Source organism: Oceaniglobus indicus (genome assembly GCF_002751875.1).
Classification (GTDB): Bacteria; Pseudomonadota; Alphaproteobacteria; order Rhodobacterales; family Rhodobacteraceae; genus Oceaniglobus; species Oceaniglobus indicus.
This window is the reverse complement of sequence record NZ_NMZM01000007.1, coordinates 1-113,100: the sequence shown is the minus strand read 5'-3', so window position 1 is coordinate 113,100 and position 113,100 is coordinate 1. Positions and strand designations below refer to the sequence as shown.

At 64.1% G+C, this 113,100-nt stretch carries 105 protein-coding genes, 2 tRNA genes and 1 riboswitch (1 of these 108 only partly in view); of the genes, 46 read left to right on the top strand and 61 right to left on the bottom strand.

Annotated elements, in window-relative coordinates; genetic code table 11:
• Together CFP68_RS12270 and CFP68_RS12265 are read right to left on the bottom strand one after the other, a co-directional pair.
• Window positions 1–169, bottom strand: the 5' end (the start) of a protein-coding gene (locus tag CFP68_RS12270) for an NnrU family protein (RefSeq protein WP_099827228.1). It extends 377 nt beyond the left edge of the window; the window shows 169 of its 546 coding nt (coding positions 1–169); its start codon is at window positions 167–169; its stop codon lies beyond the left edge, outside the window.
• Window positions 169–1,071: an HpcH/HpaI aldolase/citrate lyase family protein gene (locus CFP68_RS12265; protein WP_241524068.1), complete on the bottom strand. Its 903-nt coding sequence runs from the start codon at window positions 1,069–1,071 to the stop codon at window positions 169–171. Before CFP68_RS12265 ends, CFP68_RS12270 begins: the two co-directional genes overlap by 1 nt.
• Window positions 1,072–1,281: 210 nt before the next feature.
• Here CFP68_RS12265 and CFP68_RS12260 point away from each other — a divergent pair, with 210 nt between their 5' ends.
• Window positions 1,282–1,602, top strand: coding sequence for a hypothetical protein (locus CFP68_RS12260; protein ID WP_099827227.1), 321 nt, complete (start codon window positions 1,282–1,284; stop codon window positions 1,600–1,602).
• Window positions 1,603–1,621: 19 nt separating this feature from the next.
• Here the strand turns inward: CFP68_RS12260 and CFP68_RS12255 are convergent, their stop codons facing one another.
• Entirely contained in the window at window positions 1,622–2,377 is a 756-nt protein-coding gene (locus CFP68_RS12255) for a sulfite exporter TauE/SafE family protein (RefSeq protein WP_241524067.1), read from the bottom strand.
• A 162-nt stretch (window positions 2,378–2,539) separates the two neighbouring features.
• Here CFP68_RS12255 and mdh point away from each other — a divergent pair, with 162 nt between their 5' ends.
• A complete protein-coding gene (mdh, locus tag CFP68_RS12250) occupies window positions 2,540–3,502 on the top strand; it encodes a malate dehydrogenase (protein WP_099827225.1) in 963 nt (320 codons plus the stop codon).
• A 77-nt stretch (window positions 3,503–3,579) separates the two neighbouring features.
• Here the strand turns inward: mdh and CFP68_RS12245 are convergent, their stop codons facing one another.
• Entirely contained in the window at window positions 3,580–5,484 is a 1,905-nt protein-coding gene (locus tag CFP68_RS12245) for a coiled-coil domain-containing protein (RefSeq protein ID WP_145953448.1), read from the bottom strand.
• 322 nt (window positions 5,485–5,806) lie between these two features.
• Here CFP68_RS12245 and sucC point away from each other — a divergent pair, with 322 nt between their 5' ends.
• The 7 genes from sucC (at window position 5,807) to odhB (ending at window position 14,330) form a co-directional block, all read left to right on the top strand.
• Entirely contained in the window at window positions 5,807–7,000 is a 1,194-nt protein-coding gene (gene sucC, locus CFP68_RS12240; RefSeq protein ID WP_099827223.1) for an ADP-forming succinate--CoA ligase subunit beta, read from the top strand.
• Between the two features lie 215 nt (window positions 7,001–7,215).
• A complete protein-coding gene (locus CFP68_RS12235; RefSeq protein WP_241524066.1) occupies window positions 7,216–7,554 on the top strand; it encodes a hypothetical protein in 339 nt (112 codons plus the stop codon).
• Between the two features lie 49 nt (window positions 7,555–7,603).
• The gene (sucD, locus tag CFP68_RS12230; RefSeq protein ID WP_099827222.1) at window positions 7,604–8,488 is read left to right on the top strand and encodes a succinate--CoA ligase subunit alpha; all 885 of its coding nucleotides are present in this window, start codon (window positions 7,604–7,606) and stop codon (window positions 8,486–8,488) included.
• Window positions 8,489–8,498: 10 nt separating this feature from the next.
• Window positions 8,499–9,158, top strand: coding sequence for a hypothetical protein (locus CFP68_RS12225; RefSeq protein ID WP_099827221.1), 660 nt, complete (start codon window positions 8,499–8,501; stop codon window positions 9,156–9,158).
• Entirely contained in the window at window positions 9,155–9,658 is a 504-nt protein-coding gene (locus tag CFP68_RS12220) for a DUF805 domain-containing protein (RefSeq protein WP_099827220.1), read from the top strand. The genes CFP68_RS12225 and CFP68_RS12220 overlap by 4 nt, the downstream gene beginning before the upstream one ends.
• 144 nt (window positions 9,659–9,802) lie before the next feature.
• Complete coding sequence (locus CFP68_RS12215) at window positions 9,803–12,775, top strand: 2-oxoglutarate dehydrogenase E1 component (protein ID WP_099827219.1); 2,973 nt, start codon at window positions 9,803–9,805, stop codon at window positions 12,773–12,775.
• A 4-nt stretch (window positions 12,776–12,779) separates the two neighbouring features.
• A complete protein-coding gene (odhB, locus tag CFP68_RS12210) occupies window positions 12,780–14,330 on the top strand; it encodes a 2-oxoglutarate dehydrogenase complex dihydrolipoyllysine-residue succinyltransferase (protein ID WP_099827218.1) in 1,551 nt (516 codons plus the stop codon).
• 166 nt (window positions 14,331–14,496) lie between these two features.
• On the opposite strand, the gene CFP68_RS12205 is transcribed toward odhB, so the two are convergent.
• Both CFP68_RS12205 and CFP68_RS12200 read right to left on the bottom strand, forming a co-directional pair.
• Window positions 14,497–15,423, bottom strand: coding sequence for an MYG1 family protein (locus CFP68_RS12205; protein WP_099827217.1), 927 nt, complete (start codon window positions 15,421–15,423; stop codon window positions 14,497–14,499).
• A gap of 100 nt (window positions 15,424–15,523) precedes the next feature.
• Window positions 15,524–15,835, bottom strand: coding sequence for an ETC complex I subunit (locus CFP68_RS12200; RefSeq protein WP_099827216.1), 312 nt, complete (start codon window positions 15,833–15,835; stop codon window positions 15,524–15,526).
• A 190-nt stretch (window positions 15,836–16,025) separates the two neighbouring features.
• Between CFP68_RS12200 and uvrB the strand changes: the two genes are divergently transcribed.
• Together uvrB and CFP68_RS12190 are read left to right on the top strand one after the other, a co-directional pair.
• Window positions 16,026–18,197 carry an excinuclease ABC subunit UvrB gene (gene uvrB / locus CFP68_RS12195; RefSeq protein ID WP_099827215.1) on the top strand — a complete coding sequence of 724 codons (2,172 nt, stop codon included), beginning with the start codon at window positions 16,026–16,028 and terminating at the stop codon, window positions 18,195–18,197.
• Between the two features lie 68 nt (window positions 18,198–18,265).
• The gene (locus CFP68_RS12190; RefSeq protein ID WP_145953447.1) at window positions 18,266–18,940 is read left to right on the top strand and encodes a hypothetical protein; all 675 of its coding nucleotides are present in this window, start codon (window positions 18,266–18,268) and stop codon (window positions 18,938–18,940) included.
• 3 nt (window positions 18,941–18,943) lie between these two features.
• Here CFP68_RS12190 and CFP68_RS12185 read toward each other — a convergent pair whose 3' ends face one another.
• The 3 genes from CFP68_RS12185 to CFP68_RS12175 form a co-directional block, all read right to left on the bottom strand.
• Window positions 18,944–21,235 carry a glycosyl hydrolase family 28-related protein gene (locus tag CFP68_RS12185; protein WP_099827213.1) on the bottom strand — a complete coding sequence of 764 codons (2,292 nt, stop codon included), beginning with the start codon at window positions 21,233–21,235 and terminating at the stop codon, window positions 18,944–18,946.
• A gap of 188 nt (window positions 21,236–21,423) precedes the next feature.
• Window positions 21,424–21,846 (bottom strand): DUF4864 domain-containing protein, encoded by a 423-nt coding sequence (locus tag CFP68_RS12180; protein WP_241524065.1) that lies wholly within the window; start codon window positions 21,844–21,846, stop codon window positions 21,424–21,426.
• A 103-nt stretch (window positions 21,847–21,949) separates the two neighbouring features.
• Window positions 21,950–23,533 carry a lysine--tRNA ligase gene (locus tag CFP68_RS12175; protein ID WP_099827212.1) on the bottom strand — a complete coding sequence of 528 codons (1,584 nt, stop codon included), beginning with the start codon at window positions 23,531–23,533 and terminating at the stop codon, window positions 21,950–21,952.
• 158 nt (window positions 23,534–23,691) lie between these two features.
• Between CFP68_RS12175 and CFP68_RS12170 the strand changes: the two genes are divergently transcribed.
• Complete coding sequence (locus CFP68_RS12170) at window positions 23,692–24,063, top strand: tellurite resistance TerB family protein (RefSeq protein ID WP_241524076.1); 372 nt, start codon at window positions 23,692–23,694, stop codon at window positions 24,061–24,063.
• Window positions 24,064–24,094: 31 nt separating this feature from the next.
• Here CFP68_RS12170 and dacB read toward each other — a convergent pair whose 3' ends face one another.
• The 3 genes from dacB to mgrA all read right to left on the bottom strand — a co-directional run bounded on the left by dacB (window position 24,095) and on the right by mgrA (window position 27,321).
• Window positions 24,095–25,555 carry a D-alanyl-D-alanine carboxypeptidase/D-alanyl-D-alanine endopeptidase gene (dacB, locus tag CFP68_RS12165; RefSeq protein ID WP_099827210.1) on the bottom strand — a complete coding sequence of 487 codons (1,461 nt, stop codon included), beginning with the start codon at window positions 25,553–25,555 and terminating at the stop codon, window positions 24,095–24,097.
• Between the two features lie 88 nt (window positions 25,556–25,643).
• Window positions 25,644–26,255: a nicotinate-nucleotide adenylyltransferase gene (locus CFP68_RS12160; RefSeq protein ID WP_241524064.1), complete on the bottom strand. Its 612-nt coding sequence runs from the start codon at window positions 26,253–26,255 to the stop codon at window positions 25,644–25,646.
• 34 nt (window positions 26,256–26,289) lie between these two features.
• Complete coding sequence (mgrA, locus tag CFP68_RS12155; RefSeq protein ID WP_099827208.1) at window positions 26,290–27,321, bottom strand: L-glyceraldehyde 3-phosphate reductase; 1,032 nt, start codon at window positions 27,319–27,321, stop codon at window positions 26,290–26,292.
• A 136-nt stretch (window positions 27,322–27,457) separates the two neighbouring features.
• On the opposite strand from mgrA, the gene ggt reads away from it, so the two are divergent.
• Window positions 27,458–29,254, top strand: coding sequence for a gamma-glutamyltransferase (gene ggt, locus CFP68_RS12150; RefSeq protein ID WP_099827207.1), 1,797 nt, complete (start codon window positions 27,458–27,460; stop codon window positions 29,252–29,254).
• A gap of 644 nt (window positions 29,255–29,898) precedes the next feature.
• Here ggt and CFP68_RS12140 read toward each other — a convergent pair.
• Both CFP68_RS12140 and CFP68_RS12135 read right to left on the bottom strand, forming a co-directional pair.
• The gene (locus CFP68_RS12140) at window positions 29,899–31,449 is read right to left on the bottom strand and encodes an alanine/glycine:cation symporter family protein (protein ID WP_193825225.1); all 1,551 of its coding nucleotides are present in this window, start codon (window positions 31,447–31,449) and stop codon (window positions 29,899–29,901) included.
• Window positions 31,450–31,460: 11 nt separating this feature from the next.
• The gene (locus CFP68_RS12135) at window positions 31,461–31,901 is read right to left on the bottom strand and encodes a universal stress protein (protein WP_099827204.1); all 441 of its coding nucleotides are present in this window, start codon (window positions 31,899–31,901) and stop codon (window positions 31,461–31,463) included.
• Between the two features lie 156 nt (window positions 31,902–32,057).
• On the opposite strand from CFP68_RS12135, the gene rimK reads away from it, so the two are divergent.
• The 4 genes from rimK to ettA all read left to right on the top strand — a co-directional run bounded on the left by rimK (window position 32,058) and on the right by ettA (window position 36,321).
• On the top strand, window positions 32,058–32,963 hold the full coding sequence (gene rimK / locus CFP68_RS12130; protein WP_099827203.1) for a 30S ribosomal protein S6--L-glutamate ligase: 906 nt from the start codon (window positions 32,058–32,060) through the stop codon (window positions 32,961–32,963).
• Window positions 32,960–33,994 carry a succinylglutamate desuccinylase/aspartoacylase family protein gene (locus CFP68_RS12125; RefSeq protein ID WP_099827202.1) on the top strand — a complete coding sequence of 345 codons (1,035 nt, stop codon included), beginning with the start codon at window positions 32,960–32,962 and terminating at the stop codon, window positions 33,992–33,994. The genes rimK and CFP68_RS12125 overlap by 4 nt, the downstream gene beginning before the upstream one ends.
• Window positions 33,995–34,178: 184 nt before the next feature.
• Window positions 34,179–34,601: a response regulator gene (locus CFP68_RS12120; RefSeq protein WP_099827201.1), complete on the top strand. Its 423-nt coding sequence runs from the start codon at window positions 34,179–34,181 to the stop codon at window positions 34,599–34,601.
• Window positions 34,602–34,665: 64 nt separating this feature from the next.
• On the top strand, window positions 34,666–36,321 hold the full coding sequence (ettA, locus tag CFP68_RS12115; RefSeq protein WP_099827200.1) for an energy-dependent translational throttle protein EttA: 1,656 nt from the start codon (window positions 34,666–34,668) through the stop codon (window positions 36,319–36,321).
• Between the two features lie 55 nt (window positions 36,322–36,376).
• Here ettA and CFP68_RS12110 read toward each other — a convergent pair whose 3' ends face one another.
• Both CFP68_RS12110 and CFP68_RS12105 read right to left on the bottom strand, forming a co-directional pair.
• On the bottom strand, window positions 36,377–37,042 hold the full coding sequence (locus CFP68_RS12110) for a class I SAM-dependent methyltransferase (RefSeq protein ID WP_099827199.1): 666 nt from the start codon (window positions 37,040–37,042) through the stop codon (window positions 36,377–36,379).
• Window positions 37,043–37,139: 97 nt separating this feature from the next.
• Window positions 37,140–39,077, bottom strand: coding sequence for a heavy metal translocating P-type ATPase (locus tag CFP68_RS12105; RefSeq protein WP_099827198.1), 1,938 nt, complete (start codon window positions 39,075–39,077; stop codon window positions 37,140–37,142).
• 181 nt (window positions 39,078–39,258) lie between these two features.
• Here CFP68_RS12105 and CFP68_RS12100 point away from each other — a divergent pair, with 181 nt between their 5' ends.
• Complete coding sequence (locus CFP68_RS12100; RefSeq protein ID WP_099827197.1) at window positions 39,259–39,801, top strand: DUF2244 domain-containing protein; 543 nt, start codon at window positions 39,259–39,261, stop codon at window positions 39,799–39,801.
• A gap of 38 nt (window positions 39,802–39,839) precedes the next feature.
• Here the strand turns inward: CFP68_RS12100 and CFP68_RS12095 are convergent, their stop codons facing one another.
• On the bottom strand, window positions 39,840–40,298 hold the full coding sequence (locus CFP68_RS12095; protein ID WP_099827196.1) for a GatB/YqeY domain-containing protein: 459 nt from the start codon (window positions 40,296–40,298) through the stop codon (window positions 39,840–39,842).
• Window positions 40,299–40,477: 179 nt separating this feature from the next.
• On the opposite strand from CFP68_RS12095, the gene carA reads away from it, so the two are divergent.
• Both carA and CFP68_RS12085 read left to right on the top strand, forming a co-directional pair.
• Window positions 40,478–41,638: a glutamine-hydrolyzing carbamoyl-phosphate synthase small subunit gene (gene carA / locus CFP68_RS12090; RefSeq protein ID WP_099827195.1), complete on the top strand. Its 1,161-nt coding sequence runs from the start codon at window positions 40,478–40,480 to the stop codon at window positions 41,636–41,638.
• Between the two features lie 67 nt (window positions 41,639–41,705).
• Window positions 41,706–43,607 carry a glycosyltransferase gene (locus CFP68_RS12085; protein WP_158234166.1) on the top strand — a complete coding sequence of 634 codons (1,902 nt, stop codon included), beginning with the start codon at window positions 41,706–41,708 and terminating at the stop codon, window positions 43,605–43,607.
• Here CFP68_RS12085 and CFP68_RS12080 read toward each other — a convergent pair.
• A complete protein-coding gene (locus CFP68_RS12080) occupies window positions 43,563–44,201 on the bottom strand; it encodes a GntR family transcriptional regulator (protein ID WP_099827193.1) in 639 nt (212 codons plus the stop codon). The two genes, CFP68_RS12085 and CFP68_RS12080, sit on opposite strands and share 45 nt — an antisense overlap.
• Window positions 44,202–44,307: 106 nt before the next feature.
• Here CFP68_RS12080 and CFP68_RS12075 point away from each other — a divergent pair, with 106 nt between their 5' ends.
• Window positions 44,308–44,973: a pyrimidine 5'-nucleotidase gene (locus CFP68_RS12075; RefSeq protein WP_099827192.1), complete on the top strand. Its 666-nt coding sequence runs from the start codon at window positions 44,308–44,310 to the stop codon at window positions 44,971–44,973.
• 63 nt (window positions 44,974–45,036) lie between these two features.
• Window positions 45,037–46,224: an FAD-dependent monooxygenase gene (locus tag CFP68_RS12070; RefSeq protein WP_099827191.1), complete on the top strand. Its 1,188-nt coding sequence runs from the start codon at window positions 45,037–45,039 to the stop codon at window positions 46,222–46,224.
• A 48-nt stretch (window positions 46,225–46,272) separates the two neighbouring features.
• Here the strand turns inward: CFP68_RS12070 and CFP68_RS12065 are convergent, their stop codons facing one another.
• The 3 genes from CFP68_RS12065 to CFP68_RS12055 form a co-directional block, all read right to left on the bottom strand.
• Window positions 46,273–47,400: an aminotransferase class V-fold PLP-dependent enzyme gene (locus tag CFP68_RS12065; RefSeq protein ID WP_099827190.1), complete on the bottom strand. Its 1,128-nt coding sequence runs from the start codon at window positions 47,398–47,400 to the stop codon at window positions 46,273–46,275.
• Between the two features lie 63 nt (window positions 47,401–47,463).
• Entirely contained in the window at window positions 47,464–47,928 is a 465-nt protein-coding gene (locus CFP68_RS12060) for an Lrp/AsnC family transcriptional regulator (protein WP_099827189.1), read from the bottom strand.
• Complete coding sequence (locus CFP68_RS12055) at window positions 47,925–48,380, bottom strand: Lrp/AsnC family transcriptional regulator (protein ID WP_099827188.1); 456 nt, start codon at window positions 48,378–48,380, stop codon at window positions 47,925–47,927. Before CFP68_RS12055 ends, CFP68_RS12060 begins: the two co-directional genes overlap by 4 nt.
• A gap of 139 nt (window positions 48,381–48,519) precedes the next feature.
• Between CFP68_RS12055 and ilvC the strand changes: the two genes are divergently transcribed.
• Window positions 48,520–49,542: a ketol-acid reductoisomerase gene (gene ilvC / locus CFP68_RS12050; RefSeq protein WP_099827187.1), complete on the top strand. Its 1,023-nt coding sequence runs from the start codon at window positions 48,520–48,522 to the stop codon at window positions 49,540–49,542.
• Between the two features lie 39 nt (window positions 49,543–49,581).
• Here the strand turns inward: ilvC and ampH are convergent, their stop codons facing one another.
• From ampH to CFP68_RS12005, 9 genes are all read right to left on the bottom strand, one after another.
• Window positions 49,582–50,745 (bottom strand): D-alanyl-D-alanine-carboxypeptidase/endopeptidase AmpH, encoded by a 1,164-nt coding sequence (gene ampH / locus CFP68_RS12045; protein ID WP_099827186.1) that lies wholly within the window; start codon window positions 50,743–50,745, stop codon window positions 49,582–49,584.
• A 37-nt stretch (window positions 50,746–50,782) separates the two neighbouring features.
• Window positions 50,783–52,126 carry a phosphoglucosamine mutase gene (gene glmM, locus CFP68_RS12040; RefSeq protein ID WP_099827185.1) on the bottom strand — a complete coding sequence of 448 codons (1,344 nt, stop codon included), beginning with the start codon at window positions 52,124–52,126 and terminating at the stop codon, window positions 50,783–50,785.
• The gene (gene folP / locus CFP68_RS12035; RefSeq protein WP_099827184.1) at window positions 52,123–53,136 is read right to left on the bottom strand and encodes a dihydropteroate synthase; all 1,014 of its coding nucleotides are present in this window, start codon (window positions 53,134–53,136) and stop codon (window positions 52,123–52,125) included. The genes glmM and folP overlap by 4 nt, the downstream gene beginning before the upstream one ends.
• The gene (locus CFP68_RS12030; RefSeq protein WP_099827183.1) at window positions 53,133–54,071 is read right to left on the bottom strand and encodes a dihydroneopterin aldolase; all 939 of its coding nucleotides are present in this window, start codon (window positions 54,069–54,071) and stop codon (window positions 53,133–53,135) included. Before CFP68_RS12030 ends, folP begins: the two co-directional genes overlap by 4 nt.
• 70 nt (window positions 54,072–54,141) lie before the next feature.
• On the bottom strand, window positions 54,142–54,945 hold the full coding sequence (locus CFP68_RS12025) for a cell wall hydrolase (RefSeq protein ID WP_241524062.1): 804 nt from the start codon (window positions 54,943–54,945) through the stop codon (window positions 54,142–54,144).
• 133 nt (window positions 54,946–55,078) lie between these two features.
• Window positions 55,079–57,631 (bottom strand): putative PEP-binding protein, encoded by a 2,553-nt coding sequence (locus CFP68_RS12020; RefSeq protein ID WP_241524061.1) that lies wholly within the window; start codon window positions 57,629–57,631, stop codon window positions 55,079–55,081.
• A 60-nt stretch (window positions 57,632–57,691) separates the two neighbouring features.
• Complete coding sequence (glyS, locus tag CFP68_RS12015; RefSeq protein ID WP_099827182.1) at window positions 57,692–59,965, bottom strand: glycine--tRNA ligase subunit beta; 2,274 nt, start codon at window positions 59,963–59,965, stop codon at window positions 57,692–57,694.
• A gap of 51 nt (window positions 59,966–60,016) precedes the next feature.
• On the bottom strand, window positions 60,017–60,541 hold the full coding sequence (locus tag CFP68_RS12010; RefSeq protein ID WP_099827181.1) for a DUF6446 family protein: 525 nt from the start codon (window positions 60,539–60,541) through the stop codon (window positions 60,017–60,019).
• Between the two features lie 72 nt (window positions 60,542–60,613).
• Window positions 60,614–61,537, bottom strand: a complete 924-nt coding sequence (locus tag CFP68_RS12005) for a glycine--tRNA ligase subunit alpha (protein ID WP_099827349.1) — start codon at window positions 61,535–61,537, stop codon at window positions 60,614–60,616.
• Window positions 61,538–61,722: 185 nt separating this feature from the next.
• Here CFP68_RS12005 and CFP68_RS12000 point away from each other — a divergent pair, with 185 nt between their 5' ends.
• Window positions 61,723–63,489, top strand: a complete 1,767-nt coding sequence (locus tag CFP68_RS12000; RefSeq protein ID WP_099827180.1) for a trypsin-like peptidase domain-containing protein — start codon at window positions 61,723–61,725, stop codon at window positions 63,487–63,489.
• A gap of 87 nt (window positions 63,490–63,576) precedes the next feature.
• Here the strand turns inward: CFP68_RS12000 and CFP68_RS11995 are convergent, their stop codons facing one another.
• The 5 genes from CFP68_RS11995 to CFP68_RS11975 all read right to left on the bottom strand — a co-directional run bounded on the left by CFP68_RS11995 (window position 63,577) and on the right by CFP68_RS11975 (window position 68,940).
• A complete protein-coding gene (locus tag CFP68_RS11995; protein WP_099827179.1) occupies window positions 63,577–65,025 on the bottom strand; it encodes a TrkH family potassium uptake protein in 1,449 nt (482 codons plus the stop codon).
• Window positions 65,026–65,181: 156 nt separating this feature from the next.
• Window positions 65,182–66,279 (bottom strand): GTP cyclohydrolase FolE2, encoded by a 1,098-nt coding sequence (folE2, locus tag CFP68_RS11990; RefSeq protein WP_099827348.1) that lies wholly within the window; start codon window positions 66,277–66,279, stop codon window positions 65,182–65,184.
• 144 nt (window positions 66,280–66,423) lie between these two features.
• Window positions 66,424–66,972, bottom strand: a complete 549-nt coding sequence (locus tag CFP68_RS11985; RefSeq protein WP_158234165.1) for a hypothetical protein — start codon at window positions 66,970–66,972, stop codon at window positions 66,424–66,426.
• Between the two features lie 16 nt (window positions 66,973–66,988).
• Window positions 66,989–68,182 (bottom strand): O-succinylhomoserine sulfhydrylase, encoded by a 1,194-nt coding sequence (metZ, locus tag CFP68_RS11980; protein WP_099827177.1) that lies wholly within the window; start codon window positions 68,180–68,182, stop codon window positions 66,989–66,991.
• Between the two features lie 42 nt (window positions 68,183–68,224).
• A riboswitch (SAM riboswitch) is annotated at window positions 68,225–68,303 on the bottom strand.
• Window positions 68,304–68,325: 22 nt separating this feature from the next.
• Window positions 68,326–68,940 carry an inner membrane-spanning protein YciB gene (locus CFP68_RS11975; RefSeq protein ID WP_099827176.1) on the bottom strand — a complete coding sequence of 205 codons (615 nt, stop codon included), beginning with the start codon at window positions 68,938–68,940 and terminating at the stop codon, window positions 68,326–68,328.
• A 141-nt stretch (window positions 68,941–69,081) separates the two neighbouring features.
• On the opposite strand from CFP68_RS11975, the gene CFP68_RS11970 reads away from it, so the two are divergent.
• Window positions 69,082–69,579 carry an MgtC/SapB family protein gene (locus tag CFP68_RS11970; protein ID WP_241524060.1) on the top strand — a complete coding sequence of 166 codons (498 nt, stop codon included), beginning with the start codon at window positions 69,082–69,084 and terminating at the stop codon, window positions 69,577–69,579.
• Here CFP68_RS11970 and ftsY read toward each other — a convergent pair whose 3' ends face one another.
• Window positions 69,580–70,713 (bottom strand): signal recognition particle-docking protein FtsY, encoded by a 1,134-nt coding sequence (gene ftsY, locus CFP68_RS11965; RefSeq protein WP_099827174.1) that lies wholly within the window; start codon window positions 70,711–70,713, stop codon window positions 69,580–69,582.
• Between the two features lie 107 nt (window positions 70,714–70,820).
• Between ftsY and CFP68_RS11960 the strand changes: the two genes are divergently transcribed.
• Window positions 70,821–71,543: a phosphotransferase gene (locus CFP68_RS11960; RefSeq protein ID WP_099827173.1), complete on the top strand. Its 723-nt coding sequence runs from the start codon at window positions 70,821–70,823 to the stop codon at window positions 71,541–71,543.
• Window positions 71,544–71,610: 67 nt separating this feature from the next.
• On the opposite strand, the gene CFP68_RS11955 is transcribed toward CFP68_RS11960, so the two are convergent.
• Window positions 71,611–73,296 carry an NAD(P)H-dependent oxidoreductase subunit E gene (locus CFP68_RS11955; RefSeq protein ID WP_099827172.1) on the bottom strand — a complete coding sequence of 562 codons (1,686 nt, stop codon included), beginning with the start codon at window positions 73,294–73,296 and terminating at the stop codon, window positions 71,611–71,613.
• Between the two features lie 191 nt (window positions 73,297–73,487).
• On the opposite strand from CFP68_RS11955, the gene CFP68_RS11950 reads away from it, so the two are divergent.
• Window positions 73,488–74,573, top strand: a complete 1,086-nt coding sequence (locus tag CFP68_RS11950; RefSeq protein ID WP_099827171.1) for an alkane 1-monooxygenase — start codon at window positions 73,488–73,490, stop codon at window positions 74,571–74,573.
• Window positions 74,574–74,633: 60 nt separating this feature from the next.
• The gene (locus CFP68_RS11945; RefSeq protein WP_099827170.1) at window positions 74,634–75,047 is read left to right on the top strand and encodes a hypothetical protein; all 414 of its coding nucleotides are present in this window, start codon (window positions 74,634–74,636) and stop codon (window positions 75,045–75,047) included.
• A gap of 3 nt (window positions 75,048–75,050) precedes the next feature.
• On the opposite strand, the gene CFP68_RS11940 is transcribed toward CFP68_RS11945, so the two are convergent.
• On the bottom strand, window positions 75,051–76,466 hold the full coding sequence (locus tag CFP68_RS11940; RefSeq protein WP_099827169.1) for a hypothetical protein: 1,416 nt from the start codon (window positions 76,464–76,466) through the stop codon (window positions 75,051–75,053).
• Complete coding sequence (gene xseA / locus CFP68_RS11935) at window positions 76,463–78,016, bottom strand: exodeoxyribonuclease VII large subunit (protein WP_099827168.1); 1,554 nt, start codon at window positions 78,014–78,016, stop codon at window positions 76,463–76,465. The genes CFP68_RS11940 and xseA overlap by 4 nt, the downstream gene beginning before the upstream one ends.
• A gap of 70 nt (window positions 78,017–78,086) precedes the next feature.
• Here xseA and purD point away from each other — a divergent pair, with 70 nt between their 5' ends.
• Window positions 78,087–79,349 carry a phosphoribosylamine--glycine ligase gene (purD, locus tag CFP68_RS11930; RefSeq protein WP_099827347.1) on the top strand — a complete coding sequence of 421 codons (1,263 nt, stop codon included), beginning with the start codon at window positions 78,087–78,089 and terminating at the stop codon, window positions 79,347–79,349.
• On the opposite strand, the gene CFP68_RS11925 is transcribed toward purD, so the two are convergent.
• The 6 genes from CFP68_RS11925 to CFP68_RS18455 form a co-directional block, all read right to left on the bottom strand.
• Window positions 79,344–80,624: a TRAP transporter large permease gene (locus CFP68_RS11925; RefSeq protein ID WP_099827167.1), complete on the bottom strand. Its 1,281-nt coding sequence runs from the start codon at window positions 80,622–80,624 to the stop codon at window positions 79,344–79,346. The genes purD and CFP68_RS11925 overlap by 6 nt on opposite strands.
• The gene (locus CFP68_RS11920) at window positions 80,621–81,169 is read right to left on the bottom strand and encodes a TRAP transporter small permease subunit (protein WP_099827166.1); all 549 of its coding nucleotides are present in this window, start codon (window positions 81,167–81,169) and stop codon (window positions 80,621–80,623) included. Before CFP68_RS11920 ends, CFP68_RS11925 begins: the two co-directional genes overlap by 4 nt.
• 36 nt (window positions 81,170–81,205) lie before the next feature.
• Complete coding sequence (locus CFP68_RS11915; protein WP_099827165.1) at window positions 81,206–82,243, bottom strand: TRAP transporter substrate-binding protein; 1,038 nt, start codon at window positions 82,241–82,243, stop codon at window positions 81,206–81,208.
• A 30-nt stretch (window positions 82,244–82,273) separates the two neighbouring features.
• Window positions 82,274–83,086, bottom strand: a complete 813-nt coding sequence (locus tag CFP68_RS11910; RefSeq protein ID WP_099827164.1) for a putative hydro-lyase — start codon at window positions 83,084–83,086, stop codon at window positions 82,274–82,276.
• A 76-nt stretch (window positions 83,087–83,162) separates the two neighbouring features.
• Entirely contained in the window at window positions 83,163–84,068 is a 906-nt protein-coding gene (locus CFP68_RS11905) for a LysR family transcriptional regulator (RefSeq protein WP_099827163.1), read from the bottom strand.
• 13 nt (window positions 84,069–84,081) lie between these two features.
• On the bottom strand, window positions 84,082–84,453 hold the full coding sequence (locus tag CFP68_RS18455; protein WP_241524059.1) for a hypothetical protein: 372 nt from the start codon (window positions 84,451–84,453) through the stop codon (window positions 84,082–84,084).
• Between CFP68_RS18455 and CFP68_RS11895 the strand changes: the two genes are divergently transcribed.
• Together CFP68_RS11895 and CFP68_RS11890 are read left to right on the top strand one after the other, a co-directional pair.
• On the top strand, window positions 84,452–85,228 hold the full coding sequence (locus CFP68_RS11895; protein ID WP_099827162.1) for an HpcH/HpaI aldolase family protein: 777 nt from the start codon (window positions 84,452–84,454) through the stop codon (window positions 85,226–85,228). The two genes, CFP68_RS18455 and CFP68_RS11895, sit on opposite strands and share 2 nt — an antisense overlap.
• 172 nt (window positions 85,229–85,400) lie before the next feature.
• Window positions 85,401–85,484, top strand: a tRNA-Leu gene (locus tag CFP68_RS11890).
• A 40-nt stretch (window positions 85,485–85,524) separates the two neighbouring features.
• Here the strand turns inward: CFP68_RS11890 and edd are convergent.
• Window positions 85,525–87,330 (bottom strand): phosphogluconate dehydratase, encoded by a 1,806-nt coding sequence (edd, locus tag CFP68_RS11885; protein ID WP_099827161.1) that lies wholly within the window; start codon window positions 87,328–87,330, stop codon window positions 85,525–85,527.
• Between the two features lie 227 nt (window positions 87,331–87,557).
• On the opposite strand from edd, the gene CFP68_RS18110 reads away from it, so the two are divergent.
• From CFP68_RS18110 to CFP68_RS11875, 3 genes are read left to right on the top strand one after another with little or no spacing between them, the layout of a single operon-like run.
• Window positions 87,558–87,731 carry an RSP_7527 family protein gene (locus tag CFP68_RS18110; RefSeq protein WP_158234164.1) on the top strand — a complete coding sequence of 58 codons (174 nt, stop codon included), beginning with the start codon at window positions 87,558–87,560 and terminating at the stop codon, window positions 87,729–87,731.
• 40 nt (window positions 87,732–87,771) lie between these two features.
• Window positions 87,772–89,010, top strand: coding sequence for an RSP_2647 family RNA methyltransferase (locus tag CFP68_RS11880; protein WP_099827160.1), 1,239 nt, complete (start codon window positions 87,772–87,774; stop codon window positions 89,008–89,010).
• Window positions 89,010–89,549: an RSP_2648 family PIN domain-containing protein gene (locus CFP68_RS11875; RefSeq protein WP_099827159.1), complete on the top strand. Its 540-nt coding sequence runs from the start codon at window positions 89,010–89,012 to the stop codon at window positions 89,547–89,549. The genes CFP68_RS11880 and CFP68_RS11875 overlap by 1 nt, the downstream gene beginning before the upstream one ends.
• A gap of 111 nt (window positions 89,550–89,660) precedes the next feature.
• Here the strand turns inward: CFP68_RS11875 and CFP68_RS11870 are convergent, their stop codons facing one another.
• A complete protein-coding gene (locus CFP68_RS11870) occupies window positions 89,661–90,974 on the bottom strand; it encodes an ATP-binding protein (protein WP_099827158.1) in 1,314 nt (437 codons plus the stop codon).
• Here CFP68_RS11870 and CFP68_RS11865 point away from each other — a divergent pair.
• Together CFP68_RS11865 and CFP68_RS11860 are read left to right on the top strand one after the other, a co-directional pair.
• A complete protein-coding gene (locus tag CFP68_RS11865; RefSeq protein ID WP_241524058.1) occupies window positions 90,973–91,965 on the top strand; it encodes an MBL fold metallo-hydrolase in 993 nt (330 codons plus the stop codon). The genes CFP68_RS11870 and CFP68_RS11865 overlap by 2 nt on opposite strands.
• Window positions 91,966–92,015: 50 nt before the next feature.
• Window positions 92,016–92,090, top strand: a tRNA-Asn gene (locus tag CFP68_RS11860).
• A gap of 82 nt (window positions 92,091–92,172) precedes the next feature.
• On the opposite strand, the gene CFP68_RS17920 is transcribed toward CFP68_RS11860, so the two are convergent.
• The gene (locus tag CFP68_RS17920) at window positions 92,173–92,655 is read right to left on the bottom strand and encodes a hypothetical protein (protein ID WP_145953444.1); all 483 of its coding nucleotides are present in this window, start codon (window positions 92,653–92,655) and stop codon (window positions 92,173–92,175) included.
• A gap of 90 nt (window positions 92,656–92,745) precedes the next feature.
• Between CFP68_RS17920 and CFP68_RS17915 the strand changes: the two genes are divergently transcribed.
• Complete coding sequence (locus CFP68_RS17915) at window positions 92,746–93,024, top strand: hypothetical protein (protein ID WP_145953443.1); 279 nt, start codon at window positions 92,746–92,748, stop codon at window positions 93,022–93,024.
• Window positions 93,021–93,179 carry a hypothetical protein gene (locus tag CFP68_RS18105; protein WP_158234163.1) on the top strand — a complete coding sequence of 53 codons (159 nt, stop codon included), beginning with the start codon at window positions 93,021–93,023 and terminating at the stop codon, window positions 93,177–93,179. Before CFP68_RS17915 ends, CFP68_RS18105 begins: the two co-directional genes overlap by 4 nt.
• Window positions 93,180–93,219: 40 nt before the next feature.
• Here CFP68_RS18105 and CFP68_RS11850 read toward each other — a convergent pair whose 3' ends face one another.
• Window positions 93,220–93,702, bottom strand: a complete 483-nt coding sequence (locus CFP68_RS11850; RefSeq protein WP_145953442.1) for a hypothetical protein — start codon at window positions 93,700–93,702, stop codon at window positions 93,220–93,222.
• Window positions 93,703–93,775: 73 nt separating this feature from the next.
• Here CFP68_RS11850 and CFP68_RS11845 point away from each other — a divergent pair, with 73 nt between their 5' ends.
• Window positions 93,776–94,024 (top strand): aspartyl-tRNA synthetase, encoded by a 249-nt coding sequence (locus tag CFP68_RS11845; RefSeq protein WP_099827154.1) that lies wholly within the window; start codon window positions 93,776–93,778, stop codon window positions 94,022–94,024.
• Here the strand turns inward: CFP68_RS11845 and CFP68_RS11840 are convergent.
• Window positions 94,021–95,250, bottom strand: a complete 1,230-nt coding sequence (locus tag CFP68_RS11840; RefSeq protein WP_099827153.1) for a DNA methyltransferase — start codon at window positions 95,248–95,250, stop codon at window positions 94,021–94,023. The two genes, CFP68_RS11845 and CFP68_RS11840, sit on opposite strands and share 4 nt — an antisense overlap.
• Before the next feature lie 205 nt (window positions 95,251–95,455).
• On the opposite strand from CFP68_RS11840, the gene CFP68_RS11835 reads away from it, so the two are divergent.
• Window positions 95,456–96,226 carry a hypothetical protein gene (locus CFP68_RS11835; protein WP_099827152.1) on the top strand — a complete coding sequence of 257 codons (771 nt, stop codon included), beginning with the start codon at window positions 95,456–95,458 and terminating at the stop codon, window positions 96,224–96,226.
• Window positions 96,227–96,517: 291 nt separating this feature from the next.
• The gene (locus tag CFP68_RS11830) at window positions 96,518–96,946 is read left to right on the top strand and encodes a hypothetical protein (RefSeq protein WP_099827151.1); all 429 of its coding nucleotides are present in this window, start codon (window positions 96,518–96,520) and stop codon (window positions 96,944–96,946) included.
• Here the strand turns inward: CFP68_RS11830 and CFP68_RS11825 are convergent.
• The 11 genes from CFP68_RS11825 to CFP68_RS11775 all read right to left on the bottom strand — a co-directional run bounded on the left by CFP68_RS11825 (window position 96,943) and on the right by CFP68_RS11775 (window position 106,046).
• A complete protein-coding gene (locus CFP68_RS11825; protein ID WP_099827150.1) occupies window positions 96,943–97,659 on the bottom strand; it encodes a hypothetical protein in 717 nt (238 codons plus the stop codon). The two genes, CFP68_RS11830 and CFP68_RS11825, sit on opposite strands and share 4 nt — an antisense overlap.
• Window positions 97,644–98,429, bottom strand: a complete 786-nt coding sequence (locus CFP68_RS11820) for a terminase large subunit domain-containing protein (protein ID WP_099827149.1) — start codon at window positions 98,427–98,429, stop codon at window positions 97,644–97,646. Before CFP68_RS11820 ends, CFP68_RS11825 begins: the two co-directional genes overlap by 16 nt.
• Window positions 98,419–98,673, bottom strand: coding sequence for a hypothetical protein (locus CFP68_RS11815; protein WP_099827148.1), 255 nt, complete (start codon window positions 98,671–98,673; stop codon window positions 98,419–98,421). The genes CFP68_RS11820 and CFP68_RS11815 overlap by 11 nt, the downstream gene beginning before the upstream one ends.
• Entirely contained in the window at window positions 98,670–99,245 is a 576-nt protein-coding gene (locus CFP68_RS11810) for a hypothetical protein (RefSeq protein ID WP_099827147.1), read from the bottom strand. Before CFP68_RS11810 ends, CFP68_RS11815 begins: the two co-directional genes overlap by 4 nt.
• Window positions 99,246–99,247: 2 nt before the next feature.
• A complete protein-coding gene (locus CFP68_RS11805; protein ID WP_099827146.1) occupies window positions 99,248–99,640 on the bottom strand; it encodes a hypothetical protein in 393 nt (130 codons plus the stop codon).
• Window positions 99,624–100,271 (bottom strand): hypothetical protein, encoded by a 648-nt coding sequence (locus tag CFP68_RS11800; RefSeq protein ID WP_099827145.1) that lies wholly within the window; start codon window positions 100,269–100,271, stop codon window positions 99,624–99,626. Before CFP68_RS11800 ends, CFP68_RS11805 begins: the two co-directional genes overlap by 17 nt.
• Window positions 100,272–100,449: 178 nt before the next feature.
• A complete protein-coding gene (locus CFP68_RS11795; RefSeq protein ID WP_145953441.1) occupies window positions 100,450–100,836 on the bottom strand; it encodes a hypothetical protein in 387 nt (128 codons plus the stop codon).
• Window positions 100,833–101,096, bottom strand: a complete 264-nt coding sequence (locus CFP68_RS11790) for a hypothetical protein (RefSeq protein ID WP_145953440.1) — start codon at window positions 101,094–101,096, stop codon at window positions 100,833–100,835. Before CFP68_RS11790 ends, CFP68_RS11795 begins: the two co-directional genes overlap by 4 nt.
• A gap of 887 nt (window positions 101,097–101,983) precedes the next feature.
• A complete protein-coding gene (locus CFP68_RS11785) occupies window positions 101,984–104,347 on the bottom strand; it encodes a DUF5906 domain-containing protein (protein WP_099827142.1) in 2,364 nt (787 codons plus the stop codon).
• A 108-nt stretch (window positions 104,348–104,455) separates the two neighbouring features.
• Window positions 104,456–104,698 (bottom strand): helix-turn-helix transcriptional regulator, encoded by a 243-nt coding sequence (locus CFP68_RS11780; protein WP_099827141.1) that lies wholly within the window; start codon window positions 104,696–104,698, stop codon window positions 104,456–104,458.
• 187 nt (window positions 104,699–104,885) lie between these two features.
• Complete coding sequence (locus CFP68_RS11775; RefSeq protein WP_099827140.1) at window positions 104,886–106,046, bottom strand: tyrosine-type recombinase/integrase; 1,161 nt, start codon at window positions 106,044–106,046, stop codon at window positions 104,886–104,888.
• Between the two features lie 266 nt (window positions 106,047–106,312).
• Here CFP68_RS11775 and CFP68_RS11765 point away from each other — a divergent pair, with 266 nt between their 5' ends.
• The 5 genes from CFP68_RS11765 to CFP68_RS17905 all read left to right on the top strand — a co-directional run bounded on the left by CFP68_RS11765 (window position 106,313) and on the right by CFP68_RS17905 (window position 112,956).
• On the top strand, window positions 106,313–108,691 hold the full coding sequence (locus CFP68_RS11765; protein WP_145953439.1) for a hypothetical protein: 2,379 nt from the start codon (window positions 106,313–106,315) through the stop codon (window positions 108,689–108,691).
• A 167-nt stretch (window positions 108,692–108,858) separates the two neighbouring features.
• Entirely contained in the window at window positions 108,859–110,067 is a 1,209-nt protein-coding gene (locus CFP68_RS11760) for a tyrosine-type recombinase/integrase (RefSeq protein WP_099827137.1), read from the top strand.
• Between the two features lie 795 nt (window positions 110,068–110,862).
• Window positions 110,863–111,795, top strand: a complete 933-nt coding sequence (locus CFP68_RS11755) for an IS5 family transposase (protein ID WP_099827136.1) — start codon at window positions 110,863–110,865, stop codon at window positions 111,793–111,795.
• Between the two features lie 59 nt (window positions 111,796–111,854).
• A complete protein-coding gene (locus CFP68_RS17910; protein ID WP_145953438.1) occupies window positions 111,855–112,343 on the top strand; it encodes a hypothetical protein in 489 nt (162 codons plus the stop codon).
• Window positions 112,344–112,614: 271 nt separating this feature from the next.
• A complete protein-coding gene (locus tag CFP68_RS17905; protein WP_145953437.1) occupies window positions 112,615–112,956 on the top strand; it encodes a hypothetical protein in 342 nt (113 codons plus the stop codon).
• Window positions 112,957–113,100: the final 144 nt, after the last annotated feature.

The window sequence follows — 113,100 nt, the reverse complement described above, 5'->3', positions numbered from 1 at the left end:
GCCCCTCGGCCCCGCGATAGCCGATGGTCATCAGGACGATGGCGATCACCGACGCGACGGCGACGATCAACCGGCCCTTGTCGCCCATCCCCGCCCGTGTCTGTGGCGACATACGTTTCCAGAGATGCGAACCTGCCCAGAGGGCGAGGCCGAGAACGATCAGGATCATCAGGTCTTCCTTGTTGCGGGGTCTGCGTCTTCGGACAGGGCGGCGATGGCCGCAGCGCGGGCAAGGATCGCGCGGGCGGTGACGATATGCAAGTTCTCGACGATCTGGCCATCCAGCACTGCGATCCCCTGCCCGGCCGCCTCGGCCGCCTCGAACACCGCGATCTGACGCTTTGCCAGGTCGATCCGGTCGGCCGAGGGCGCGAAGGCGGCGTTGGCCACGGGCACCTGCGCCGGATGGATCAGCGTCTTGCCATCCATCCCGAAGGCGCGGCCCTGTTCACATTCCACGCGCAACCCGTCGTCGTCGCGAAAGGCGTTGAACACCCCGTCGATACAGACGATCCCCGCCGCCCGCGCCGCCATGACGCAGGTCTGAAGCGCCGTCACCAGCGCCCCGCGGTCGCCGCCGGTGTCACAGCCGATTTCCTTGGCCAGATCATTGGTGCCAAGGATGAAGCCGCCCATGCGCGGCGCGCGGGCAATTTCAGCGGCGTTCAAAATGCCTTCGCAGGTTTCCATCATCGCCCAGATCCGCGTGTCAGCTGTGCCGGGATGCGCGTCCAAACGCGCGGCAAGAGCCTGGATATCGCCGGCGCCGTTCACCTTGGGCAACAGGATGGCATCGGGGCCAGTTTCGGCAATGGCGTTCAGATCGTCGGCACCCCAAGGGGTGTCGAAGCCGTTGATCCGCACCATGGTGGCGCGCGGCGCATAGCCGCCCTGCCGCAGGGCCGCGCACAGCGTGTCGCGCGCGGCGGATTTCGCATCGGGTGCCACCGCGTCTTCCAGATCGAAGATGATCGCATCCACCGGCAGGCCACGCGCCTTGTCCAGCGCCCGCGGCTTGTCGCCCGGAATATAGAGAACCGAACGCCAGGGTCGTGTCATCGTATCCGTCATGCCGCTCTCCCGTGTCATCCGCGCACTTTCACCCATGGCCACCCCCTTTCGCAAGCCCCGTTGCGCCGCGCCGCGGCATGAAGCGAACGCTTCGTTAAGCTGAATTTGCGATGCTGGCCGCAATCTTGCCGTCACGCTGATGGCCACGACGAACGGTCCGGCGCCGATGCACCGCCATTCCGGGGGTGCCTGCCCAAGGGGGAACGTTCGATGATCCGCATTGCTGTCGCATCCATGCTGGGCCTTGGTGGCCTGTTTCTGGCTACCCAGAACGCCTTTGCCGAAACGCCGAACCGCAACTGCGCGGCGCGCGCGACGGTGGTCGAGCGTCTGAATGGCCAGTTCGGTGAAACGCGCCAGTCCATCGGCCTGGCCAGCAACGCTCAGGTGGTCGAGGTTTTCGCCTCTGTCGCCACGGGCACCTGGACCATTCTGGTCTCGACCCCTGCCGGCGTGTCCTGTGTGGTGGCCGCGGGTCAGGCGTTCGAAAACCTGGCCGAATCCCTGCCGCCGGCCGGCCAACCCGCCTGAGAGATTTCGGCGCGCGGCCTCAGGTCAGCGCGTCGAAGATCAGCTTGGCACCGGTGATCGCCAGGAACGCATAGGTCAGCGCGAAGAACAGACGTTCGTTGACGATCCGGTGCAGCCAGACGCCCAGCTGGATCCCGGCGATCGCCACGGGCGCCAGAATAAGGCTGGCAGTCAGGGTGTCGCGGCTGAAAATCCCCAGCGCGCCATACGGCACCAGCTTGAACGCGTTGATCGCCCAGAAGGTGAGGACCGTCGTCGCCTGGTATGTCGTCTTCGTCAGACCGCGCGTCAGAAGGTAAACCGCGGCGGGCGGTCCGCCCGCATGGCTGATGAAACTGGTCAGCCCCGCAACCCCGCCCCAGAAATATTCGACGACCGGCGACACCGACCGTCGTTCGATTCGCAGCCAGCCGCGGGCACGGGCGATCTGGAACGCGACGAAGCCCAGGGCCACCAGCCCGATCAGCAACCGCACCACATCGGCATCCGCCACCTTGTAAAGCAGTGCCCCCAGCGCGACGCCCGGCAAGGCACCAAGCATCAGCCGTCGCGCCACGGGCCAGTCCCAGCGGCGCCAATAGGCGCGCACCGCCGTCAGATCCATCACCATCAACAGCGGCAGCATCAGCCCAATCGCCTGGCCCGGTGTCAGGATCAGCGCCAGGAACACCGACGCGGCAAAGGCGACGCCGCCGCCGAAGCCGCCCTTGGACACGCCCGCGAACAGGACTGCCGGGATCGCGACGGCAAAGAACATCGGACCGAGATCAACCACTCCGCAACCTTTCCAAGGCAGAAATCGTCGCAGACCTAGCGCGCCCGCCCGCGCGATGCCAGCGCCGCTGATCGCATTGCCGCAGTGCGGCACCCTTGCGCGAACGCTGCACAATGGCTAGGCAAAGCGCCAAACGCAGCCAACCAGTGGAGATCGACTCACATGGCCAGACCCAAGATCGCGCTCATCGGTGCAGGTCAGATCGGCGGAACGCTCGCCCATCTCGCCGCCATCAAGGAACTGGGCGACGTCGTCCTGTTCGACATCGCCGAGGGCACCCCCCAGGGCAAGGCGCTGGACATCGCGTCGTCGGGTCCGTCGGAAAAGTTTGACGCCTCCGTCACCGGCGCCAACGATTATTCCGCCATCGCGGGTGCGGACGTCTGCATCGTCACCGCCGGTGTGCCGCGCAAGCCGGGCATGTCGCGCGACGACCTGCTGGGCATCAACCTCAAGGTCATGAAATCCGTCGGCGAAGGCATCAAGCAGCACGCGCCCGACGCCTTCGTGATCTGCATCACCAACCCGCTGGACGCGATGGTCTGGGCGCTGCGCGAATTTTCGGGCCTGCCCCATGAAAAGGTCTGCGGCATGGCCGGCGTGCTGGATTCGGCCCGCTTCCGCCATTTCCTGTCGCTGGAATTCGGCGTGTCGATGAAGGACGTCACGGCCTTCGTGCTGGGCGGCCACGGAGATACCATGGTGCCGCTGGCCCGCTATTCCACCGTCGGTGGCATCCCCCTGCCCGACCTCGTCGAAATGGGTTGGACCACGCAGGACAAGATGGACGCGATCATCCAGCGCACGCGCGACGGCGGCGCCGAGATCGTCGGCCTGCTGAAAACCGGGTCGGCCTTCTATGCCCCCGCCACCAGCGCCATCGAGATGGCCGAGGCTTACCTGAAGGACCAGAAGCGCGTCCTGCCCTGTGCCGCCTACGTCGATGGCGCGCTGGGCCTGAAGGGCATGTATGTCGGCGTTCCGACCGTGATCGGCGCCGGTGGGGTCGAAAAGATCATCGACATCAAGATGACCAAGGACGAGAAGGCGATGTTCGACAAGTCCGTCGATGCGGTGAAGGGTTTGGTCGAAGCCTGCAAGGGCATCGATTCCTCGCTGGCCTGATCGCCGCGCAAGTGATTTGAAACGAAAAAAGACGCGCCTTGCCGGGCGCGTCTTTTGTTTTGTGCGGGTGGTGTCGGTTACTGCGCGGCTTGCGGCGCAAAGGTCATTCCGGCGAAGGGCGCACAATCGTCGTTGTCCGCCTTGATCGAAAAGCCGTCACCGTCCTGTGACAGCGTGCAGGTCAGCGGGAAAGTGTCCACCGGCCCCGCACCTTTTGCATCGGTCATGTTCAGGGTATCGCCATCGGTCGTGAACGCGCCTTCCAGGAAGGCGTCGTCCTCGGGTGTCGATGCCTTGAACGTGCCATCGTCCGTCAGTTCCAGCGTCATGTCGTCGGCGGTATAGACGCCCGGCTTGACGGCCGAGTCGGCAGCTTCGGCAGTTTCGCCTATCGCGCTGTCCTGACCCGCTGCCGCGGGTGTTTCGGACGCCGGAGCGGCCGCGTTGCCGTTTGCCTCGGCGTCCTGCGCCGCCTCATCGGATGAGGCCGAAGCATCACCCTGCGCCGCACCGTCATCGGCTGCTTCCGTGGTCGCTTCGTTCGCTGTTGCCGTACCGGCGGCGTCCGTGGACCCGCCTTCAGCCGTGGTTGCCGTCTCGTTCTGCGCACCATCCGCTGCCGGCGTTTCAGTCTGCGCACTGTTCTCGGACGCATCCGTCGCCGACGTTTCGTCCTGCGCACCCTCGTCAGAAGCGTCCGTAGTCGCGCCCTCGCCCGCGTTGTCCTCAGCGGCACCGGACGTCGCGCTTTCGCTTTGCGCGGCGTCATCAGCAGCATCCGCTGCTACATCCCCGTCCTGCGCGTTGTCACCAGCGCTGCTTTCGTCACCGCCCATCGCGCTGTCAGGCTGTTGCGCGGTTTTACCGTCGGTCTGCGTCTCGTCCGATGCGGTGGGTTGTTGCGGCGCACCATCGGCTTCGTTTGTGCCGTCGTCTGCGCCCGCCTCGTTGCCTTCGGTTTCGGGCGAACCCGTCTCCTGCGGTTCGGCAGCCGCGCTGTCGGAACCATCGGCAGTGCCTTCACCCGATTCAAGCGCCTGTGTCGCAGTCGCGCCCTCGCGGGATTCGGCCTGTGCCGGCGTCGGGTCGCTTGCGGTTGCGGCGGTCGCGCCATCGTCGGCGCCCAGGCGGCTTTCGATGCGCTTTTCGATCTGCAGCAGTTCTTCCGAGCGCGTCGTCACGTCCTGCGTCAGTTCGGTCACCATGCCCTGAAGCCGTGCACGCTGTTCCTCGGCCGCGCTCACGTCGTTTTGCAGGGCCTGCTTCTCCTCGCTCAGCGATTCGACTGAACGGCGGGCCTCGGTGACCTGCTGTTCCAGCGCGATGGCCTCTTCGCGCATGGTCCCGACTTCCTCGCTCAGCGTGGCGTGTTCGGTGCGGGCGTCCTGCAGACGGCTTTCGGCGTCTTGCGCCTGGGCGGTCAGGTCGGACGTTTCCTGGGTCAGCTTGGCCAGCGTTTCCTGGATCTCGGCTTCCTGTGCGCGGGCTTCCTCGACCCGGGCGCCGATCTCTTCGCGCTCCTTCGTCTGGGCCTCGATCTGCTCGCGAAGCGTGCTGATCTGCTCGTCATAACCGGCGATTTCCTGGCGCAGGGGTTCGGCCTGCTTTTCCAGATCGGCGATGCGGGTTTCGGCGTCGTTCAGCGCGGCTTGCTGTTCGCTGACCTTCGATTCCAGTTCGGACGATTGCGTCTGCAGTTCCTCCAGTTCCGACTGGGCCGCATCGCGCTGGCCCTGCAATTCATCGCGCTCGGGCTGCAGTGTCGCGATCTGGGCGTCCAGATCCTCGATCGTTCCGGCTTTTTCGCGCTGGGTGTTCAGCGTCGCCTGAACCTGGTCACGCTCCTGGACCAAATTCTCGACGCGCGACCCCGCGGCGTTGCTCTGGGTCAGAAAATAAATGGCGGTCAACCACCCCAAGGCGGCGATGATGCTGACGATGATTGTCGTCCGCGTGAATTCCGAGCCGGTGCTTTCGGCCATGTACATATCTCCCGAGGCTGAACAGACGTCTGGCGACGCCCCTTTGCGGGGACAACGACCGCCACGCGGCAAACGTTCCCCCTTGGTTGCACACTAACCCGACTCGGCGCAGCGAGTCATCACTGGCCCACCCTCGCCGGTATGCCCGGCGGCGATTATCGACGACCGGCCAGACTTTTTGTGATCACTGCCGTCAGACTTGTGATCACAACAGCCGTCTTCTTGGCTCAAACCGTCAATATCCGGGCAAAAGCGCTTCCTGTCGCCACCGCGCCCGTGCCATGTATTGTGCAAAGCACTTCAGAACAGAGGTATCCGCGCCATGAACATCCACGAATATCAGGCCAAGGCCCTGCTGCGATCTTATGGCGCACCCGTGTCCGATGGGCGTGCCGTGACGCGCGCCGAAGACGCCAAGAACGCGGCTGGCGAACTGGACGGCCCGCTCTGGGTGGTCAAGGCCCAGATCCACGCCGGCGGACGCGGCAAGGGCAAGTTCAAGGAAGCCGACGCCGGCGACAAGGGTGGCGTGCGCCTGACGAAATCAGTGGCCGAAGCGGCCGACGAAGCCCGCCGGATGTTGGGCCGCACGCTGGTCACGCACCAGACCGGACCGGCCGGCAAGCAGGTCAACCGCATCTATATCGAAGATGGCTCGGGCATCGAGACCGAGCTTTACCTGGCCCTGCTGGTGGATCGCGCATCGTCGCGGATTTCCTTCGTCTGCTCGACCGAGGGCGGCATGGACATCGAGGAGGTCGCGGCCAACACCCCCGACAAGATCCTGTCCTTCACCGTCGATCCGGCCACCGGATACCAGCCGTTCCACGGGCGGCGCATCGCGTTTTCGCTGGGCCTGAAAGGCGGGCAGATCAAGCAGTGCGTCAACCTCATGGGGTTGCTCTACAAGGCCTTCACCGAGAAGGACATGGAGATGCTCGAGATCAATCCGCTGATCGTGACCGACAGCGGCGATCTGAAGGTGCTGGACGCCAAGGTGTCGTTCGATTCCAACGCCCTGTATCGCCAGGCCGATGTCGCCGCCCTGCGCGACGAGACGGAGGAGGATGCCAAGGAACTGGCCGCCTCGAAATACGACCTGAACTATATCGCGCTGGACGGCGAAATCGGCTGCATGGTCAACGGCGCCGGCCTGGCCATGGCGACGATGGACATCATCAAGCTCTACGGCGCCGAACCTGCCAACTTCCTGGATGTCGGCGGTGGCGCCACCAAGGAGAAAGTGACCGAGGCGTTCAAGATCATCACCTCCGATCCCAACGTCAAAGGCATCCTGGTCAACATCTTCGGCGGCATCATGCGCTGCGACGTGATCGCCGAAGGCGTGGTCGGCGCGGTCAAGGAGGTCGGCCTGAAGGTGCCGCTGGTGGTGCGTCTGGAAGGCACCAACGTCGAGGAAGGCAAGCGCATCATCAACGAGAGCGGCCTCGACGTGATCGCGGCGGACGACCTGCGCGACGGCGCCGAAAAGATCGTGAAGGCCGTGAAGGGGTGAGAATCGTCGCGGCCCCGGGATCGTCGAACCATGCGCCCGCGCCATGTCGGCGGCGAGGTCGGCAGGGTCCGATGCCGGGGGCCGCACGGCGATGCGGAAACGGCAAAACGGAGGTCGACAACGCCATGTCTTTCCATGATCTGAACCGCGCCCCCCGAACCTGCCGCGATTCCCTGTCTTCTCTTTGCGCCATTGCCAAGGAAGGGTGCTGAACCATGACGCTGCCAAGGATCCATGACATCACCCCGCTTCCGGCCGCCGATCCGGCCGCGAAAGCGGCGCCGTTGCTTTCCGGTCTGGCACTGATCGGGCTTGGCTTCCTGATACGGCGCTGGCGTCCGCTGGCGCTGGAGCTGCCGCAGCGTGGACACGGTGACGACCGGCACGACACCTACGCCCAGCGGGCCGCCCGCGTGACCCGCGACGGCGTGGTGCGGGTGATGCCGCGCAACCTGAACGCCACGTTGGGACGGTCACTGATCATCGCCGGCGCCGGTCTGATCGCCATTCGCGCACTGGATGCGCTGGTCGGCGACGAGCCGCCCCGGTCCTGACCACTTTGGCGGCCACGCCGCCCCAAGAACGACTGAAAAAGGAGCCGACATGGCCATTCTTGTAGACGAAAACACCAAGGTGATCTGCCAGGGGTTCACCGGATCCCAGGGCACGTTCCATTCGGAACAGGCCATCGCATACGGCACGAAGATGGTCGGCGGCGTGACGCCCGGCAAGGGCGGGCAGACACACCTGGACCTGCCAGTGTTCAACTCGTGCCACGAAGCGGTGGCAAAGACCGGCGCCAATGCCAGCGTCATCTATGTTCCGCCCCCCTTCGCCGCCGATTCCATCCTGGAGGCGCTGGACGCCGAAATCCCGCTGATCATCTGCATCACCGAAGGCATCCCGGTGCTGGACATGATGAAGGTCAAGCGGGCGCTGGAAGGGTCGTCGTCGCGGCTGATCGGGCCGAACTGCCCCGGTGTGATCACCCCCGACGCCTGCAAGATCGGCATCATGCCCGGCCATATCCACAAGCGCGGATCGGTCGGTGTCGTGTCGCGCTCGGGCACCCTGACCTATGAGGCGGTGAAACAGACCAGCGACAGCGGCCTCGGCCAATCCACCGCCGTCGGCATCGGGGGCGATCCGATCAAGGGCACCGAACACATCGACATCCTGGAAATGTTCCTGGCCGACCCGGAAACCGAAAGCATCATCATGATCGGCGAAATCGGCGGCTCGGCCGAGGAAGACGCCGCGCAGTTCCTGGCCGACGAACGCAAGGCCGGTCGCTGGAAGCCCACCGCGGGGTTCATCGCCGGGCGCACCGCCCCTCCGGGCCGTCGCATGGGCCACGCCGGTGCGATCGTCGCCGGCGGCAAGGGCGGCGCGGAAGACAAGATCGAGGCGATGAAGGCCGCCGGTATCGTCGTCGCCGACAGCCCCGCCGGCCTGGGCGAAGCCGTGCTGAAGGCCATCAAGGGTTAAGGACCTGGCAATGGGCGCGCGTCACGGTGCAATTCTGGCGGTGGTCGCCGCCCTGGCGGGCGCCGGAGCAGCAGCCGGCCCTGCCGACCGTGTTCTGCGCGCCTGTGCCGCCGGTCCGGGCGGTGATCCCGCCGCCACCCTGATGGCCGAAGGCTGGCAGCAGCCGGACGCGTCGGACCTGCCGGCGGTCCACGCGCGCATCGGTTTGCTTGCCGATGCTACCGAGGCGTCGACGGTGCGCTTCCCGCTCGACGTGCTGCGCACCGACGAAGGCCAGCGCGAGGTGCGGGGGCGCAAGCGGCTGGACCGCGACGGCGCCGGGGCACGCCATGTCTTCCTGACACCGGGCGACGGCACCACCGTGGTGCAGATCACGACGCACAGCGCGCCGCGCCCGACGCTCTATTGCATGATCTCGACGGTCGGAAACCGCGAGGCCGCCGAAATCGGCCGCCGTCTGATCGCGCTGACCGACCGTGACAAGGTGCAGGGCTTTGGCGGCATCATCAGCGCGCAAAGCGCCCGCACGCCACCCGACGTTCCGACCAAGGACGTTTCCGCGACACCCCTGCCCGATGTCTGGCAACTTCTGACGATCGATCTGGACATGAACGGCGATCTGGCCGATGCGGACATGTTCATCGAAGGCTTCTGGTGGGACAGGCCATGACGTTCACTCAGGCGATACGCACCTGCATGCGCAAGTATGTCACCTTCTCGGGCCGTGCCTCGCGACCGGAATACTGGAAGTTCATCCTGTTCGTGATCATCGGCACGATCCTGTTCGGCGTGGTCGATGCGATCCTGTTCGGCACCACCATGGTCGAAACCTCGCCCGGCCACGCGGCCCTGCAGGCCGATGGCCCCCTTGCCGGGCTGTTCGCGCTTGTCACGTTCCTGCCCGCCCTTGCGGCGGGATGGCGGCGGATGCACGACACCGGCCGCACGGGGTTTTACCTGTTCTATCCGCTGATCGTGATGGTCGGCATCACCGGCGCGCTGGCGTTCTTTGGCGGGCTCGACGCGGTGCAGGACGGCGCGGCGGACATCGTTGCCAGCGCGATCCTGATCCCGGCGATGATCGTGCTTGCCGTCTCGCCGCTGCTGGTGCTGTGGTGGCTTGCCCGCCCGAGCGAGCCGCGCCCCAACCAGTGGGGGCCACAACCATGATGCCGGCCATGTTCGACACGTCGATATTGGCGGCCACGCACGGGATGCCTATGTCCTTCACGAATCCCAGGGGCGTCTTGCCGTTGCCCTCAGATCCCGGCCCGAAAAGCTCCGGCCTTCATTTCCGTCCCACGAGGTGATCCCATGACCGATCAGTCCCCGAACGATGCCTTCCACGCCTCCAGCTTCATGCAGGGGCACAACGCCGAATACCTGGAACAGCTTTACGCCCGCTATGCCAACGACCCGTCGGCGGTGGACGAAAGCTGGCGCGCGTTCTTCAAGGCTCTGGGCGACAGCCCCGAGGACGCCAAGGCCGAGGCATCGGGCCCAAGCTGGGCGCGCACCGACTGGCCGCCACAGCCGGACGACGATCTGACCGCGGCCCTGGACGGGCAATGGCCCACCGCCCCCGCCGCCATGGCGAAGGACGCGAAAGCCGCCGGGCAGAAGATCGCCGCCAAGGCCGAGGAAAAAGGCGTTTCGGTTTCCGATACGCAGATCCGCAAGGCGGTGCTGGATTCGATCCGCGCGCTGATGTTGATCCGCGCCTATCGCATCCGGGGCCATCTGGCCGCCGACCTGGATCCCTTGGGGATGCGCGATTCCGGCGACCACCCGGAACTGGACCCCGCATCCTATGGCTTTGACGCCGCCGACATGGATCGCCCGATCTTCATCGACAATGTGCTGGGGCTTGAGGTCGCGACCCTGGCCGAGATCCTGGCGATCGTGCGGCGCACCTATTGCGGCACCTTCGCGCTGCAATACATGCATATCTCCGACCCGACCCAGGCCGCCTGGCTGAAGGAACGGATCGAGGGATACGACAAGGAAATCCGTTTTACCCGCGAGGGACGCAAGGCGATCCTGAACAGCCTGGTCGAGGCGGAAGGCTTCGAAAAGTTCCTTCATGTCAAATACATGGGCACCAAGCGGTTCGGTCTGGACGGCGGCGAGGCGCTGATCCCCGCGATGGAGCAGATCATCAAGCGGGGCGGCAACCTGGGCGTCAAGGAGATCACCATCGGGATGCCGCACCGCGGGCGCCTGTCGGTGCTGGCCAACGTGATGCAAAAGCCCTATCGCGCGATCTTCAACGAGTTCCAGGGCGGATCCTTCAAGCCCGAGGATGTCGACGGATCGGGCGACGTCAAATACCACCTGGGCGCATCGTCGGACCGTGAATTCGACGGCAATTCGGTGCACCTGTCGCTGACCGCCAACCCCAGCCATCTCGAGGCGGTGAACCCCGTGGTCCTGGGCAAGGCGCGCGCCAAGCAGGACCAGCTGGGCAACGAGGACCGCACCAAGGTTCTGCCGATCCTGCTGCATGGCGATGCGGCCTTCGCGGGCCAGGGCGTCGTCGCCGAATGTTTCGCGCTGTCGGGTCTGCGCGGCCATCGCACGGGCGGCACCATGCATATCGTGGTGAACAACCAGATCGGGTTCACCACCGCGCCCAGCTTCTCGCGCTCGTCCCCCTATCCCACCGACAACGCGCTGGTGGTCGAGGCGCCGATCTTCCACGTCAACGGCGACGATCCCGAAGCCGTGGTCCACGCCGCCAAGGTGGCAACCGAGTTCCGCCAGAAGTTTCACAAGGACGTGGTGATCGACATCTTCTGCTATCGCCGGTTCGGTCACAACGAGGGGGATGAACCGATGTTCACCAACCCCCAGATGTACAACAAGATCAAGAAACAGAAGACGACGCTGACGCTCTATACCGATCGCCTGATCGCCGACGGCCTGATCCCCGAAGGCGAGATCGAGGATGCCAAGGCCAAGTTCCAGAGCTTCCTGAACGACGAGTTCGAGGCCGGCAAGGAATACCGCCCCAACAAGGCCGACTGGCTGGACGGGCGCTGGTCGCACCTGGACAAGCAGGGGCAGAAATACCAGCGCGGCAAGACGGCGATCAAGAAATCGACCTTCGACGAGATCGGCAAGGCGCTGACCACGGTGCCCGAGGGGTTTGCCACCCACAAGACAATCGACCGTCTGCTCGAGGCCAAGAAGAAGATGTTCGAGACCGGCGTCGGGTTCGACTGGGCGACGGCCGAGGCCCTGGCGTTCGGCGGGCTGCTGACCGAAGGCTATCCCGTCCGCCTTGCCGGACAGGACAGCGCGCGCGGCACGTTCTCGCAACGCCATTCGGCCATCGTCAACCAGGAGAGCGAAGACCGCTATTATCCGCTGAACCACATCCGCGAAGGCCAGGCGCATTACGAGGTCATCGATTCGATGCTGTCGGAATACGCGGTGCTGGGCTTCGAATACGGCTATTCGCTGGCCGAACCCAACGCCCTGACCCTGTGGGAAGCACAGTTCGGCGATTTTGCCAACGGCGCGCAGATCATGTTCGACCAGTTCATCTCGTCGGGCGAATCCAAATGGCTGCGGATGTCTGGCCTGGTCTGCCTGCTGCCCCACGGGTATGAGGGACAGGGCCCGGAACATTCCAGCGCGCGTCTCGAACGGTTCCTGCAGATGTGCGGTCAGGACAACTGGATCGTCGCCAATTGCACGACGCCGGCCAACTATTTCCACATCCTGCGCCGCCAGCTGCACCGCAGCTATCGCAAGCCGCTGATCCTGATGACGCCGAAATCGCTGCTGCGTCACAAGATGGCGGTGAACAAGGCCGAGGATTTCCAGACCGGATCGTCGTTCCACCGCGTGCTGTGGGACGATGCGCAATACGGCAATTCCGACATGACACTGCAACCCGACGACAAGATCCGGCGCGTCGTGCTGTGTTCGGGCAAGGTGTATTACGACCTGCTGGAAAAACGCGACGCCGAGGGGCTGGACGACATCTATCTGCTGCGCATCGAACAGTTCTATCCGTTCCCGGCGCTCAGCCTCGTGAAGGAGCTGGAGCGCTTCAAGCAGGCCGAGATGATCTGGTGCCAGGAAGAACCCAAGAACCAGGGCGCCTGGAACTTCATCGAACCGAACATCGAATGGGTTCTGTCGCGGATCGGCGCCAAGACCACACGCCCCGTCTATGTCGGGCGCAGCGCCGCGGCGTCGCCGGCCACCGGCCTCGCGTCGCAACACAAGGCACAACAATCCGCGCTGGTCGATACCGCGCTTGGACTGGAAGGATAAGATCATGGCAACCGAAGTTCGCGTGCCCACGCTGGGCGAATCCGTCACCGAGGCCACCGTCGCCACATGGTTCAAGAAGGCCGGCGATACCGTCGCGGCCGATGAAATGCTGTGCGAGCTGGAAACCGACAAGGTGACGGTGGAAGTGCCCTCGCCCGCCGCCGGTGTCCTGTCCGAGATCGTCGCCGCCGAAGGCGAGACGGTGGGCGTCGACGCCCTTTTGGCCAATATCGCCGAGGAAGGTTCGGCCGGCCCGGAAGAAACCAAGCCGAAGGCCAGCGCCGAGAAGGCCGAGACAACGGAAGCCGCCCCCGAAGAGAAATCCGGAGGCGGTCAGTCGGTCGACATCATGGTGCCGACCCTGGGCGAATCCGTGACCGAGGCGACGGTGTCCACCTGGTTCAAGAAGGAAGGCGACGCCGTCGAGGCCGACGAGATGCTGTGCGAGCTGGAGACCGACAAGGTCAGCGTCGAGGTTCCGGCCCCCGCCGCCGGCGTGATGGGCAAGATTCTGGCGAAAGAGGGCGACACCGTCGAGGCCGGCGGCAAGCTGGGTACGATGTCGCGCGGCGGTTCGGGCGCGGCCTATTCCGCCGACGAAGGCACCCCCGACACGACCGAGGAACCGGGTGGTCTCGAGGGAACGGGCGCAACCGGCGAAGATGCGCCTTCGGCCAAGAAGATGATGGCCGACGAAGGCATCTCGCGCGATGCCGTCACCGGCACCGGCAAGGACGGCCGGATCATGAAGGAAGACGTTCAAAAGGCCATCGCGGCAGGGTCGGCCCCGCCTGCTGCGCAGAGCGCGCCCGCCCAGCCTGCCCAGAAACGTGCCCCCTCGCCCGCATCGGACGCCGACCGCGAGGAACGGGTCAAGATGACACGCCTGCGCCAGACCATCGCCAAGCGGCTGAAGGACAGCCAGAACACCGCCGCGATGCTGACCACCTATAACGAGGCGGACATGACCGAGGTCATGGCGTTGCGCAACGAATACAAGGATCTGTTCCTGAAGAAGCACGGCGTGAAACTGGGCTTCATGTCGTTCTTCACCAAGGCCTGCGTTCATGCCCTGAAAGAGGTGCCCGAGGTCAACGCCGAGATCGACGGCACCGATGTGGTCTACAAGAACTTCGTGCACATGGGGATCGCGGCGGGCACGCCCACCGGCCTTGTCGTGCCGGTGATCCGCGACGCCGACGCCATGTCGTTCGCAACCATCGAGAAGAGCATCGCCGAAATGGGCGCCAAGGCCCGCGACGGCAAGCTGTCCATGGCCGAGATGCAGGGCGGCACCTTCACGATCTCGAACGGCGGTGTCTATGGCTCGCTCATGTCGTCGCCGATCCTGAACCCGCCGCAGTCGGGCATCCTTGGGATGCACAAGATCCAGGACCGCCCGATGGCCATCGATGGCCAGGTCGTGATCCGGCCGATGATGTATCTGGCCCTGAGCTATGACCACCGCATTGTCGACGGCAAGGGCGCTGTGACCTTCCTGGTCCGGGTGAAAGAGGCGTTGGAAGATCCGCGCCGGTTGCTGATGGATCTGTAAAACCGCCCCCGGCGGGCGGAACATCATGTCACGGCGGCGCATTCGGCCGCCGCCGTGACAGACGAAACGCGCGTCGCGTTGCACGGACGATGGTGCGGCACTTGGGAAACAGGTGTTGTCGGAAGCATCGCGGCGCGCGTCCACGCCCGCCCCACCGGCGCGTTGATCAGGCCGGCGCGCCTGCCTCCTGAACGGCCCGGTTCGCCATCTCGAGGACGGCGTCGCGCGTGGCGGCCACGGCGATGAAGCGCGCGTTGTGGCAGAACTTCGCGCCCGCCACACCGGACGCCTTTTCCAGCTCGGCGTCGGTCAACCCGGCCCATGTTTCGGGCAGGTCCGCGCGGGCCGCGAAGCTGTCGCCACTCTTGCGGATCGTGGTCAGGGCCCAGTCGTCGCCGCGCGGATGGACCACGAACAACAGGTGATCCGCACCCGCCTTTTCGATCGCCGAACGGAACGGCATCCCCATCGGCAATTCAAGCACGTGCGAAGTGCCCGCGGCCTCGATCGCCTGCAGCACCATGTGTTCCGCGCGCAGCTTGGCGGCCCGGCCCCTGATCGCGGCCTCGACAAAGGCCCGCGCCACCGGCAGCGCGTCCAGGAAGGCGCGGTCATCTGCCGTCTCGTCGCGTTCGTCGAACACGGGCTTCAGCGTTTCCAGAAGCACCGGCAGCGTCATGCCCGCCAGAACGCCCGCGACCGAAGGCTCAAGCGCGCCGTTGTCGAGCATATCGACAGGCAGGACGAACCCCTGGTCGAACCCGCGATGAACATTCTCGATATCCGCCTCGGGCACGGCCAGCGCCCGCAGGTAATCGCGCCCGAAATGCCGCCAGATCAGCCCGAACGAGCTGTAGGGTTGACCATCCTCGCGCAGCGGGTTCGGGCGTTGATGATGATCGAAGATCAGCGCTTCGGGATCGTAATTCCGGCCCACGTCATAGACGATCCGGCTGGCGGCGGGGGTGATCCAGCTTTCGTCGCGCGACCGGACCACCACCGCATCGGGAAACAGGCGCGTCAGAACGACCGACGACAGCACCTCGTCCGCATGGAAACCGCCGGAATGGGTAACGAGGTGGGTGATGGTCATCGAGGTTCCGCTCAGGCTGGGGAAGATCGGAGGTGGCCCGGGGCGTCTGTCGCGGCCTGCCGGCGCGGGGTCAGGGCGCGCTGTAACCCCGCCGACCGCGTCAGTGTGTCCAAGACCCGCGTCTGTCCGTCGCGAAATTCTCGCTATAGCCACCGGGGCGGATATTGGCGCGGCGGGTCCGAGGCGTTGTCACCACGGCCATGATCCCGTTTTCCTGCGCGTATTCCAACGCCTGTTCCTTGGTCTCGAAGCGCAGTCTGACCTGCGCCTGGGTATCATCGGAACTGGTCCAGCCCATCAGCGGATCGACCTCGCGCGGACTGTTGGCCACGAACTCGAGGATCCAGTCACGGGTGTTGGCGGTGCCGGACGACATCGCGGTCTTGGCGGGGCGATAGATACGGGCGGTCATTGAGGGTCTCCACACATTTCGCATCTCTTATCCCGAACAATCACACCGGGGGCAAGCACACAGATGCCGCGGCCGCCATCCCCCTTGCCGCATCCGGGCGGATCGCGCACAACGCAGGGTTTCTGCGCCTGCCCGCTTGATCTGACCCCGCGAAACCACACATCTGGACCATGCCAGAAGGACGCATGCCATGACCCTGCCCGCCGACGTCACCGATGCCCCGCCCCGCCCCGTCAAGCTTGAGGGCGGTGTGCGGTTTCGCATGGACACCGAATTTCAGCCCGCCGGGGACCAGCCCACCGCGATCCGCGAGTTGTCGGCCGGTATCCTGACGGGTGAACGCGATCAGGTTCTGCTGGGCGCGACGGGCACCGGCAAGACCTATACGATGGCGAAGATCATCGAGGAAACCCAGCGCCCGGCGATCATCCTGGCCCCGAACAAGACGCTGGCTGCGCAATTGTATGGCGAATTCAAGGGCTTCTTTCCCGACAACGCCGTTGAGTATTTCGTAAGCTTCTATGACTACTATCAACCCGAAGCCTACGTCGCGCGGTCCGACACCTATATCGAGAAGGAATCACAGATCAACGATCAGATCGACCGGATGCGCCACTCGGCCACCCGGGCGCTGCTGGAGCGCGACGATGTGATCATCGTGGCGTCGGTATCGTGTATCTACGGCATCGGGTCGGTCGAAACCTATGGCGCGATGACACAGGACCTGCTGGTCGGTGAGGAATACGACCAGCGCAAGGTGATGGCCGATCTGGTGGCCCAGCAATACAAGCGCAACGATCAGGCGTTCGCGCGCGGAAGCTTCCGTGTGCGCGGCGATTCGCTCGAGATTTTTCCCGCCCACCTGGATGACCGGGCATGGCGGCTGTCATTCTTCGGCAACGAATTGGAATCGATCACCGAGTTCGACGCGCTGACCGGTGCAAAGACCGACACGTTCGAACGGATCCGCGTCTATGCCAATTCCCACTACGTCACCCCCAAGCCGACCATCAAACAGGCCATCGGCGAGATCAAGAAAGAGTTGCGCCAGCGACTGGATCAACTGGTCAATGACGGCAAACTGCTGGAAGCGCAGCGGCTTGAGCAGCGCACGAACTTTGACCTCGAGATGCTGGAAGCCACGGGCGTGTGCAACGGGATCGAGAACTATTCCCGCTATCTTACCGGGCGTGCGCCCGGCGAACCGCCCCCCACCCTGTTCGAGTTCATTCCCGACAATGCCATTGTTTTCGCTGATGAATCGCACGTCTCGGTGCCCCAGATTGGCGGCATGTACAAGGGTGACTATCGGCGCAAGTTCACGCTGGCCGAACACGGCTTCCGCCTGCCGTCCTGCATGGACAACCGGCCACTGAAGTTCGAGGAATGGGACGCCATGCGGCCCCAGTCCGTGTTCGTCTCGGCAACGCCCGCCGCCTGGGAAATGGAACAGACCGGCGGCGTTTTCACCGAACAGGTGATCCGCCCCACCGGCCTGCTGGAGCCGGTTGTCGAAATCCGCCCGGTCGACATGCAGGTCGACGACCTGCTGGACGAGATCCGCAAGGTAACGCAGGACGGCTTTCGCACGCTGGTCACCACCCTGACCAAGCGGATGGCCGAGGATCTGACCGAATACCTGCACGAGCAGGGAATCAAGGTGCGCTACATGCACTCGGACATCGACACCCTGGAACGGATCGAGATCCTGCGCGATTTGCGTCTTGGCGCCTTCGATGTGCTGATCGGCATCAACCTGCTGCGCGAGGGGCTGGATATTCCCGAATGCGGGCTGGTCGCCATTCTGGATGCGGACAAGGAAGGGTTCCTGCGCTCGGAAACCTCGCTCGTGCAAACCATCGGCCGTGCGGCGCGCAACGCCGAAGGCCGCGTCATCATGTATGCCGACCGGATTACCGGATCGATGGAACGCGCCCTGAGCGAAACCGAACGCCGCCGCGAAAAGCAGATCGCCTATAACAAGGAACACAACATCACACCGACGACCGTCAAGAAGAACGTCGAGGATGTTCTTGCCGGTCTCTACCAGGGTGATGTCGACATGAACCGTGTGACCGCCAAGATCGACAGCAAGATGTCGGGCTCGAACCTTCAGGCGGTGATGGATGGCATCCGCACCGATATGCGCAAGGCGGCCGAGAACCTCGAGTTCGAGGAAGCGGCGCGCCTGCGTGACGAGTTGAAGCGGCTCGAAGCGGTCGATCTGGCGGTGTCCGACGACCCGTTGGCGCGCCAATCCGCAGTCGAGGCCGCCTCCGATGCGGCGACCAAGTCGCGCGGCCGTTCGACCGCCGGGCGGCCGGGACAACGGGGCGGCAACGTGCGACGCAAGAAACGCTAGGGCCGCGAGGCCGCACGGCCATCCCCGTCGTTAAGACGGCGTTAACCAGGCGGGCGCAGGGTGGGCGAATGTCACGCGTCCTCAGCCTTGTTGCGATGTTCGTCATTGGCCTGCCCGCCGGCGCAGACGCCGGGGCTTGGCCCCGTGCGGCCGGAACGGGGTTCTTTTCGGTGACCCAGGAACTGGTCGAACGCGACGATGACACGATCACCGCCTATACCTCGTTTCATGCGGAATATGGCCTGAGCGAGCGGCTGACATTCGGGGTCAAGGGCGGTGGAACCGATACCGGGCGCACCTACGAGGTGCTCGCGTTCGCGCGCTATCCCGTTGGCCTTGCCTGGGGCGACAACCTGTTCGCGCTTGAACTGGGCGCCGGTGTCCGCTCCAAACCCGGCGGCGGGCGTGAAACCCTGATCCAGCCGGGTTTCGCATGGGGGCGCAGCTTTGACACGAGATGGGGGCCGGGATGGATCGGGGTTGAAACCACCTTCGGGCACGGAATGACGACCAAGGACCTCTGGGGAAAATCCGACCTGACGATCGGTCTCTCGCCCGACACCAAGTCCCATCTGATCCTGCAGGTGCAGATGTATGACAACGGCGTCGACACCATCGTCAGCCTCGCGCCCAGCTATGTCCGCCGCATGAAAGGTGATCTGAAGGTCGAACTGGGCCTCGTTCATCCGCTGGTCGGAAATAAAAGCACCGGCCTGAAGGCCGGCACCTGGCTTGAATGGTGACGATCAGAACGGCTTGTCGCAGCGCGCCGTCAATTGTACCCGGCCGCGCGATGGCACCGACCACCCCAGCCGCACCCGATTCTGCGCCGGGCCGTCGCGCACCGTCACCGATGGCATGTCATGAACCCGCGCCGCACCGCTGGTCAGGATCTCGCCATCGGGAACAACTGCGGAAACCGTGCGCGCATAGCCCGAAAACGGCAGGTATCCCCCCACGCTCAGCACCCATGTCGATGCATTGTCGGCCTGGTTGAACTCCAACGTTACCGGGTTGATCGTGATTTGCGACACGCCGTTGAACGTGTTTCCCGCAAAGACGATCTGACGCGCGAGGCCGGCATCAAGCTCGGCAAAGGTATCATCCACACGGTCGATCCGGGCAATCTGACCGTTCAGCGACTTGAACGTGTTGCCGGTGACATTCAGACCCTGCATGAAATGCCCCGGCCCGTAAGGCTTGACCACCAGCCAGCTGAAGAACGGCGCGACATCGTTGCAGGTGAAGATGTTGCCGGTCAGCGAAAGCCCCCCGAACGAGAATTCGTTGTTGAACCCGGGCTGCGGATCATGCTCGTTCGTCCATTCGATGAACGAGTTGTCCAGATAATTCCCCGTGATCACCGTTTTCACGTTGGTTTCGGTCAGAACCACGCCAGCGGTGCGCGGCCCGTTGGTGACATTGTCGCCCTGAAACCAGTGATTGCCGACCATGAGATGTCCGTTTCCGAACAGGACCATCGTCGTGCCAAGGCGCTGAAACCGGCTGTCGCGGATCTTGGCGTCGTTGGCGTTGACGTTGAACCCGATCGACTGGCGTTGGGTCGCGGGCAGCGCCTGTTCCGCCGAGATGAAATGGCAGCGGTCGATCTGGAGATCCTGACACCCCCGCCCGATCGAGGTGATGCCCCGATGCTTGGGCTTGGTGAGGAAGCAATCCTTGACGTGAAACGTTTCCCCTTCCGGCGCCATCATGATGCCGCTGGCCTCGCCATCCAGCTGAAACTCGATATCGGTCAGTGTGAATTTGCTCAGCCGATCGAAGCCGCTGAAATCCAGCACGTATCTGAACCGCCGGAAGGTATAGCTCTGATTGCCCGCCGGCCCGAACAGCGGCTGGCTCAACTCGACCGTGCCGGCGCCGACGTTCTTGGAGCGGACGTAAACCTCGCGCCCCACGCCGTTGCCGGTGACCAGGGATCCCACCTCGATGTTGGCGACGTTGGCCACATTGGTCAAACGCTTGGAATCATTGACGCGGTATTGCGCGTTCGACGTCACTGCGGGGGTGTTCCAGCCATTCCCGGACACGACGTTGAACTGCCCGTTGCGGATCACACGCCGGATCTCATAGCTGTTCAGGTTATCCACCGCGGCGGCCATGTCGATGGGCGCATCCACCTCGATACGCAGCCCGCCCATGTCCAGACTCTCGTGATCCGTGTTGTTCAACAGCGCCTGGAAGGCCTTGCGGAACGCCATCACCTCATCGCCGAAGGCATCGACATAGGCCGGCAGGTTGTAATTCTTGCGCAAGATCAGGCGCCGGCTGGTCGGCATCGAAATCGTGCCGGTGAACCGAACGCGGTTGGCAAAGGTCATGTCACCGTTCAGCCGATAATTGCCGGCGGAAACCAGCACCGAACGCCCATCCGCGGCAGCATCCGCCGCCTGGAAAGCCGCCGTATCATCGGTGGTTCCGTCACCGATGGCGCCGAAATCGCGGACATCGACCCAGTTGATCAGGTTGCGCAGAAACGCGCCGGTGATGTCTTCGATCACCAGATCATCGATACGCACCACGCCGCCGCTCGGCCCGGTCAGATCCAGACCGAAATGGCCGAACAGCGGCCCCCGCCCCCAGACCATGTCGACCCCGGTGCGATTGCCCACTCCGACGATCGCGCTGACCTCGGCCACCTCGCCATAGCTCTGCAACTGCACCGATGGTCCGCTTTCGACCAAGCCGCCCACGTGATTGTTTCCGGCGCCCACGGCATATCCCGCGATCCGCACCGCGGGCAGATTGCCCGAGACGGCCTTTACCCTGGCCGTAATCCGCAGATAGCAGCCGGGCAAAAGCGGCGTCTCGCCGGTATATCGCAGCTTTTGGACACTCTGGGTCTTTATCAATTCCAGAGATCCGCCAAAATCCTGATCGGCCGGCACGAATGCCGCGTTCGGTGCATTCTCATAGGTCGCCGAACCCGGTCGCCCGTCCTCGCTCGACCAGACGGCCAATCCCTGGCTGAACGATGGCGGCATCAGAACCAGACCGTCGGTGATCGCTTTGTTCATCGGATTTCCTTTCAAACGCCCCGAAAGAGCCGATCACGCCGTTCCACGGACATGAAAAAACCCCGGACCTTTCGGCCAACCGGGGTTCTCGTCATGTTCGCGGTCGTGATCTTCGGAGAGTGGAATACCCGGCTGTCGTTAAGACGGTGCTAGGGCGGCGAACGCTTCGGGCTCAGGCGCGCAACACCTCAGGCGCCGACTTGCTCCGCCTTCAAAAGCTGCACACCGTTGATGCGCCATGTGCCATCGGTGTCCGGCTGCATCTGGTAATCCAGCGTGTGATAGGCACCGCCGCCATCCCGCACCAGGATCTTTTGCCACAGATCGCCGTCGATCCGGCGCAGTTCCAGGAATTCAACTTTCGCCGCCCGATGCACCATCGGATAGCCGCTGCGCACCATGGCGCCGAACCGCTCGGGCGTGCCGAAGATGTGCCGGATCATCGGTGACGCGAATTCGAACGCCACCTCGAAATCATCGGCCGAGAAGGCATCGATCTGTCGCTCGATCGCCGCCTCGATGGCAGGATCGGCCACCATATCCGAGGTTTGCGCGTTCAAAGGCAGGCTGGTCAGCACCAGTGCCGCGATCCATCCTGAAAGTCTGTTCATGTCGTCCTCCCTGCTGGTCTGGCAGGAAAGATACGGTTCACCGCGCGAATTGGTTTCAGATTTCATGCGTGGATCGCGTTTCAAGCGATCCACGCACCGGATCTCAATCCGTCGCCAACGCCCCCGTCAGGGCGCGTTCGATCAGCGCCAGGCTTTCGTCCACGCCGTAAAGCGCGATGAATCCGCCAAACCGCGGCCCCTGCGACGCGCCCAGAAGCACCTCGTAAAGCGCGCGGAACCAGTCACGCAGCGGCTCGAACCCATGGTCCTTTCCGATGGCGAAAACCATGCTCTGCAAGGCTTCGGCATCCAGACCGCCGTCCCAGGATTTCAAACGGGTCGCCAGATCCTCCAACGCGGCGCGCTCTTGCGCATCGGGCAGGCGATACACCTTCTCGGGCTTCACGAAGTCGTGGTAATAGCGCACGGCATATCCGGCTGCGGCATCCATCCCCGGGTGGGTATCCGGTCCCGCATCTGGGGCATAGCGCTGGATGAAGCCCCACAAAGTCTCCTTGTCCTCGGCGCCCGACACGGACGCCAGGTTCAGCAGCATCGCAAACGGCACCACCATGTCGGAGTCCGGAACGTCGTATCCGTGGATGTGGAAGACAGGGTTGGCAAAGCGCGCGGCCGCGTCCTGATCGGCATAGGCCCGCAGCTGCTGATGGTATTCGTCCACCGCCTTGGGGATCACGTCGAAATGCATCCGCTTGGCCGTCTTGGGCTTTTGATACATGAAATACCCAAGGCTTTCAGTGCTCGCATAGGTCAGCCATTCGTCAATCGTCAGACCATTGCCCGAGGATTTCGAAATCTTCTGGCCCTTGTCGTCCAGGAACAGTTCATACGTGAAATGGTTCGGCTTCCGCCCCCCCAGGATTTCACAGATCCGGTCATAGATCGGCGTGTTCGTGCTGTGGTCCTTGCCATACATCTCGAAATCGACGTCCAGCGCGGCCCAACGGGCGCCGAAATCGGGCTTCCACTGCAATTTCACATTGCCGCCCGTCACCGGCAGGGTCCATTCGCGCCCGTCCTCGTCGTCAAAGGTCACTTCGCCTTTCGCGCCGTCCACGTGTTTCATCGGCACATATTGAACCCGCCCGGTTTCGGGATGGATCGGAAGGAAACACGAATAGGTCTGCCGCCGCTCGTCGCGCAGCGACTTCAACATCACCGCCATGATGTCGTCGTATCGGGCCGCCGCGCGCAACAGCACCTCGTCGAAATGCCCCCCCCTGTAAAATTCCGTGGCCGAAATGAATTCGTATTCGAAGCCGAAGGTATCCAGAAACCTCTGCAACATCGCGTTGTTATGGGCCCCGAAGCTTTCGAACTGGTTAAACGGATCGGGAACCGAGGTCAGCGGCTTTTGCAGATGTTCGCGCAAGCCTTCGGGGTCGGGGACGTTGCCGGGCACCTTGCGCATGCCGTCCAGGTCATCGGAAAAACAGATCAGGCGTGTCGGGATGTCCGAAATCACCTCGAACGCGCGACGGATCATCGTGGTGCGCTGAACTTCGCCGAAGGTGCCGATATGCGGCAACCCCGAGGGCCCATATCCCGTCTCGAACAGGACATACCCCTTCTCCGGCGGCGCTTTTTCAAAGCGTTTCAACAGCGCGCGCGCCTCCTCGAACGGCCAGGCCTTGGATTTCATCGCAATTTCGCGCAGTTCCGACATTGTCTCACCTCTTCGCGGCCCTTGCCGCACTGAACGCTGAACCCCTATTGCCCTGCCCGCCCCGCGTCAATAATCTGCGCCCTCATCCCCGGTCAGGAGCAGCTTCCGTGTCAGACATTTCCCATTCGCTCACGCCTCAGGATTGTCTGGTGGCCGTGATGATCGCGATTTCGCTGTCGGACGAAAAGATCCAGACGGCCGAGCTTCTGACGATCGAGCGGATCGTCAATCACCTGCCGGTTTTCGCCGCCTTTGATCAGGACCGGATCACCCAGATCGCCGAAATCGTCTTCGATCTGTTTTCGGAAGAAGACGGCCTTGATGCGCTGTTCGGGCTGGTGCGCGACAACCTGCCTGAAAAGCTGTATGAGACGGCCTATGCCATGGCCTGCGACGTGGCGGCCGCCGACGGCCACATCAAGGAAACCGAACTGCGCCTGCTGGAAGAAATCCGTCACGAGCTGAACATCGACCGGCTGCATGCGGGTGCGATCGAACGCGCGGCGCGGGCGCGGCACCTGACGACATGAACCGCCCGCATCGCCATCCGCGTATCTGCCTTCAGCCGTAAAGCTTGCTCCAGCGGCTCAGCAGCTGCCACTGCAGGTGGCGCGCGCGCCGCACCCAGGCCACGCCGCCCGGCGGGCTGTCCATCTCGGCCTCGCTCAGCGCATCGCGGCGCGGTATGTCGGCGCAATAGATCGCAAACGCCATGTCGCGCCCGGACGGCGCCGTGACGAAACCGACCAGCGCGGCGACGAAGTTCAACGTCCCCGTCTTTGCCTGGATCTTCGTGTCGGGCAGATCGTCCAGGTCATAGGTCTTGAGCAACGGGCGCAACCCGCTGTCCGGCCCCAAGCTCACCAGCGCCTTGACCATGTCGGCGGCATGGATCCGCGAGGTATCGCCCAACCCCGAGTGATCCACGAACTGCGGCGATCTCAGGGCGGCGCGTTCGATCAGCCAGTCGTCCATGCGGCCCGCACTGGCCACCAGGTCGCGCACCGTGCCACCGCGTTTCGCCGAGGCGGCCATGCCCACGGCTTCGGCGGTCAGGTTGGTGGAATACTTCAGCATGTCGCGCAGCACCTCGGGCAAGGCCGCGCTGTCGCGCGTGACCAGCGTCGTGCCGGTGTCGCCATCAGCGCGCCCGACCGCGCCGCCCAACTGGATGCCATGGGCGCGCGCCAAGGTGCGGAACACCTCGCCCGCATAGACGGCGGGGCGCCGCACCGGCAACCAGCGCGCACCGCCCGATCCCAGCGCACCCTTCGCGACGGTCCAGGCATCGGTGCCGTCCCGGTCGGCGTAGGTATAGATCGGCACGCTGCGATCCACGACCGCCATGCGCGCCATGGTGACATCCGGCTGATAGCGCGCGCTGCGCGCATCCATCGACACGGTGTATTCCCCGCCCGCGCGGCGCCATTCGAAATGCACCCGGTTGTAGTTCAGGTTCAGCCCCCCCACAGCAGGGTTATAGCCGACGTGATCGGGCTGTTCGGGGTCGATCTCGCGGATGTTGGGCAATGCGCCGTCCCAGACCCGGAACCGGCCTGCCACCTCGCGCACGCCGATCTTCTTCAGATCCGCCGCCATGTCGGCCAAGGCGTCGGTGTCCAGTGTCGGATCGCCGCCCCCTGCCAGAATCAGGTCACCGTCGATGCGTCCGTTGGCGATCGGTCCGGTGGCGATCAGGCGGGTCTGGAACCGATGTTCGGGGCCCAGCGCCTCCAGCGCGTAAAGCGCGGTCAGCGCCTTGGTCGTGCTGGCGGGCGGTTGCGTCAGAAGCGGCTGGCGCGCTTCCAGGATGTCGCCCTGCGCAAGATCCGCGATGGCAAAGCTGACCTTGCCGCCCAGCCGCGCGTCCTGAATCAGGGCCTCGGCATCCGGGATCGCCTGCTTGAAGAAATCCGGCGCGCGCGGCGCCGGACGGATCGAGGTTTCGGGCGCCTCGCCCCAGGCCCTCAGCGCCGGAGTGGCCAGAAGCCCCCCGAGCAACAATCGTCGCGTCAGATGCAAACCATCATCCCCCGGATACGGTTTTCGAAAACAAGACCCTGGCAGGGGTCAATCCCTGTCTAACCGTGCGGTATCGTCACCCGCAAGCCTAACCCTGCCATTGCCCGGTGGCGCGGATGGCGCTTGACGACATCGTGTTCATCGGAATGTTCAGGAACGCCCAGGCCGGCGGCGGGGTGTTGGCCAGCCGCAAGGACATGCGCCCGCCCAGCCGGAACGGCGCATAGCGGTCGGCCGCGACCGACGTGCGCGCCGAAATCCGCTGTCCCGGACGGGCCAGAACGCCCACCGGCACATGTTCCATGATCCAGCGCCAGCGGTCCCAGTGGTGGAACCCGGCCAGCGAATCGGCCCCCATCAGCCAGACGAACCGCACGTCGGGATAGACGCGGAACAGTGCATCCAGCGTGGCGGCCGTATAGCGGGTGCCGAGATCGGCCTCGATCCCGGTGATCGACACGCGCGGATGCTGCATGACGCGACGGGCCGTCTCGATCCGCTGGTCCATCGGCGCGGGGCCGCGCGCTTTCAGCGGATTGCCCGGACTGACCAGCCACCAGACCCGATCCAGCCGGAACCGTTTCATCGCCTCAAGCGTGATGTGCACATGCCCCTGGTGGGCGGGATCAAAGGATCCGCCCAACAGTCCGACACGTTGTCCGCGGCCCGCCACCGGCCAACCGGGGCGTCGAACCGTCACGGGCGCATCCACGACCCGGTCGATCGCACGCCGATCACACCTCTTCGCTGGATTTGGCCCAGAGGTTGATGTCCTCCTCGCTCGACACCGCGTCGATGCGGGCCAGTTCATCGTCGGTGAAGTCGAGATTGCCCACAGCCCCGGCGCAATCCACCACCTGCGACGGTTTGCTGGCGCCGATCAGCGCGGTGGTGATCCCCTCGCCGCGCAGAACCCATGCGATGGCCATCTGTGCCAGGGTCTGGCCACGCTCTTCGGCGATGGCGTTCAGCTTGCGGATGCTTTCGATGGCGTCCTCGGTGATCATCCCCTGGCGCAGCGATTTGCCCTGTGCCGCGCGGCTGTCGTCGGGGATGCCGCCCAGGTATTTCTTGGTCAGCATGCCCTGCGCCAGCGGCGTGAAGGCAATCGACCCGATCCCCAGATCCTTCAGCGTGTCCTTCAGCCCGTCGCGTTCGACCCAGCGGTTCAGCATGTTATAGCTCGGCTGATGGATCACGCAGGGTGTTCCCAGATCCTTCAGGATCGCGGCGGCCTGTTTCGTGCGCTCGGAATTGTAGGACGAGATCCCGACATACAGCGCCTTGCCTGCCCGCACGATGGAATCCAGCGCGCCCATGGTTTCCTCAAGCGGGGTGTCGGGATCGAAGCGGTGGGAATAGAAGATATCGACGTGATCGACGCCCAGCCGCTTCAACGACGCATCGCAGGATTGCATGACGTATTTTCGCGACCCCCATTCACCGTAGGGACCATCCCACATCCGGTATCCCGCCTTGGACGAGATTACCAGTTGTTCGCGGTAGCCCGCGAAATCGGTGCGCAGGATCTCTCCGAATGCTTCTTCCGCCGAACCGGGGGGCGGGCCATAGTTGTTGGCCAGGTCGAAATGCGTGATCCCGTGGTCGAACGCGGTGCGGCAGATCTCGCGCTTGGTCTGATGTGGCGTGTCATGGCCGAAGTTGTGCCACAGGCCCAGCGAAACCGCCGGCAGCTTCAGACCCGTCCGGCCGCAACGGCGGTATTTCATGCGATCATAGCGGGCGGGGTCGGGGGAATACGTCATGTCTCGGTCTCCTTTGGCTGACGCCATGTCATGCAAGGGATCGCCGGAATGTCAATCGAAGGCGACAAAGCTTGCCATGTGGCGCGGGTGCCGTAAGCTTTGCTCAGCCACCGGTTGAACCGAAAGGAACCCTGCCATGTCCCGCCTTCTTTATGCCGTGCTGCTGTCCGCCACCGCCCTGCCCGCCACGGCCCAACAGACCACAGATGCGGTGGATCCCGAGATCGCCGTCGAAACCACGACCGCTGACGCCTTTGCAACCCTGTCGGACGCCGCCCGCGCCGCAATGGACGCGAAAGAGGCCGGCACCCCGGTCGAGGCGCAGAACTGGATGATCGCCGCCGCCAACCCCCATGCGGTCGAAGCGGGTGCCAAGGTGCTGCGCGCGGGCGGATCGGCCGCCGATGCCATGGTTGCCGTGCAAGTGATGCTGGGCCTGGTCGAGCCGCAATCCTCCGGCCTCGGCGGTGGCGCGTTCCTTGTCTATTATGACGCCGCATCCGGTGAGCTGACCACGCTGGACGGGCGGGAAACCGCGCCGCTGGCGGCCCGCCCGACGCTGTTCCAGACCGACGATGGCGAAACGATGGGCTTTTTCGATGCCGTCGTCGGCGGCCGGTCGGTCGGCACGCCCGGCACGCCGAAGCTGCTGGAAACCGCGCACCGGATGTGGGGCGAAGCGAACTGGGCGACGCTGTTTGATGATGCGATCGCCATGGCGGAAGACGGATTCCCGGTCTCGCCCCGCCTGGCCGGTCTGATCGCGGAAGACATGGAATACCTCAGCCGTTCCGCCGAAACCGCCGCCTATTTCCTGCCCGACGGCAACCCCTTGCAGGCCGGTGCCACGCTGAAGAACCCGCAATACGCGGCAACCTTGCGGGCGCTGGCGATGGACGGGGCCGATGCGTTCTACAACGGTCCCATCGCGGGCGACATCGTGGCCACCGTGCGGGGGGCCGAGGGCAACCCCGGTGTCCTCGCCCCCATCGACCTGGCCCTTTACGACGTGGTCGAACGCCCCGCCGTCTGCGCCACCTACCGCGCCCACGAAATCTGCGGCATGGGGCCGCCCAGTTCCGGCGCGCTGACCGTGGGTCAGATCCTTGGTGCGCTGGAAGGCTATAATCTGGCCGCGCTCGGCGCCGAGAACCCGGAATCCTGGCGGCTGATCGGCGACGCCTCGCGCCTCGCCTTTGCCGACAGGGGCCGCTACATGGCCGATTCCGATTTCGTGCCGGTGCCGGTCAAGGGTCTGGTGGCGCCCGATTACCTGAAGGCGCGCGGCGAACTGCTGAACGGCGACAAGGCCCTCGAGATGGTCGAGCCGGGCAACCCCGCGTTTGACCATGCGCTGCTCTGGGGCGACGACGACGCCATCGAGTTTCCGTCGACCTCGCACATCTCCATTGTCGATGCCGACGGCAACGCGCTGTCGATGACCACGACGATCGAGAACGGTTTCGGCTCGCGGCTGATGACAAACGGCTTCCTGCTGAACAACGAGTTGACGGATTTTTCCTTCTCGACCCACGACGAAGGCCGCCCCATCGCCAACCGGGTCGAGCCGGGCAAGCGGCCCCGCTCGTCCATGGCGCCGACCATCGTGATGCAGGACGGCAAGCCGACGATGGTAGTGGGCAGCCCCGGCGGCTCGCGCATCATCGGTTATGTGGCGCAGACCATCATCGCCACGTTGGACTGGGACATGGACGTGCAGCAGGCCGTCGCCATGCCGCACCTCGTCAACCGCTTCGGCACCTATGATGTGGAGGAAGGCACCAGCGCCGAAGACCTGACCCAACCCCTGACCGACATGGGATTCGAGGTCGGCGCCCGCGACCTGACCTCGGGCCTGCACGTCATCGCGGTGGGCGAGACCCTGCAAGGCGCCGCCGACCCCCGCCGCGAGGGCATCGCGCTGGGAGAGTGAGAATGCACATTCAGCTACTTACTTTCTGAAAATCGACACTTTACTGGGAAATAACTTTGCGCAATATGCCTGTCAGGCAGAAGAAGGGTTAGCAATTTGAGGCACACTACAGCGTATCTTTTCTCCAGCATTTTGCTTCTGGCAGGCTGTGTAGAGCCAGAACAGGAAACTACAAGAGGACCAAGCGGACAAATCGTTTCAATTGCAAAGTGTTCTCAATCTTCGACGGGATGTTTTCAAAAGGCTTCGGAGACTTGCAACGGCTCCTATCAGGTTCTTGAAAGCTACAGCAAATCTGGCGGTCTGATTGCCGATGCATTACCTGGACCGATCACTTGGTACTACATGACCTACCAATGCGGAAAATCCGATGGACAATTACCCGCCTTTCCTTTCCGGGGACAAGACTATGTTGCGCTCCCTACGCCCCCGCAAAAATCAAATACAACCTGCACTCGCTTTGGGAACACCGTGAACTGTAGCACCTATTAAACAGCCACCAGAGCGGCTTTGGATATTCTCGCAAACTGTTTCGAAAGAACTAGGAACTAAGTCACCCTACACTGAACAGCAAAAAACGCCCGCCGGATCGCTCCGGCGGGCGTTTGGCTTGACCGAGGGTCCGGCCTGGCCGGCGCGCGACCTCAGTTCCTGAACTTCCTGATCTCGCCCGACCGCAAGCGCGAGACATACTGGTTCAACTCGCCGCGCACGATCGGCATCAACAAGTAAAGCGCGATGATGTTCACGATGGCCATGGAAAACAGCATCGCGTCCGAGAAGTCGATCACCGGGCCAAGCGAGGCCGCGGCGCCGATGACGATGAACAGGCAGAAGATGACCTTGAAGATCAGCTCGGTCACCTGCCCCTCGCCGAACAGGTAGGTCCAGGCCTTCAGCCCGTAATAGCTCCACGAGATCATGGTGGAGAAGGCGAACAGCACCACCGCGATCATCAGCATCACCGGAAACCACGAGAACGCCTTGGCATAGGCCGCGGATGTCAGCGCCACGCCGGACACACCGCCGTCGGTCATGATCCGGCCGGCTTCCGCGTTCCAGATATACAGCCCGGTTTCGGGATCCTGATTCAGCACACCGGTGATGACGATGACCAGCGCGGTCATGGTGCAGATCACCACGGTGTCGATGAACGGCTCGAGAAGGGCCACGTAACCTTCGGTCACCGGTTCCTTGGTGCGCACCGCCGAATGGGCGATGGCGGCTGATCCAATTCCCGCCTCGTTGGAAAACGCGGCACGCCGGAAGCCCTGGATCAGCGCGCCGGTAAACCCGCCGACGACCCCCAGGCCGGTGAACGCGCCCATGAAGATCTGGCCGAACGCCCATGCGATCTGATCCCATTCGATGATCAGGATCAAGACCGACACCGCGACATAGAAGACGCCCATGAACGGCACGATCTTTTCGGTGACCCGCGCGATGGACTTCAGGCCGCCGGCGATCACCGCAAAGGTCACGATGGCAAGGACAAGGCCGGTGATCCAGCCCGGAAAGTCGCCGAACACGCCCGCGATCTGTGCGTGGGCCTGGTTTGACTGGAACATGTTGCCGCCGCCCAGCGCGCCGAGGATCGTGAAGATGCAGAACAGCACCGCCATGACCTTGCCCAGCGGCAGGCCGCGTTCCTCGAACCCCTTGACGATGTAATACATCGGGCCGCCCGACACCGTGCCGTCGGGGTATTCATTGCGGTATTTCACACCCAGGGTGCATTCGGTGAACTTGGTCGCCATGCCGAACAGGCCCGCGACGATCATCCAGAACGTCGCCCCCGGCCCGCCGATGCCGACGGCCACCGCGACCCCGGCGATGTTGCCAAGGCCGACGGTGCCCGAAAGCGCGGTGGCAAGCGCCTGGAAATGGCTGACCTCGCCGGCGTCGTCGGGATCCGAATAATCCCCTTTCACCAGCTTGATGGCGTGGCCGAAGCCCTTGATCTGGATGAACCCGAAATAGACCGTGAACACCAGCGCGCCGACCACCAGCCAGAGCGCGATCCACGAAAAGGTCGTGCCGGGAAGCGGGGCAAAGATGAAGGACACGTACCAGCCGGTGTAATCCGCGAAAATCCTGTTGATGCGTTCGTCCAGCCCAATCGCGGCGGCGGCGTCCTGGGCGCGCAGAACGCCGGGAATCAATGTGGCCATGACGGCCAGTGACAATAATTTCATGGAATAGCTCCTTATGGAACGATGGTGACGGGCACCGACGATGCGGCGATCAGGCGGCCGGACACGCCGCCGAAGATCCGCTCGACCAGGCCCCGATTGCCGAGCCGGCCGATGATGATCTGGCTTGCGCCCTCGTCGACGGCGATCCGGTCCAGAATGTCGGCCGCATCGCCATGGCGCACGCGCCCCTGCACGTTCAGACCCGCGTCGCGCATCTGTTTCAGCGCCGGATCCAGCACCCTTTCGCGGGCCTGCGCGATTTCTTCCTCGCGCCGCTTGTGGCGCACCTCGTTCTCTTCAGCCGTCTGGAAACTGAACGGCGACCATTCGATGACGTAACAGGCGATGATCTCGACGTCGCCAATGATCCTTGCCTGTCGCGTGACCACGTCCAGAACCCTCTTCGAGGCCTCCGATCCGTCCAGTCCCACGACAATCTTCGTGCCGGACATATTGTCGCTCCCTCTTGTAATTTGACGTGGCGGAAACGGTAACGACACATCAACTTTCGCGATACCCCTGATCACGACGCTTGATGATGCAGCAGCGGCTTGCCGATGCGGCCTCCAACCAATAGGTTGGCCCCCTACAACAAGGCAGGAACCGCCATGAAAATCGCGATGCTGGCGCAGAACGCCAATCTCTATTCCCACCAGCGCATGAAGGAGGTCGCCGAGGCGCGCGGCCACACCTTCGACATCGTCAAGACGCTGGCCTGCTACATGAACATCGCGTCGCGGGCGCCGCGAATCTATTACAACGGCGCCGAACTGCCCCGGTATGACGCGGTGATTCCACGGATCGGCGCATCGGTCACGTTCTATGGTCTTGCCGTGCTGCGCCAGTTCGAGATGCAGGGCGTTTATCCGCTGAACGAATCCGTGGCCATCGGCCGGTCGCGCGACAAGCTGCGCGCGATGCAGTTGATGGCGCGCGACGGGATCGGCCTGCCGGTGACCACCTTCGCCCACGACTCGCGCCAGACCGAGGAAGTGCTGAAACTGGCCGGGGGTGCCCCGACGGTGATCAAGCTCCTGGAAGGCACCCAGGGCATCGGCGTGGTGCTGGCCGACACCGACCGGTCGGCCAAATCGGTGATCGAAGCGTTTCGCGGCGCCAACGTGAACATCATGGTGCAGGAATTCATCAAGGAAGCAGGCGGATCCGACATCCGCGCCCTTGTCGTCGGCGGCAAGGTGATCGCCGCGATGAAACGCCAGGGCGGCGAAGGCGAATTCCGCTCGAACCTGCACCGCGGCGGATCGGCGAAAAGCATCAAGATTTCGCCCGAGGAACGCGCAACGGCGATCCGCGCGGCCAAATCCATGGGTCTGAACGTCTGCGGTGTCGACATGCTGCGTTCGAACCACGGGCCGGTGGTGATGGAAGTGAACTCGTCCCCCGGTCTGGAAGGGGTCGAAAAGGCGACGGGCATCGACGTGGCGGGCAAGATCATCGACTTCATCGAAAAGAACGCCCGCGACGGCAAGACACGGACCATGGGCAAGGGATGACGCGCGACGCCTTTGTCATCGGCGGCGCCCGCGTCGCTCCCGGCACGCGCATGCGCGTCGATCTGCCGGTGTCGGTTCTGTCCGACCACACCCCCGTCACCATGTCGGTCGAGGTGATCCACGGACGCCGCCCCGGTCCGGTGTTGTTCGTGTCGGCCGCCGTTCACGGCGACGAGGTGATCGGCGTTGAAATCGCCCGCCGCCTGTTGCGCGCGCCGCAACTGGACACGCTGCGCGGCACGCTGATGGTGGTGCCCATCGTCAATGCGTTCGGATTTCTGAACCACTCGCGCTACATGCCCGACCGGCGCGATCTGAACCGCGTCTTTCCCGGCTCGCCCAGCGGATCGCTGGCGGCGCGGCTTGCGGATCTGCTGATGACCGAGATCGTCGCGCGCTCGGACTTCGGGATCGACCTGCATTCCGCCGCCCTGCACCGCACCAACATGCCCCAGATCCGTGTTTCGGCATCGAACGACGAAACGCTGGAACGGGCCGAAGCCTTTGGCGCCCCCGTGATCGTGCGCGCCAAGCTGCGCGACGGCAGCCTGCGCGCCGCCGCGCGGGCCGAAGGTTGCGACATCCTGCTTTTCGAGGCGGGCGAGGCGTTGCGATTCGACGAAATGTCGGCGCGCGTGGGTGTGTCGGGCATCCTGCGGGTGATGCACCGGATGCAAATGATCGGCGCCAAGGGCCTGCCGAAGCGCCGGGCGGCGCCGATCCAGGCGTCGACCTCGGCCTGGGTCCGCTCGCCCGCCGGCGGGTTGCTGCGCAGCTTCAAGGAAGTGGGCGAAGGGGTCGAGGACGGCACGCTTCTGGCCGCCGTGACCGACCCGTTCGGCGAGGTCGAGGTGGAAATCATCGCCACCGCCCCGGGCATCGTTCTGGGGCGCGCCTTGATGCCGGTGGTCAACGAAGGCGACGCGATCTATCACATCGCCGCCACCCCGGTCGATCCGCAGATCCGCATGGAACGCCTGGCCGCCGATCTCGAGGCCGACCCGATGTTCGACGAGGATGAAATCCTCTAGCGCGCGCCCGGGCCGCCACTCCCGTATTCCCCGGCCCCGTCAGCCGTGCTATTTTGGTCACGGTTTCGCGAGTCGCGGCAAATGCCGCCGATCATTGGAACCGGACGGGCGGCACGGCGATTGGGGCAGCGAATGGAAACGCGCCAAACGGGGGGTGTGCGCCGCAATCGAATACGGAAATTAAATGACACAACGTATACTCATAGTCGAAGATGAAATCCTCGTGGCGATGGATCTTGAAGATACCCTTCGGGACGTCGGCCACGACATGGTGGGCATTGCACCGGACACGCGCACCGCGATGCGTTTGGCCGAACAATGCCCCGACGTCGCCTTCGTCGATATCAACCTGCGCGACGGACGCACCGGCATGGAAATCGGCCGCCGACTGGCGGTCGAGTTTGGCGTGCGCGTGATCTTCACCTCGGCGAACACCGACCTTCTGGGCCGCGGGATCGATGGCACCATCGGCTATCTGCCCAAGCCCTACAGCGCGCGCCAGGTTCTGGATGCGCTGGAGTATCTCGATGCGCGTTCCGCCGCCAACGACGATATCCCGCCGCCGCCCTGCCTGAACCTGTTCCACCGCGCCGGCCCATCGCACTGACACCTGATTGCACACGGCCGCCACAGGGCCTAAACCGGGGCAAACCAGCATCCGGAGCATTCCCATGGCAGCCTACCAATACGTTTACCACATGGACGGCGTCAGCAAGTCCTATCCCGGCGGCAAAAAGCTGTTCGAGAACATCCGCCTGTCCTTCCTGCCCGGCGTCAAGATCGGCGTCGTCGGCCCCAACGGTGCCGGTAAATCCACCCTGCTGAAGATCATGGCGGGGATGGACAAGGATTTCACCGGCGAAGCCTGGGCCGCCGAAGGGGCCACCGTCGGATACCTGCCGCAGGAACCGAAGCTGGACGAAAACCTGACCGTGCGCGAGAACGTCATGCTGGGCGTGGCGCCGAAGAAGGCGATCCTCGATCGGTACAACGAACTGGCGATGAATTACTCGGACGAGACGGCCGACGAGATGGCCGCCCTGCAGGACGAGATCGACGCCCAGAACCTGTGGGATCTCGACGCGCAGATCGACGTGTCGATGGAGGCCCTGCGCTGCCCCCCCGACGACGCCGACGTCAATTCCCTTTCGGGCGGCGAAGCGCGCCGCGTCGCGCTGTGCCGGCTGCTTCTCGAAGCGCCCGACATGCTTTTGCTCGACGAACCGACCAACCACCTGGACGCCGAAACCATCGCCTGGCTGCAAAACCACCTGATGGCCTATAGCGGCACGATCCTGATCGTCACCCACGACCGGTATTTCCTGGATGACATCACATCATGGATCCTGGAACTCGACCGCGGTCGCGGTGTGCCGTGGGAAGGCAATTATTCTTCCTGGCTGGAACAGAAGGCCAAGCGCCTGGCGCAGGAGGCCAAGGAAGACAAGTCGCGCCAGAAGACCCTCGAGCGCGAACTGGAATGGATGCGCCAGGGGGCCAAGGCCCGGCAGGCGAAATCCAAGGCCCGGATCAGCGCCTATAACGAACTGGCCTCGCAATCCGAGCGGGACAAGCTGGCACGCGCGCAGATGATCATCCCGAACGGTCAGCGCCTTGGCAACAAGGTGATCGAGGTCGAAGGTCTGACCAAGGCCATGGGTGACAAGCTGCTGGTCGAAGACCTGAGCTTTGCCCTGCCCCCCGGCGGCATCGTCGGCGTCATCGGCCCCAACGGCGCCGGCAAGACGACGCTGTTCAAGATGCTGACCGGACAGGAAAAACCCGATTCCGGCACGGTCGAATACGGCGAAACGGTCGATCTGTCCTATGTCGACCAGTCGCGCGATGCGCTGGATCCGAACGCGACGGTGTGGGAGGAAATCACCGGCGGTGCGGAAGTCATCAAGCTGGGCGATGCGGAAATGAACTCGCGCGCCTATTGCTCGGCGTTCAACTTCAAGGGCGGCGACCAGCAGAAGAAGATCTCGATGCTGTCGGGCGGTGAACGCAACCGCGTCCACATGGCCAAACTGCTGAAATCCGGCGGCAACGTCCTGCTGCTTGACGAACCGACCAACGATCTTGACGTCGAAACGCTGCGCGCTCTGGAAGATGCGCTGGTCGATTTCGCCGGTTGCGCCGTTGTCATCTCGCACGACCGGTTCTTCCTCGACCGGATCTGCACCCACATCCTGGCCTTTGAAGGCGACGCCCACGTCGAATGGTTCGAGGGCAACTTCGAGGATTACGAAGAAGACAAGAAGCGGCGACTGGGCGCCGACGCGCTTGAGCCGAAGCGCGTCAAGTTCAAGAAGTTCGCACGCTGATCATGGGTGAGCGTGGGCCGGTTGCCCGCGCTCGCCCACCCTGCCCCGGCGCGGATCAACCGGGCGGCAACGCATCCCCGGCTTCCGCCCCGGGTTTTCGCGCGACGATGAATCGGCTTGGCGGGCGGCGCGGGTAATCGCCATGCGCGACGATCTCGAAGCCGGCAGCGGCGATATCCCGTTGCAGGGCTGCCGGCCGCAAGTAGGCCAGTTTCGGCGCCTTCCCGAATAGCCGGAGAGCAGCGACAACCGGTTGCAACACCCGATAGCTGCCGCCAAGGCATGGGGTTTTCGAAATGAACATTCCGCCGGGGCGCAGCCGCTGGCGGATCTCGGCAAAGGCCGCGGCGCGTTCGGGCACAAGATGCAGCACGTTGAAGGCAAGAACCACGTCCAGCGGCTCGGGCGACGGCGCGGCATCGCCCAGTGACGCGTGCTGGAACTCCAGCCCGGCAATCCCGGCATCGGCCTGCTTTTCGCGCGCGATTTCAATCATCTCTGCCGATGTGTCGATACCCGTGTAATGCCGAACCCCGGGGGCAAGACGCAAGGCGGTCGATCCGGTGCCGCATCCCAGTTCGAGCACGCGCGCCTCTGGCCGAAGATGCGCGCGAACACGCTCCAGCGTCGCCTCATAGGCGGCGGGGTTACGAATTGCCATCGTTTCGTACCGGCGCGCGACCCGGTTCCAAAAGGCGGACGGATCTGTGTCGTCAGGCATGGGCCATCCCCTTTCGGTCCTGTTGCGTCAGCTCAAACTGCCCCGAACGCCGCCGTCCGCGCAATGCGTCAGTGGGCGGGAAAGGCCCATCGCGCGCTCATGCCGCGGTGGCGGGCGTTGGCCCGCCATCCGTGTTCGGCCCTTCGACGGATCGCGGCGGGCGCAACAGCCGCAGACCGTTCAGAACGACGATGACGGTTCCGCCCTCGTGTCCGATTACCGCCAACGGCAGGGGCAGGTCGAAGAACAAGCCGCCCGTGACCAGCACCGCCATGGCACCGATGGCAAAGATCAGGTTCTGACGGATGATCTTCGCCGTCCGGCGTGCCAGGCGGTGGGCATCGGCCAACCGCCCCATGTCTTCCGACAGAAGCGCGACATCCGCAGCCTGAAGCGCGACCTCGGATCCGGCGGCGCCCATCGCGATCCCGACGTGCGCACGGGCAAGTGCGGCCGCGTCGTTGACGCCGTCGCCCACGAACGCGACCGTGCCGCGTTCGGCAAGCTTGCCGATCAGGGCCATCTTGTCCTCGGGGCGCATGTCGGCGTGGATATCGTCGGGCCGAAGCCCGAGTTCGCCGCCGATCCGCAATGCCACCGCCCGCCGGTCGCCGGTGATCATGACGATCCTGCCGATGCCGCTGTCGCGCAGCGCCGCAAGCGCGGGTCGTGACGTGGCGCGCGCCTGATCGGCGATGCTGACGGCGCCGATCAGCCCGGTGTCGCGCCCGAAATAGATGACGCTCCGGCTGTCGTCCTCCAGGGCTTGCAGGGCCGGGTGGCCGATGGACGCCGCCATGCGACGGGCCATGTGCGGGTTGCCGGCCCAAAGCTTGCCCGCATCGGTATCGCCGATGATCCCCTCGCCGGGGACGGTGGTGACGTCCGTTACGACCGCAGGTTCGATCCCGCGGTCGGCGGCCGCGCGGCGGATCGCGGCGCCGCTGTGGTGTTCGGATTGGGCCTCGAGCCCGGCCAGCCGCGACAAGAAGTCCCGCTCGTCCCCGTCCAGCGCGACAAGATCGACCACCGACGCCGCGCCGGTCGTCAGCGTGCCGGTCTTGTCAAAGGCGAAGGTGTCCACCGCGGCCAGGGTTTCCAGGGCGGCCCCGCCCTTGAACAACACCCCGCGCCGGGCGGCCGCCGACAGCGCCGACAGGATTGCAGCCGGCACCGAGATCACGATCGCACAGGGGCTGGCCGCCACCAGAAGGACGGCAGCGCGGTAAAGCGCGACGTGCCAGTCCCCCTCGATCCAAGTGAAAAGCACGAACGCAAGGATCGTGCCGATCAGGACCGCGATGGTATAGCGTTGTCCGAACCATTCGCTGAACCGTTCCGAAGGTGCCTTGGCGGCCTGGGCCTCGGTCACCAGGGTGATCATCTGCGCGACCGTGCTTTCCTCGACCGTCTTCGTGACCGCAACCTCCAGCACCCCGTCAAGGTTCGCCGTCGCCTCGAACACCATGGCCCCCGGCTGTTTGTGGACCGGAAGGGATTCGCCGGTGATGTTCGCCTCGTCCAGCGAACCGCGACCGGCGACGATCTCGCCGTCGGTGGGCACCCGCGCGCCGGGCCGCAGCACGAAGATATCCGACACCGCCAGGTCGGCGACGGGAACTTCGGTGATGGTGCCGTCGGCCGATTTGCGCAACGCGGTTTCCGGGCGCAACGCCATCAACGCTTCCACCGCCCGGCGCGCGCGGCCAAGGGCGCGGTCTTCGAGGGTTGTCGAGATACTGAACAGGGTCAGCAGGACGGCCCCCTCGAACGGCGCGCCAACGGCGGCGGCCGCAATGGCCGCCACGACCATCAGCAGATCGATGTCCAGCACCCGTTCGCGCCACAACGCGCCCAACGCCCGCGCCGTCGCGGGCAAGCCGCCGGCCAGATAGACCAGCCCGAGACCGGCAAGCGAAGCGATTTGGACGGCGCCGCCATCCGACGGCCAGAACCCGAGGGTCGCAAGGGCCATTCCGACCACGGTCACGCCGGTGAACATCAACGCGGGATCGATCGCACGACGTTTCTTCATCTCATCCCCCTGCCGCCGGGCCGTTGGCCGGCATGCCCCATCATGGTTGGTTCGTCCGTCGCCACCCTTTGCGCGAAGACGGGAACCGCGGCGGCGTCAGGCACATTGGGTTTTGCCGTATCCGCACTAGTTGTTGCATAATGCACCGAATGACACCGACCACCACCCAACGGATCATGCCATGCCGCTGACCTGGACCGAAGACCCGCGGGGGGCGATCGTGCCCGCCGGGACATTTGCCCATGCCGCGGGCGACGATGCGCTGACCTCTGCAACCCTGTGGCCGCACCGGTCCCTGCCGCGCAAGGGGATGGTGATCGTGATCGGTTTCGCCTTCGTGATGATCCTGCTTCCGGTGATCGCGATGCTGGGCACACCGGTGTTGTGGGGGTTGTTGCCCTTCACCATGGCGGCGATCGGGTTCCTGTGGCTGGCGCTTGAAAAGAGTTACGCCAGCGGAGCACTGCGCGAGGATCTGACGTTATGGTCAGACCGGATCGAACTGATCCGCACCAATCCCGACGGCCCCCAGCAATGTTGGGCGGCGAATCCCTTCTGGGTCCGTGTCGCAATGCATGAAACGGGTGGCCCGGTGGAAAACTATGTGACGCTCAGCGGTGCGGGACGCGAAGTCGAGGTTGGCGCCTTTCTCAGCCCCGAAGAACGCCGGAAGCTGTGCGACGACCTTGAACGCCTGCTGAACCGGCTGTCGCGCAACGCCTGAGTGCCAGGCGGACCCGCCCGCGGCCCGCGCTGTTCCGTTCAGCCCAGGCGGGCCTTCACCTTGGGGCCGATGGTCGAAAAATCCATCTGGCCGGTATACTTGCCCTTCAGCTCGCCCATCACCCGCCCCATGTCGCGGATCGATTCCGCGCCGGTGTCTTCGATCGCCTGGGACACGGCTTTTTCGACTTCCTCGTCGCTCAGTTTGCGGGGCAGGAAATCGTCGATCACCTTGATTTCGGCGCGTTCGCTGTCGGCCAGTTCCAGCCGCCCGCCCTCTTCATAGGCGCGCGCGCTTTCCTGGCGCTGCTTGACCATCTTGCCGAGGATCTGCAGCACCTCGGGATCGCCCACGCCACCATCCTCGCCCTCGCCACGCAGGGCGATGTCGCGGTCCTTGATCGCGGCGTTGATCAGGCGCAAGGTCGACAGGCGGTCCGTCTCCTTGTTTTTCATGGCTGTCTTCAGCTCGGCGTTGATACGGCTTCTCAGGTCCATGACGGCTTCTCTGTGCTGTGGATGGTGCAAAGGGGGAAGATACAGCAACCGTGCTGACCTTACAACCACACATACCCGGCCCAATACCTTGTTATTAAACAACATTTGATTTCGCGCGACATCTTGACCCTCCGGGCCCCACCCCATACGTTCACGCAGATTTGCCGACGGAGTCGCCCATGACGATCAATCACGCAAAAGCCCGCCCCACTGCCTGTCTTGCCATGGCCGACGGAACATTGATGTTCGGTCGCGGCTTCGGCGCCACGGGTCAGACAACGGCCGAGCTGTGCTTCAACACGGCCATGACCGGGTATCAGGAAATCATGACGGATCCGTCCTATGCGGGTCAGATCGTGGCGTTCACCTTCCCGCATATCGGCAACACCGGCGTGACCCCGGAAGATGACGAAACCGCCGATCCGGTCGCCGAGGGCATGGTGGTCAAGTGGGATCCGACGGCCCCAAGCAACTGGCGCAGCACCGAGACGCTGAACACCTGGCTGACCCGGCGCGGCCGGATCGCCATCGGCGGCATCGACACGCGCCGCCTGACCCGCGCGATCCGCCAGCAAGGCGCGCCGCACGTCGCACTGGCCCACAACCCCGATGGCGATTTCGACATCGAGGCGCTGGTCGCCGCCGCCCGCGGATTTGCCGGCCTCGAAGGTCGCGATCTGGCCCGCGATGTGACCTGTGCGCAATCCTATCGGTGGGACGAAATGCGCTGGGCCTGGCCCGAGGGGTACAAGCGGCGCGAGGGACCGGGCCACAAGGTTGTGGCCATCGATTATGGCGCCAAGCGCAACATCCTGCGCTGCCTTGCCAGCGCCGGCTGCGACGTGACCGTTTTGCCCGCGACGGCCACTGCCGACGATGTGCTGGCCCTGTCGCCCGACGGTCTGTTCCTGTCCAACGGCCCCGGCGATCCGGCGGCCACCGGCGCCTATGCCGTGCCGATGATCCAGAGCGTTCTGGGCCAAAGCCGGATGCCGGTGTTCGGGATCTGCCTTGGTCATCAGATGCTGGCTCGCGCCCTGGGAGCCAAGACCGTCAAGATGAACCACGGCCACCACGGCGCCAACCATCCGGTCAAGGATCTGGAAACCGGCAAGGTCGAGATTACCTCGATGAACCATGGCTTTACGGTCGACGCGCAAAGCCTGCCGGTCGGTGTGCACCAGACCCACGTGTCGTTGTTCGACGGATCGAACTGCGGCATCCGGATGGCCGACCGCCCGGTCTGGTCGGTGCAATATCACCCCGAAGCCAGCCCCGGCCCGATGGACAGTTATTACCTGTTCGAACGGTTTTCCAAGGCAATGGCAGACGCCGCCTGAGCCGTTAAGGGGACGTTAACCGGTTTCGGCGAGATTTCTTCCGTGCATGTCCGCACGGGAGTTCTCGATGTCGTCTTCCAGCCTGCGCATCGTGTCGACGGCGGCGTTCCTCCAGGCGGGCGCCGGACGTCTCGGCGGCTTGCCGGTCGACGCCGCCGAGACGGATACGGCTGTGGAACGGCACGACGTCGAGTTCGCCCGCCCCGTCGAAATCGTTCCGACGCCCGGGCCGGTGTGCCCGCACGATCCGAACGCCGCACTTGGCCGGCGAACCGAAACGGTAGCGGTCGACCCCGGGCTTTACGTGCCCGATGCGGGCCTGATCGATGCGTTGGGCGCAGCGTTCTGCGCGCTGAACGAGGTGCTTCCGCTGCGCCGTGTCGGGGCCGCGACCCTTGTCGTCACCGCCCGTCCCGAAAGCTTCGCGGGCCTGCGCGCCACGATCGAAGGGCGGATCGGCCCGGTTTTGATGGCCACCGCGCTGCCCGGGCAACTGAACGCCGCCCTCCTGGCTGTCCGCCGCCGTCATCTGGTGCAACGGGCTGAAACCCGTGCCGATCCACAGCTTTCCTGCCGCACGCTCGATTTCCGCCCACTCTCTGTCTCATGCGTCATCGCGCTCGCCGTGGTCGTCATCGCCGCAGTATTTGTGCCTGTCACGCTGTTCAGCGTCATCACGTTGCTCGCCCTTCTGGTCTTGCTGGCAAACTCCGCACTGGGGCTTGCCGCCATGGCAATTCACTTTCGTGGACGCGCAAGCGCCCCGCCCGTGCCTCCCGCATCGGACACTCCCTTGATCGGCAAACGACCGGTCGCGGTGTCGATCATCGTGCCCCTGTTCCACGAACGCGATATTGCATCGCGTCTGATCGAACGGCTGACGCGGATCGACTATCCCCGCGCCCTGCTCGACATCCTGCTGGTCGTTGAAGAAGACGACAGGACGACGCGCGACACGCTGGCCGAAACCGAACTGCCCCCCTGGATGAGGATTATCGAGGTGCCGCGCGGGTCGATCCAGACCAAGCCGCGCGCGTTGAATTTCGCGCTCGAGTTCTGCCGCGGGACCATCGTCGGCATCTATGACGCCGAAGACGATCCCGATCCGCAGCAGGTCAGGCACGCGGTCGAACAATTCCGGCTCAGCCCCCCCAACGTGGCCTGCCTGCAGGGCCAGTTGGACTTCTACAACCCGCACCGCAACTGGGTCGCGCGCTGTTTCACAATCGACTATGCCGTGTGGTTTCGCCTGATCCTTCCCGCGCTGGCACGCATGGGGCTGGTCATTCCACTGGGGGGGACGACGCTGTTCCTGCGGCGCACCGCGCTTGTGCGGCTGGGCGGCTGGGACGCGCACAATGTCACCGAGGATGCCGATCTGGGCGTGCGGCTGGCACGGCGGGGATATCGCACCGATCTTCTGCGATCGGTCACGCTGGAGGAAGCGAACTGCCGCCCGTGGCCATGGATCCGGCAACGGTCGCGTTGGCAGAAGGGATATGCGCTGACGTGGCTCGTTCACATGCGCGATCCGGTCCTGCTTTGGCGCGAACTTGGCGCGCGCCGTTTTTTCGGCATTCAGCTTCTTTTCCTCGGCTCTCTGGGCGGTGCGCTTCTGGCGCCCTTCCTCTGGAGCTTTCTGTTGCTGGCCATGGGCCTGCCGCACCCATGGTCCGACGCGCTCGGCCCGATTGGCGAACCGGGGGTTGCGATCTTCCTGGCGGTCGGAATGCTCGTGCAGTGGGCGTTGGGGTGGATCGCCCTGAACGAACGCGGGCACAGGGGGCTTGCCTGTTCGGTGCCGCTTCTGTCGCTGTATCATCTCATGGCGACGATGGCGGTTCTCAAGGCCGTGTTCGAGATGCTGTTCCGCCCGTTCTATTGGGACAAGACCAGCCACGGATGCGATACGCCCGCGCTGCCCTCAGCGATCGGCCACGACCTTCAGACGGGTTTCGAACGCCTGTGAGATATGCTGTTTCAACGCCGTGTGGGCCGCGTCGCCGTCTCCCGCGGCAATGGCCGTGACGATGCGGTCGTGTTCGGCAAGCGCCCTTGCGCCGCGCCCCTCGACCGCCAGCGACGTCGTCGCCAGCAACGCCATGAAGCGGTGGACCAGGTCCAGCTGCTGAACAAGATACCGGTTGTGCGAGGCAAGATGGATCTGCTTGTGGAACCGTCGGTTGGCCCGCGCCATAGCGGGCGGATCGCCCAACAGCGCCGCGTCGTCGGTCACCATGTCACGCAACACGCGGATCTCTTCCTGGGTCGCGTGTTGCGCGGCCAGCCGTGCGGCCAGCCCCTCCAGCTCCGAGCGCACGACATAGAGTTCGGCCAGCTGGCTGTGATCCAGCGACGCCACGATCAGGCTGCGACCGTCGCGCGTCAGCAGCGACTGGGTTTCCAGCCGTTGCAACGCCTCGCGGATCGGCGTCCGCGACACGCCCAGACGCTCGGCCAGTTCGGATTCCACCAACCGGTCGCCCGGACGATAGACCCCATCGTCGATGGCATCGAGAATCAGCCGATAGGCATCGCGCTGGCCGTTGCGGATTTCTGTCATGGTGTGACCTTCCCCCGTGTTGTCCGCACCCTAGACCGCCTGCGCCCGGTCCTGCACGTCCAATCGGCGCGTTGCGCGCGGGCGCGGCGCGGCGTATCAGCAGCCCATGACCACATTGCATCCCCGAACCGCCCTGGCCCATGTCCGCCATTGGGTTTTCGATCTCGACAACACGCTCTATCCCCCCGAGGCCCGTCTGTTCGATCAGATCGAGGTGCGGATGACCGAATGGATGATGCGCACCCTGTCGGTCAGCCGCCCCGAGGCGAATCGCCTGCGGCGCGCCTATTGGGAGCTTTACGGCACCACCCTTGCCGGCCTGATGGCAGAACACGGCCAGGATCCCGAGGAATACATGCTGGACGTGCACGACATCACGCTGGATCACTTGACGCGCGACGATGTTCTGGCGCGCCGCATCCGCGCGTTGCCGGGCCGGCGGATCGTCTTTACCAACGGGTCGGCTCCCTATGCCGAACGGGTGCTTGAGGCACGCGGCCTGGCGGGGTGTTTCGATGCCGTGTTCGGGGTGGAACATGCCGCCTATACGCCCAAGCCGCAAGCCGCCGCCTTCCGCCGCGTCTTTGACGCCGCCGGACTGGACACCGCCACCGGCGCGATGTTCGAGGACGATCCGCGCAACCTGGCCGCGCCGCGCCGGATGGGGCTGAAGACGGTCCATGTCGCGCCCACCCGCGAGACGGCCGACCACATCGACTTTCACACCGATGACCTGACCGCGTTTCTGGGCACCCTGGGCCACGCCCCCTGACGCCGCGCTTTGTCGCAGCGATACCGCCTTGCCCTGCCGATCCGGTGCCGTAAGGTGCGCGACATGATGAAGACGCAAACCGATATCCTGATTTCCGGTGGCGGCATTGCCGGCATGATCGCGGCCGCGGGATGCGCGGCCCGGGGGTTTTCCGTGGTCCTGGTCGATCCGGCGCCGCCGGTGGCGCGGGCCACCGATCCCGGCGCCGATCTGCGCTCGACCGCGTTCCTGCAACCGGCGATCGCGCTGTTCCAGGAGATCGGCCTGTGGCCCAGCCTTGCGCCCGATGCCACACCCCTTGCCGCGTTGCGGGTGATCGACACCGCCGGATGGCCACCGCGCGAAACCGCCCGCCGGACCTTCCAGCCGACAGACCTGGACCAGGCGACGTTCGGATGGAACATCGCGAACTGGCGCTGTCGGTCGGTTCTGGCGGATCATCTGGCCGGCCTGGATCGGGTCGATCTGCGGCTGGGCACCGGGTTTGCACGGATGCTGACACGCACGTCCGGCGTGCGTGTCACGCTGAGCGATGGGGCCCGCGTCGATGCAAGGCTGGTGATCGGCGCCGACGGGCGCGATTCGCCGGTGCGCGAGGCACTGGGCATCGGCGCGCGCACCCGCAGCTATGGCCAGACGGCGTTGGCCTTTGCGGTGCGGCATGACCTGCCGCACCAGGACGTCTCGACCGAAATCTACAACTCGGGCGGCGCCTTCACCACCGTGCCGCTTGCCGATCATGACGCCACACCGGCCTCGGCCATTGTCTGGATGAACGACGCGGCACGCAGCGCGCGCCTGATGCAGATGTCACCCGACGCCCTGGGCGCCGAGGCGACGCTGCGGTCGGTTGGCGTGCTGGGGCAGATGCACCCGATCACCCCCATCGGGGCGTGGCCCGTCATCACCCGCACCGCCGACAGCCTGATCGGACGGCGCTGTGCGTTGATCGCCGAAGCCGCCCACGTACTGCCGCCCATCGGGGCGCAGGGGCTGAACACCTCGGTGCATGATGTGGCGTCCCTGCTGGACTGTCTGCAAGAGGATCCCGGCGCGCCCGACGGGCTGGAGCGTTACGCCGCCAGCCGCGCGCGCGACATTTCGCGGCGGGCGGGCGTGATCGACCTGTTCAACCGGATCTGCAAATCCGACATCGGCCCGGTGATGCAGGCGCGTTCGGCCGGATTGCGCATGGTTCACGATCTGGCGCCGGTGCGCCGCGCCGTGATGCGGGCGGGCCTGGGCAACTGAAGCGCCATCCACCCCCGTCGGGAACGGATGGCGCGGTGACCTGGCGGCTCAGAACACCCGGTCGAAGGCCTCTTCCAGGCGCGCGACGCTGGCCGGCACGTCGGCCAGTTTGTCCAATCCGAACAGACCGATACGGAACGTCTTGAACTCGGAACCTTCACCGACCTGAAGCGGCACACCCGCCGCGATCTGCACGCCTTCCGCCGCGAATGCCTTGCCGTTCTGCACATCGTCGCGGTCGGTATAGGCGACGACGACGCCGGGTGCGCCAAAGCCGTCGGCCGCCACCGACTGGATGCCGCGTTTGGCCAAGGCGGCCCGCACGGCGCGGCCCTGTTCCCACTGTGCCTCGGCCAGGCGGTCGAACCCGAAATCCCGGCTTTCGACCATGGCGTCGCGAAAGCCCTTCAACGCATCGGTCGGCATGGTCGCGTGATAGGCGTGGCCGCCGGCCTCATAGGCTTCCATGATCGACAGCCATTTGCCCAGATCCACGGCATACGAGGTGGACTTGCGCGCCTTCACCCGTTCCAGCGCCGCGGGGCTGAGCATCACGCAGCCCGCGCAGGGCGACGCCGACCATCCCTTTTGCGGCGCCGAAATCAACACGTCGACGCCGGTGGCCTTCATGTCGACCCAGGCACAGCCCGACGCGATGGCGTCCAGCACGAACAATCCGCCGACCTCATGCACCGCATCGGCGACGGCTTTCAGGTAATCGTCGGGCAGGATCACGCCCGCGCTGGTTTCGACGTGGGGTGCGAACACCACGTCGGGACGTTCTGCCCTGATCTTGGCCTTCACCTCTTCGATGGCGGCGGGGGCAAAGGGGGCGTCGGGGGCGTTGCCCATGCGTCGCGCCTTCATCACGATTTCTTCCGAGGGGGTCACGCCCGCCTCGAAGATCTGGCTCCAGCGATAGGAAAACCATCCGTTGCGGATCACCATGACCTTGGCATCCTCGGCCAGCTGACGCGCCACGGCCTCCATCGCGTAGGTGCCGCCACCGGGCACAAGCGCCACCGCCTCGGCCTTGTAGACCTCTTTCAACATCGACGACAGATCGCGCATGACGCTCTGGAAGGACGCGCTCATGTGGTTGAGGGACCGGTCGGTGAAAACGACCGAATATTCCAGCAGGCCGTCTGGATCGACATCGGGCAGAAGGGCGTTCATGGCATATGCTCCTTGACGTGGTTCCCCTCCAGATACGCCGGTGCCGTCCTCATTTCCACCCTGTCATGCGGCACCGATGGGTCCGGGGCGCAATTCTTCGGACAACAGCACGTTCGCCTCGACATCGCCGACCCCCGGCAGGGTCATGATGCGCCGCCGCAGCACCCGTTCGAAATCGGCCAGATCGCGGGCAACCACGCGCAAACGATAGTCATAGAGACCCAGGATATGGCTGACGGTCTGAACCTCGGGGATGGATGTGACAGCGCGTTCAAAGTCTTCAAGGCTGACGCGCCCCTTGGTGGCCAGCTTGACCCCCAGGAAGACGGTGACGCCGAACCCCAGCTGTTCCAGATCCAGATCCAGGCGCCGGCCGGCCAGGATGCCCGCCCGTTCCAGCCGCTGCATGCGTCGCCACGTCGCAGATTGCGACAAGCCCAGGGCGCGCCCGATGGTCGCGGCACCCTGCCCCGCGTCGCGTTCCAGCATCGCCAGAAGCGCGCGGTCGGTTTCATCCAGACGCATCATATCGGCAGCGGACCGGCGGTCTTGATCCGCGCGACCTCCATGAGCGATTCGATATCGGCGATATGCGGCAGGGCCAGGATCTTGTGGCGATAGATCCGCTGATATTCGGCCATGTCGCGGGCCACGATGGACAGGCGCACATCGACCCGGCCAAGGAACGTCTGGATCTCGATCACCTCGGGCACGGCGCGGGCGGCGGCGATGAAATCGTCGAACGCGGTGCTGATCGTCTTGTCCAGGATGAACCGCAGCGACACCTCGACCTCATAGCCCAGCGCGCGCCAGTCGATCACGGCGCGGACGTTTTTCAACGCACCGCTGGCGCGCATCCGATCCAGCCGCCGGGTGGCCATGGCCGCCGTGACATCGGCACGCGCCGCAAGGGCCGACACCGTCATGTCGGGATCACGCATCAGGTGACGCAGCAGGCGGCGGTCGAGATCGTCAAGCATGATTTCTCCGTTATCACCTCACTTCCTGCATGATACCTTCGGTTTTGCCACCTGATCAATGATTATTGCCTCTCGCGCTGTGCGATTCCGCGCCCTATGGTCGCCGCGGAACAAATGGCAGACGCCGAAGGAGAGTATCATGCGCGTTTATTATGATCGCGATTGCGACATCAACCTGATCAAGGACAAGAAGGTCGCGATCCTGGGCTATGGCTCGCAAGGGCACGCCCACGCGTTGAACCTGCGCGATTCCGGGGCCAAGAACCTGGTCGTCGCCCTGCGCGAGGGATCGCCGTCGGCCAAGAAGGCCGAAGGCGAAGGCCTGAAGGTCATGGGCATCGCCGAAGCGGCCGCCTGGTGCGATCTCATCATGTTCACCATGCCCGACGAATTGCAGGCCGAAACTTACAAGAAATACGTTCACGACAACCTGAAGGAAGGCAGCGCCATCGCCTTTGCCCACGGTCTGAACGTGCATTTCGGCCTGATCGAGCCGAAGGAAGGCGTTGACGTGCTGATGATGGCCCCGAAGGGCCCCGGTCACACCGTGCGCGGCGAATACACCAAGGGCGGCGGCGTGCCCTGCCTTGTGGCCGTCGACAAGGACGCATCCGGCAAGGCGCTGGAAATCGGCCTGTCGTATTGCTCGGCCATCGGCGGCGGACGCTCGGGCATCATCGAAACCAACTTCCGCCAGGAATGCGAGACCGACCTGTTCGGTGAACAGGCCGTGCTGTGCGGTGGCCTGGTCGAACTGATCCGCATGGGGTTCGAGACGCTGGTCGAAGCCGGTTACGAGCCGGAGATGGCGTATTTCGAGTGTCTGCACGAGGTCAAGCTGATCGTCGATCTGATCTATGAAGGCGGCATCGCCAACATGAACTATTCGATCAGCAACACGGCCGAATACGGCGAATACGTCAGCGGCCCGCGCATCCTGCCCTATGAAGAAACCAAGGCACGGATGAAGGAAGTGCTGAAGGACATCCAGTCGGGCAAGTTCGTGCGCGATTTCATGGTCGAGAACGCCGTCGGCCAGCCGATGTTCAAGGCCACCCGCCGCCTGAACGACGAACACCAAATCGAAGCGGTCGGCGAAAAGCTGCGCGGCATGATGCCGTGGATCTCGGACGGCCGCATGGTCGACAAGGCCAAGAACTGAGATCGAAACATGCAGGGCGCCCCGATGCGGGCGCCCTGTTCATCTGGCTTGGCCGGGCAGATCGGCCAACAGGGCGTTCGCCGCTTCGGTGACGATCCGGGCCTTGGCGAAATCGAATTCGTTGATCAGGGCGAACACCCCGGCCCGCTTGTCCGGTGCCAGCGCGACATAGGCCATGAACCCGCCATGCGCCCCCGCCTTTTGCAGCGTGAAGGGGCGATAGGGCGTCTGATCCATCGCCACCCAGCCCAACCCGATGCCATCCATCGCCCCGGATTCATCCATCAGCGACACCGACGCGAAATCATCGCGGTCGCGCCAGACCTTGTGCATCAGGTCGCGCGTTTCAGCGTCGCGCGGGCGGGCCGAGTGGTCGGCAAGGTTCCACTGCATCCAGGTCGCCATGTCATCGGCGGTCGTGAACACACCGCCCGAGGCGCCCAGAAGATCGCCGGGCGGCCAATGGGGCACGGGCGCACCGGTGAAATCATAGCTGGTCATCAACCTGGCCATATCGTCGGCGCGCCGCGGCCCGATCCCGGTGGCCGGCATGTCCAGCGGATCGGTCAGATGCGCCTGCAACATGTCGCCGTAACTGCCGCCACCGGCGGCGGCCAGTGCGGCGCCGAGGATCTGAAAACCGAGGTTGGAATACAACGCACGCTGCCCCGGCGCGAACACCATCGGTTCGCCCGCCATATAGGCGGCGATGGTTTCGACAGTCTGGACCGCATCGGGGTTCTGCCCCGCCTGCCCGTCCTGGGGCAATTCCCGCAACACGCCGGCACTTTGGGTTGCAGTGTCGATCAGGCGCATCGGCGTGCTGTCGAACGACAGTCCGGGCATGTCCGGCAGATGGCGCGCCACCGGATCGTCCAGCGCGACAACCCCTGCCACGTCCATCGCGGCCAGAACCTGTCCCGCCATCACCTTCGAGATCGAGCCGATGCGAAACACGCTGTCACGGCTTGGCGCCTGCCCCGCCCCTTCGGCGGTTTCGCCGTATCCACGAAAGATCACCGCGCCGTCGTTGATCGCAACCAGGATCAGCGCGCGTGGCTGTGCCTCCATGAAGGCCACCGCGCCATACAGATCGGTGATGTCCTCGCTCATCCGGGCGGTATCGGCGCCGGCCGATGCGACACCCGCGGTGAAGAACAGGGCAACGCCGACAGGCGCGATCAGGGGGCGAATTTTGGGCATGGCACCTTCGGATCGGAAACGGAGGGTTCGCCCAAGGCTATCCGACGGCCGCGATTTCGTCCACGATCGAGTCGACGACACGCGTCAGCAGCGCTTCGTCCTCGCATTCCGCCATGACCCGGATCAACGGCTCGGTCCCCGATTTCCGGATCAGCAGCCGGCCCTTGCCGTTCAGATCGGCCTCGCGTCCGGCGATGGCGGCCTGGACCCGGCCGTGGGCCAGCGGATCCTGACCCGCCGCATACCGCACGTTCCTGAGCAGTTGCGGCACCGGCTCGAACCGGCGCATGAGGGTGCTGGCGGGCTGTCCGGTATGCACCATGGCCGCGAGGAACTGCAGCCCGGCCAGCAACCCGTCACCCGTGGTGGCGTAATCGGTCATCACGATATGACCCGATTGTTCGCCGCCCAGGTTGAAGCCCTGGGCGCGCATCGCCTCGACCACGTAACGGTCGCCGACCCCGGTGCGGTGCAGCGCGATGCCCGCGTCCGACAGGTGGCGTTCCAGGCCGAGGTTGCTCATCACCGTGGCGACAAGGGTGCGGCCGGTCAGACGATCCTCGGCCGCCCAGCGGGTGGCGAACAGCGCCATGATCTGGTCGCCATCGGCCACGGCCCCGGTTTCGTCCAGGATCATCACCCGGTCGGCATCGCCGTCCAGGCAGATCCCCACGTCCGCGCCATGTTCCACCACCGCGCGCGCGGCGGCGGCGGTGTTGGTCGAACCGACACCCTTGTTGATGTTGTGGCCATCCGGGCTGACGCCGATGGGGATCACGTCGGCGCCCAGTTCCCATAACACTTCGGGCGCGGTCTTGTAGGCGGCGCCGTTGGCGCAGTCGATCACGACCTTGACGCCGTCCAGCCGCATGCCGTGGGGAAACGTCGCCTTTATCCGTTCGTTATAGCGGAAGCGCCCGTCGTCGATCCGCTTGGCCCGCCCGATGTTGGCCGCCTGCGCGGGATCGACGCCGGTATCCACCAACGCCTCGATCTCGGTCTCGGCCTCATCGCTCAGCTTGAAGCCGTCGGGGCCGAAGAACTTGATCCCGTTGTCGGCCGCGGGATTATGGCTGGCCGAGATCATGACGCCGACATCGGCGCGCAGCGATGTCGTCAGCATGCCCACGGCGGGTGTCGGCACGGGCCCCAGCAGGAACACGTTCATCCCTGTCGAGGTGAACCCGGCGGTCAGCGCGTTTTCGAACATATAGCCCGACAGCCGCGTGTCCTTGCCGATGACCACGCGGTGGGCGCGGTCGCCCTCGCGGCGAAAGAACCGGCCGGCGGCGGCGCCCAGGCGCAGAGCCAGGTCGGCGGTCATCGGATGGGTGTTCGCCGTTCCACGCACCCCGTCGGTGCCGAACAGTTTGCGTGTCATGCCCGTTGTCCTTTCATCGCGGCCTGCCACAGCGTGACGGCCTGTCGGGTTTCGGCCATATCATGCACGCGCACCACCTGCACCCCCTGCGCGATGCCGGCCAGGGCCACAGCGACCGATCCCGGCACCCGCGACGCGGCGTCATCCGCACCGCTCAGCGCGCCGATGAAGCGTTTGCGCGAAGCGCCCAACAGGATGGCGCAGCCCAGCCCGTGAAACAGCGACAGGTTGGCCAGAAGGGCCAGGTTGTGATCGACCGTCTTGCCGAACCCGATGCCCGGATCGATCAGGATTCGCGCCCGCGGGATGCCGGCGGCTTCGGCGGCGGCGATCCGCCCCTCGAGCATGTCGTAAACGTCCAGCGTCACATCCCCATAGGAAGGCGCGCGCTGCATCGTCTCGGGCGTGCCCTGCGCATGCATCAGGCAGACCGGCAGGCCCGATCGCGCGGCCAGCCCCGCCATCGCGGGATCGTGGCGAAAGGCCGACACATCGTTGATCAGCCCCGCGCCCGCGGCAATCGCGGCCTCGGCCACCACCGCCTTGCGGGTGTCGATGGACATCACGCCGCCCCATTCGGCCCGGATTGCCGCGATCACCGGCGCGGTGCGCGCGATCTCGTCCGCGTCAGGCACGACTTCGGCACCGGGACGCGTTGATTCGCCGCCGATGTCCAGGATATCCGCGCCCGCCGCAATCATGCGCCGCGCCTGGGCCAGGGCGGCCGCCGGATCGTGAAACTGTCCGCCGTCGGAAAAACTGTCGGGGGTGGTGTTGAGGATGCCCATCAGGTTGGGCCGCGCCATATCCAGCCCACCGATGGCGGGGCGCGGCGCCGTCAGCCGGTCCAGAACCGCCGCAGGCGTGTCGTGCGCGGCAATCATCTGCGGCGCCTCGGTGCGTGACAGCACTTCCACTTCGTTGAACCAGCATGGGCCGCCGGCAAGGGCCCAGGCTCCACGCCCCGGGCGCGGGCCGCATTGCACGACCGGGCGGTAATAGACACTCATGCCGCGTCCCCCAAGATCTGCGTCGCATCGGCCGGCACGGTCGTGCACGGGATCGCGCCATCTTCCGGCGGTGCCGCACCGACCAGGATCATCCGCGTTGCACCGATTTCCCCGGCAAACCACAACGCGAGGGCGGGACCGTCTGTCGGGGGCGGCGCCGATCCATCGCCGCGGTCCAGCGCGATGCGCGACGGCGCCCATACGGTGACGACGCCGTGCTTCACCGCCCAGGTCAGTTCGGTCCGGCTGTCCACGACGACACAGCGATCGTCCAGCGCCGCCAGCACCCAGGCGTTCTGTTCGATCGCCAGCAGGTCGATCCGCCGCTGGGCTGCGGGATTCGCCGCCACCGGGGCGGCACAATCAGGCGCACCGACGCACAGGATGGCGGGCGTTCCCGCTGCGCTCAGCTGGTCCATCCATACGCTGATCCGCCCGGCGCAGAGGGCGGCATTGGACAGGAACACCACCACCGGGCGGGGTGCGTCGGTATCCTCCACCGTCCGGCCCGGCAGATCGCCCCGCGCCCGCACGATTTCGACCCCGAGGGCCCCTGGCCCCCGATCCAGCTTTTCGATCCGCACGAAACACCGCAGCGCCTTGGGCGCGGCCAGCACCCGCAACGCGATGCGTTCGGCCAGGGTTTCCAGCAGGTTCAGACGTTCCGCCGCGAGTTCGTGTTCGATCGCTTCGGTCAGGGTGTCATAGGACAGGATCCGATCGACATCATCGTCGCCGGCGCCGGCGTGCGGCGCCACCTCGACCACAAGGTTGAAGCGCACCCGCTGGGTCGTGCCGCGTTCCTGCTGAAACGCGCCGATCTCGACCGTGACGACATGATCGCGCAGCGAGATGCGATCGGGCAACGGTCCCGCGCTGGTCGCACCGGCGCGGTCTTCGGGATGCCCGAAGGCATGGGTCAGGTCACGGGACATCGGGCCTCCGGTCGCGGATCGGTCGCACGAAGGGGTAACCTTGGCAGAGCGCCGCGAAAACCCCGGACCGTCACCCCATGCGATAAAAGCGGTGAACGCCGATGGTCGCGGTCAGCGCGAACACCCGTGACCAGCGCGGGCGCACCGCCTTGGTATGGTAATGGGTCGCGCCGTCGGTCAGGACGCGGGGCGCCCCGTCCAGCATCAGGCGCGCCACCTTGCCGACCCGCCGCCACGCCGCCGGTTCACGCACGACGTCGGAAATGCCGTCGCAGGTGAAGGTGAACTGGCATTGATACCGCTTGCCCGTGCCCTGCTTGATGACGCGGCACACGCTGCCGGGAAAGGCGCTGGTGTCGACGCGGTTCAGGATCACCTCGGCCACGGCAAACAGGCCGCGCACGCTTTCGCCGCGGGCCTCGAAATACAACGCCTCGCTCAGGCACTGCCAGTCCGCCCCGCCCGATGCGGTCGGCAAGGCGGCCAGAAACCGGGCCGAGTGTTCGACATCCGCCACGGCCCCCGCCGGTGCGGCTTGTGACACGGCGAACGAGTTCCATGCGCGATTCGCGCGGGTGGGTTTCAACGCCGGTGCCGCAGGGCCCAGCAGTCCGGCCAGTTGCACCGCCACGTCGGGCGTGCCGGGTTCGGCGGGCGCCACCACCGATTGCGGGGCGGTCGCGGCGGGCCGCGGGATATCGGTGAACGACATCGCATCGCGGCGCGCGGTCCGCGCGGTCGAGATCGCGGCACTCTGCGCACCCAGCAGTGCCGTCAGCGCGGGGTCGGGTTGCTGCACGGAGGCGGTGGCAGAAAGCGGCAGCAGCGCAAGCGCACAAAATCCCGCAACGCGGGCAAGGCGTGTTCCGTTCATCGAAATCTCCAGATCCGCAAGGTCCGGCACCGGCGCCGATTGACGGGCTGGTGCGAAAGCGCGCCTTCCCTAAACGTAAATGCCGCGCCTGCAAACCCGCCGGTGCCCGGATCGGCGGGATGTTGCCACCCTGTCAGGCCGGCGCGGCCTGTCGTGACCGGATCGCCAGATGCGCCGCCGCCAGCCGCGCGACCGGCACGCGGAACGGCGAACACGAGACGTAATCGAACGACGCCGCGCGACAAAACGCGATGCTTGACAGATCCGCGCCATGTTCACCGCACAGCGACAGGACGATATCGGGGTTCGCCGCGCGGCCACGGGTCGCACCGAGGGTCAGCAGTTCGCCCACCCCGTCAAGGTCCAGTCGCAGGAACGGATCCTCGGCAAAGACCCCTTCGGCGACATAGGGCGCCATGAACCGCCCGGCGTCATCGCGCGACAATCCATAGGTCATCTGGGTCAGATCGTTGGTGCCGAACGACAGGAACGCACAGCGCCCGGCGATGTCGCCCGCGCGCAGCGCGGCGCGCGGCGTTTCCACCATCACGCCCAGCCGATAGCACACCGTGACCCCCGTTTCGGCCTGGACCGCGCTTGCCACGGCGGCGACGCGCCGGGCGATCAACTCCACCTCGCGGTGGGCGGACACCAGCGGCAGCATCACCTCGGGCGCCACGTCGCCCCCGATGGCGACCGCCGCCTCGAAGATCGCCCGCGCCTGCATTTCATAGATCTCGGGCACCGCGATCCCCAGGCGGACACCGCGCATCCCCAGCATCGGGTTCACCTCGGACAGCGACGTGACCCTTTCGGTGACGGTGGACAACGGCAGATCCAGCGCTTCGGCCAAGTCCAGCAGGCCGTCGCGCGTGGTCGGCAGGAATTCGTGCAGCGGCGGGTCAAGCAGCCGGATACAGACCGGAAGCCCCTCCATGATCCGGAACAGATCGGTGAAATCGGCACGTTGCACCGGCAGAAGCCGGGTCAGCGCGGCGGCGCGGTCCTCGGGGGCCTCGGCAAAGATCATCTCGCGCATGGCCGTCATGCGGCCCGGCTCGAAGAACATGTGTTCCGTCCGGCACAGGCCGATCCCCTCGGCCCGGAACCGGCGGGCCACGCGGGCCTCGGCGGGCGTATCGGCATTGGCGCGCACACCGATGTCGCGGGCGTCATCGGCCCAGCCCAGCAAGCTTTGGAAGGCATCGTCCAGGGCCGGCTCGAGCAGGGGCGCGCGACCGACCAGGATGTTGCCCGTGGTTCCGTCAAGCGTGACGACGTCGCCTTCGCCAAACCGACGCCCGGTGTCGGTGATCAGGACGCGGGCCTTGCGATCGATCCGGATGCCCGTTGCCCCGACGACACAGGGCAGACCCAGACCGCGCGCGATGACTGCCGCATGGCTGGTCGCACCGCCCCTTTCGGTCAGCACCCCGACCGAGGAATGCATGGCGCGCACGTCCTCGGGCTTGGTTTCGCGCCGCACGAGGATGCAATCCTCCTCGCGCGCGGCGGCGTCGAGTGCGGCCCGCGCGCTGAACACCAGGATTCCGGTTGCGGCCCCCGGACTGGCGGGGATGCCGCGCGCAAGAACATCGCGCGGGCCGGCCGGATCGATCTGGCGGTGCAGCAGGTCCGACAGGGCAGCCGGATCGACGCGCAGAACCGCCTCGGGTTCGGCGATGATCCCGTCCTCGGCCAGACTGACCGCGATCCGAACCGCCGCGCGGGTGCGGCGCGGCGCGCGCACCGCGTCGAGAATGAACAACTCGTCACAATCGATGGTGAATTCCACCTGCATCTCTTCGCGCAGGCGCAACCGGCACAGTTCACCGCACGACAGCAGTTGCGCGAAAATCTTCGGGCATCGGTCCTGCAACGCCGCGCCGCGCGGATCGGCGGTCAGAAAAAGCGCACCGGGCTGGGCCATCACCGCCGCCCGCCCCTGGCTTTGCGACAGGTATCGGCCGGTCAGACGCGCCAGTCCGGTTTCGGAATCAACGAACTGGATCACCCCCGATCCGCTTTCGCCGCGTGCCGCATCCCCAACCCCCAGGGCCATCCGCTGCACGACCAGTCCGAGCCCGGCATCCGCCGGCGCGCCCCGCGCCTGCCGCAGGAGCCGCGCGCTGGTCCCGTCCCAGGCCCGCGCCATCGAGCGCAGGACATCGGCCAGCTGACGCACGGGATCCTGTGGAAACGGCTGATCCATCGCCACCTCGAACGCGGCCAGCAGCGCCAGATGGGGCGGAGCGTCGGAAATATCAATTTCGAACATTTCCGGATCAAGCCGGGCGATCTGGACGGCGTAAGATTGCACAAACTGCGCATAGAGAGCATTCGCCGCCGCACAGCCGATCCGCGCGGAAAGGGCGGCGTGCCGGGCGTCATTCATGCCGATGTTCAGGATCGCGCCCGGCCCGCCCCAATCGGCCACCTCGCCCGAGGGTCGGACCGACACCAGCGCATCGTCACCGAACGTCGCCCACAGCTGTGCGAGGTCGGGAAACTCGTCCAGCGCGATGGCGCGCACCGTGTCGAAATCCAGTGCGACGGTCGGCGGCACCGGCAGACCCATGCGGATCAGGCGTTGCAGGCATTTCGCCCGCCCGCCGTGGCGTGACGCGGTGATCGGTGCCTTGGGCGTGATCGGGATGAACCCGTGGGTATCGACGTGTTGCTGCACTGCGGCGCTCCGGTTGTCCGGGGCACCTTAGCCGGGCCGTCGCCCCGTGCAAGCGTTGCGTCAGCCCTCAAGCCGGGTCAGATCGGCCACTTGCAGACAGGTGGTGCGGATCCGGCTGAGCAGGTTCAGACGGTTGCGCCGCAGGACCTGGCTTTCGGCGTTGATCTGTACCGCCTCGAAAAAATCGTCGATGGGCCTGCGCAGCTCGGCCATGGCGGCCATGGCAGCGCCGAAATCCTCGGCCTCCATCGCCGGACGGATCGTCTTGTCGGCCTCATCAAGTGCGGCGAACAGGGTGCGTTCCGTTTCATCTTCGGCAAATTTCACGTCGGCGCCATAGGAATACTCCACCCCATCCTTGGCCTCGGCCTGCGACAGGATGTTGTTGGCGCGCTTGAACCCCTGCAACAGATTCGCGCCGTTATCGGTCTTGAGGAACGCGGCCAAGGCCCGGGCCCGCTTGACCAACAGCGTCAGGTCGTCATTGCCGGGCATGGCGAGGCAGGCGTCGATGACATCGTGCGGGATGTCCTGGTCGCGCAGGTAGACTTTTAAGCGATCGTGGAGGAAGGCGAGGAGGTCAACACGAATCCGATATAGCTGAGCATTAATGCGAGATTTGATCTGTCCAAGACTGAGCCTTTCTGCATCTGCGATCTGCATCAAACTTGACAGAGAGTTGGAGAGCAATGCCGACGATTGTCTAGAGGAGATAGCGTCACTTATGGTGTCATCTGCCAGTGCAATCTCAGAGAGATTCAAATCACCAAAAGTATCGAGAGCAACCGCAACGGTTTCTCCTCCCATATTTTTCTGGAGATAGCTTGCAATTATTTTCGAAAGGCCAAGTCTAACTTCATTCTCAGCCACCAAGCGAAAAGAACCTATAGCCGCGCGCCGCAATGCAAAGGGATCCTTCGATCCCGTCGGCTTCTCGTCAATCGCCCAAAACCCGGTCAGCGTGTCGATCTTGTCGGCCAGCGCGACGGCCACGGAAACGGGGGCGGTCGGCACCGAATCGGAGGGGCCCAGCGGCGAATAATGCTCCTGCGCGGCGGCGGCGACTTCGGCGGGGAAACCGGCGGCTTCGATGTAATAGCGGCCCATGAGGCCCTGAAGTTCGGGGAACTCATAAACCATTTCCGACGACAGGTCGGCCTTGGCAAAGCGGGCGGCCTGTTCCGCCAGGTCGGCATCGGCGCCGACCAGCGGGGCGATTTCGCGGGCCAGCGCCGCGATGCGGTTCACGCGTTCCCCTTGCGAGCCCAGCTTGTTGTGGAAGGTCACGTTGTCCAGGGCGCGCACCCATTGGCCCAGGTCCGAGGTGGCGATGCGCAGGTCGTTTTCCCAGAAGAACCGTGCGTCGGACAGGCGCGCCGACAGAACCTTGTTGTTACCGGCCAGGATCGTGGCGCCATCATCGGCCGTTTCACGATTGGCGACCGTCACAAATCGAACAATCTGTGCCCGTTTCGGATCGCGAACACTGAAAAACTTTTGATGTTCGCGCATTGATGTCTGAAGAACCTCGGGCGGCAGGCTCAAGAACTCGGCCCCGATTTCGCCCATCAGAACGACCGGCCATTCCACCAGACCGGCGACTTCTTCCAGAAGCGCGCGGTCCTCGACCACCTCAAGCCCCAGCGCAAACGCCTGATTGGTGGCATCGTTCCAGATGTGATCGGCGCGCTCTTCGGACGACAGCATGACATGCGCGCGCTTGAGCTTTGTCGCGTAATCCTCTAACCCCGTTACGGAAAACGCATCCGGCGCCATGAAGCGGTGGCCGCGCGTGACCGCCCCCGCCGTGATCCCGTCAACCGACATCGGCACCACCGTCGCGCCGGAGTCGTCAGACAGGACGCACAGGATCGAGTGCAGCGGACGCACCCAGCGCAGATCGCCATCGCCCCAGCGCATGGACTTGGGCCAGGGGAAGGTGCGGATCACCTGTTCCAGCACCTCGGCCACGATCACCTCGGCCGGTCGTCCCGGCTTGTCGATGCGGGCGAAATAGACCTGGCCCTTCTTGTCGTCCCGCACCTCGAGTTGATCACGCGTGACGCCCGCGCCGCGCACGAACCCCTCGATCGCCTTTTCCGGCGCGCCGACCTTGGGGCCCTTGCGTTCCTCGCTGGTCGACGGCGACGCCGCCAGCAAGCCTTCGATCGACAGCGCCAGGCGACGCGGCGTGGCGAAGGCACCCGCACTGGCATAGGTCAGGCCGGCCTCGACCAGGCCATCGGTCACGCGAGCCTTCAGATCGGCCTTGGCGCGGGCCTGCATCCGGGCGGGGATTTCCTCGGACAGGAGTTCGATCAACAGGTCGGGCATATTTATTTCGCTTTCAGGGCGCGGTGTCGGTTGTCTTGCCGAAGGCGGGCGTCAGTTGTCATCGCGGGGCGGACAGGCGGGCCCGTCGGGCGTGCCGTCATATCTTTTTTCGCCGCAGTTGTTCAATTGGTGCCAGGCGTAGGCGCGGCCGTCGTCGAACACGGCAATTACCCGGTCGACGCCGTATTGGATGTTCTCGGTGCCCAGGAAGGCGATCGCCTCGCCGGTTTCCAGGGCGGCGCCGATGGATTCGGCGTCGAAGCACGAAAACCACGACGGGCCGACCAGCGGACTGGCACCCTCATAGGTCAGATAGGTTTCGGTCAGCATGCCCTGGCTCATCGGGGTGGTGAAACAGGCTCGAAACCGCAGGGGCGAGCTGTCGGCGTCGATGGCTTCGATGTTCTCGGCCAGGATCGGCTCGGGCGTGCCGGTCACCCCGACCGTCAACTGGATGTCCGTCGCCGGATCCATGGTGACGCGGTCGTAATAGGCATAGACCTGAAGGTAATACATGGCGCCGCCCGCCAGGGCGATGGTGGCGATCAATCCGGTCACGAGGATCTTTCCGTTCATGTCAGTGCCGATGCAGGTTGATGCTGGCGGCCCGCGCGTTCAAGGGCGCGTGGGCGGAGCGGTTGTCGGCCATCATGCACCGCCGGCGGGCGTGGTGACGAAGGCATCGGCACAGGCGCGGGCCAGCGCGCGCACTCGTCCGATATAGGCTTGGCGTTCGGTCACCGAAATCACGCCGCGCGCGTCCAGCAGGTTGAACAGGTGCGACGCCTTGATGCACTGGTCATAGGCGGGATGCGCCATGACGATGCGCTTGCCGGTTTTCGGATCGTCGGCGGGGGCGGACAGGATGCGCGCTGCCTCGGCCTCGGCGTCCTCGAAGTGTTTCAACAGCATGTCGGTGTCGGCCACGTCGAAGTTCCAGCGCGAATATTCCTGTTCGGTCTGGCGGAACACGTCGCCATAGGTCAGCGGGATCGGCGCGTCGGGCGCGTTGAACGGCATGTCCATCACGTGATCGACCCCCAGCACATACATCGCGAGGCGTTCCAGACCATAGGTCAGCTCACCCGAGACGGGGCGGCAATCGTGGCCGCCGACCTGTTGGAAATAGGTGAATTGCGACACCTCCATGCCGTCGCACCAGACCTCCCATCCCAGGCCCCAGGCGCCCAGGGTCGGCGACTCCCAATCGTCCTCGACGAAGCGGATATCGTGCAGGTCCATGTCGATGCCGATGGCGCGCAGCGAGCCGAGGTACAGCTCCTGCAGGTCGGGCGGCGAGGGTTTGATGATCACCTGGTACTGGTAATAATGCTGCAAGCGGTTCGGGTTCTCGCCATAGCGCCCGTCGGTCGGGCGGCGCGACGGCTGCACATAGGCGGCGGCCCAGGGGCGCGATCCCAACGCGCGCAGCGTCGTGGCCGGGTGGAACGTGCCGGCACCCACTTCCAGGTCATAGGGTTGCAGCATCGCGCACCCCTTCCCGGCCCAGTAGGTCGACAGGCGCAGCAGGATTTCCTGGAAACTGCGGAGAGTCTCGGGTTTGGGGGTCACGCGGGAAAGCTCCGTCAATTTCTTCTGCGGTCGGGGTCGGCCGGGCGGGTTCTGCATAGGCAGAAGGGCAACAAGGGTCAATTGCAGCTGCGGCATCGGGATATGATTATTGACCTTCGGCGTCATATCGCTCTGATGGTCCGCGCGCCAGCCGACGGCGGAATGAAAAGGGATCAAATCACAGAATGTCGCGTTATTTCAGGATCGTCCTCACCGTGGCGTTCGCGGGCCTTGGCGCTCCGGGCGTCGCACAACAGAATGTGTGGTTGCAGATCGAAGCGCAACCCGGTCTGGACCGGGCGCGCGACAGTGCCGCAGGTTACGCCGGGCAGATCGACGATGTCGTCGGGTATCGCCTGGGCAGCACGAATTGGTATGCCGTCGCCATCGGCCCGTTCGGCGACGATGATGCCGCCGCCCGCACCCGCACCGCGTTGCGCGCTGCGCGATTGATCCCCGGCGACAGCTTCACCACCGACGGCGCTTCGTTCCGCGAACAGTTCTGGCCCGAAGGCGGGGCCGAGACGCCGACGCCGGTGGTCGAGGTCGAACCCGTCGACGCCGACGCGCCGGCCGAACCCGAGATCGCACAGCCCGTGACGCCGCGGGTCGAGCCCGAGGAAACCGTGACCGAGGCGCGGCGCAGCGAAGCCCAGCTGAGCGCGGACGAGCGCAAGCTGTTGCAGATCGCCCTGCAGTGGGCCGGCTTTTACGACGCGGCCATCGACGGCGCCTTCGGGCGCGGCACGCGCAGTGCCATGGGCGAATGGCAGGCGGCCCGGAATTACGACGTCACCGGCGTTCTCACGACCCGGCAGCGCGCAGCACTGATCCAGAGCTATAACGCCATTCTGGACGGTCTGGGCATGGAGACGGTGCGCGACGAGACGGCGGGCATCGAAATCGTCATGCCGACCGAGGTTGTCGGCTTCGACCGCTATGAACCGCCGTTTGCCCATTACGGCCCGAACGACCTGGAATCCGGTTTCCCGAAGGTCCTGCTGATTTCGCAGCGCGGCGACACCGACACGTTGTTCGGCCTGTACGACATCATGCAGACCCTTGAAATCGTTCCCGAACAGGGCGATCGGGGCAAGCGCGACAACAGCTTTACCCTGATCGGCGAAGGGCGCGACTTCATCTCGCAGACCGAGGCTGTGGCGCGCGACGGCACCGTCAAGGGGTTCACGCTGATCTGGCCAACGGGTGACGAAAAGCGTCGTCAGCGCGTGCTGGAGGAAATGACCCGCAGCTTCACCGCCCTGCCCGGCCGCGTGATGAACGACATGGTGGGCGAGCCGACCGAGGATCAGCGGATCGATCTGCTGGCCGGTCTGGAAATCCGGATGCCCGAAACCTCGCGCTCGGGGTTCTATGTCGATCCGCGCGGCACGATCCTGACCTCGTCATCGGTGATCGACCAATGCAAGCGGATCACCCTGAACGAAGAGATCGAGGCCGAGGTCACGGCGCTGGACGAAACCCTGGGCCTTGCGCTGCTCAAGCCGAAACAGGCGCTGGCACCGCGCAGCTATGCGCGCTTCCAGGCCTCCGTGCCGCGTCTGCAAAGCGATGTCGTGCTGGCCGGATATTCCTATGAAGGGGTGCTCGGGGCGCCGTCGCTGACCTTTGGCACCGTGGCCGACCTGCGGGGGCTGAACGGGGAAGAAGACATCAAGCGTCTCGATCTGGCCGCGCAACCGGGCGATGCGGGCGGCCCGGTTCTGGACGCGACCGGGGCCGTGATCGGCATGCTGGTGCCGGGCCGCGCGCCCGACGGGCGTGAATTGCCCACCGACGTGGCGTTCCTTGCGGATGTCGAGGTGATCGCCGATTTCATGTCGGCCAACGGGCTGTCCGCCGTCGCGTCGGAAGACCGCACACCGCTGAAGGCCGGCGCCCTGGCCGATCTGGCGACCGACATGACCGTGCTGGTGTCCTGCTGGCAATAACACGTGCCCGGGGCGGTGCGGGACATCCCGCACCGTCGCGCGGCTGTTCGCCGAGGGCAGACCGGCATCGCAGATGTCGGGCCGCGCCTAGTTGCGCCAGAAGTGCGCCGTGAACAGCACATAAACGGCCATCAGTTCAAGCCGGCCAAGAAGCATCCCGAAGGTCAGCAACCACTTCGCGGCATCGTTCAGGGGCGCAAACGTGCCGGCCGGGCCGATGATCGGGCCCAAGCCGGGGCCGATATTGCCGATGGCGGTCGCGGCCCCCGACAGCGACGTGACCATGTCCAGACCCGTCATGCCCAACAGCACGGCCAACACCCCGAGCGACACGATGAACAGCACGAGGAAGGCCATGACCGAGTTCAGAACATCATCGCTGACCGGCCGACCGTCGAAGCGCGGCGAGAACAGCCCGTGGGGCGAATGAATTCGCCGAATCTGTGAAATGACCGCGGACACCATGATCTGATAGCGGAAGATCTTGACCGAACAGCAGGTCGAACCGGCGCACCCCCCGACCAACCCGATCAGGAAGAACACGACCACGGCGAAACTGCCCCAAAGTTGATAGTCGACGCTGGCATAGCCGGTTCCCGACACGATCGAGGTGACGTTGAAGATCGCCTCGCGGATCGACGGCTCAAGCTCGCGGTCGTCGGCCACCACCTGGAACACGGCCAGAACGATCGACACCAGCACCACCATGCTCAGGAACGCGCGGATCTGGGAATCGCGCCAAAGCGGCTGCGCCGTGCCGGCCAGAAGCTGGACGTAGCGCACGAACGGCAGGCTGGCCAGGATCATGAAGGTCGCCGCCAGGTATTCGGGCGGCCCCTGGAACGCACCGAAGGATTGGTCGGTCGTCGAAAATCCGCCCGTCGACATGGTGGTCAGCGCGTGATTCACCGCCTCGAACGTCGGCATGTCCAGCGCGAGATACCCGAGAAAACAGGTGAACGTCAGCGAGACATAGATCCAGCTGATCTGTGCCGCGATCCCCGCCGCGCGCGGCAGGATCTTGCCCATCGTGTCGAACGCTTCCGAACGGAAGATCTGCATCCCGCCGACCCGCAGTTCGGGCAGGAACACCATGGCCACGACGATGATCCCGATCCCGCCGAACCACTGCAACATCGAACGCCAGAGCAACAGGCCGCGGGGCAGATCGTCAAGGCCGGTGAAGGCGGTGGATCCTGTCGTCGTCAGCCCCGACATCGCCTCGAACATGGCGTCGGTGTAACTGGCCTCGGTCGCGCCCAGAACGAAGGGCACCGCGCCAAAGAACGGCAGCAACGACCACACCCCGGTGGTCAGAAGGAACGTCTGCTGGATCGAGATCCGCTCAACCATGCCGTTCGAACAGGCCAGCGCCATCAATCCGCCGGTCAGGGCGACGATCGACGCGCTTTCAAGAAAGACATTCCAATGGGGATCGCCGGCCATGAAATCCACGCCGAGCGGGATCAGCATGGTCAGCCCCAAGGCGGCCACCAACAGGCCAAGCACATATCCAACGGGGCGAAAGTCGATCATGGCGGCAGCGTTGGCCGCACATCGCGACAGAGTCAAGGAACGCCGCACGCCGACGCGATGTCACGTCCGGGGTGTATTTCCGGCGCCCCATTCCGCACGGCGAAACCCGCCTGCAGCGTCCTGACCCGACGCCGGCCGATGAGACGCGCGCGCCGCTCAGCCGACGTGGAACAGCGTGTCGAACTGGCGGGGATCCAGGCTGGACTGCGCAAAGGTTTCACCCTGGGTCAGGATCGACACGGCGTCGTGGCTGTGCAGGCTTTCCTGGTGGCTGGCCATGACCCGGAAATCGCGGATGCGCGGATCGTCCTGCAGGCGTTCTGCGAACAGGCGGGCCGCGTCCTCGACGAAGATCGGGTTGGCGGCGTTCAGCTCGGCAAACGCCTGTTCATCCTCGCGTTTCACCATCACCTGGGTTTCCGTCGGCACCGCCGCGCGGCACATGTCGATCAGATCCTCGAACCACAGGCGCGGCGCTGCCGGGTCCAGAACCACGGAGATACGCGCCACAGACCGCTGTGAATGGGGCGTCGCCAGTTGCCCGCGCGTCCGCCGCGCGTGTTCCGACAATTCCAGCGAACAGGGACAGGTCGAGGAATAGACGTAATCCAGATGCAGGATGCGCCGCTGCACGCCCGAGTCCTCGATCAGTTCAAGCGCGATGTCGTAATACTGATACCCCGACAGTCCCGATCGCAGGCTGGGTCGCTTCATCGGGAATGACATGCGCAACTGGATGCGGGCGTCGAAACTGTCCAGATCGGCCTTGTAGTCGTTCAGCGCCCGGGCAACCACATCAAGGCTGAAGGTGTCTTCGGCATGGGCATAGAAGGTGCGCATGATGCGCGACATGTTGATGCCCTTCTTCTCGGCCTCCAGCGACACGGTGCCGGTCACGCTGGTTTCCAGCGTCATGCCGCCCGCATCGTCGCGGGTGCGATAGCGGATCGGAAGGCGGAAATTCGAGATGCCGACATGCTGGATCCGGCTGCGCGCGCCCCGGATCGACGTTTCCGGCCCGTTCTGAAGATCGGGCAAGGTGGCGCGATAGGCGTCATCAACGGTGAAATCGTCACGATAGCTGCGCGACAGGGCCGGATAGGCGGTGTCCCCCGCGTCGGGCAGAAGGCGGGCGATCGTGGGGTCCAACGCGGCGATGTCATCCGCGCTTGCCGTATCGGCCCACAGGCGCAACAGGCGCAGCGCTTCGGCGGCGGCGTCGCGGGTCGGCACCGCATCGGTGTGGATGTTCATGTCAAAGGCCCCTTCGCCGCAGTATTTCACGAAATCTAACATAGGCCATCGGATCAGGGTTTCACCCCCGTTCCAACCGTCGGGACTCAGGCGGGCGGGGGTTGCACGGGCGGTCGTGCCATCGGATCGTTCCTCGGGCGAGGATCAGGATGACGGAACGCAGTATTCGACACGATAGGACATCAGTGCGTCGGCAAGCGCCTGAACGCGGCCGGCGCCGCTCAGCCCGTCGATGAAATACGCCAGACGGTCGGTCGCCCGCGTCTCCACGGGGCCGCTGACCGTGCTTTCGATATAGGTTTCCGGCGTCGTCGCGTCCAGCACCCTGCTATGGATCGTGCCGGGATGCGCCGGGTCGGTTCGCAGCGATATCGCGCCCGTGCCCTCGTGATACACGAAGTGATGGGTGGCATTTTCGGGATCGGTTTCGAGAAACGTGAATGTCAGGTCGAATTCGGCGACATGGCTGGGCTGGGCATCGGCGCGAACCTTGGGCGTGGCGGTATAGCGCAGGATGCAGCCGTCGAGTTCAAGCGTGCGGCGATACCGGAACAGCCCGCGATACAGCTGGAACGCGGGCCCGTCGCCCTGTGGCACCGCCTCATCCACCAGCGCCAGTTCGGCGATGCGTGCGGCACTGGCCGCCTGTGGGCCGGTCGGGTCGGCCACCGCTGACGATGCGCCAACGGCCAAGACCAGCACAAGCGCCTTACACCGCATCCAGCGCCTGCCGGATGTCGGCCAGAAGATCGTCCTGGTCCTCGATCCCGATGGACAGGCGGACAAGGCCGGGGGTGATGCCCAGTTCGGCGCGCTGTTCCTCGCTCAGCCGTTGGTGCGTGGTCGTTGCGGGGTGGGTGATGATCGACTTCGCATCGCCCAGGTTGTTGCTGATCGTCACGATCTGCAATGCGTTCAGAAACCGGAACGCCGCCCCTTGTCCGCCCGCAAGATCCAGCGACAGAACGGTGCCGCCCTTGTCCATCATCCGCTTTGCCACTTCGTGCTGCGGATGGCTGGCCAGGTGGGGGAAGATCACGCGGGACAGACGCGCATCGCCTTCCAGCGCAGTGGCGATTGCGGTGGCGGCCGTTGTCATGGCACGCACCCGCAGATCCAGCGTTTCCATGCCCTTCAGCATTACCCAGGCGTTGAACGGCGACATCGCCCCGCCGGTGTGCTTCAGATAGGGTTCCAGCGTCTTGCGGATGTAGTCGCGCGTGCCGACGACGACACCGCCCAGGCACCGGCCCTGACCATCGATATGTTTGGTCGTGGAATAGACCACGACATCGGCGCCCATTTCCAGGGCGCGCGACCAGATCGGCGTGGCGAACACGTTGTCGACGACGACCGTGGCGCCCACCGCGTGGGCCGCGTCCGACACCGCCTTGATGTCGATCACCTCGAGCGTCGGGTTCGAGATCGATTCAAGGAACACGACGCGGGTGTCGGGGCGGATCGCCGCCACCCAGGCGTCGTTGTCGGTGCCGTCGACAAAGGTGATTTCGACCCCGAACCGCGCCAGCACGTTTTCGAGGATATAAAGACAGCTGCCGAACAGTGCGCGGGCACTGACGACATGATCGCCCGCCTTCAGCAGCGACATCAGCGCGCCATTGACCGCCGCCATGCCCGACGCCGTGGCGAACCCGTCTTCGGCCCCCTCCAGCGCGGCGATGCGGTCTTCGAACATCCGCACCGTCGGGTTGCCGTAGCGGGCATAGATGAATTCATCGTCGCCCGGCGTCTCGAACCGCTGCTGCGCCTGCTCGGCGGTGTCATAGACGAAACCCTGGGTCAGGAATATCGCCTCGGACACTTCGCCATACTGGCTGCGCCGAACGCCTTCGTGCACCAGGCGCGTGCGGGTGTTCCAGCCTTTGGTATCTGCCTTTCTCATGGGGTGTCCTTCCAACAATGTTCCCCACCGTCACGGACGTCGGGGGCCATTGTCCCGACCTCTTTAGCAGTATCTTTAACGTGGCCCGCAATCCGGTGAACAAATCGCCACGGGTTTTCGCATAAACCCGCCGTGCAGGTCGGTCAAGCGTCGGGCGTGTCGTCCGGTTTCTCGGTGCCGTGATCGGCGAACAATTTCGATTGCAGCGCGAAAAAGACGAAGATCGCCAACGGCAGTCCGAAGGTCTTGAAATTGACCCAGGCATCGGTGCTCATCGTGCGCCAGACGATTTCATTCGCCACCGCCAGCCCGAGAAACAGCGCGGTGAACCGGCGGGTCAGCATCATCCACCCGTCGTGATCCAGCGGGATCATCTCGTCCATCACCAGCCGCAGATACGAGGTGCCGCGCAGCAACCCGAACCCCAGGATCGCGCCGAAGATCAGATAGATCAGCGTCGGCTTCATCTTGAAGAAGCGTTCGTCGTTGAACCACACGCTCAGCCCGCCGAACACCACCACAAGGATCAGCGTCACGATCTGCATCTTCGACAATTTGCCGGTCAGACGCCACAGCGCCAGGGTCGACAGCGCGATCAGGGGCACGAACGCCGCCGTCACCACGATGAAGCCACTGTATTCCGTGCCACCGATGACGAACGTCCGGTCACGCAGCAGAAGATATCCCGCGAAGAACAGCGCGACGGGCCCGAATTCAAGCGCGGACTTCATCCAGGGCGCGATGGGGCGTTCGTTCATGGGGGGTCTCCTTTTGCCGCGTTCCACCTATCACAGGTGGCGATGCGTTCAACGGCTTTGCAACGTCAGCCAACGAGCGGAACGATCCACCCGATCCCGGCGTTGCCGTATCCGAAGGGTTTGCGACAGGAGCTTGGGCCGTTGATCGACTCGATACTGAACGAATTCGGCGCAAATTTTTCCGCCAATGCGCCCAGCGTCGTGGCCGTGCGCCTGCTGCTCGCGCTGGTTCTCGGCGGAATGATCGGGATGGAGCGCGAGGTTGCAAGGAAGCCGGCCGGGCTGCGCACGCATATCCTGGTGTCGGTCGCCGCCTGCCTGTTCATGCTGGTCAGTCAGGAGCTGGCAATCCTGAAGTTCGGCGATCCCGATCAGATGCGGGTCGATCCGCTGCGCCTGGTCGAAGCCGTGACCGCCGGAGTCGCGTTCCTGGGCGCGGGGGCGATCTTTCGCGCCGACGGCGAAGTGCGCAACATCACCACCGGCACCTCCATGTGGCTTGCCGGCGCGGTCGGCCTGGCCTGTGGCGCCGGTCAGATCTGGCTGGCGGCCATGGCCGCGATCATGGTGGTCGTGGTCATCGCCGGCATCGGCTGGATGGAACGCAAGTTCGCCCCTGACGATCAACCCGGCGACTGATCAACGCTCCAGCCCAGTCAGGGCCGCGGCAAATTCACCGGGATCGAAGGCGTCAAGATCGTCGATCTGTTCGCCCACCCCGATGGCATGGATCGGCAGGCCGAACCGGTCGGCCAGCGCCACCAGCACACCGCCCCGCGCCGTGCCGTCCAGCTTGGTCATCACCAGTCCCGAGACATCGGCCAGTTTCTGGAAGATCTCGACCTGGGTGATCGCGTTCTGCCCCGTGGTCGCATCCAGCACCAACAGCGTGTTGTGCGGTGCGGTCGGATCCTTCTTGCGGATCACGCGCACGATCTTGGACAGCTCCTCCATCAGGTCGGCCCGGTTCTGCAACCGGCCGGCCGTGTCGATCAGCAAAAGATCGGCGCCGGTTTCCGCCGCCTTGCCCATGGCATCGAACGCCAGCGATGCCGGATCCGACCCCTCGGGCGCGGTCAGAACCGGCACGCCGGCCCGATCGCCCCAGACCTGAAGCTGTTCGACAGCGGCGGCGCGAAAGGTGTCGCCCGCCGCGATCACCACCGATTTGCCCGCGGCCCGGAACTGTGACGCCAGCTTGCCAATCGTCGTCGTCTTGCCCGACCCGTTGACCCCAACCACCAGAACCACCTGCGGCCGGTTGGGATAGAGCGGCATGGGACGGGCGACCGGCTCCATGATCCGGGTGATTTCGGCGGCCAGAAGCTCCTTGATTTCCGACGAGGATACCCGTTTGCCGAACCTGCCCTCGGCCATGTTGGCGGTGACGCGGGCGGCGGTTTCGACCCCCATGTCGGCGGCGATCAGGACATCCTCCAACTGCTCCAGCATGTCGTCGTCCAGGGCGCGGCGGGGCGCGCTGTCCGCCCCGCGTCCGGTCAGACGGCCAAGAAGACCGCCACGCTCGCCCCGGGGCGCAGCTTCGGGCACGGCGATGGGTGTTGGCGCCGGGTCGGCCGGGGCGGGATCGGCGGGCGGCGCCGGTGTCGCGTCCGGTTGCGGGGTCGCGGGCGGTGCCATGGGTGCCGCCGAGACGCCCGGCGCCGGGCCGTCGTCCTGTGGCCCGCCATCGCCGACCACGGCATCCAGCCCCTCTTCCAGCTTGGAAGAGCTTTTGAACAGCCGCGATTTCAGCTTGTTGAAGAATGACATCGCATGCCTCCGGTCCCACTGCGTCTGTGGTTTCAGTTATGCCACATGGCGCCCATATGGAAGGGTGCGCAATTGTGACGCCTGTTTCCCGGTCCTATGATACGCCCATGACGACAGACCTTTCCGCCCCGATCGCCACCGCCCTTGCCGGCAATCCGGCCCGTGTGCAACGGCTGGAGATTGCCGGCCAGACAATCTGGATCAAGCGCCGCGAATCCCTCTCGCCCCTGCGACGATTGCAAAAAGGCAACGCCGCCCGCGCGTTCGAGGCGGAACGCCACGCGCTGCATCACCTGGCCGCCCTTGATCTGCCCGTGCCGCGGATCCTGGACGAAGGGCCCGACCACATCGCGCTGGCCGACAGCGGCACGGCGCTGGACCGGATCCTCCTTGACGGCATCGGCAGCGATGCGGCGCGCCTGACCATATTCGCTGCCGCCGGGCGCGCGCTGGCCGACCTGCACCGCCACGGGATCAGCCACGGGCGCCCCGCGCTCAAGGACATCTGCTGGGATGGCACGCGCATCACATTCCTTGATTTCGAACGCTACGCCGAGCATCGCAACACCCCCAAGGGACATGCCATGGACGTGGTCATGTTCGTCTTCAACGGCTTTGCCACCGGGCGCGGCACGACCCCTGAAATGGCCCGTGCGATCGAAGCCTACCGCGCCCACGACCCCGGCGGTCTCTGGACTCTTGCACAGGCGTGGTGCGCGCGCATGGGTTGGATCGATACGCTCACCCGGCCGCTTCAGGCGCGGCCGGGAACGAAAGCGCGCGAGTTCAAGGCGATTCCCCTCACCCTTGCGGCCTTCGCCGCCGATTGAACCGGCGTCCCGCCACCTGGACGGGCGCCGCGCAAACAATCGAATGCGCCGCAGGCGCTCCGTCGGATCACACCTCGTTCGGGAAATGCTCCATCGTCAGCCGGATCGCGTTTGGCGCGGCTTGGCCAAGCCCGCAGATCGACGCATCGGCCATCGCCTGGCACAGGTCTTCCAGCAGGTCGCGGTCCCAGTGATCCGCCTGCATCAGCTTCACGGCCTTTTCGCATCCGACCCGACAGGGCGTGCATTGGCCACAGCTTTCATCGGCAAAGAACCGCAGCATGTTCAGCGCCGCCGCCCGTGCCGAATCGGCGTCCGACAGAACGACCACCGCCGCCGACCCGATGAACGAGCCCATGTGTTGCAGCGTGTCGAAATCCATCGCCACGTCATCCGCACTGGCCGGCAGCAAGCCCGCCGAAGGGCCGCCCGGCTGATAGGCCTTGAACACATGCCCCTCGGCCATCCCCCCGGCCGCGGCGATCAGGTCCAGGATCGTCGATCCGGCAGGCAGCAGATACACGCCGGGCGCCGCCACGCGCCCCGACACCGAATACGACCGAAGCCCGCGGCGTCCGTTCTTTTCGACCCCGCTCAGGATCTCGGGCCCCTCGCGCAGAACCCGCGCGATCCAATGCAACGTCTCGACATTGTGCACCAGCGTCGGCCGCCCGAAGATCCCGACCTCGGCCACATAGGGCGGGCGATGGCGGGGAATGCCCCGCTTGCCCTCGATGCTCTCGATCATCGCGCTTTCCTCGCCGCAGATATAGGCGCCCGCACCGCGGCGCAGTTCGATATATCCGGGGGCGACGATCCCCGCCGCTTCCAAGGCCGCGATCTCGCGACGCAGGATCTCCAGCACGGCGGGATATTCGTCGCGCATGTAGTAATAGACCCGCTCGGCCTCGACCGCCCAGGCGGCGATCAGCATTCCCTCCAGCGACAGGTGCGGCACACGCTCCAGCAGGAACCGGTCCTTGAACGTGCCCGGCTCGCCCTCGTCGCCGTTCACCGCCATCATGCGGGGGCCGGGATTGCCACGCACGAATCCCCACTTCTTGCCCGACGGGAACCCGGCGCCGCCCAGCCCCCGCAGCCCGGCGTCCAGCAGGATCTGCTGAACGGCCTCCCAATCGCCCGCGGCGCGCAGCCGCTCCAGCGTTTCATAGCCGCCCGCCGCGCGGTAGGCGTCCAACCCCTGGTATTCCGGCAGGTGCACATGGGTGTCGCCCGCCGCGATCATTCCCTGCACCTTGTCGAAGGTCGCATGATCCACCGGCGCATGGCCCAGCGCCACGACCGGCGCCGTGTCGCATCGCCCCATGCAGGGCGCGCGCACAACGCGCACCGCCGCCGGGTCCAGCCCATCGCGCAACGCGGATTTCAGGGCCTGGGCGCCGGCCATCTCGCAACTCAGCGAATCGCAGACGCGGATCGTCAGCGCGGGTGGCGGCGTCTCGCCCTCTTTCACGAGATCGAAATGCGCATAGAAGCTGGCCACCTCCCAGATCTCGGCCTGGGGCAGGTTCATCTCGTCGCCCAGCGCACGCAGATGCGGCGCCGACAGATGGCCGAACCGGTCCTGCAACCGGTGCAGATGCTCGATCAGCAGATCGCGGCGTCGGGGCGCGTCGCCCAGCACCTCGCGCACCTGCGCCAGCGCCGCATCGTCCAGTTGTCGGCCCTTGGGTGTCGTGCGGCCCCTGCCCTTGCCCGATTTCCAGACGCCTTTCCGCTGATCCGGTGCCATCGCGTCGCACTCCCTTGCCGTGCTGCTCTCCCGATGCGACATCTATAGTCGCATCGCCCATACGACCCCACACCAAATGCGACGTCTGAAGCGCGATAGAAGGCAGGACAGTACCGGGGTAACCGGATCGAAACCCGTATCGCCCAGAATACGCCGTAAAATACCCACGCTTCGCTGCCAGGATCGCATCCATGTCCATCAGTCTGCGCCTGTTCCATGCCGCTCCCCTGTTCGCGATCGCCACTCTCGGCCCGGTGCCCTTGCTGCTGGGCGCGGCCTGGCTGGGCGGTGCGCCGGTCTGGATCGCGCTGGTGGCGATGACCGGCTTTGTTCCGCTGATGGATCTGGCCATGCGCCGGATGTCGGACGCCGAACGTGCGGCGGGTCAGGAATTTCCCGCCGGCACCGGCCTGTCCGTCACGCTGGCCATGGCACAGCCTCTGGTTCTGATCAGCGCGATCGCCGCCCTCTCGGGGGCCGGTGCGGGTCTGGGTTGGGCCGAATCCTTCGGCGTGTTCCTGGCGACCGGCCTTTGGCTGGGCCAGGTCGGCAATTCCAACGCGCACGAGCTGATCCACCGCCCCGATGCGCGGCTGTTCCGGCTGGGCAAATGGTTGTTCATCTCGGTGCTGTTCGGCCATCACACCTCGGCCCATCGCCGCATTCACCACCGCTTTGTCGCCTCGCGTTTCGATCCCAACAGCGCACCCTTGGGCGAATCCTTCTATGCTTACCTGCCGCGCGCCTGGTTCGGATCGTTCACTGCCGGGCGCGAAATCGAAACATCGCTGCTGCGCAAGGTCGGCGGCCACCCCCTGTGGCGTCATCCGTACGTTGAATACGTCGGCGGTGCTTTGGCCTGCCTGGTTCTGGCCGCGCTGATCGGCGGGCTGGCCGGGGTGGCGTGGTATCTGGCGCTGGCGTTTTACGCACAGGCGCAGTTGCTGTTGTCCGACTACGTTCAGCATTACGGGCTGGAACGGGCCGAAACCGCCCCCGGACGGCTGGAACCCGTGGGCCCGGCCCACAGCTGGAACGCGCCGCAACGCTGGTCGGGGGCGATGATGTTGAACGCCCCGCGACATTCCGACCACCACGCCCATCCCGCAAAGCCGTTTCCCGCGCTGCAGACCGGCACCCCGGATACCGTGCCGACCCTGCCCTACGGTCTGCCCGTCATGGCGACGCTGGCGTTGGTTCCGCCGGTCTGGCACCGCCTGATGGACCGGCGCGCCCGCCGATGGCGCCCGCAGGATCGCCGCGCGCCCGCCGCATGACGCGAACGTGCGCGGTGTCACCTCTGGTCAGGGACCGGGCACTGTGCAAACATCACGGACATGAACACGATCTTTCGCACGTTTGCTTGCACCGTCGCCCTTGCTGTCGCGCTTCCCGTCGCGGCCCAGGACCAATCGCCGCTGAGCGCGGCGGAATTCGAAAGCTACACCACCGGCAAGACGCTGTATTTCAACGCCGGCGGCATGGCTTACGGGGTCGAGGAGTATCGCCCCGGACGGCGCGTGCGCTGGTCGTTCCTCGACGGGCGCTGCAAGGACGGTGAATGGTATCCCGAGGGCGAGCAGATCTGTTTCGTCTATGAAGACGGCACCGGACCACAATGCTGGACCTTCTTCCAGGGATCGAACGGATTGCGCGCCCGGTTCATGGGCGATCCGGCGGGAAGCGAGCTGTACGAAGCGCGCGACACCGACGAGCCGATGGTGTGCATGGGCCCCGACGTCGGCGCCTGACCCTCACAACATCCACGCGACCAGAATGGCCCAGCCCGAAATGGCAATGGCCGAACAGACGGCATAGGCTCCGTTCCAGCGGACCCCGGCATGGACCGCCGACACCTGCCCCATTTTCGCGATCAACAGGGTCGATGCGGTGAACGGCGATGTCGCGCCCGAAATCGCCCAGCCCCCCGTCATCGCAACGATGACCGCTGCCGGGGCGATTCCCATGGCCTCGGGCGTCGGCAAAAGCGGCGCGAACAGCGACACCGCCAAGATCGGGTTCATCCCCAACTGCCCGGCCACCGGGATCAGCCAGACGATGGCGATCAACATCAGCGGCACCGGCACCTGCCCCAGATCCAGCCCCGACGCCGCCACCACCGGCGCCAACAGGGCAGACCCCAGGGTGCCGATCACGGCCGCCATGATCAGCAGCACCATTTCCGATCCGTACAGGGGCAATTCGGCGGTGACGAAGCCGCCCGCCCGCCGCCCGGCATGGCGCAGATGCGCCCCCGCCCCCGGCGCGGCCGGTTGCAACACCGCCCAGACCAGTGCGATCACCGGCGCGACGGACAGCACCACGCCGACGACCCGCACATCGGTCAGGACATGGATGCCCGCGACGCTGGCGAACAGAATCCCCAGCAAGATCAGCAGCGGGCGCAGGTTTCGGATCCACCGGCCTTCGGCCGGGCCGCGGCTGGGCGCCGGTTGGCTGAGCCGTGGCTTGAAGGCGGTATCCAATGCCCAGCCAATCCCGACCAGAAGCGCCGTGGACCCCAGGCAGACCACGATCACGTCGGACCAGCGCGCGCCGGGAACGACGCTGGACGAGATGACCATGGCAAACCCCAAAGGCGACCACGTCAGGCATGACACGAACCCGCGCTGGATCGCCAGAAGCATCCGGCGCGCGCGGTGGCCCCGCAACTCGGCGTCCGTCTCTTTCGCCACGCTTTCGGTGGCAAGGCCGCCCAGCAGGGTCAGCGCGCCGTAACTCAGCACAAGGCCGAACAGATGCCCGCCCAGCGTCAGCGCCAGATACCGCCGGCCAGGCGGTTGGCCTGCCAGGAACCTGCCACATTCGGCAATGGCCGGCGATCCGCTGGCGGCACTTCGGATCGCGGTCAGCGCGGTGAAAAAGCCGGTGATGAACGCCGCCTGTTTCACCGCACGCCAGGCGACGCCCTGCCACTCGCTCAGCAAGGCGATGCACAGCACCAGCAGCGCCACCCCGATCAGCACGTAAACCCGGCGCGACCACGTCACCCGGCCGAAGAACGCCGCCAACCCCAGCACGGTGCACACCCCCGCGGTGGCATAAGCGACGGTCGATCCGGTATATTCTGCCGGGATCATCGCCAGCGTCGCAGCGGCGAACAGGATGCCGCCGATGCGGCCCAGATCGCCGTGACTCAGCCCGCTCAAAGAAGCTCGCCCTGTTCGGGCGGGGTCTTGGGCGGTTTCGCGGCCTTGCGGCGTTTCGGCGCGACACCTGGCGTCATGCGGCCATCGGCAAATTCGATTTCCAGAACGCGGGCGGCCCGCGCGGATTTCGTGTCGGTGACCACGGTGTCGCCGTCACGCACCACGGCATACCCGCGCTGCAACGTCGCGGTATAGCCCAGCGACAGGCGCAGGCGCTCAAGCGCGGCCAGCTTCTGACGCCGCGCCTCGATGCTTTCGGCCCCGCGCGTCTCAAGCCGTCGCACCAGCACCGCAAGATCGCGCCGCCCGGTGACGATGGCGCGTTCGGCGGGGCGCAGGGTCAGGCGGTCGGCGCGCGAGTCCAGCCTTTCGCGCTGGCGTTCCAACGCCCGTTCAAGCCCGGGCGCCAGACGGGCCGACAGTTTGGCAACCTCGGCGCGGCGCTGGGCCAGCGTGCGCGCCAGCGTGCGGGGCCGCAGCACCGCCGCCGCGCGGTCCAGCCGCGCCTGTTCGCCCTGCGTGCGCCGCACCAACGCCATCGGCAGGCGTTGGCTGGCGAGATCCAGCCGTTGCCGCGCGGGGGCCAACAGCGCGTCAAGCCGGGGCAACGCCCGCGCCAAATCCCGCAGACGTTGGCCGCGTTGGCTCAGCATCCGGCCCGCCGCGCCGGTCATCCGCGCGCCCTGCCCCGCCGTCCAGGCCAGAAGGTCGGCGCGCACCGGCACCGCCAGTTCGGCCGCCGCCGTGGGCGTCGGCGCGCGCTTGTCCGAGACGAAATCGATCAATGTCGTGTCCGTCTCGTGACCCACGGCCGAGATCAACGGAATGTCGCTGGCGGCGGCGGCGCGCGCCACTTCTTCCTCGTTGAAGCCCCACAGATCCTCGATCGATCCGCCACCGCGCGCGACGATGATCAGGTCGGGGCGCGGGATCGCCCCGCCGGGCGTCAGCGCGTTGAAACCGCGGATCGCGTTCGCCACCTGCGGCGCACAGGCCTTGCCCTGCACCGCCACGGGCCAGACCAGAACCCGGCGCGGAAACCGTTCGCGCAGCCGGTGCAGGATGTCGCGGATCACCGCCCCCGAGGGCGAGGTGACGACGCCGATCACCTCGGGCAGATAGGGCAGCGGGCGCTTGCGTTCGGGCGCGAACAACCCTTCCTTTTCCAGCTGTTTCTTGCGCTTTTCCAGCATCGCCATCAACGCGCCCACCCCGGCGGGGCGCAGGTCGTCAACGCTCAGCTGGTATTTCGACTGCGACCCGAAGGTGGTCATCTGGCCCGAGGCGACCACCTCCATCCCCTCCTCGGGCAGGGTGGTCAGGCCAGAAACCTGCCCCTTCCACGTCACCGAGGCCAGGACGTTGCGGTCGTCCTTGATGTCGAAATACAGGTGCCCCGAACGGGCTGTGAACACGCGCCCCACCTCGCCCTTGACTCGGACACGGCCGAATTCGCCCTCGATCACGCGCTTCACCGCGCCGGTCAGTTCGGAGACGGTGAATTCGTGGGCGTTTTCGCCTTCGATGGGGTCGTCGATCAGATCGGACATGGGTTTGCCTTGTCTTGCGGTTGGCGCGACCCTAGAACGCCTCGCAACCAAGGGAAAGCGGGGCGGCAACATGAACATCCTGATACTGGGTGGCGGCGGGCGCGAACACGCCCTTGCATGGGCGGTCATGCAGAACCCGAAATGCGACCGCCTGATCGTGGCGCCGGGCAATGCCGGGATCGCGCAGATCGCCGATTGCGCATCGCTGGACATCTGCGACGGCACAGCCGTGGTCGAATTTGCCGGGGCCAATTCCATCGGTTTCGTGATCATCGGCCCTGAGGCGCCATTGGCCGCCGGGGTGGCCGACGATCTGCGCGACGCCGGCGTTCTGGTCTTCGGGCCGTCGAAAGCCGCCGCGCGGCTTGAGGCGTCCAAGGCGTTCACCAAGGAGATCTGCACCGCCGTCGATGCCCCCACCGCAGGATACGCGCATTTCACCGATGTCGCCGCCGCCCGCGCATACCTGGCCGATCACCCCCTGCCCGTGGTGATCAAGGCCGACGGTCTGGCCGCAGGCAAGGGCGTCGTGATCGCCACCGAGCGCGAAGAGGCGTTGAAAGCGGTCGACGACATGATGGGCGGCGCGTTCGGCGCGGCAGGCGCCGAAGTGGTGATCGAGGAGTTCATGGAGGGCGAAGAGGCCTCGTTCTTCGTGCTGTGCGACGGTGACGCCGTGCTGCCCATCGGCACGGCGCAGGATCACAAGCGCATCGGCGAAGGCGATACCGGCCCCAACACCGGCGGCATGGGCGCCTATTCCCCGGCGCCCGTGATGGACGACGCCGTGGTGGCCGCAACGCTCGAGCGGATCGTCAAGCCGACGATGGCCGAGATGACGCGCCGTGGCACGCCGTTTCAGGGCGTGCTGTTCGTCGGGCTGATGATTGCCGACGGCCGGCCCCGGCTGGTGGAATACAACGTCCGTTTCGGTGACCCGGAATGCCAATGCCTGATGATGCGGCTGGGCGCGCAGGCGCTGGACCTGATGCTGGCCTGTGCCGAGGGACGGCTGGCCGAGGCGCAGGTGAACTGGGCCCACGATCACGCGATGTGCGTGGTGATGGCCGCAGCCGGGTATCCCGGAGCATACGAAAAAGGCAGCATCATCGGTGGGCTGGACGCGCTGGAAGGCGACAGCTTCTCGATGATGTTCCATGCCGGCACCGCAACGCGGGACGGCCGGATGGTCGCCGCCGGAGGCCGGGTTCTGGGTGCCACCGCCCGCGGCGCCACCCTGGCCGAGGCGCGGCAGCGCGCCTATGGCATGGTCGATGCCGTCGATTGGCCCCAGGGCGTGTTCCGCCGCGATATCGGCTGGCGCGCCCTATAAGGTTTCGGGCAGATACAACGCGATCTGCGGGAACGCGATCAGCGCCGCCGCCATCAGAAGCATGACGACGACATAGGGTATCGCGCCCAGCATCACGTCCGACATGCTGCCCGAGGTGCGCGCCCCCTGAACGACATAGAGGTTCAGCCCGACCGGCGGCGTGATCAGCGCCATCTCGATCAGCACGATCATCAGGATGCCGAACCAGATCGGATCGTATCCCTGCGCCACCACCAGCGGCACGATGATCGGGATCGTCACCACCATCAGCGACAGCGTCTCGATGAAGAACCCCAGCACCAGATAGATCAGCACGATCACCAGGATGAACGCCAGTTTCGACAGGCCAAGGCCGGTCAGGAAGGAATCCAGCGCGCGGCCCAGACCGGCCGAGGACAGGGTGAAGTTCAGGAACGACGCGCCGATCACCACCAGCATGATCATCGATGTGATCTTGATCGTGCCCAGCAGGCTCTCCGTCATCATCGACCATGACACGCCGCCGACGATCAGCGCGATCACGAACGCCCCGGCCACGCCGACGGCGGCCGCTTCGGTGGGGGTGGCCCACCCCTTGTAGATCGTGCCGATGATGACGCCGAACAGCAAAACGATCGGCAGAAGGTGCTTCAGCGCGCCCAGCATCTCGCCCAGGGGAAAGGTGCGCCGCTCGCCGCCCAGGTTCGGACGGATCACGCAGATCAACGCGGTGACCGCGACAAACGCCAATGCCAGCCCGACACCGGGAATCAGCCCGGCCAGGAACAGGCGCGGGATCGACGTCTGGGTCAGGAAGCCATAGACGATCAGGTTGATCGATGGTGGAATCATGATGCCCAGCGTGCCGCCGGCGGCGATGGCGCCCGAAAACAGCTTTTGATCATATCCCAGGCGTTCGGCCTGGGGCATGGCCACCGTGGCGACGGTGGCGGCGGTGGCGACCGACGACCCCGAGGTCGCCGAGAACATCGTGGCCGTGGCGATATTGGCATGCACCAGTCCACCGGGCAGCCACGAGATCCACTTGTCCAGAGCGGAATAGGTGCGCGCGGCGACCCCGCTGCGCACCAGGATCTCGCCCAGCAGGACGAAAAACGGAATTGCGATCAGGGTGGCCGAATTGGACGATGACCACACCAGTTGCCCCAGCCCGCGCATCAGCGGAAACGGCGAGAAGAACAGATCGATCCCGAAGCCCAGCAGGAACAGCACGATGCCGACCGGGATCGACAGCGTCAGAAGGGCCAGCAGCCCGATGGCGACATAGGTGATCATAGCGCCGAATCCTGTTCGCCGAAGGCCCCGATGGCGGCTTCGGCCTGGTCGAACCGACCGGCAATGAACAACATCAGCGCCGCGATCAGCGTGGCCCATGACATCACGGCGAACCAAGCCCAGCCCGCAAACCACGGCACCTGCACCAGCCAAAGGGGTGTTTCCAGAACCGTGTTGGCGGTCGAATTGTTGGCGATGGATTTTTCGACCACCGGCCAACAGCGCAGCGCGATCAGCGACACCGCCCCGGCCAGCACCGCCAACGAAAACAGGTCCATCAGAACGCGCCCGCGCGCCGCCAGCCGGCTGCGCAACAGATCGATCCTGACATGGCCCAGCTCGAGCAGGGTGAAGGCCATACCCCAGGCGGCGGATATGGCCATGACGTAACCCGCGATTTCATCCGTGCCTCCGAAGGACGCGCCGACCTGGCGCAGGATGATGTCGGACAGCACGAAGATCACGCAGGCCAGCAACCCGATCCCCACCACGATCGCCACGACGCGGTTCAGGCGTCTCAGAAAATCCAGAACGTCCTGCGCCATGGCGATCTTCCTTATCCGGGGCCGGTTCAGCGCGGCCTATTCGACGGGAATCGTGACGCCGACCGTCGCGCCGACCGTGTCGTTCCAGCGTTTGGTCCAATCGGCGCCCGCACGCTCGGCCCATTCGGGCAGCACCTCGGCCTCGAGGATTTCGCGCGCGCGGGTGGAATCGGCTTCGGTCACCTCGACCAGCGTCATGGACCGTGCGTCACCGCCCTTGCATTCTCCCTCGCCGGTCAGACAGGCGATGTCGTTGGCCAGGGCACCCTGCGCGGTCTGCCATGCCGGATCCTCGAAATCGGTCTTCACGCGTTCGGTCATGATCTGCTGCAACTCGGGCGACAGGCTGTTCCACTTGTCCATGTTCACGGCCGTCACGACCGAATCCCATCCGCCCAGCGGGATCGGCAACAGATGTGTCGCCACCTCCCACCAGCCGGCGGAATAGCCCGAACCGGCCCCGGTCACGGCGCAATCGACCACGCCCTTCTGCAAGGCGCCGGGCACTTCCGAGAAGTTCACGTTGATGCCCTCGGCGCCCAGCGCCTCGAGAAACTTGGCGGTCATGCGGCCCGAGGCGCGGATTTTCAGCCCCTCGAGGTCTGCCAGGCCCGAAATGTCGTGGTTGCAGAACACCACCTGGGGCGGATAGGGCGCAATGGCCAGGACATGCGCGTTGAAGCGATCGGCAAAGATGTCATCCACCATGGGGCGGGCCGCATCGACCATGGCACGCGCTTCATCCGCCGTCAGCGCCAGAAGCGGCACATCCAGCCCTTCCAGTTCGGGCGCATCCGATACGGCATAGTCGGCAACGGTCATGCCGACGTCATAGACGCCTTCTCCCAACAAACGGTAAACGTCGCCCAGACCCAGGCCCATCTGGTCATGGGTCGTCAGCGCGACGGTCAGGTCGTCGCCGGCCGCTTCGGGCAGGGTTTCGGTCCAGAACGGCGCTTCGTATTGCTTGTGCAACGGCAGGCTCGACCAGCTTCCCACGACGTTCAGATCCTCGGCCGACGCAGATCCGGCAACCGCCGCGATTACTGCGAAAGTGCTGATTGTGGTTTTCATCTGTTGGACTCCCTATGGATTATTGTTCGATTATTGAAAGTTCAGGATCGGCGTTTCCGCATCTTCGGGCACGTCCGTGATCAACATCCGGCCCGGGACATGGGTGATGCAGAACGCCGGTGCGGCCCGTTCTATGGCGACCTGGGGCGTCACCCCGCAGGCCCAGAACACCGGCACCATCCCCGCCCCCATCGGCAGCGGATCACCCCAGTCGGGATTGGCGGGATCATCGATGCCCAACGCCGCCGGATCGCCGACATGGACCGGGCCGCCATGGGCCAGCGGATAGCGCGCCGAGATCTCGCGCGCCAGATCGACCTGGGCTTCGGGAATCATCCGCATACTGACCACGGTGCGCCCCCCGAACGGCCCCGCCGGCACGGTTTCGATGTTCGAACGGAACATCGGCACGGTCGTGTCGTTCTCGATATGCCAGAGCGGTATGCCCGCCCGCATCAGCGCGTGTTCAAAGGTGAACGAACAGCCCAGCGCGAACACCACCAGGTCATCGCGCCAATGCTGCGACAGATCGGTGACCGTTTCGGAAAGTTTGCCATGGCGATAGATGTTGTAGCCGGGCACATCGGTGCGGATGTCGATGTCGCGCCCCAGCGTGAACATCATCGGGTTGCCGGTGTCCGACACCGCCGACAGCGGACAGGGTTTCGGGTTGCGCTGGCAAAAGCGCATGAAGTCCAGCGCGTGGGTTTCCGGCAGGATGGCCAGATTGCTTTGCAGGACGCCCGGCGCCAGACCGGCGGTATGCTTGGCATAGCGTCCGGCACGAATTTCGGCGCGCACCGCGTCCCGTGTCATGGTTTTCATCGACACATAGGATGTCATGCAGCATTCCCGATGGCTTCGCCGTCAGCTTTGCAACCCCGCGTTATAAATGCAAATCGAATATATCTCTGGCCGGTTATAAAACGGATTTATGACCATCGAACCGGCGCGCGACGTCCAGCGCAAGATCGGCCGCCGTCGCCACCAGGTGGCGTTGACCACCGCCGATGAACGAGGCCGTGAAGGCCAGCGGCGCCGGCCGCCACCCCGGATCAAAGGTGCGAATCCGCCCCGCCGCGACATAGGACGCGGCCAGCGCACAAGGCAGAGCCGCCACGCCGATGCCCGATTCGATCAGCCGGAAACAGGCGGACAACGACGAGGACGGAAACAGCGTCACCCCCGGCCCCACCCGTTCAAGCAGCATCGACTTGAGGTGACGATAGGGCGCGGTGTTGCGCGCATAGCTCAGCACCGGCGTATCGAGAAACAGCGATGGATCGTCATCGCGGATGTCCGCATCCGTGGCCGCATACCATCCCAGTTCGAAGGCGGGCAAGGCGATGTTGTCCACCGAAAAATCCGACACCGGACCAAGCAGGAACGCCAGATCGATCTCGCGCGTCAGCAGGGCCGCGCGCAGGTTAACCGAGACGTCGACGTTGATTTCGACCTCGACGCTGGGAAATCGGCGGTGCAGGTGGCTGACGAAATCGGGCAGCCAGCACTGCGCGACTGTTTCGGCGCTGCCGATCCGGAGCAGTCCGTCCAGCGCGTCGGGGTTTACGACGTGCCGCTCGACCAGTTCGTTCAACTGCTCATAGCGTTCGGCATAGCGCAGCATCGTCTCGCCGTCGCGGGTCAGGCGCAGACCGCCGGGCGTGCGGTCGAACAATGTCTGTGACAGGCCGGTTTCCAGGTTGCGGATCCGCGCCGACACCGCCGGTTGCGTCAGGCCCAGGCCCTGTGCCGCCTTGCCGATCCCGCCCAGCCGCACCACCGCCAGAAAGGCGGCGATCTGGTCGAGGTTCAGCCGGCCCATGGCGCTGCGACAGTCATTCCACCGGGCCGTCGCCGTCGTCGCCGGGAAATGTCACGATCAGTTTCCACAGGGCGTAAAAGCCGGCCGCGCCGAACAGCGCCGCCCAGACGGTCGCGCCGTTCGACAGTTCGAACGCAGCCCAGCCCAGGCTGAACACCACGATCGCCACGCGCCGCCACAGCGGCGCATAGAATGGATCACGCGGGTTCAGCAGCATCGTGAACCGCTTGGCGCTGTTGTCGAATACATCCTGCCGCCCTTTTGCCGATGACAGCACGACACATGCCGCAAATCGCGCCGCCTGTCGATCATCCACCGCCACACGATTGACAGAATGGCGCGACGCGCCCCACCCTGTCGCAAAAGCCGAAAGGACAAACGCCATGGAAAACCCGTTGAAAACCCTCTGGGCAGAAGGAAAGCCGGTTCTCAACGGCTGGTGCTCCATCGGCAGCGCCCATACGGCGGAAATCATGGCACGCCAGGGTTACGATTCGCTGACCGTCGACACACAGCACGGCGCGTTCGACTATGGCGCGGCATTGTCGATGTTGCAGGCCATGGGCGGCAAGAAGGTGGTGCCGCTGGCGCGGGTGCCGTGGCTGGACGCGGGCGCGATCATGAAGCTGCTGGATGCGGGCGCCATGGGCATCATCTGTCCGATGATCAACACGGCCGAGGACGCGGCCGCCTTCGCCAGCTATCTGCGCTATCCGCCGCACGGCCAGCGGTCGTTCGGGCCGACACGGGCCGGGCTGGCGTATCCGGGTTACGGCGTGGCGGCGAACGACGCCGTGCTGGGCTTTGCGATGATCGAAACCCAGGCCGGACTGGACAACGTCGAAGCCATCGCGGCGACGCCGGGAATCGACGGGCTGTATGTCGGGCCCGCCGATCTGACCCTGGGGCTGAGTCAGGGCGCCCTGCCCGCCGGGTTCGACCGCGACGAGCCGGAAATCGTGGCGGCGATCAAGCGGATCGCACAGGTCGCGCTGGATGCGGGCAAGATCCCGGCGCTGCATTGCATGTCGCCCGAATACGCCGCAAAGGCGCTGGACTGGGGGTTCCGCATGGTCACGCTGAACGGCGACGCGCGGCTGCTGGCGGCCGCGTCCGGTGCCAGCGTGGCGGCGTTTCGTGCGCTGCAAAACGACGCCTGAACGGCGCCGCAGCCCACGCGGGCCTTGCGGCACACCGCGGCGATTTTCGACGGAACGGCACGTTGTTTTCGCCGCATCGTGCCGCTAAGACATGACGATGGCCCGATACAGGCCGACGGAACGCCCGCTGCCGGTATCGCGGCCCTGGGCACAGACAGACAGATCCGCGTCACCCCGCTTGCTGGAATCGGTAGACAGACCCGACTTAAAATCGGTTGCCCTTGTGGGCGTGGGGGTTCAAGTCCCCCAGCGGGGACGCGGGATCGGCTGGAACAACAGCGCGCCGCGCGCCGACATCAGATCACGACGCCCGCCCCGTCGCTGGCCAGGCCGACGTTCTGGCGGAAGACCTCGAACAGCTCGCGCCCGACGCCGTTGCCATTGCCCGACAGGTCGGCCTCGGCCACGTCGCGGGTGTCCAGATCGACGCCGATGGCATCCAGCGTGCCGTTCACCGCGTCCACCCGCACGACATCGCCGTCGCGCAGCCGCCCGATGGGACCGCCGCGCGCCGCCTCGGGCGAGACGTGGATCGCCGACGGCACCTTGCCGCTGGCACCCGACATTCGCCCATCGGTGACCAGCGCGACCTTCAGGCCGCGATCCTGCAATACCGACAGGATCGGCGTCAGCGAGTGCAATTCGGGCATCCCGTTGGCGTGCGGACCCTGGAACCGGACGACGACAACGGTATCCTCGGTGAATTCCCCGGCCTGGAACGCCGTCTTGACGTCGCGCTGGTCGTGGAAGATGCGCGCCTTCGCCTCGATGATGTGTCGGTCGGGATCGACGGCCGACACCTTCATGACGCCGCGTCCCAGATTGCCCTGCAGGTCCTGCAGACCGCCCGTCGCCTTGAACGGGTTCGACACCGGGCGCAGGATCTTGTCGTTCAGCGTCTCGGTCGGACCGGCGCGATAGTGGAAGACCCCGTCCCGAATCTCGGGTTCGCGGGTATACTGCGCCATGCCTTCGCCCGCGACCGTCTTGACGTCGGGATGCAGCAGACCGGCCTCGAGCAATTGGCCGATCATGTAGCCAAGCCCGCCGGCGGCGTGGAAATGGTTCACGTCGGCCAGCCCGTTGGGATAGACCTTGGCCAATTGCGGCACCGCCGCCGACAGGGTCGCGAAATCCGACTGGTCCAGGATCACGCCCGCCGCGCGGGCCATGGCGGGCAGATGGATGATCAGGTTCGTCGATCCGCCCGTCGCCATCAGTCCGACCATGCCGTTGACGAAGGCCTTTTCGTCCAGGATCTCGGACACCGGGCGATAATCGTTGCCGAGGGCGGTGATCCCCAGCGCCGTCTTGACGCCTTCGTCGGTCAGCGCGTCACGCAGGGGCGTGCCCGGATTGACAAAGGACGCGCCGGGCAGATGCAGTCCCATGAACTCCATCAACATCTGGTTGGAATTGGCGGTGCCATAGAACGTGCAGGTGCCGGGGCCGTGATAGGACGCCATCTCGGCCTCCATCAGCTTGTCGCGCCCGACCTCGCCGTTGGCGAACTGCTGACGCACCTTGGCCTTTTCGTCGTTCGGTAAACCGCTGGTCATCGGGCCCGCGGGCAGGAAAACGCCGGGAATATATCCGAAGGTCGCCGCCGCAATTATCAGACCTGGGACAATTTTATCGCAAACCCCGAGATAGACCGCGGCATCGAAGACATTGTGCGACAGCGCGACACCGGCCGCCAGGGCGATCACGTCGCGCGAGAACAACGAAAGCTCCATCCCCGTCTGACCCTGGGTCACCCCGTCGCACATCGCCGGAACGCCGCCGGCCACCTGCGCCGTGGCGCCCAGCGCGCGGGCCGCGGCGCGGATGCGTTCGGGATAGGTTTCGAACGGCTGATGCGCCGACAGCATGTCGTTATACGCGGTGACGATCCCGAGGTTCGGCGCCCGGCCCGCGGCCAGCGTTTCCTTGTCCTGGCCCATGGGGGCATAGGCGTGGGCCTGATTCCCGCAGGTCAGATGGGCGCGGCGCGGCCCCTCTTCGGCCGCGCGCGCCATGCGGTCGAGATACCTCTCGCGGGTCGGTCGGCTGCGTTCGATGATGCGGTCGGTGACGTCGGAAACTGTCGGGTTCAGCGGCATGGCCTGGCTCTCCGGTGCTTGCTTTGGCGAACGGTGGAATTGCTTTCCCGGCCGGATTATCACGTTAGGTTAGCGCTAACAACACCGGAGGCACGGCCGCGTCCCGAGGCGTTCCGCAACAGCTTGCGTTTTATGCATAGCGGCCATGCCGGTATGGCTCTGGAATGCCTCGGGGGGCGGGCATAGCTGTGCCTCATCGAATTGACCAACCCCCCGAGGAGATCCCGATGATCACCAAATCACCGAACCCGAACGACGCCATCGACCTGTTCGAAATCGAAAGCCGTGCCCGCGCCCTGCGCGCCGAAGCAATGCGCGGCACCGGACGGGCGCTGTCGGCATGGATTGCCGCGCGCTTTGGTGGCGCCACCGCGCCTGCACCGCGCAGCGCCAAGGCCTAAGCCCTTTCGGGCGGTCGGCAAAGCGGATATGGGCAGAGGCATGAACACCTCATCCAATCCGCCCGCCGACCGCCCTGCCCCTTTTGCCGACGACATGCCCGTCGTCCGGCTGCGTCCGAAGACGGACGCACGTGCGATCCGCCGGGGAAGCCCCTGGGTTTTCGACAACGAACTGGTCGTCGACCGGCGCACGTCGAAACTGACCCCCGGCACCATTGCCCGCCTTGAAGATGCCGAACGTTCACCGCTCGGCATCGTGGCGGTCAACCCCGCCTCGAAGATCATCTGCCGGATGCTCGACCGCGATCCCGCGGCCGTCATCGACCGTGCTTGGCTGACCGCGCGCCTGACGCGCGCGCTGTCGCTGCGCGAACGCCTGTTCGACACCCCCCATTACCGCCTGATCCACGCCGAGGCCGATGGCCTGCCCGGTGTCGTCATCGACCGTTTCGGCGATGCCGCCGTGGTCCAGCCGAACGCCGCCTGGGCCGATCTGATGCTGGAGGATCTGGTTGCCGCCCTGGTCGAGGTCACGGGCGTGTCCTGCGTGGTGAAGAACGCCAGCGGCCGGGCGCGCAGCCTGGAAGGGCTGGACGAGGAGACCGTGATTCTTCGCGGATCGCTGGACGGGCCGCTGCCGGTGCCGATGAACGGCGCAACCTACATGGCCGACCTGCTGGGCGGTCAGAAGACCGGGTTGTTCCTGGACCAGCGGCCGAACCACGCCTTTGCCGCATCGCTGGCGCGCGAAGCACGGGTTCTGGACGTGTTCTCCCATGTCGGCGGCTTCGCGCTGGCCGCGCTGGCCGGCGGCGCGACATCGGCGCTGGCGGTCGACGGTTCGGCCGCCGCGCTGGAACTGGCGCAACGGGGCGCCGAAGCCGGTGGTACGGCGGCGCGGTTCTCGACCCGGCGCGGCGATGCCTTCGAGGCGATGGCCGCACTGGCCGCCGAGGGCGAAAGCTTCGATCTGATCATCTGCGACCCACCCGCCTTTGCGCCGAACAAACCGGCGCTGGAGGCGGGCTTGCGGGCTTATGAGCGGGTCGCGCGCCTTGCCGCGACGCTGGTTGCACCGGGCGGATACCTGGTGTTGTGTTCGTGTTCGCACGCCGCCGACCTGGGCCGGTTCCGCGGCGCGTGCCTGTCGGGCATCGGCCGGTCGGGCCGCTGGGCGCAACAGCTGCACACCGGGTTTGCCGGGCCGGACCATCCGCAATTGCCGCAACTGGCCGAAACCGGATACCTCAAGGCGTTGTTCTTCCGCCTGGACGGCTGATGCGTGCGGTTCTGGACGCCAATGTGCTGTTCCCGACGGTCCTGCGGGAAATCCTGATCGGCGTCGCCGCGGCGGGCGTCTATCGTCCGCTGTGGTCGCCCCGGATCCTTGAGGAATGGGCCCGCGCGACGAACAAGTTGGGACCGGGGGCCGAGGATGTGGCGCGCGGCGAAATCGCCCTGCTGCGGGCGGCCTGGCCGGAAGCGTCGGTCCTGCCGCGCGACGGCGATCTGGCGCGCCTCTGGCTTCCCGATGCCGACGACGTTCATGTTCTGGCCGCAGCCGTCGCCGGATCCGCCGATGTGATCGTGACCCTGAACGCCAGGGACTTCCCCCGCCACATCCTGAGCGAAGAAGGTGTGTCGCGCCAGGATGCGGATCAGTTTCTGAGATCGGTCTGGGACGGCAATGCCGACGCGGTGGCGCGGGTGGTCCGGCAGGTGCACGCCAAGGCCGAGGAGCTTTCGGGCGAGACGCTGGAACTGCGCGCCCTGCTGAAACGGGCCCGCCTGCCAAGGTTTGCGCGGCTTCTGACGTGACGCCCGGACAGGGTGCGGCCAAGCTGGGCCGGCAGGTGCCTCCGGCGGGAGTATTTCGGGCAAGAAAAAACGCGGAGCGGCGCGGGTGCGGCCGGTCACGGCGCCAAAGGCTCAGCGGGCCAGCACCAGGTCGGCCTTCAACCCACCCAACCGCTCGGACCGGTCCAGCCGCAGGGTGCCGCCGTGCTGGCGCGCGATGTCGATGGCGATCGACAGGCCCAAGCCGACGTTCCCACCGGTGTTCAGGTTGCGCGCCCGATCGAGGCGCGAGAACGGCTTGATCGCTTCGTCACGCGCTTCGGGGGAAATGCCCGGGCCGTCGTCCTCGACCGAGAAAACCACGGCGCGATCCGACAGGACACACGAGATTTCAGCGCGCGTGCCATGACGCACGGCGTTACCGACGAGGTTCTGCAAGGCCCGGCGAACGGCCACGGGGCGCAGCGTGACTTCTGCGCCGGTCGGTGCCGTGGCGATGACGACGTTCTGTCCGAGGCGCGCCGCCTGTGCCACGATGTCATCGAGCAGCGCGCCCGGATCCACCGGTTCCGCATCGTCCAGGCTTTCCGATCGGGCGAAATCCAGGAAGGTGTCCAGCATCGCCTCCATGTCGCGCACGTCACGCTCCATCGCGTCGCGTTCGGTATCGTCTTCCAGCATCGACAGGCTGAGCTTGAGGCGCGTCAGGGGCGTGCGCAGATCGTGGCTTACCCCGGACAGCATCAGCGTGCGCTGTTCGATCTGGCGTTCGATCCGGTTGCGCATGTCCAGAAACGCCGCCCCCGCCGCCCGCACCTCGGTCGCGCCGCCCGGGCGATAGGGGTGATGGCGCCCCCGCCCGAACGCCTCGGCCGCGACGGCCAGCCGTTTGATCGGCCGCATCTGGTTGCGCAGGAACAGGAACGCGATCACCGTCATCAGGAAACTGACGAAGGCGGTCAACACCAGCAACTGATGGGGGTTCGACGCCGACACCCGGCCACGCGGGATCGACACCGTCGCCGGGCCAAGCGCGGTGGTCATCCCCAGCAGCACGCGCTTGTTCGTTTCGGTCAGCTCGATCCCCGTCACCCCGGTCATCTGTTCGCGCAGGGTGTCGATCACCTTGCGCCCCGACAGGTCATAGAATCGGCGCCGGTCCGTCGTCGGCACGCTTGCCGCCGGCACCGTCAGTGTCAGCCCCAGCGCCCGGGCCAGGGACGATGCGTCATCTGCACCGCCCGCCGGGCGCGCGACGGCATCGCGGATGACATCCAGTTCCAACGCGACCGAGCGCGTCATCTGCACCGTGACGTCCTCGTAATGGCGCTGGATGAACACGATCGAAACGACCAGCTGGATCGTAATGATCGGGGTCAACAGGATCAGCGCGGCACGGCCATAGAGAGAACGCGGAGCATACCGTTTGAGCCAGGAAAAATTCATGCCCCTTGCTATCGCGTGCGCCACGCACAAGAAAGAGAGGATGCGCGATCCCTCGCACCCTGCCCTCACGGCCACCCAACCCGCTTCGGCGTTCGATCCGACGCCGGGCGTTTGCGAAACCGTGGCCGACGGCGTGCGCCGGATCCTGGCCCCGAACCCTTCGGCCATGACGTTCCGGGGCACGAACACCTATATCGTTGGGCATGGGGAGGTCGCGTTGATCGATCCCGGTCCGATGCACCGGGGCCATGCCGATGCCGTGCTGGCGGCGTTGGCCGGGGAACGGATCAGCCATATCTTCGTCACCCACGCCCACCTGGATCATTCCGCCCTCGCCCACCACCTGCACCGTGAACTCGCGATTCCCGTCCTCGCCTTCGGCACCGCGCAGACGGGGCGGCGCCCAATCATGCAAGCGTTGGAACGTGACGGCCAGATCGGCGGCGGCGAAGGTGTAGATGCGGCATTCGCCCCAACGCACACCCTGCCCGACCGCGCGCGCGTCGCCGGAAGCGGCTGGAGCATCGAAGCCCTGCACACCCCCGGCCACATGTCCAACCACATGTGCTTTGCCTTCGACGAAATCGTGTTTACCGGCGATCACGTCATGGGCTGGTCAACCTCGATGATCTCGCCGCCCGACGGCGATGCCGCGGCCTTCCGCGCCTCGTGCGAGAGGTTGCTGGCACGCCCGGAAACCGTCTATCTTCCCGGCCACGGTCCGACGATAACGGATGGTCCGGCAAGGGTGCGTGCGCTGCTCGACCACCGCGCGGCGCGCGAAGCACAGATCTTGGCGGCGTTGGCGGACGGAGGGCAGGATGTCGCGACACTGACCGCCCGCCTCTATGCCGGGCTCGCACCACAGCTTCGCACGCCCGCGTCCCGAAACGTGCTGGCGCACCTCATTGATCTCGCTGAAAGAAACCGGGTTCTCGCCGATTCAACGCCACATCCGCACACACGCTTCTCACTGAACGAAAATTTCTGACGAAACGCCCTTTACGACACCCGCACCTGTTGCTAGTAACCACCGCATGGTCCGGCGTAGCTCAGCGGTAGAGCAGTTGACTGTTAATCAATTGGTCGTAGGTTCGATCCCTACCGCCGGAGCCAATTAACTACTTGATAGTTAAGCAAAATGGGCGAACCTTTGGGTTCGCCTTTTTTCGTTTTTGCAACGATTTTGCAACGCGGGCTATTTCTTACGCTTTGCCAAAAGCTGTTGAAGCTCAATATCTTGCTTCAACTGCACGTCGAAGCGCGCGCGTGCCTTTTCATAGGCCTTTCGCACAGAATCTGGATTGCCATTCATGTTGCAAACCTCATCGACATACTCATTGGCAGTGCGGGAGATGTTGAGTCGCTCACCCTTTTCCGCTCGCTTGGTCATGCGCTCGATGAACCATTCGAAAATATGGTCGTAGTCGTAACCGGACGGCGGCAGCGAATCCTTCTCCTTGTAGAAGCCCAGTATGTGGGCGAGCTGGGCTTGGTCGCCTGCCGCCATGTCATACTCCGCGACCACCGACGCTGACCGCTTAACATAGTCTTTCACCCATACCGGCAAACTCGTTTCGTCGATTTGCGCGGCGAGCAGCCGCCACGCCTTTTGTGCGTTGCCCGGCTCGCGCTCGGCGTCGCGGGCCATCTGATCTTGAAGATTGGAATTTTCGTCCATGCTCGCCGCTCCAAAAATGGGGTTCTCGGTGTGGGATATTGGTTTGGCCGACACGGCAACAATGCAACGCATCATGAAGGAGTTTTTCCGATGCAAAACAAATCTGCAAATACTATCCGTCTTGAGTCCGTTGGCATCCAACTGCCCGCGAAGACGAATGATCTCAAAGCATCGCTCGAACAAGAGATCAACCATCGCTGCCACCGCAAAGTGACGAAGCGGCTCGCACTGCGGCTGGCTCATGCAATCATCACGAACGACCGCGATGGCATGTTCATTGCCGAGAAACTCGTCGATGAACTGCGCCCTCGCATCAAGCACGAAGCCGCATTGCGTGAAATTTACCTCGACCGCGAGGTGTGCGGATGAACATTCTGAAACCCGCTGAACTCAAACGGCCTGATCTCAAGCGCCTCACAGAAAGCCTCGAGCGGCATGACGTGACAAAAATCGAGATCACCAAGAGCGGCGTATTATCAACGCTCAAGATGACCTCAAACGGCTGGCGCGTATCGCAAGCTTGACCTCAACGCCCGCGGCCCCACGGTCGCGGGCGTTGTTCCACTAAAGCTGAATACGCGGCGCTAACTCCCTGAGAAACTTCGCCCTTGAGACTTTGGCATTCGAGCCGAGAAGCCGCTGACTATGCCAATCCAAGACATTCTGCACAGGCACGACAAAAACATCGACCACGGGAAAACCCACAATATCGGAAAGAATAAAGCCTTTGATTCCGCCCAATTTCTGCTGAAATCCATCTTCGTTAAATGCTCTCCCCGAACCAACTTGATTGCTAGGGTTGAAATAAACGCCGCCTCGAGTGATCGACCGCACTTCCCACATGCCACCGTCCGGGTCGAGGAGGTCGTATCCGGCACCCTCTGACGGTGCAAGTTTCCATCCGGGATGCTCCCACATCAGTCGCCGTTCAATAATGAACGAAACCCGGCGGCCATCCGTCAGGTATTCGCGGACATCCTTCGGTGTGATTTTGAACGCACGGGCGAGTTCTTCCTCGTCCCAACTCAACTGAAATCTGTTCTCCACTATCCCCTCCAACATTGTTACGGTGGAGTTATGGCTGGGGACGATACCCGAGTAAACATTGCAAGGAAATTGGATGAAGAGAATAGTTCTCGACCATGACGAAATTGCCGAACTCATGCGGCCTATCGTTGGCCAAGGTGGCTGGCAGGGGCTGCTTGAGCGGCTTCAAGCACTGCTGGATCAGGCCACTGGAGAAATGAATTTGTCGGATGAGGAGCGAGGATGCATATGCCGTTATGCGTTCGACTACGGAAATGGGGGCTGGGAGAGTCGCCTACGACAAATTTTTGGGCGGCACTTAGGTGAGATGAGAAACGGCTAGTGCCTCTGCAACAAAACAATCCTATTCGTGTTGGTGCCCTTTGCCCCGTTCGCGACGCCCCAGCAGTTTGCCGTCTTGGTAAAGGTCTGATCGTTGACCATAACACCTAGGCGGTCAAACGGCAGGCCTTCTGCTGCCTTCCAGACAAGCCGTTCAAGCAATACCTTACCGTTGCGGACCTCCCCCACCTCGAAAGCGACGTAGCCGCCCGGACGCAGGATGCGGGCCTGCTCGGCCAACACGCGATGCACCATTGCCGTCCACGCGTCTTCTGTGCGGTGCATGTCGATGGCGACGGTAGCCGGGTCGATACCTGCGAACCAGCAGCGCAGCCAATTGTCGGCTGCATACTGCACAATGTCTAGAAACGGGGGTGACGTGACGGTGAGATCGACCGAAGCATCTGCGATACTTGGCGCGGACCAAGCCGCGCCCGTGTGGAGGCTGGAACGCACCTGGCTCGGCGCGCAGCCGTCTTTGAGAAGGGTTTTCGATTTTTTCAGGATTACGGCTGCAACGTCGCGCTCCGGCGGAGATACGCCCAACTTCTCATTAATCTTGAGTTGCGCCTTTACAGAAACGGCTTGGTTCGGCGGCATCGACCGTCCTGAGAAGAAGCCGGGAGAGTGACCGGACAGGCGATTGATCGCTACCATCCGAATCCAGTCGGCCACGGGATCAACGTCGCTACCGTCAAGCGGTGCGCGCTCCCCTATCCAGATGCGCAGAGCCTCCAATTTAGCGAGTGTGGCAGGATGATAAAAGGCGAGAAGATCGTCCCGTATTACCTCGCCGCGGGACCAATCGACTGTATTTAGCGCAGTCGCCACCTCCTGCAACGTGATCGGGCGAAGGCGTGGACGTGTCAGAAGGACCGATAGCGGGTTTATATCGTTACCGAACGCCTGACGCGCCATCAGGGCCGCCTGCACTGGCGTCGTGCCTCGGCCCATGAACGGGTCAAACACCACGTCTCCGGGTTTCGTCAAACGTGAAATGAAGAATTCGGGCAATTGCGCTTTGAAGCAGGCCCGATAAGACACCTCATGGATGGAATGCGCCTGACGCTGTCCTGCTGTCCAAAATTCGTTGATGAGATATGGTATACCCTCGACTGCTTCGGTCGCGGTCTTTTTTCCAAACTGATCGAAGGCCCCGAGGTCAGCAATGAAGGTCTCTGCAGAAGCGGCGCACTGCACCTGATCAAAGATGGAAAGCTGGTTCATGCGAGAATCCCGTATGTTCTTGTTATGTCTTATCTCATCGGGAGGTTAAGTACAAGCTCTTGTTGTTCCCTGGTGCGAAATTAGCAGGTCTAGGCACCGAATGAAACCGCGAAGGCTGACATCTCCGGTTGATCGCCACCGGGGGCAGGTCCGATAAGCGATTTATAGGTCAACTTAACTGACCTACTTAGCAACGGAGACTGACATGACCGACCTCAACACCCTGACCAAACTCGCCCTCAACGACATGCTCACTAAGCCGTTGAACGCTTCCGCGCTCAAGAAAACCGCGAAGGCCGATCTCGTCGCGATGGTGCAGGCGCAGCCGCCGAAGCTGACCGCGATGGAGAAGCGCGTTCTCGTGGCCTACGCAGACGCCGGGATCGACTGCAACGGCGCGGAGACCGTCGATGCAATGCTCGCCGACAACATGACATGGGGCGACGTTCCCGAGATCGCGCAACGCACGGGCCTGACGCAGAAGCAGGTGCAAGGCGTGATCGCCTCGCTCTCGACCAAGGGCCTGCTCGTGATCACGGACGAAGGCGTCAACGGCGAAGGCCCCGTGCAACAGGTGCTGGCCGACAACGGCATCCGCGTCGCGTTCGACCTGATGGCCGAAGGCGTCGAGGCGAAGACCGCGCCCAAGGCCCGCAAGCCGCGCGTTCTTGAGGATCGCGTGATGCTTGAGCCGGGCAAGCCCGAAGACGTCAAAGCCACGAAGGCGGGCAGCAAGCGGCATCTGTTGGCCGAGGCGCTTGCCAAGGGCGCGACCATCGAAGAATTGATGGCAGTCACGTCATGGAACAAGGACACCGTGTCGTCAGCCTTGCGCACCGATATGGGCGCGCTCGGCTTGGGCGTCGAACGCAAGGGTGGCAAGTATTTCTTGCTCTTGCCCAAAGGCGTGAAACGCATCCCCTCGCGCGATGCGGACACGACACGCGCCGATGCGTTGGTCGCGGCGTGCAAGTGATCCTGTCCAACGGCGTGCCGATTTTGGTGCGCACCAACTATGCGGGCGGCCTTCGGGTCGCCCGTTGTCGTTTTGGCGCAGACCGCGTGAGCACGCGTCTAACGCGCGTTGTCGGCCAGCAGGCGCAATGATGCCCAAAACAGCGAGACGCCCATCAGCGCGCGATATTTCGGGGGTCTTTGCCCGCGTCTCGTTGAACTCGTCGGGCGACTGTGGGCGCGGCGGCGATCAGATCGACGAGACGCACGGCTGTTCTTCCATTTCTGGGAGTTATCTGCATATCTGTTCGCCATGGATGATTGGCGAAAAAACCTTACCGATGAAGAACGCCTCGAAATTGAAGCAGAGGATGCGGTTTTAACTGTCCGCCATCGCAAGCAACGGAAGCGTGCCTTGGACGCTATGCGGATGGCAGGGAAACGCGCTGGCCCCGCCATGCCAAAATGGCTGTCAGAAGAACAGAAATCCGAAATGTTCAAGTTTTACTTGGCGGCACAAAAACTCTCCGAAGTTCGCGGAGGGCATTGGCAAGTAGATCACATTGTCCCCATTCGCGGGAGTTACACTGACGAAGAAACAGGTGCCTACGTCCATTATATCTGCGGTCTGCACATCCCAAAGAACCTCCGTGTAATTCTGGATGGTCACAACAGGAAGCGCAGCGACAATCTTTTCACGGCTGAACCGCTGATCGTTCCTGAAGACGATATTCCGTTCTAATACATTCCAACCAGCTTGCTGATGCGGATACCCTGCGGCACAAGGTACTGCGAGGCGAAGGCCGCGACGATCAGGGCAATGCCCGTGTCGCCGTGGCCCGACGCATTCCGCGATTGCGTGATGATCTGATTGCCCGCAGCCGTCGTCTGCATCGTGAAGGTCGCAAGGTCTTCCTCGATCTCCTTGCGCATGGCGAGGTCATGGGCAAACTTCAGATCGCCCGCCGCGAACAGCACGGCCAGATTTTCGATCATCAGGATTTTGGACGCGTTGACGTATCTACCAGACCGCCGCCACTCCTGACCGCCCGTCATTTGCACCGCCGTATGATCGACGCCTTGGTCAGCCATCACGTCGCTCACGACGCGGCCAATGGACGTGCCGTCGATCACGAGTTCCGACTTGCCGCCGAAGGGCGGCGCATTGCGCAGGCGGATCAGGTAATCGACCACATCGACATAGGACACGCCGCGAAACTTGTCCGCGAAGACGACGGTGCGCTCGCGCGGGCCAAGGACGACGCGGTTGCCGTCGTGGATCGGCAACTGTTGATCCTTCACGACCACCGCCGACGAGAAGTCGTTGGCTTGCCCAAGGTCCGCACCGACGAAGTATCTGACAAAACCCGTCACTCTTTCGACAGCGGGATCATGTCTTGTTTCGTTGGTCACGCGCCCGTCGGGCAGATGGATCAGGTTCAGAATCTCGGACATATTGCGCCCTCCTGTGACGTGGCGTTCTCGATGGTGGAAAGGTCGAAGTAGGACAGGCCGTCCGACAGAAATTCGCACATGACTTCCTGACGGAAACGGGTGGCCGACAACTGCTCTCGCAGCCGTTCGACGCGATGCGCAAGGCGCGGGATCGACGTGCCGGGCACCTTGATCCGATGCACGCTGTCCTTGGGTTCGAGAAACAGCGATGCGAACAGATTGTGCTTCCCTGCGGGCGTCGAGGCATAGAAGGTCTGCCCGTTGTCTTTCAGCATCGGCAGGATCGACACCACGACATCCTCGCCGCCGTTTTCACCGGGCAAATAAGCCATCTCGTCCACGAGCAGCAGATCGGCAGTATAGCCCCTGATCGTCGCGCCCGACGCAGGCACAGCGATGAACCGCCCGCCGTTGCTACATTCGATTTCCGTCTGTGTCGCGCGCTCAACCACAAGATCGGTGGCGCGCAGATATGCTTGAACCTTGCGGGTGATCTCGCGGGTCTGACGTTCGGCGGGCGCAACGCAGATGATCGTGCCGCCGCGCTTCAATTCACGGACGCCGCGCGTCGCGAGGACGCAGGATTTGCCCGCCTGACGGCACACAAGCAGGGCGACGGTCTGCGCGTTGGACGTGATCGCCTCGACCTGCCACGGATCGACCTGGGTGGCGGTGGGCACCTCCTGCCGCAGAAAGTGCAGCATTTCCGCGCCGGGATCGAGGTCGCGTTCGATCAGGCTGCACCAGTCGTGGAGCGCATCAAACGGCATGTTTCTTCCGATCATAGAAGGCGCGCATGTTCGCGACATTGCACTGCGTGCAGCAGCGATTAGCGTCGCGCGGGGAGACATGTCCGCGATTGCAGGGCCGCCCCGTGAAATAATGCCGCCCGCCTTCGTCGTGCATGATCCGCTCCGACGGCGGCAGTCGCGCCCAATCGGGCGATCCCGCGTCTGTGGCCGCTTTCAGGCGTCGGCCAAACTCGGCCCAGCCTTCGAACTCGCGATGGGTCATAGCACGCTCCCCTCCTTCGTGACCGACAGGACGTGGTGGCGCATCCGACGCAGCAGCGGTTCGCGCGCCTCGGGCACCTCGTCGCAGACTTCGTTCAGGATGCTGCGCAGCGTCACCCATTCTTTGGATTCCGCGAGCGAAACATTCACGGTTAGGTTCGTGGCGAGCTTGCCTTGCATGGTTGCAATGTCGCGGAGCACCTTGCGCAAACCTTCCATCGCCGCGAGGGCGAAGGCCGGATCGTCCTCTTGCTCCGCGCGCGTGATCAGCTTTTCGACCCGCTTCGCCAAGGACTCGTAGGTCATGGCAATGTCCATGCGGTCTTGGTTGATCACTTCGGTATCCGCCTCGATGGAGGCGACGCGCGTTTCCGCGATGATCGAACGGCGCATTTCTTCGGTGATCTTGGTGTCGCGGTAGCGTTGGATCGTCGTGTAATCGACCCCGATCCGCCGCGCGATCTCGGCCAGCGAGCGCCGCCCGAGCACAATGTCCTTGATGATCTCATTCTTGTCCGCGCGCATGTCGATGATGGCACGCCGCCCGCTGTTCTTGTTCCCGCCCTGTGCCATAATCAGGTGTCTCCTTGTTCTGCGGTTGAGGCAGAATCGGTGCAGGCCGTATCGTCGCGATACCAACGGATGCGGCCACGCAGTGCCGCCCATTCAACATCAAGGACATCCACCAAATGATCATGCACGCGATTTGCGAATTGTTCCCCGACGCCCGACCCGATGAGGTCGCCGCGCAACTCACCAAAGCTGGCACCGCCAAGGTGGAGTTTCATCATCTGCGCAAGCGCCGCGATTGACGCGTCGGTCGGGCTGTTGGCGGGGTCGATCCTGAACAGGTCGTCCAAGACAAGCGCGCCGTCGCGGCGCGCGTAAATCTCGCTGTCCGCGTCGATCCCGTAAACGACGCGGCACGCCCATTCGAGGCAGGCACGGTTTTCAGGAGTCGCTTGCATTGGCCGCGTTCTCCATCATCCGCAGTTTCGTTTGCATGTGCTGCGGCAGGTCGTCCGCTGTGCGGAAGGTGCGCGTCGTGTAGCCTTCGCTTTCCGCTTGCAGGCGGCGATGGACGAAACCGTTGCCCGTGTTGTGATCCGCATGGACATAGCGAACGCGGTTGTGCTCGTCGTCGAGCGTGACGGTGTGCAGCTTCGCCGCAGGTGCCGCTTGTTGGGTGTTGCGCCGAGTGGGATCGCCGTCGCCATCGTTGAGCACGGTCAGTGTCGCGCCTGCCTTTTCGGCCGCTTCTTTTGCCGCACGATATTTCTGTGGGTTGCGGGCATCGGCGCGCGTGATCGAATGCTTGGGCCGAACCCCTTGCGGATACCAATTGCCGTCGTTGCCCTTTTCGAGGTTGGCCGCGCGCATTTTGCGCTCCTGCGTTTCCTCGTTCACGATGTCCGAAAGTGTTTTCTTTTTCGGGGCCGCTGCTTCCATCTGGCGCTGCATATCCTTCTTCTCGTCCAGCACACGGCTGTTGAAGTCTTGCAGGTCGTCGAGGCGTTTGGCCTGATCGGTAACGGTGGTGGTGAGGGTCTGCACCTGCTGCAACAGCGCTTGCAGGGCGGCGGTCGTGTCGTCTGACATGGTTTGCTCCTATGTCTGTCCAAAATTGAGCGCGGCGTGTCGGGACGCCGCGCTCAATCTGGATTGGACAGAACAAGAGCGACGCACCGTTGCGCTCGTGAATTGAATTTATGTGGCAGCACCGAGAATGCCGACCGGCGGAATCAGGTGGCGACGCTGTATTTAAGGTACTGATGCGTCAGGCCGCTGCGCGTGGGCGGGGCGCGTGCAAGGCGTGCCAACGTTCCCGCAGGCGTTCGACGGCGACGGCATGACGTTTGAGGGTCGCAGGGGTCGGATCGAGTGACGGATGGGGAAAGGGTGCGCCCTCCATCATGGCACGGACGCTTGTGGCCAATACGTCGCCGTTCCAGCCAATGAGCGAGCATAGGGCGTTGCGATGCCGCGCCATCGCGCCTGTCCGCTCGGTCAGGAAGGTCATGGCCTGATCCCGCTCCGACCGAGACGTGAACGTTGCGCCGCTTTCATCCGTGACCGTCAGGAACAGGTCGCGGTAAGCCTGCATCAGGATCGCCGTGACCAAGGTTGCTTCGGGCGTCTGTGGGGCGTCAGGCAGGTCCATCATGCACGCAGGCCGTTGACCGTCGTCATGATATGCCGCCACGGCAACGTGAACCCGCCTTGGGCAGTCTGAACGCTCACGCCTTTGTCGTCAGGCACGATGCGGTAGTGGCGTTCGACGTCCTTGGCATTGGGGTCGGTCAGGAATTGCTCGAGGTCGTCGGCCAAGTATTGCGCGCCCTCCACAACCAGCCGTGACGTGCTCGATACCGTGGTGACGATCAACGTCGCCGTGCCTTCGTTCATACTCGCTTGGATCTTCATCATATCATCCTTTGATGATGGTGCGCGCCCAAGGTTCAGGAGTGTGCCGAACCACCCTTGGGCGCGCGTTTTCATCCGACGGGTTCGACAAGCAATGCGTATCACCTCGCTTTGGGGCGGATGCGGACCGTTTCAGGTGGCGTTGGGGAAGATTCAGGTGTTGGGCCGATTAGTGCGTCCAAGCGCGTCATAGCCGCGCGTTCGCGGCCTGCGGGCATACTGCGTCGGATTTCACCAAGACGCCCGCGTGCGCCGCGGCAGATCGCGGCGGTTGGCCGTTGGCGGGCGAAGCCGTCGATTGCATGTGCGATGGCACGGCCATTGTGCCTATATATCACCGACCTTTTGCGTCGGATATGTGCCTGCGTTGCAAGACGCGTTGCAAAATTGGCCGCGCAACCGAGCAACAACTTATGACCAAAGCGATAATCACGCGCTCACACTTGATTAAGGATCAATCGGCCTGTTTGGCGCGACCTAGTTGCGAGCAAGTCGCAACAAGCAGGTGGAGATTTCGAGGGGAGATAGGCAGGCCCAACGGAACGCGATGCACAAAGTATGTCACCCCATGTCACCCAAGGGAAACGGTGACATACCAAAAACGCTTTGTTTTCAACGTCGTCTGTCAGTATGTCAGTTATGTCAGTATAATAATAGTAGCAGCAAAACGCCTCGCCACGCGCGCACCCGTTGGCAAATCACGATTTTCACAAGCTGACAATTTACCCCCGTCATCCGTGACATAGGTGACATAAATCGCGTAACCGATTGCACTTTAAGCACAAAAACCATGTCACCCCGTGACATAAATTTCGACCCCGTGACATAAAACGAAAAAGGCGACACCGAAGTGCCGCCAATCTCGATCAGCGAGAAACACGCCTTGATCAGAACGGCGGATCGCCGTTGTATTTCTCGGTCTGCGCGGCCTCCCACGCGCGCCATCCGCTTTCCACATCGACACCAAACTCCGCAGGATCAGCATCCCCGAAGTCCATCGGCTCGTCGTCCTCGCCATAGGTGCGCAGTGTGATGCGCGCGACAGCCGCCCGAAAGTCGTCGAGTGTGCCAAGGCAATAGCCACGCTGCTGCTTATCCATCAGCGGCGAAACCAAGGCGTCGCCGTTCATGTCCGTGTGGGTGTGAAGGCGTTCACAGAACATGGCCTTGCGGGATTTCTTGGCCTGCGGGATCAGATCGAGCAGCTTGTTGGCAATTTCCTCGGGCGACATGTTGCGCCCGCCTGCCTGATGCACGAGCGCGGCCAAGGTCTTGTTCGAGATTATCCCTGCTGCTTTTGGATCATGCGGGCACACGCCGCGTTCCGCGATCTCATGCAGCACAGCAACGACGGGATCAGACGCCACCTTGTCGCGCGCCTTCGCCTCGGTGCCATAGCCAAACGTCAACGCCTGACGGTCAACGGGATAGTCGAGCAGGTAGCGCAACACGATGCCTGGACCGTCGTCTGACCGCATGAAGGCATGGTAGGGCTCCCAAAAGGCATATGCTGCCTGTTGCCCCTCCTTGGTCGTCATATCGAACGGCTGCGCGACCTCGACAACCGTCCACCGCCTATCGTCAAAGTCGATATGCACGGCTTGGGCCTCATTGGTCGTGGCGATCAGGCGGTGAACGTTCTTGGCGTTGACCGTCGCCTTGAACTTCTCCTCATAGGTCCACGAGGGCGACGAGATAAACGATTTTAGCTTCGCCGCCGTTTGACGCGATCCATGGAAAATGGACTCCTCGGCGGCAATGAAGGTCGAGCCGAAGATAGAACGGTTGAAGCGTGAAAACAGACGTTCGGACTCTTGCACCTTCTGAACGTAACGCTCGCCGAAGATGGGAGTCAGGACGCGCTCTTGCAGGAACGACTTGCCGCCGCCTTGCCGTCCGCGCAGGGCGATGGCTGTTGGCGGTGATGGGTCAGTCGGGCATTGCACGGCATCGGCAAGCCACATCGTCACCCAATGCGCGAGGCCGTCGTCGCCCGAGCAAAGCACATCGCGGACATACGACTCGAACACCGAGGCATCGCCATCTTTCGGCGCAACGGCGAAGCCGCGCCAAACGTTATAGGCAGGCCCGTCATAGTCGATGGGTTCGCACACCACGTCCTTGAACCGCGCGTGATCAGGATCACGCAGCCATAGTTGCGCGAGCGGCATCGACGTCTTGCCCATGGGAACGACTTGGTCGGATGTTTCGTCGAACAGCATTTGCTTGGCAAAGGTCGTGAACTCGGCGGCGTCCTTGTCGAGATATTCGACCGTGCCGCTGATCGTGATTTTCGACCACCGACGATTGAACTTCTCGACTTGCCGATAGTGCAGCGGCGTTGGCGTGCCTTTCTCCCACCGCTTTGCGCCTTTCAGAAGGTTTACGATCTCGGTTTCAGGCAACGCGCCGTCGGCAAACAGATCGTGGAAATTCGCGTCGCCGTTCAGGCGTCGAATTTCGGCATCCATCTCGGTATCAGGCCATCCGCGCGCCTGCATGGACATGGCGATGCGCATCAGCAGGTCATTTCGTCCCGCAGGATCGACAGGCACCTTGTAGCCAATATCCGAGGTGTCGAGCGTCGGCGTCGCGTTGGCGATCTCGCTCACTGTCTGTGCCGACACGCGGCAATGAGCGTGGATGTGTTGCAGCAGGCCGAGAACGCCCGACTCATCCAGCGGCGTCTTGGAGCCGTCGTCGTCGATCACCCAAGCGATTTCGCGCTTCTGTCCATTGATCGGCAGCCATACGGCGGTCGGTTCATTGTCGGGCGTGACAGCCGTCTGTGTCGCCTTCGGAAACAGCTCGGTCTTGGCCTGCACTTTCTTCGGCAGCCGCTTTCGCAGCGCAGCGAGATATTGGTGCATCTGCTTGGCCGAGATCGGCTCATCGACGAACACGACCACATGCAGGCCGCGCGACTTTGTGCGGAACGCGGCGCAGCGGGTGCGCAGGCGGTCGCGCAAGGCCGTAACGTCGTCCTCGGGCATGTCGTACCAATCAACGTCGAGAACGCCCCACAGACATGTGCTGTCCGCGCGCACAGGCGCTACGCCGACAGGATGACCGCCTGTAACGTGTTGGGCGACGAGATCAGCCGTAAGCGGGCCTGCCACGGTCTGCGGCTTGCCATTCACTTTGCCTTTATCGTCCGCGACCATCTCGCCGCGCATTTCGATATGCCGTTTCTCATATCCGTCAAAAAGACGGAGCATGAGGTCGGCGGATTCATTCAGATTATTGTCCATACCATTTTCAGGATGGACCCGCTTCAATGGTTCGGATTTGCCATCGGCTCGTCTATAAACGAGTTATTCAATCGTAGTTCTGTCAAATCCAATCCAGTGGGGCGGGCCTTAAACCTGCCCCACTTCTTTTTGCTTCGCCCATGCCATGACCTCATGCAGGTCATAGCGCACCGTTCGCTGACTGAAATAGATCGCGGGCGGCGTGTCGCCGCGCTTCTTCATGTCATAAAACGACCGCTCGCAGATTTGCAGGAAGTCGCAAACTTGCGGCGGGGTCATCATGCGTGGATGGTTTAAGCGGGTTTCGAGTTCTTCAATGCGCGACTCGAGTGCGCGGATCGTTTCCGACATATCAACGGTTCTTTCTGTTCAATCCAGAACAGGCGGGCCATGTTGCGCTCTTCGCGCCCGTTGATATTTCGGCTTAACCCTCACATTCAGGCGCCGATCCCCTGAACGATATGCTGGCACCCGCCACTATGGCGCGCGACGTCTCACGACGTTGCCTTGGTGCACCTGAAACATAGTGTGCCTATAATCAGGAAACAATGGCGAAAGAAGGTTCTACCTTAATTCGCTCGAAGTAGACTTTCTCAATGTCCTCGACGGCGCGGCGATTGCCCATGCGCTTCAGGTATTTCATCAGCATGTCGCTGCCTTCGCCTGCCTTCTTGTCGCCGCGCAGGAAGTGGGCGACGTAGTCGGGCAAGAACGCCTCGGCTGACGCCTGCATGAAGTGACGCCGCCCGTCATGTGGCAGGAATACGCGGACGCGCTCGTCGTTTATCGTGGCGAATGTGCCCTTCGGGTCGGTGATGTATCCGGTGGCCGACGACGCAGGGAACACCCATTCGCTGCCCGACTGACGGATCGCCGTGAGCAGGTCGATCACGGTATCCATCACGGGCAACGTGCGGGCGAGCTTGTTCTTCATTTTGGTCAGGTGGATCGTCCTGTTCTGCAAATCGACCTGATCCCACGAAAGCGAGCAAACGTTTTCGGAGCGGATGCCTGTCAGGAACATGACGGCGACAGCGGTCCCGACAATGACGTTCTTCTCGCGTCGCGCCATGATCGCCTCCCAGATCGTGGACCAATCATCCGCGTCGAGATCGTGGTCACGGGCAACCGCCGTCCATTGCGCTTCTGTCTCTTCGCTCTTGGCAACGCGCGTCCTCTTTTGGCCGACAGGGTTCACGACAGGCGCGAAGTTGAAAGCGTTGCCGATGCCAATGCGCACGGCCCGCGCGGTCGCCTTCTTGCCGTCAGCCATGAGGCGGTTCAGGACGGCCTGCACATTGGCCGAGGTCACGTCCGCGACATTGCTGTCCATGATCTCGCGCGCGTGCATCTCAAGCTGGCGCGTCATGCGGTGGCGGTGATCGTCGGACATGCCGCCCTGCGCCTGCGACGTGTCGCACCAAAACGTCCAACCATCGCGCACTGTCTGAATGTCGCTCTTTGCAACGCCCGTCTTCGTGTCGCCCTGTTTAAACGCCGTCACGGCGTCCAAGGCGGGAAACGCGCCAACCTTGATCGACTTCGTTTTCCCATCGACGCGACGCTTGATGTACCAAGTGCTCTTGGTCTTGCCGACATTGAGGTAAAGGCCAGGAAAGCGGTCGCCGTCGTGGCGATACATGCCCGGTGGGGTTTTCAGCAGGCGTGCAGGCTTGGTGAAGTCGATTGCCGTGGTCATCTGTCATGCTCCGATTTTGCAACGTTTTGCAACGCACCACGTCACTAACATGCACTTTCGCGCATTGTAAACCGATTGATTATCGTTGCAAAATAGGTGTAATGCATTGGTTTTACTATATTACCGCACCACCGTGCAGTAACCTAATAAATATCGTCGCTTGACTGTTAATCAATTGGTCGTAGGTTCGATCCCTACCGCCGGAGCCAAATTTCCCCAAGTGGTTGATTTCATTGGCTGAGCCCCGACCGGAGTCGGAGCCACCCGTGCACGTGCACGAACCGGTGCACAAACGCGTGCACGAAGCGGTGCACGACCAGGTACACGGCCCGCGATTCCAGGATGCCCTGAAACCCGTTTCGGAGCACCCTGCCATGGCCAGAGTCGCACATATCCCCTACCTCGAAAAACGGCCCTCGGGCTTCTTCTTCCGGCGGCGCCTGCCCAGGGCCCTCGCGAGGATATCGAACCCTGATCAAACTTCGGCCCTCTGTCTTTCTCTTCGCACCGACGTCCTCTCCGAAGCGACATGTCTTGTCCGCGCGCTGACCGCGCTCACGGACCTGGCCGTCGCGCTGACGACGGAGAGACCGGTGGATCATCTGAGTGCGGACCATGTCACGCTGCTGACCGAACTGGCGCGATTCCAGATCGCGGCTCATGAAGCCCTGCGCGCCTCTGCAGAGCCGCGCTCGGAAGCGGCCGCGAATTTCGCCGCACAGGCAGAGCGTGCGACCCAGGACATGCTGCGCCGGGCGCTGGCGCTCGGCGATCGGGCCCCTGCGGTCGCCCCCCTGCGCGAGCTGGCACAGCGACTGGGCGTGACTCTGGACGAAACCGCGGCCGACTGGCGTGTCCTTGCCTTCGAAGCTCTGCGCGTGATGCTGGATGCGTCCTGCGAACGCGAGCGCCGCGAGATCGGGCGTTACGCGGAATCCACCCCAATCTTCCGGTCGATGATTGCAGGCCGCTCGGCATCCCGGTCGCCCGCCCTGCCCGCGATTTCGGCGCAACCAACGGTGCCAGCCATGACGGTCCCTCCCGCATCTGTGCCTGCCGAGGTCGCGGCACCGGCAGCAATGCTTCACGTTAGCGGTGCTGCGGCTGTTCCACCGCCGACAGCTCTGGATGTGGTCAGCCCCGAGTCTGCCCCTGCCGCGCCCACCAGCGCTCTTCGTGCTGGGAACGTACCGCTTCCGCCCGACGTGCAGCCCAACGCCGCCCCCACCCAGGTGGCTGCGCCCACGTCCGGGATCGCCTGTCCCGCATCCGCAACCGCTACGCCAAAGCGGGAAACCCGAATTCTGATCGATGAGACCCTTCTCACGGAAACTTCGCGTGCAGCCCTCAGGAAAGGACCCAACATCGAGTTCCGGGAGGCGTTCGATCTCTACTTCGAGCTCAAGGAGCTCGGCTATGGAGACAATTTCGAAGCGCGCCAGAAGCGGTTTCCCGACCAGGGAAAGAACTGGACACGGACCTCCGGCGGAAACGCCCGGAAGGCACGCGAGATCTGGGTCGATGTCCTCGGCAACCAGCCGTTCCAGCAGATCGATTGGACCGAGGTCGATGGCGTCCTGAACATCATTCGCCGCATCCCGAAATACCACGGAAAGAAGCCGACCCTGATAAACACGCGCGGTTTCCTCGAGCTCGTCGAGCGCGCCGACGAACTGGAACTCGCGGCCGCAGCAGAGTCGAAATTGAACCTTGCGGTCAAAGGCAAAGCCACTCCGGCGGACCTTGAACGCGCTGAACTTGACGCGAAAATCCCGCGCCTGCGCGTTGCCACCTTCCTGCGCCATGGCCGCATGGCAAACCGGGTCGGCAAGATGCTGAAGGCCATGAAGGTGATCGATGAAAACCCGTTCGAGATCTGCTCCTGGTCGAACGATGAGGAAAAAGCACTGAAGGCGAACGAGGAGGATCGCACGCGCATGCTGTGGGACGACAGGATCCAGAAGCTCTTCGACTCGCCGGTCTACCAGGGCGACTGCGAAGAGAAGGATTACCCGCTGTTCTGGGCGCCGCTCATCGCGCGCTTCGACGGATGTCGCGCCGAGGAGATCCTGCAACTCGGGCCGGATGATTTCGGGTCGGAAAACGGTGTCGCGTATTTCACCGTCCGCAACGTGATCGGCAACCACGTGAAGTCCACAGCCGGGGAGCGTCGCATTGCCGTGCACCCCAAGCTGATCGAACTGGGATTGCTTCGGTTTGTCGAAATGCGCCGCAGACAGAACCAGTCTCGCCTGTTCCCGGATCTCAACCGCGGCCAGACGAAGGAGACCTACTCGGAACTCTTCAGCAAGACCTTCGGATACTACCGCAAAACGAACGGATGCTACTGGCCTGGTCTCGATTTCCATGCGTTGCGCACCACATTCCACAACGATCTGGGGAACCTGCTTTGCCCCGACATGGTGCGCCGGCGCCTCATGGGGCACGAAAAACCGGTCGACGAAGGTGACGGCTCTTACACGCGCGAAATCTGGGTGAAGACATTGCATGAGGTGATCAGCAGGATCGATGTGGACATCTCGAGGATCAAGAGTCCCTTCGCCGCACCCGGTGTCAACGCCGTCCAAGTGGTGCCGGCCCGAGGTGAGGTCAAACATGACAATGTCGTCGGATTTCGACGCTGACCGACCTGAGGGAACGATCCTTACCGGGCAGAATGGACGGAAGGCAACAACTCACGAGTTCGTGATAGGTCCGCTGAAGCTTAATTTCGATATTTTGACTTAGGTCATAATATCCTGGGAAATCCGGGGCATAGGGCGGCGTTGAAACACTCACGGAGATACAGGAAATGCACGACAACCTCGCCACCCGAAATGACAGAAAACCTCACCCGAAATCATTCGCACAATGGACGCCCCGGGTCCTTCTCGAAGGCGCCAATCTCACCGAAGAATCGAAGCTATTTCTCACCGGTGAAAAGCAGATCTGCCTCGAAGGCGCGTTCGAGTTCTACATCGAAACCCGATCACTGGGGTACCAACCCGGAACTTCCCGACTTGATCCGGCCCTTGGCGAAAGCTGGCGGCGCAATAGTGCTCCGAACATCGAGAGCGCCAAGCGTGCCTGGGTGCGCACCTTGGGGAATCCGTTCTTTCGCGACATCGCAAGGGAAGATGTGATCCCCTCGCTGGAGGAAATCCGGAAACTGCCGAAAGGCCACGGGAAACGGCGGAATACCGGGGCCGACGACGAAGGCCTGGTCGGCGAAGACCAAACTTCTCCTGACCGCATCGGCGTCACGACATTCCTGAAGATCGGGCGTGCGGCGCGCCAGGTTGGCGATTTCCTTGTCAAGCTTGGGCTCGCAGAGGAAAATCCGTTCGATGTCTGCAGCTGGTCGACGGTCGACGAGGCCCGTCTGCGGCAGCAGGAGCGCCCAGTCGACCACCCACGCTGGTTGGACGCTGTTGAAAGCTACCTGTCATCGCCAATCTTCCACGGCGACATCGGGGATGCCGGTGATCCTCTGTTCTGGATCCCTCTTCTGATGCGGCTCGCAGGACTGCGCCTCGGCGAAGCCGTCCATCTTACCACCCAGAACCTGCAATATCATGACGGCATACCGGTCCTCTGCATCGAACGCGATGCGAAGACGACCGGGGCCCGCCGGGAGATCCCAGTATCTCGGCGGCTGCAGGACCTCGGCCTCGTCGGACTGTTCAAGTTGCGGCAGGATCAGAAGGAGACGATGCTCTTCCCACATGTTTCGCAGGAAAGACTCGGCACCGGCACGACGCGGTTCCGGAGGCAGTTCGTCCGCTACTGCGAGACGCACGGGATCGACGCCTCGGCCCTGCATTTCGAAGATTTCCGGAAAGCACTGCAGTATGAGCTCCTTGAAAAGGGATGCCCGCCCGACATTGTCAGGATGGCAATGGGTCACGTGTCACGCGAAGCGGGTATTCGATTTCTGGATGACATCCTTCGCAGGACAGTCCGCGACGCCCTGTCCGGGGCCGGAACCGACATGCCTGACATCGTCGATCCCCTCCGATAAAGCGCACCCCAAAAGGCCCGGGCGTCTGCCCGGGCCTTCTTCATCATGCCCTTACTCGGCAGTTCTTGGTTGAGATTTTCCCGCCCCCACCCCGATAGGACCGCCAGCGCCCAGAGGGCTTCATGCGCCGAAAGACGGTCCAAGCCACCTTCGTGGTCCGCAGGGGCAGCCCACCTTTCCATGATGGCGCGATCTTATGCGCTACCGGCGATGTCCGCTGACGGCAACCGTCCGACGCGGCCGCCAATTCGAACGGGAGCTTCGCGCAAAGGATTTCCAAAGGGGTTTCAAGATAATTCTTGTTCATGATCGACTCCTTGGGACCCTGCCGCAACACCATGTTGCGCGCTCCAAGGCCCCGGAGCGTTCGCGGGGCGTTGATCATGCCCGTCGCGCGAGCGTCCCGAGATTGTCCCGGAGCCGAACCGGACCGTTCTCGACTGCGAGGTCGGCGAGCCGGACCGCCAGAGGCCAAGAGAAGTTCTATGGAGAGTGCAGCGAGTTCGATAAAGTCGCAGGAAACGGAGTAATCAGCCTCCGGGAAAACCGGAGCGGTTCAATCTCCGCCTCAATCCACCTGGGGTCACAGACGGCCCAGTCCGGTCGTTCGAAGCAACCGCCGGTGTGGCACCGCAGCGTCACCGAAGCAGCCATTCGCTCCCGTCGCAGCATTTCCAACGACCCGAGATCGGCAGAGCGGACATAATCCCCACTCAGGAGTGTTCTTCATGGGGCTTTGTTGCACAAATGCGTTGAGGGATTCATCTCGCGAATCCAGCGTGATAGCTTGAGCACATGAGCAGCTGGGCCCCTACGAAGTACAAGACCACGAACTGGTCGACTTACAATGACAGCTTGAAGCGACGTGGGTCGCTATCAATCTGGTTTGATCCCCAGATGGTCTGGAGACCGCCGCCGCCGGGCAAACGCGGTCGGCGACAACAATTCAGTGACGCCGCGATCCAGGCCTGCCTGACACTGAAGGTGTTGTTCGGCATGCCGCTTCGGCAGACGACAGGCTCCGTTGAGAGCTTGCTGAAGTTGGTAGGGTTGGGCTGGGAGGTGCCCGATTTCAGCGCCCTTTGCCGCCGTCAACGATCGCTGAACGTAAACCTGCCATATCGCGGCGGGACTGGTCCACTGAACCTTTTGATCGATAGCACAGGTATCAAAGCAGAGGGCGAAGGTGAGTGGAACGCCCGCAAGCATGGCGGCTCCAAACGACGTATCTGGCGCAAGATACACATAGGGATCGATGAAGAAACACTGGAGGTTCGGGCGGTCGAGGTCACCACCAGCAACATCGGTGATGCGACCATGCTGCCTGAGCTGCTAAAGCAAGTTCCGCCCGATCAGGACATTGGGTCGGTCACCGCTGACGGGGCCTACGACACGCGCAAATGCCACGACGCGATTGCCGAGCGGAATGCCCATGCTGTCATTCCGCCTCGCAAGAATGCCAAGCCATGGAAGCCCACGAGCAACGGGGCCATCGCCCGGAACCAAGCCGTGGAGGCATCAAGATACCTGGGCCGCACCCTGTGGCGGCGATGGAGTGGTTATCACCGCCGAAGCCGCGTCGAGACCAAGATGCATTGTGTGAAACGACTGGGCCAGAGCCTCATGGCGCGGGACTTCGACCGGCAGGTCGCGGAGATCCAAATCCGCATCGCCGTGCTAAACCGTTACACAGCTCTTGGCATCCCTGTCACAGAGCCCGTAGGATAAGTCCGTCCGGGGAAGGGGAAAGAACGCTCTTCAACCGATTTGTGCAACAAAGCCTCTTCATGGCTTCCCAGATAGCATCTCAGCCTGATATAGCGGTGCTTGGGAGAACATCTGGAGCGACAATGGAATCGGTAATTTATGCAGGGATATTCTCCCTGCTGGCAGCAGTTTTGGGAGCACTCATTACAGTGATCAATCAAAATATTCAGCTAAAAAAGCAGGCTGAGAAACTTAGATTGGAACAAGTAGAATCTTCAAAAAAAGCCGTTATCGAAGATCTTGTCGCTTACAGATTTGTTCTTACGGACAAGGGAAATGATCCTCTTCCAACGTCGCAGTTTAATGTTGCGCTGTCAAAGGTCCCCATTTTATTCGGAGCAAATGCCAAATGCATTGCGCTATACCGTGAATTTGGAACTGATTTCACCTCAAGTAAGTTTTTCGATCTTATTGTTGAGTTAATGAAAGATGTGCCTCTTGATACGAGCCACATAAATGCGGCTTTACTCGAAAACGTTCCGAGCCGTCGACCGATGCTGGGAACCTAAGTGCGGTCTCTAAAACGTATCCGTCCCGATCGACTCGAATCAGTAATGCGGGACCCCAGTGACCGAGCACGACGCCTGCGGCGAGGTGCGCCGTGTCTTCCGGCCCACTGCGGATATTCGTAGCTTGGATGATTTCTGCACCGCAGCTTGATCGAAGCGGACATCTTAATTTTAGGCCTTATTAGAGTGAGCGCGCGTTGAACAGTTGAACGCGCCGCGACAAACCCCCAAGGTAGAGCCAGCAACCAAAGAGCAATAGCGAGGTTTTCTGGTGCGCGTCGAGCGAAAAGGTCATGTGCAAAAACTCACGCCACTGGTGGAACGCTTCTTAGTCGAAGCCCTCCGTGGGGTTTGCTTAGATGATCCCGAAAACTCAGAGCAGAGGAGAGTCGACTATTCATGTTTGAGTGGTCTGCTCGCCATCGAAATCAAGAGTTTAGAAGACGATGCGTCAGAACGCATGAACAACTTAACTGATGAGTTGCGGAAGCGCGATGACTGGCCTGTTTTTCTTGGCTCCGCGCCAATGCAGTCATTCGTTCGTCACCTTGAAGACTCGGAACAGGTTGAACGTAAAGTTCTTGATCGCATGGGGCGCGCGGTCAAGAACTAAGCTACCCCCCGAAATTCGGACACTGACATAAGCTACGATATGCAGTCTGCTGATCTTCAACACCAAGGAGATTACAGATGTCTAAACGCAAGCAGCATGCGCCGGAGTTCAAGGCGAAGGTCGCGCTGGAGGCCTTAAAGGGCG

Excerpts from the sequence above, each read along its gene's own strand:
- CFP68_RS12265 (WP_241524068.1), bottom strand. The coding sequence starts at position 1,071 with ATGACGGATACGATGACACGACCCTGGCGTTCGGTTCTCTATATTCCG.
- CFP68_RS12260 (WP_099827227.1), top strand. The coding sequence starts at position 1,282 with ATGATCCGCATTGCTGTCGCATCCATGCTGGGCCTTGGTGGCCTGTTT.
- mdh (WP_099827225.1), top strand. The coding sequence starts at position 2,540 with ATGGCCAGACCCAAGATCGCGCTCATCGGTGCAGGTCAGATCGGCGGA.
- CFP68_RS12245 (WP_145953448.1), bottom strand. The coding sequence starts at position 5,484 with ATGGCCGAAAGCACCGGCTCGGAATTCACGCGGACGACAATCATCGTC.
- sucC (WP_099827223.1), top strand. The coding sequence starts at position 5,807 with ATGAACATCCACGAATATCAGGCCAAGGCCCTGCTGCGATCTTATGGC.
- CFP68_RS12235 (WP_241524066.1), top strand. The coding sequence starts at position 7,216 with ATGACGCTGCCAAGGATCCATGACATCACCCCGCTTCCGGCCGCCGAT.
- sucD (WP_099827222.1), top strand. The coding sequence starts at position 7,604 with ATGGCCATTCTTGTAGACGAAAACACCAAGGTGATCTGCCAGGGGTTC.
- CFP68_RS12225 (WP_099827221.1), top strand. The coding sequence starts at position 8,499 with ATGGGCGCGCGTCACGGTGCAATTCTGGCGGTGGTCGCCGCCCTGGCG.
- CFP68_RS12220 (WP_099827220.1), top strand. The coding sequence starts at position 9,155 with ATGACGTTCACTCAGGCGATACGCACCTGCATGCGCAAGTATGTCACC.
- CFP68_RS12215 (WP_099827219.1), top strand. The coding sequence starts at position 9,803 with ATGACCGATCAGTCCCCGAACGATGCCTTCCACGCCTCCAGCTTCATG.
- odhB (WP_099827218.1), top strand. The coding sequence starts at position 12,780 with ATGGCAACCGAAGTTCGCGTGCCCACGCTGGGCGAATCCGTCACCGAG.
- CFP68_RS12205 (WP_099827217.1), bottom strand. The coding sequence starts at position 15,423 with ATGACCATCACCCACCTCGTTACCCATTCCGGCGGTTTCCATGCGGAC.
- CFP68_RS12200 (WP_099827216.1), bottom strand. The coding sequence starts at position 15,835 with ATGACCGCCCGTATCTATCGCCCCGCCAAGACCGCGATGTCGTCCGGC.
- uvrB (WP_099827215.1), top strand. The coding sequence starts at position 16,026 with ATGACCCTGCCCGCCGACGTCACCGATGCCCCGCCCCGCCCCGTCAAG.
- CFP68_RS12190 (WP_145953447.1), top strand. The coding sequence starts at position 18,266 with ATGTCACGCGTCCTCAGCCTTGTTGCGATGTTCGTCATTGGCCTGCCC.
- CFP68_RS12185 (WP_099827213.1), bottom strand. The coding sequence starts at position 21,235 with ATGAACAAAGCGATCACCGACGGTCTGGTTCTGATGCCGCCATCGTTC.
- CFP68_RS12180 (WP_241524065.1), bottom strand. The coding sequence starts at position 21,846 with ATGAACAGACTTTCAGGATGGATCGCGGCACTGGTGCTGACCAGCCTG.
- CFP68_RS12175 (WP_099827212.1), bottom strand. The coding sequence starts at position 23,533 with ATGTCGGAACTGCGCGAAATTGCGATGAAATCCAAGGCCTGGCCGTTC.
- CFP68_RS12170 (WP_241524076.1), top strand. The coding sequence starts at position 23,692 with ATGATCGCGATTTCGCTGTCGGACGAAAAGATCCAGACGGCCGAGCTT.
- mgrA (WP_099827208.1), bottom strand. The coding sequence starts at position 27,321 with ATGACGTATTCCCCCGACCCCGCCCGCTATGATCGCATGAAATACCGC.
- ggt (WP_099827207.1), top strand. The coding sequence starts at position 27,458 with ATGTCCCGCCTTCTTTATGCCGTGCTGCTGTCCGCCACCGCCCTGCCC.
- CFP68_RS12140 (WP_193825225.1), bottom strand. The coding sequence starts at position 31,449 with ATGAAATTATTGTCACTGGCCGTCATGGCCACATTGATTCCCGGCGTT.
- CFP68_RS12135 (WP_099827204.1), bottom strand. The coding sequence starts at position 31,901 with ATGTCCGGCACGAAGATTGTCGTGGGACTGGACGGATCGGAGGCCTCG.
- rimK (WP_099827203.1), top strand. The coding sequence starts at position 32,058 with ATGAAAATCGCGATGCTGGCGCAGAACGCCAATCTCTATTCCCACCAG.
- CFP68_RS12125 (WP_099827202.1), top strand. The coding sequence starts at position 32,960 with ATGACGCGCGACGCCTTTGTCATCGGCGGCGCCCGCGTCGCTCCCGGC.
- CFP68_RS12120 (WP_099827201.1), top strand. The coding sequence starts at position 34,179 with ATGACACAACGTATACTCATAGTCGAAGATGAAATCCTCGTGGCGATG.
- ettA (WP_099827200.1), top strand. The coding sequence starts at position 34,666 with ATGGCAGCCTACCAATACGTTTACCACATGGACGGCGTCAGCAAGTCC.
- CFP68_RS12110 (WP_099827199.1), bottom strand. The coding sequence starts at position 37,042 with ATGCCTGACGACACAGATCCGTCCGCCTTTTGGAACCGGGTCGCGCGC.
- CFP68_RS12105 (WP_099827198.1), bottom strand. The coding sequence starts at position 39,077 with ATGAAGAAACGTCGTGCGATCGATCCCGCGTTGATGTTCACCGGCGTG.
- CFP68_RS12100 (WP_099827197.1), top strand. The coding sequence starts at position 39,259 with ATGCCGCTGACCTGGACCGAAGACCCGCGGGGGGCGATCGTGCCCGCC.
- CFP68_RS12095 (WP_099827196.1), bottom strand. The coding sequence starts at position 40,298 with ATGGACCTGAGAAGCCGTATCAACGCCGAGCTGAAGACAGCCATGAAA.
- carA (WP_099827195.1), top strand. The coding sequence starts at position 40,478 with ATGACGATCAATCACGCAAAAGCCCGCCCCACTGCCTGTCTTGCCATG.
- CFP68_RS12085 (WP_158234166.1), top strand. The coding sequence starts at position 41,706 with ATGTCGTCTTCCAGCCTGCGCATCGTGTCGACGGCGGCGTTCCTCCAG.
- CFP68_RS12080 (WP_099827193.1), bottom strand. The coding sequence starts at position 44,201 with ATGACAGAAATCCGCAACGGCCAGCGCGATGCCTATCGGCTGATTCTC.
- CFP68_RS12075 (WP_099827192.1), top strand. The coding sequence starts at position 44,308 with ATGACCACATTGCATCCCCGAACCGCCCTGGCCCATGTCCGCCATTGG.
- CFP68_RS12070 (WP_099827191.1), top strand. The coding sequence starts at position 45,037 with ATGATGAAGACGCAAACCGATATCCTGATTTCCGGTGGCGGCATTGCC.
- CFP68_RS12065 (WP_099827190.1), bottom strand. The coding sequence starts at position 47,400 with ATGAACGCCCTTCTGCCCGATGTCGATCCAGACGGCCTGCTGGAATAT.
- CFP68_RS12060 (WP_099827189.1), bottom strand. The coding sequence starts at position 47,928 with ATGATGCGTCTGGATGAAACCGACCGCGCGCTTCTGGCGATGCTGGAA.
- CFP68_RS12055 (WP_099827188.1), bottom strand. The coding sequence starts at position 48,380 with ATGCTTGACGATCTCGACCGCCGCCTGCTGCGTCACCTGATGCGTGAT.
- ilvC (WP_099827187.1), top strand. The coding sequence starts at position 48,520 with ATGCGCGTTTATTATGATCGCGATTGCGACATCAACCTGATCAAGGAC.
- ampH (WP_099827186.1), bottom strand. The coding sequence starts at position 50,745 with ATGCCCAAAATTCGCCCCCTGATCGCGCCTGTCGGCGTTGCCCTGTTC.
- glmM (WP_099827185.1), bottom strand. The coding sequence starts at position 52,126 with ATGACACGCAAACTGTTCGGCACCGACGGGGTGCGTGGAACGGCGAAC.
- folP (WP_099827184.1), bottom strand. The coding sequence starts at position 53,136 with ATGAGTGTCTATTACCGCCCGGTCGTGCAATGCGGCCCGCGCCCGGGG.
- CFP68_RS12030 (WP_099827183.1), bottom strand. The coding sequence starts at position 54,071 with ATGTCCCGTGACCTGACCCATGCCTTCGGGCATCCCGAAGACCGCGCC.
- CFP68_RS12025 (WP_241524062.1), bottom strand. The coding sequence starts at position 54,945 with ATGAACGGAACACGCCTTGCCCGCGTTGCGGGATTTTGTGCGCTTGCG.
- glyS (WP_099827182.1), bottom strand. The coding sequence starts at position 59,965 with ATGCCCGACCTGTTGATCGAACTCCTGTCCGAGGAAATCCCCGCCCGG.
- CFP68_RS12010 (WP_099827181.1), bottom strand. The coding sequence starts at position 60,541 with ATGAACGGAAAGATCCTCGTGACCGGATTGATCGCCACCATCGCCCTG.
- CFP68_RS12000 (WP_099827180.1), top strand. The coding sequence starts at position 61,723 with ATGTCGCGTTATTTCAGGATCGTCCTCACCGTGGCGTTCGCGGGCCTT.
- CFP68_RS11995 (WP_099827179.1), bottom strand. The coding sequence starts at position 65,025 with ATGATCGACTTTCGCCCCGTTGGATATGTGCTTGGCCTGTTGGTGGCC.
- folE2 (WP_099827348.1), bottom strand. The coding sequence starts at position 66,279 with ATGAACATCCACACCGATGCGGTGCCGACCCGCGACGCCGCCGCCGAA.
- metZ (WP_099827177.1), bottom strand. The coding sequence starts at position 68,182 with ATGAGAAAGGCAGATACCAAAGGCTGGAACACCCGCACGCGCCTGGTG.
- CFP68_RS11975 (WP_099827176.1), bottom strand. The coding sequence starts at position 68,940 with ATGAACGAACGCCCCATCGCGCCCTGGATGAAGTCCGCGCTTGAATTC.
- ftsY (WP_099827174.1), bottom strand. The coding sequence starts at position 70,713 with ATGTCATTCTTCAACAAGCTGAAATCGCGGCTGTTCAAAAGCTCTTCC.
- CFP68_RS11960 (WP_099827173.1), top strand. The coding sequence starts at position 70,821 with ATGACGACAGACCTTTCCGCCCCGATCGCCACCGCCCTTGCCGGCAAT.
- CFP68_RS11955 (WP_099827172.1), bottom strand. The coding sequence starts at position 73,296 with ATGGCACCGGATCAGCGGAAAGGCGTCTGGAAATCGGGCAAGGGCAGG.
- CFP68_RS11950 (WP_099827171.1), top strand. The coding sequence starts at position 73,488 with ATGTCCATCAGTCTGCGCCTGTTCCATGCCGCTCCCCTGTTCGCGATC.
- CFP68_RS11945 (WP_099827170.1), top strand. The coding sequence starts at position 74,634 with ATGAACACGATCTTTCGCACGTTTGCTTGCACCGTCGCCCTTGCTGTC.
- xseA (WP_099827168.1), bottom strand. The coding sequence starts at position 78,016 with ATGTCCGATCTGATCGACGACCCCATCGAAGGCGAAAACGCCCACGAA.
- purD (WP_099827347.1), top strand. The coding sequence starts at position 78,087 with ATGAACATCCTGATACTGGGTGGCGGCGGGCGCGAACACGCCCTTGCA.
- CFP68_RS11925 (WP_099827167.1), bottom strand. The coding sequence starts at position 80,624 with ATGATCACCTATGTCGCCATCGGGCTGCTGGCCCTTCTGACGCTGTCG.
- CFP68_RS11920 (WP_099827166.1), bottom strand. The coding sequence starts at position 81,169 with ATGGCGCAGGACGTTCTGGATTTTCTGAGACGCCTGAACCGCGTCGTG.
- CFP68_RS11915 (WP_099827165.1), bottom strand. The coding sequence starts at position 82,243 with ATGAAAACCACAATCAGCACTTTCGCAGTAATCGCGGCGGTTGCCGGA.
- CFP68_RS11910 (WP_099827164.1), bottom strand. The coding sequence starts at position 83,086 with ATGACATCCTATGTGTCGATGAAAACCATGACACGGGACGCGGTGCGC.
- CFP68_RS11905 (WP_099827163.1), bottom strand. The coding sequence starts at position 84,068 with ATGGGCCGGCTGAACCTCGACCAGATCGCCGCCTTTCTGGCGGTGGTG.
- CFP68_RS11895 (WP_099827162.1), top strand. The coding sequence starts at position 84,452 with ATGGAAAACCCGTTGAAAACCCTCTGGGCAGAAGGAAAGCCGGTTCTC.
- CFP68_RS18455 (WP_241524059.1), bottom strand. The coding sequence starts at position 84,453 with ATGGCGTTTGTCCTTTCGGCTTTTGCGACAGGGTGGGGCGCGTCGCGC.
- edd (WP_099827161.1), bottom strand. The coding sequence starts at position 87,330 with ATGCCGCTGAACCCGACAGTTTCCGACGTCACCGACCGCATCATCGAA.
- CFP68_RS18110 (WP_158234164.1), top strand. The coding sequence starts at position 87,558 with ATGATCACCAAATCACCGAACCCGAACGACGCCATCGACCTGTTCGAA.
- CFP68_RS11880 (WP_099827160.1), top strand. The coding sequence starts at position 87,772 with ATGAACACCTCATCCAATCCGCCCGCCGACCGCCCTGCCCCTTTTGCC.
- CFP68_RS11875 (WP_099827159.1), top strand. The coding sequence starts at position 89,010 with ATGCGTGCGGTTCTGGACGCCAATGTGCTGTTCCCGACGGTCCTGCGG.
- CFP68_RS11865 (WP_241524058.1), top strand. The coding sequence starts at position 90,973 with ATGCCCCTTGCTATCGCGTGCGCCACGCACAAGAAAGAGAGGATGCGC.
- CFP68_RS11870 (WP_099827158.1), bottom strand. The coding sequence starts at position 90,974 with ATGAATTTTTCCTGGCTCAAACGGTATGCTCCGCGTTCTCTCTATGGC.
- CFP68_RS17920 (WP_145953444.1), bottom strand. The coding sequence starts at position 92,655 with ATGGACGAAAATTCCAATCTTCAAGATCAGATGGCCCGCGACGCCGAG.
- CFP68_RS17915 (WP_145953443.1), top strand. The coding sequence starts at position 92,746 with ATGCAAAACAAATCTGCAAATACTATCCGTCTTGAGTCCGTTGGCATC.
- CFP68_RS18105 (WP_158234163.1), top strand. The coding sequence starts at position 93,021 with ATGAACATTCTGAAACCCGCTGAACTCAAACGGCCTGATCTCAAGCGC.
- CFP68_RS11845 (WP_099827154.1), top strand. The coding sequence starts at position 93,776 with ATGAAGAGAATAGTTCTCGACCATGACGAAATTGCCGAACTCATGCGG.
- CFP68_RS11840 (WP_099827153.1), bottom strand. The coding sequence starts at position 95,250 with ATGAACCAGCTTTCCATCTTTGATCAGGTGCAGTGCGCCGCTTCTGCA.
- CFP68_RS11835 (WP_099827152.1), top strand. The coding sequence starts at position 95,456 with ATGACCGACCTCAACACCCTGACCAAACTCGCCCTCAACGACATGCTC.
- CFP68_RS11830 (WP_099827151.1), top strand. The coding sequence starts at position 96,518 with ATGGATGATTGGCGAAAAAACCTTACCGATGAAGAACGCCTCGAAATT.
- CFP68_RS11825 (WP_099827150.1), bottom strand. The coding sequence starts at position 97,659 with ATGTCCGAGATTCTGAACCTGATCCATCTGCCCGACGGGCGCGTGACC.
- CFP68_RS11820 (WP_099827149.1), bottom strand. The coding sequence starts at position 98,429 with ATGCCGTTTGATGCGCTCCACGACTGGTGCAGCCTGATCGAACGCGAC.
- CFP68_RS11815 (WP_099827148.1), bottom strand. The coding sequence starts at position 98,673 with ATGACCCATCGCGAGTTCGAAGGCTGGGCCGAGTTTGGCCGACGCCTG.
- CFP68_RS11810 (WP_099827147.1), bottom strand. The coding sequence starts at position 99,245 with ATGGCACAGGGCGGGAACAAGAACAGCGGGCGGCGTGCCATCATCGAC.
- CFP68_RS11805 (WP_099827146.1), bottom strand. The coding sequence starts at position 99,640 with ATGCAAGCGACTCCTGAAAACCGTGCCTGCCTCGAATGGGCGTGCCGC.
- CFP68_RS11800 (WP_099827145.1), bottom strand. The coding sequence starts at position 100,271 with ATGTCAGACGACACGACCGCCGCCCTGCAAGCGCTGTTGCAGCAGGTG.
- CFP68_RS11795 (WP_145953441.1), bottom strand. The coding sequence starts at position 100,836 with ATGATGGACCTGCCTGACGCCCCACAGACGCCCGAAGCAACCTTGGTC.
- CFP68_RS11790 (WP_145953440.1), bottom strand. The coding sequence starts at position 101,096 with ATGAAGATCCAAGCGAGTATGAACGAAGGCACGGCGACGTTGATCGTC.
- CFP68_RS11785 (WP_099827142.1), bottom strand. The coding sequence starts at position 104,347 with ATGGACAATAATCTGAATGAATCCGCCGACCTCATGCTCCGTCTTTTT.
- CFP68_RS11780 (WP_099827141.1), bottom strand. The coding sequence starts at position 104,698 with ATGTCGGAAACGATCCGCGCACTCGAGTCGCGCATTGAAGAACTCGAA.
- CFP68_RS11775 (WP_099827140.1), bottom strand. The coding sequence starts at position 106,046 with ATGACCACGGCAATCGACTTCACCAAGCCTGCACGCCTGCTGAAAACC.
- CFP68_RS11760 (WP_099827137.1), top strand. The coding sequence starts at position 108,859 with ATGCACGACAACCTCGCCACCCGAAATGACAGAAAACCTCACCCGAAA.
- CFP68_RS11755 (WP_099827136.1), top strand. The coding sequence starts at position 110,863 with ATGAGCAGCTGGGCCCCTACGAAGTACAAGACCACGAACTGGTCGACT.
- CFP68_RS17910 (WP_145953438.1), top strand. The coding sequence starts at position 111,855 with ATGGCTTCCCAGATAGCATCTCAGCCTGATATAGCGGTGCTTGGGAGA.